The following is a 115343-nucleotide window of genomic DNA, read 5'->3' as shown; positions in this document are numbered from 1 at the left end:
AACGCAACAAGATTGGCAATTTGATTATTGCGGCTGGTGTCGGAATAACGGTGACATTGGTTGCCTTATCGGCTCATTCACAAAAATTGATTCCATCTATCTCGCAGTATTACAAAGATACAGTTTATACAGAAGCGGGTGGCGGGAATATCGTCAACGTTATCCTTGTAGATTACCGTGGATTTGATACATTATTTGAAATCACCGTTCTATCAATCGTCGGAATCGCCGTCATTGCAATGATTCGCCTGAAGTTGTCAAAAAAGGAGGAGAATACGGATGAAAACAAATGATGTCATTTTACAAACTACAACAAAAATCGTATTCTTCATCATCTTCCTTTTTTCAATCCACATTTTCTTTGCGGGACATTATACACCAGGTGGCGGTTTCGTTGGAGGATTGCTTACTACTGGAGCAATCGTTCTTCTCTTACTCGCTTTCGATTTGAAAACGGTACAAAAAGCACTGCCTTTCAACTTCACAATTATGACAGGCATCGGCTTATTGCTTTCTCTAGGAACGGCAGCAGGCTCAATTTTTTTCAACGTTCCTTTCTTTACACATGCTTTCGACGATTTCACCTTGCCGTTGTTCGGAACAACTTCCCTTCATACAGCAATGATTTTTGATGCAGGTGTCTACCTTGTTGTCGTTGGGGCAGCCGTTACAATGATTCAATCGATTGGAGGAGATGCGTAATGGAGTTTATAATGGCCATCGTCATCGGAATTCTTTTCATGGCAGCTGTCTATCTGATTCTTTCCAGGAGTATCCTCAAAATCATACTCGGGACAGGCCTATTGAGCCATGGTGCTCACTTGCTCATTCTTACAATGGGCGGTCTTGGTGGCACCTCTCCGCCAGTCGTGGCAGAAGGCGTAACAGATTATGCAGATCCTTTGCCACAGGCGCTTATTTTAACAGCGATTGTTATTAGCTTCGGTGTGACAGCATTCATCCTTGTATTAGCTTATCGGACGTATGCTGAGCATCAGACAGACAATATGAATCTTATGAGGGGAAATGACGAACATGATTAATCTACTTCTATTTCCAATCATTTTGCCATTCCTGTTCGCAATTATTCTTCTGTTTTTCAAGGAGAACGTCAGGGTACAACGATCATTAACATGTGTCGGCCTGCTTATTAGCTTGGTTGCTGCACTTTTCCTAGTTGCAAAAGTGAAAGCGGATGGTGTTCAGGCAATTACACTTGGAAGCTGGCCCGCACCTTTCGGAATTTCAATGGTTTCCGATATGCTGTCTGCATTACTTGTTACCACAACAATCTTGATCACACTTTTTGTTGTACTATACAGTTTCACTGCAATTGGCGAAGAGCGGGAGCGCTTCTTTTATTACCCCGCCATCCTGTTCATGATTACAGGCATCAATGGCGCATTTACAACAGGTGATATTTTCAATATGTTCGTATTCTTCGAAGTACTGCTCATCGCCTCTTACCTATTAATCGTTTTAGGCGGCGAGAAAAAACAACTTCGTGAATCAATGAAGTACATACTCGTCAATGTCATTTCATCTGCATTATTCGTTATTACAGTTGCTTACCTCTACTCTGTTATTGGTACATTAAATATGGCCGATATTTCAGTGAAGATTGCAGAGATTGGACAACCCGGTATTATAACCGTGATTGCAGTGCTCTTTTTAATCGTATTCGGCGTAAAAGGATCCCTGTTCCCGCTTTACTTCTGGCTACCAGGATCTTATGCAGCGCCTCCAATACCGGTGCTGGCACTATTCGGTGCATTGCTGACTAAAGTCGGTATCTATGCAATCATCCGAACGTATACGCTGTTCTTCGTACACGATATCGGATTTACACATGGTTTATTATCTGCACTGGCATTGCTCACGATTATTGCCGGCTGCATTGGTGCCCTTGCCTATTTCGATGTAAAACAAATTATTATTTACAATATCGTCATTGCAGTGGGTGTTATTTTATTCGGTGCTGCACAAATGAACGAGGCTGGTTTAACGGGTGCCGTTTTCTATTTGATCCATGACATGCTCATTAAAGGGGCTTTGTTCCTTCTGATCGGCATTATTGTTTACGTAACCGGAACCTCTAACTTACGTAAGATGGGTGGGTTAATGAAAACCCATGCGCCACTTGGCTGGATGTACCTAATTGCTGCATTTGGACTAGCGGGCATTCCGCCATTAAGCGGTTTCGTCGGTAAGCTTCTTATTGTTAAAGGGGCATTCGAGGCAGGCAATGTCTTGGGGAGTATAATCATCCTGGCATCCAGCCTTGTGGTCCTGTTGTCTGTCATCCGGATTTTCATCTATGCATTCTGGGGAGACCCCACAACTGTGGAATTGCCAACGACAAACCGACGGACATACCGGAAGATGATGATACCTGCTGTAGCATTAGTCATTCTCTCTGTGCTCTATGGGGTTGGTACTGAATGGCTCATTCCCTATATGACGGACGCAACAGACGTATTACTACAACCATCCATCTATATTGATGCGGTGTTAAAGGAGTAGATGAACGATGGCATTTCAACTATTATTGAACTTTTTCATCGCTCTCGTCTGGATGTTCATGAGCACCTCATTCACCGCTTCAACATTCATCATTGGGTTCTTGATTGGTCTGCTTTTGATCATTATGACGAGACGCTTTTTCCCTGGTAGACTTTACATCTGGCGACTTTGGGCAACGTTTAAACTAGCACTACTCTTCTTCAAGGAGCTGACTTTGTCTAATATTTCAGTGCTGCAAGTCGTCTTACGGCCGAAGATGAATATTCAACCTATGATTTTCGCTTTGCCAACTGACCTTGAACATGACTGGGAGATTACATTGCTATCGAGCCTGATCACATTGACACCGGGAACAATTGTGTTGAACGTTTCTGATGATCAAAAAACGCTTTATATCCATGCCATTGACGTCGATGATGTTGATGACGCAATTGATTCAATCAAAAATTCATTCGAAAAAGCCATTAAGGAGGTAAGCCGACCATGACGACATTCATATGGGTTTGTCTAATCCTTGTCCTGCTGTCGATTGCCGGTATGTTGTACCGTGTGTTCCGCGGTCCTTCTATTCCGGATCGGCTCGTCGCACTGGATGGGATTGGTGTCATGCTTATTTCAGCAATCGCTCTACTATCAGTCATCTTCGATACCGGATTTTTCATGGAAGTCATCTTGCTTATTGCGATTATGTCATTCATTGGAACCGTATCATTCTCAAAATTCATTGAGAAAGGAGAGATAATCGAACGTGATCGTACTAGCTAATAGCCTCATCGTCCTTACAATCGTCGTTGGCATCGTTTTCACTATCGTAACCGTCATTGGCATCATTCGTTTACCGGACGTCTATACGAGGGCGCATGCCGCTTCTAAGAGTGCAACTTTGGGTGTGCTTAGTATTCTGCTAGGTGTGTTTTTTCACTTTTGGTTGAAGGAAGGCCATTTTAGTATTCAACTTCTACTGGCAATTGCATTTCTGTTCATTACCTCTCCGATTGGCGGACATCTTATGAGCCGCGCAGCTTATATATCGGGCGTCAAACCGACAGAACTAACTGTTGGTGATGATCTTGCAGAAGTTATCAAGCAAGCTAAACTAAAGAATCCTCCAACTCATCAGAAGGAAGACTAAGCTTTGAATGAGTGAAAAACGCACCCCTTATTAGATAAGGGGTGCGTTTTTTGGATGATGATAGTTATGCTCGGCATGAGGTGGGTTATGCTCGCCTTAAGGAGGGTTATGCTCCCCACGGATGAGTTTATGACCGTCTTGAAGTATGTTATGACCGCCATGCACGAGTTTATGACCGTCTTAAGAAATTCCGTCCTATTTAAAGAACATTGAATAGGTTCTGTTTCGATTAGCACCTTCTAGTCGTAAATTCATACCCTGCAAAATTCGAGTGGCACTTTGACGCTCAATGTGCAAAAATGTACGGCAATCTTTATTTTTCATCTTTCCACCAAATAAAAGGAACCAATCTCGGATTGCTTGCTTATGTGCGTCGGGGCTTGTCCTTCCACATGCGGTACAACGCCATCCCTTCATGTACTTCTGCATGCCTAAAAAGTTGCAGGATGGACATGCAACGCCAGTCAGGATCTTGTTCTTTATCTCAGGGTAGGTCAAACAAATAGGGGTCGGGATGTATTCACGATGACTATTGACAAGGTCACTTGTCAGCGTCGAGAATGTTTCTTCATCCAATAGTGGGGGAACTATCGGTAAATTACGTATGAAGTTCGGAACGGCATTAGGGAAAAGAAACGGGGTTTTCGTATCAAACAGTTCAACACGTTGTTTGGAATACGCTAATACGATTGCACCATAAACAGGCAATGTAATATTTCGAGAGTGAAACCAGTCTTGCAATAAGGTGCAATTATTCTCGACTTGCGTAATGGGGCTATTAAATCCCTTTACTTCCCCATTGTTGAGTACTCGGATTAATTGCGGTGGATTGTTAACTATTTTAAGTTCACCTGAGATGTTCTTCACTTCAAATATAACCGCATACGATGGGGTAACGAACAGTGTGTCGATTTGAAAAGGAGTACTGGATACTAGTGATACATCATGCAAAACGCGGTATTTCATTGGAAAAGAGTAATTTTCAAAAACCTTGTCTAATTGTTGCTCTCCACCAAAACCAGCTTTCCTTGAAGCATATGCCGTTTCTAAAATTGGTAACGTTCTTTGACTCAGTGGCAAGCGACTAATTGCAGCATATAGCCCTTCTAGTTGCAATGGTTCTTTTCTTGATTTGCTTATGAAATTCCCCATCCCCCTTCTACGAAAAATTAGAACTATCCACGAAAGTGTAACATATTTATACAATTGATTCTAGATATATAGTCGAATATTCAGAACCATGGAACCTGATCCAATTGAACATATCGCAAGACTTAACCGGCTCAAAAAAGATTATGCTCGGCACGAGGTGCGTTATGCTCGCCTTGGCTAGTGTTATGCCCTTCTTGATGCTTGTTATGACCGTCTTAGGCAGGGTTATGCTCGCCATGGATGACTTTATGACCGTCACACCGGTTTCCCCATTAAAAAAAGCCTGCTAGCCGAAAACTCGGTTGGCAGGCTTTTTTTTAGTAAGGTCCGTAATATCCATATGGTTGATACGGATAATATGGGTATGGGTACGGAGGGTATGGATAAGGCTGATATCCTCCGTATCCGCCACCAGGAAACAATGCACTTCCTAATAAACTACCAGCAAATCCGCCAATGAAAGGTCCGCCAAAGTCACCAAAACCGAATCCTCGACCGAAGCCACCGCGACCAAAACCACCACGGCCAAAACCTCCACCTCGACCTCGACCATATCCGCCACCACCGTGAAATCCTCTAGTCATAATCATTCCCCTCTCCTACTTATCCTATTCAAATAAGACTAATAGGAAAGAGGCAATCGCCTATTACACTTCTCTATCGGTTTCGGCTAGCCGTTCAACAAGCGTCGCTAGCGTCCGTACCATGACTCCAGTTGCACCTTTAGGCCCTAAATCATGTGCAGCAACCGCATCCGATGTCCCCGCAATGTCAAGATGTATCCAAGGCGTGTCGCCAACAAACTCCCCTACAAATCCACCGCCAAAGATCATATGTCCGTCTCTTCCTGGCGAGTTATTCAGGTCTGCCACATCACTTTTACGTAGTCTTTTCTTATCGTTTTCCGTTAACGGAAGTCTCCAGACGAATTCATCCGTTTCCATGGATGCCTGCATGAACTCTTCGAAGAATTCTTCATCATTTGTAAGCGCCCCTGTCTTGTCCATACCAAGCGCGACGATAACGCCGCCTGTCAGTGTCGCAACGTCAATCAGACAGTCTGCGCCTGCCTGCTTAGCGTATGTAACCGCATCTGCAAGAACAAGACGTCCTTCAGCGTCTGTATTGAGCACCTCTATCGTCTTCCCACTAAGTGATGTGATAACATCATCTGGTTTAAAAGCATCCCCGGAAACCATATTGTCCGTTGACGCGATCACAGCGATGACATTTTTCGCAGGACGCAGCTCTCCTATGATTGTCATTGCCCCTAGGACTGCAGCCGCACCGCCCATATCACCTTTCATACCAACCATTCCGTCTTTCGTTTTCAATGAATAGCCGCCTGTATCATAGGTAATTCCTTTGCCAACAAGACCGATAACATCTTCCCATTTTTCAGTTGCAGCATACTTCATGACGATTAACTTAGGCTCTTCCACTGAACCTTTATTGACTGCTAGAATAGCGCCCATACCGAGTTCTTCCATTTCTTTCTTACCAAGTACCTCAATTTCAAAATCATATTTTTCAGCGACTTCACGTGCATAGTCAGCCATTTTAGTCGCCGTTAATATATTAGGCGGCATATTAACTAGATTTCGTGCTTCATTAACCGCGTATGCATGTACTTTCCCTACTTCAAATGCCGCTTTCAGCTCATCTTCATCAAATGAAGATAAGAATGACAACGTTTCAAGTGCAATATCGCGTTCATTTGAATCCGTGCGGTATCCTTCAAACTTGTACATGCCAAGTCCAATACCCTCCGTTGCCGCAAAAACAACATCCTCACACGTTAACTTGTCATTCGTGAATGGAGCCGTCCAAATAGCGGCAGAGGCCGCTTTCATGCTTGCAAGCTCTTTTCCGACCGCCGCAAATACTTGACGCAAACGATCCTCCGTCAATTCCTTATGCAAACCAAGTCCGATAAATATTACACGCTTGTAGCCTCCAGTTTCTACGGATGGCATTTTAACAATACTTTTGAACTCAGTTTTAACATCTCCAGATTTAACCCATTCTGGTAAACGGGAACTGAATGAACTGACGAAGCCGTCCCAGCCTGTTATATTTTCCGGATGTTCGGGTACACCAATTACAAGTACTTCTGCTTCTACATTATCAAAATTCGGTTCCAATATTATTGTTTTCATTTGACAACCTCCAATTTTACCTACATTCTTTAGTATAGCCTAAATTTTCAGCCCTTCGTAGTATTTCATTCGGAATCCGTACTAACTTGTTTTTATAGCACGTCATTATGGTATACTGAATACACAATTTTTGTACATTATAGAGGAGTCGAAGTAAATGGCCTTATTACAAAATACCCCGTTAATTGCGGCATTATTCGGTATTATCTTTGCTCAATTCGTCAAAATCCCGATTCATTATTTCCTGGAAGGTAAACTTGACTGGAAATTAATGACTTCAACAGGAGGGATGCCCAGCTCTCATTCGGCTGCAGTTACATCATTGACGACTGCAATCGCTTATGAAGAGGGATTAGATTCACCTATGTTTGCCGTGTCTGCCATCTTTGCTGTCATCGTCATGTTTGATGCAACGGGAATTCGTTACCAGGCAGGACAACAAGCACTGATTATCAATCAAATGCGAGTAGACTTCCAAACGTTCGTTCAAGAAGCAAAAGGCTGGCAGCAGAAAGATGGACAACAAAAAATTCAAGAGTTAAAAACGTTGCTAGGTCACAAACCAAGTGAAGTGTTTGCAGGAGCTGTAACTGGTATCCTTATCTCTGTTATTATCTATTCATTCATTATCTAACTACGAAAAAAGGTGTGTTCAAGCATAATCGCTTGAACACACCTTTTTCTTAAAACATTTGGTAACCTTGTTTTCTTAATAACTTAATAACAAAACCTGAAATAATCGCTCCGACAAGTCCACTTGCTAAAATGAGGATATCAGCTGTATGAAGTGCCATAGCTTTGTCACCAAGAAGCTGGAACGCGTATTTCGGTTTCGTGACATATTCATATACACGTACTTCATCAATAATTAGTATGACGACAATTGGATAAATGATGGCCATCAACCATGTCATTCGAAGAAGCATATTCAATAAGAATCCTATTCCAAAAAACATTACTATGAAAATCATTATAGATAAAACGACGTGCGTTAATGAAATCGTTCCCAATGTGACTACCTCCGTTTTCCATTCACTATTTTACAGGAACGAATGAACGCTTTCAACATTACACGACTCGTTCAATAATTTGTCGATTTTATCCCTGTTGTAATAGATCACTTTTTGAAAAATAGTTTATAAGAAGTATAACCGAATTGATCGCCCGGGTTGATATTTTCAATTTCATCAAACCCTGATTCGATCACCTTTTCCGCAATTTCATGAATCATCACAGAGACGTCCTTATCTTCCTTTAAATCGAATGGACTCTTCCATGCGACTTCTGAAATCTCTCTTAACTCCGGAATTAATATCTGTCCTTTAGTAGTAGGCGTCAACAAGAATATGGCCATGTTGTCGCTCACCTCTCCATTCAATACGCCTGTACGAAACCCAATCATTCCTTCGAGCTGACAGACAACACCTGTTTCTTCCTTTACTTCACGAATCGCTGCGCAATCTGCAGTTTCATCACCATCAACAAATCCTGCCGGTATGGACCATAAACCTTTTAAACCACCGTAGTTTTTCCTAACAACAAGCCACTGTCCTTCGCTATTCACAACAAGCCCTGCCGCGCCAAGCCATACATTACCTCGCATTTTTCGTGACATTTAGGATCCTCCTCATAAGAAAAGCGTAAGCGCCTTGGTAGACCCGAAAAGCGCTGGAGGGCCTTAAGATAAAGGCGTTCTTTGCCTTTAACTTAAGGACTGAAGCGACTCGAGGGGCTAGGCGTTGGAGTCTAGACAATTAGAAAAGCGTAAGGCGCCGTCCGTCCCCGACAGGCATAAGACGGTTTGCGAGGAGGCGTATTTCTGCCTCCACAGCAAAACGGCTTATGACCCGAGGGGTTGGCGCCTGGAGCCTAGAAACCACTCCAAGTGAATAACTAATACTTTCTTATCTTTTAAAAAAGCACCCGCCGTCAAGGACGGGCGAGTGCTTCAGAAGTGTTTTATTTAAGTAAGTTGAATTTACCTTTTTTCAGTGTAAGACCTACTCCGCCAATCATGAAGAGCGCACGATTATCAATCATTTTCTTCATGAATGAAGCTTTAGTACCCGTTACTTTTTTACCGAATACGACACCAATTGCATCGCTATCTCCAAGTGAACAAACGCTACCTTTTAAATCAGGTGTAAAGTCAGAAGTTGGTTCACCTTTCATAAGTGCGATGATGTTATTCGCACACATGTCACCTTGTTGCATAGCAATTTGTGCAGTAGGTGGGAATGGACGGTTCACTGCTTCGTTAATCATAAGTGCGCAGTCTCCAACGATGAATACATCGGAATGACCCGGTGCACGAAGATCTTTGTCTACTTTGACACGAGCACGCATGTTTTCGATACCCGTTTCTTCGATTAGACGGTTACCACGGACACCTGCAGCCCAAACGACTGTGCCAGCTTTGACGAATTCAAATACGTCTTCGCCTTTTTTAATATTAACGCCTTCAGGAGTAGCTTCTACAACTGGCGTACCAATCGAGAATTCGATTCCTTTAGAGTTCAAATGCTTAACAGCATAATCTACAAGCTCAGGGTCAAATCCTGGAAGAACCATTGGCGCTGCTTCTACGCATAGTACGCGTACCTTTTCTTGTGGAACGTCGAACTCTTTGCAAAGTTCAGGTACACGGTTACCAAGCTCGCCAAGGAACTCGATGCCTGTGAAGCCCGCTCCTCCAACGATAATTGTCAGACGGCTATCGTCTTTAACTTCTTCAGTTGACCAAGTCGCAAATTGATATTCGATATGTTCGCGAATTTGACGTGCTGCTTTAACGTTGGCAATAGAAAATGCATATTTATCAAGACCTGGAATACCAAATGTTTCGCCTTCAAAACCAAGTGAGATAACAAGGTAATCGTATGTATGTGTACCAACATTTGTCGTTACGACTTTCCCAGTAACGTCGATTGCTTGAACTTCAGCTTGGACGAATTTTACTTTATTACTGTTAATAACATCTTTGATATCATAACGCACTGATTCAGGAGACATTGTTCCTGCAGCTGCTTCATGAAGCCATGTCGATTCATAGTGATACTCATTTTTGTTTATAAGAACGATATCTGCATCGTCTGCTCCAAGAGATTTTTGCAAGTTAACAACTGTTGTTAAACCGCCATAACCCGCGCCTAATACTAAAATTGTCGGTCTTTTCACGAAGATCGAAACCACCTTTGATTTTTTTATGTGCCCGGCCCACGTGAAATCGGTACACCGACGATTTACACAGTCCCGGCCTTTGTCATTTTTTCGACAAACTTCTATCTCTTATAGTAGCCCTTTTGATGGGGCTTTTCAATAGTATATTTGAAATAGCAAATATTTGAAAATACTGACTAAAAAAACACAACTATAATTCGACAAAAAAAGCTCTCCTAAGTATGATTTAGGAGAGCTAGAAAAGAAATCAGCAGTCCGCTGGAGTTCCTTCTTTCTTAGCTGTTCTGAATGATGTTCCACAACCGCAAGAAGCAATTGCATTGGGATTATTTATGGTAAATCCGCCCCCCATAAGGGACTCTTTATAATCGACTTGTGTGCCTTCAAGAACGCCGGCATCTTCACTAGAAACGAGAATTTGTAAACCATGCTGTTCAAGCAGAAGATCATCCGGTGACTTTTCAGTTTCAAAACCCATTCCGTATGTCAAACCACTACATCCTCCGCCGTTCACAGCGACACGCAGGAATGACCCTTCTTCCTCATTATGACGCATCATTTCTCTTACATGAATTGCTGCAGCTTTAGTAACCTCAACAACTTGTGTCATTCGTGTTCACCTTCCCTTTGTTTTCTTCCTTCTATAATAGCAATTAAATCGAGCAAAACGCAATCATATTAACTCCAGTGTTGAAGGATATACGCTATAATGAGTTAACTAGTACGAAAGGTGGGTCTACATGGAAATCAGCCCTTTTTATGATAAAAAAGTTGCATGCATTTATTGTAAGCAAAACTTCACTACCACAAAAATTCGCTCAAGATTCATTCGGGTTTCATCCCACGAAAGTGACTTCAAACCTGTCTACTCAAATCCAGAGGTAAATCCAATCTTTTATAACGTTGCAGTCTGCCCTCACTGTGGCTTCTCTTCTACCGATGATTTTTCCTCTTATTTTGCTCCTGGCACAGAAGAAGACATAGCTGCACGAATCACATCTCAATGGAATGGCCGATCTTTCAGTGCAGCACGTGATATCAATGAAGCCATTGAAACTTATAAGCTTGCCTATTTAAGCGCCATGTTCAAAAAGGAAAATGTTCTTACACTGGCAGGACTTACCTTACGAATTGCTTGGTTATATCGTGATAAAGGAGCGGAGGTAGAAGAACAACGTTTTCTAACAATCGCACGAAATTTCTATACTACAGCGTTTTCAGAAGGAGATTTCACTGGAACCCAAATGTCAGAAACAAGGGTATTGTATTTGATTGCAGAATTATCTTGGAAAATCGGTGATGAGAATGAGGCAATAAAAAGCTTTTCGCGCATTCTAGAACGCCAACGCACATCCTCTGAACCGAAGCTCATCGAGATGACAAAAGAACGATGGCAAGATATTCGGGCAATAAAATAGAAAAGACGGACCGAAATTCGGACCGTCCCACTTAAAATCAAAATACTTGTTCTACCTCAACGACACCTGGAACTTCTTCCAAAAGTGCTCGTTCGATCCCTGCTTTTAGTGTAATCGTCGAGCTTGGGCATGTACCGCAAGCACCAAGAAGGCGAAGTTTCACGATGCCATCCTCGATATCCACAAGTTCACAGTCTCCCCCATCACGTAGGAGGAATGGACGTAATTTATCTAATACTTCTTGTACTGGTTCAGTTAACGCTGTATCTGTCATTGTTTTTTAACTCTCCTTTCCTTATACTTATTATAAACTGGAAAGAAGAAAAAATCCAACAATCAATCGGGAGGGGACAATTAATATGAGTATCACTACTACAATCATTGAAATTTATGGTGCAGATATCATCTGTGCAAGCTGTGTCAATTCACCTTCATCCAAAGACACATACGAATGGCTTCAAGCTGCTATCGATAGAAAGTACCCGAATCAGCCATACGATATCACTTACATTGATATCGAGTCTACTGTTTCCGACGACAAACACAAAAAAATTGTCCAGCAAATACAGGACGATGAGTTCTTCTATCCGCTAGTCATGATCAACGACGAAATGATAGGTGAAGGCTATATTCAATTAAAACCGGTATTTGCTGCGCTTGAAAAGAACGGCTATATAGCTGAATCTTAAACTGATAAAATTTCAAGATAAATGAGAAGAACAAAAGCGCTGAAGTCTATATGGTCGGTGCTTAATAAATAGAATGTTCTTCCAACACCGCTTTGTCGCTTGGTGATGGCCTCAAGCAATAAGCCCGCCAGAAGATCCCTTGGGAGGGATTGAACTGCATCCCTCCTTGGTCTTATTGCTTCGACTCACACTTGTCGCTCCTTCGCTAGATTTGTTCGTTATACTGATGAGGTTTATCACCTAGTTAATGCTAAATAAGTAGTGACGAATATATAGACGTAAAATCACTACGTTACAACTTACCCACAATACGAGATTTATAATTTCCTAGACAATAAAAAAAACCTTATTCGCGACTATGCGAATAAGGTTTTTTTGTCAACCATTATGCCATTTGTACATCCAGAGCACACCAGACTTCAACAATCGTGCAATACGGCCTGTTACAGTACGGTCAGCAAGGTATGCAAATCCTTGCTTCTTACCAAGGGATCCGAGGAACCCTTTCAGCTTGATTTCCGGCATAGTTTCCGGAAGTGGTTCGTTGTTCCAAACGTTACGTAATATGCGTACAATCTGTTCCGCCTGTTCCTCAGCTACTTGCGCACTTGGAGCATAAGGAAGCGCCGCACAGTCTCCTACGATATAGACATCGTTAAATTCAGGCAACTGATGATACTTGTTCAGTACAACCCGACCTGATCCGTCTTTTTCCGTATCAATTTTTTCCACAGGTGCAACCGGGCGAATCCCAGCTGTCCAGACAACCGCATCAACCGCGATTGTTTCTTCGTGGTTAAATAGGGTCGTCGGTTCCACTTTTGTAATGTTAGAACTCGCAACGACGTCTACATTATGTTCGTCAAACCACCCTTTAACATAATTACTAAGTCTCTCAGGGAAGTCCCTCAAAATCCGGGGGCCGCGATCGAACAGCTTAATGTTCAAATCGGGTCTACTTTCCCGGAGTTCGCTAGCAAGTTCGATCCCACTTAAGCCGGCTCCAACAATACCAATCGTTGCACCACTACCAAGACCAAGAAGTTTTTCGTACGTAACCCTGGATTTACCAATCGTCTGAATACTATACGTGTACTCTGCCGCTCCTGGTACGTCATGATAGTTATCTTCACAGCCAAGCCCAATTACCAATTCGTCATACATGATTTGCACGCCATCATCAAGATAGACGCACTTCTCATCCGGCCTGATTTCTATTATTTCTCCGCCAACAACTTTCAGCCTATCATGTTCCGGAAGTGGAACACGCACGACTGAGTCCGATACAGTTCCAGATGCAAGCGCATAAAATTCCGTCTTCAAACTATGAAACGGAGTCCGATCGACAAGCGTTATTTCGACATCACTCGGCAATTCTTTTGTCAATAAACGTAGTAAAATGCGCATATTCCCATATCCGGCACCTAATAATACAAGTTTTCTCATAAGTTTTCTCCTTCGTAATCCATTAATCCGTTGTTTTCCCAATTACGATTATATCAGTTTGTGACATGCTTCACAATGATTCACGGTAAAGTGCAATTTTAATCAACATGAATAATTTCTTTATGATTTTAAAAAACCTTTAAATCAGCTTCGACTCCCCCATACAAGGTCATCTACGCTGAATTTATCAAGGTATTCACACGTTCAACACATATAATTATTTAGTCTCACCCCATAGAACGTGGTTAATTTAGTCGGTCCATCCGGTAATGCCAGATTGTTGACGTGCGAAGAAAAAAAGAGTAGGATTTCAAATAGGTGAGGTGATCATCGTGAATCCGATTGTCGAATTTTGCATGAGTAATATCGCAAACTATTCGCAAGAAACATTTGAAAAATTGGAGAAAGATCCAAATCTTGATGTTCTTGAGTATGGTTGTTTAAGTTACTGTACAAAATGTTCAGAATCGCTGTATGCAATCGTCAATGGTGAAATCGTCGAAGCAGATACAAACGACGAGCTGACCGAGCGCATCTATCAATATATAGAAGACAATCCGCTCTTTTGAGCATTATGGCTAACCGCCCTTTTCAGGCGGCTAGCTTTTTTATATTATCCAATCAAGTAATGTCTGGTACGAATAAGTCGGTTGCTGCGATTTCAAGAGTACTTCTTTTGGCGAAGTGACGCCTCCTGCAACATGTATTGTATCAATGCCAAAACGAATTCCCGCTTGTATATCCGTATCGTAGTTATCACCAATCATAACCATCTCTTCTTTTCGAAAGCCGTTTTCTACCTGAATGAATTCAAGCATATGCGGCTCAGGTTTCCCAACAAATAGCGGCAATACCCCAGTTGCACTTTCCATTAAGGTGACAAACGATCCATTCCCCGGAACAAGTCCTCTTTCCGTGGGAAATGCTTTATCACTGTTTGTTGCAATGAAATGCGCGCCTCCCCGTAACGCCAGACAAGCATCCGCCAATTTCGCATACGTTATACTTCGGTCAATCCCCATGATAACAACATCGGGATTCGTTGCTGTGATTGCTATCCCTTCAGACGCTAATGCTTCTTCCAACCCTTTTTCACCAATCATCATAACAGATGCACCGCTATAATTTTCTTTACAGTACTTTGCGGCAGCAATCGCAGATGTCATGATGCGGTCAGAATCTGCGATTATTCCGAATGATGCCAGTTTCTCCCGAAGCTGCACACGTGTCATCGAAGAATTATTTGTGATGAAATAGGGATCGATTCCATTTTGTTGCATATTTCCAATGAAAGAGACCGCTTCCGAAATCGGTTCAGTCCCGCGGTAAACAGTTCCATCTAAATCAAGACAGATTGCTTTGTATTTATCCATAATCATTTCTCTTCCGGTAAGAAGGCAGATACTGGACCAAGCTCATTTTCAAGATAATGACGCACTTTTTTTGGAAACTCAAGGAGTTCATCCATTGAGGCATTCAATACTTCGATTATCATCCCAACGTCTACTTTAGTGAACTCACGCACAATCATTTTCCTAAGTTCAATTACCACTTTTAACGGTCCTGCCATTTCGGAAGTGATAACACGCTCGTCTTCCATTATGTCAATAATATCTTCGTAACTCCCTGGGTCACGCATGATAAAACCGTCAATCATCGAATTTCCGACGTCAATAATCGACTCGATAAGTACATTCGCTATCCGTTCAAGCGCAAGTGAATGGATAATATCCTTCTGCCACTCTTTTTCTTTTCTGTACAATTCAAGTAAAACTTCCATATGATTTAGCGATTCACTGATTTGGTTTCGGTCAACAAAATACATGGACTTTCCCTCCTGATTGTTCAACTATTTTCATCTTATGATACCATATTTGCGATACTAGATATTTTGAAATACAGATATCCCCTTGTAAGGCGCCTCCGCTCAGTATAAATAGGTATTCATTTGTTCTATATATAGGGGATAATGAAAGCGTAAGCGAGACTGATTATATATATCCCGCAAAACGAGCGTTAACATACCGAGAGCAACCATATATACACACAAACGAGCATTTACCTCCCGCTACCAATCATATATACACACAAACGAGCATTTACCTCCCGCTACCAATCATATATACACGCAAACGAGCATTAACATACCGTAACCAATCATATATACACACAAACAAGCATTAACGTCCCGCAACCAATCATATATACACGCAAACGAGCATTTACGTCCCGCAACCAATCATATATACATTCCAACCTAAGAACCTCCAGGCGCAGGATTCTGTTCGTGGACTATCATTTTTCAAAGGTTATCCATAGGTCGTGAATTTTATCATTTTCTATACAACAAAAAACTCGCGGGCAGATTCAAGATCCACGCGCGAGCCTAGTTATTCAGATACTTCAGGAGTTTCGGGAGTCTCTGCTTCCAGTTTAACCCGGCCTGATTTTTTCAATACAAAATAGGCACAGCCAAAATTACAGTATTCGTAAAGATAATCCTGTAAGGTGCTGATTTTTGTTTCATACGTTGCTTTCTGGTTTGTATCTTCGAAAAACCCTTTTAAACGGAGTTGTCCGTATCCCCAGTCCCCAAGTATGTAGTCGTATTTGAGGAGAACATCACTGTATCTTGCAAGCAAAGCCTCTTCATTAAATCCCTCACGGTAGTCTGTCAGTATATCAAATTGCCAGTTTTCTAAAATTATCAATCAACTTTCACCGCCAATTTAACTTTGCAGTGTTGTTTCAAGTTGTTCATCACCTTGACGCTGCCTTTCTTTTGCAGCCGCGTTCACCTGCTCATCAGCATGGTAACTCGAGCGTACGAGTGGACCTGCCTGACAGTGTGAGAACCCTTTGGACATTGCAATTTTTCTCAACTCGCCAAATTCTTGCGGCGAATAATACTTTTGTACTTTTAAATGTTTTTTACTAGGCTGTAAATACTGGCCTATTGTCATTATATCAACTTTATGCGCAATAAGGTCATCCATTGTCTCGAGAATTTCTTCATGTGTTTCACCAAGACCAAGCATCAAAGAAGATTTTGTAGGAATATCTGGTTGCATTTCTTTTGCACGAAGCAATAGTTCAAGTGAACGGTCATATGTCGCTCGCGCACGAACCCTTGGTGTTAGGCGACGTACCGTTTCGATATTGTGATTCAAGATATCTGGTTTAGCATCCATGAGTCGCTCAAGGTTCTCATAAACGCCGCCCATATCAGATGGCAGAACTTCAACTGTTGTAAATGGATTTTTTCTACGAATTGCACGGATTGTTTCTGCAAATACCGCAGATCCTCCATCTTTCTGATCATCACGCGCTACTGCTGTAACAACTGTATGCTTTAAATTCATAAGCGCAACAGAATCTGCAACGCGTTCTGGTTCTGCAAGATCTAGTTCTGTTGGTAAACCTGTTTTAACGGCGCAAAAACGGCATGCACGTGTACAAACTGCACCAAGAATCATAAATGTAGCAGTACGGCGCTCTCCCCAACATTCATGGATATTTGGACAACGAGCTTCTTCACATACAGTATTTAAATTATTCTCACGCATAATTTTTTTAAGGCCTGTATAGTTATCATTCGTATTTAGCTTGATTTTCAACCAATCGGGTTTTCTAACGTGTTCCGTTCTGTTTCCCTGTTCCGGTTTGCATGACACGACGACCGACTCCATTCCTACAAACTTATAAAGTGTTTTCACTACTGTTGCTAATGTATCATATATTCAGACTTCAAACAACCATCCCTAGGGTCTAATTCGATTACCTTTACAAAGAAAGAGACAGTGCCAGTTACCAAGCACTGTCTCTTTTCAATTAATGGCCACCTAAGTAAGCATTCTTGATTTCTTCACTGGCATGCAGCTCCTCAGCAGTCCCTGAAAGAATGACACGCCCCGTTTCAATAACGTACGCACGGTTAGCAATTGACAAGGCCATATTGGCATTTTGCTCTACGAGGAGAATCGTTGTTCCCTCTTGATTAATATCCTTGACGACTTGAAAAATCGTCTTAACCATTAGTGGAGCCAGTCCCATTGAGGGCTCATCCAACAACAACAATTTCGGTCTTGCCAGGATAGCCCTACCCATCGCTAACATCTGCTGCTCTCCGCCAGACAGCGTTCCCGCTGATTGTTTGCGTCGTTCATGCAAACGTGGAAAAATCTCATAGACTTTTTGGAAATCTTGTTGAATACCCGCTTTATCTTTTCTTAAAAAAGCACCTAATTCAATATTCTCTTCAACGCTCATATCTGCAAACACTCGTCTTCCTTCAGGTACATGGGAGATTCCTGCTTTTACAATGGCTTGGGCTTGCTTACCCGCTATTGAATCATTCAAATACTCTATAGTGCCTTCTTTTGGTTTTAATAAACCTGATAATGTTTTCAACAATGTACTTTTCCCAGCACCATTCGCACCAATCAATGTCACAATTTCTCCTTGATCTACATGTAATGAAATACCTTTAAGCGCATGAATACTACCATAATAGACGTTGAGGTTGTCAACTTTTAGCATACTCATTCGTCAACTTCCTCCCCTAAATAAGCCTCGATTACTTTCGGATTATTACGGATTTCTTCAGGAGTTCCTTCAGCAAGAAGTACACCATGATCCAATACGTAAATACGTTCACAAATCCCCATTACCAAATTCATATCATGTTCAATTAATAAAATAGTTAGATTGAATTTCTTACGGACAAATGCGATTAACTCCATTAGCTCTTTCGTTTCCTGCGGGTTCATCCCAGCAGCTGGTTCATCAAGTAGTAACAACTCCGGGCCTGCGGCTAATGCCCGTGCAATTTCAAGCCTCCGCTGCTTCCCATATGCAAGATTTTTTGCATCTTCATCTTTATATTTATCCAATTCAAAAATCTTGAGGAATTCCATTGCTTTTTCTTCCATTTCTTTCTCCCCAGAAAAATGGGATGGAAGGCGTAGCATAGAACTTAGAACTGAATGCTTCGCTAATGAGTGATAAGCAACTTTAACATTATCCAAAACGGATAGTTCATTGAACAACCTAATATTTTGGAATGTCCGACTAATTCCCCTGCGTGTTACCTGGTAAGGAGCCATACCATTAATGCGTTTCCCTTTGAATAAAATATCGCCTTCCGTAGGCTTATAAACACCTGTCAATAAGTTGAAACTCGTTGTCTTACCCGCTCCATTTGGACCAATGAGCCCAATAAGTTCACCTTGATTGATTTCCATATTGAAATTCGAAACTGCCTTCAGCCCGCCAAACTGTATACCTACATCTGTCACTCTCAGTAACGGTTCACTTGTCATGCTGGCTGCCTCCTTTCGAACCTCTCCATAACTTGAAGTAATCCGTTATTTCCATTGTGCCCATTAAGCCTTTTGGACGATAAAGCATAACAATGATAAGTACTAGACTATAGATAATCATGCGTGTTTCAGGATAACTTTGTAAGAATGTGGAAACGATTGTTAATAATATTGTTGCAACAATTGCTCCTGACAAACTTCCTAAACCACCCAACACAACATAGATCAAAATATCGATTGACTTTAAGAATCCAAAGTTAGCAGGTTGAATAATGTAAAAGTTATGTGCATACAAAGCCCCAGCAACTCCCGCAAAGAAAGAACCAATTGCAAACGCTAATACTTTGTAATACGTTGTATTGATTCCCATAGCGTCCGACGCAATTTCATTCTCTCGAACTGAGATACACGCGCGGCCATGCCTTGAATTTGTGAAATTGACGATAACTACTATTGTAACGAAAAGACAGATAAACGCAGAGGTCCATGTAGTTAAATGCGTCACTTGCATCCCTGCCGCTCCACCTACATATTCAATATTCAAGAAAACAATACGAATGATTTCCGCAAATCCAAGTGTAGCAATTGCTAGATAATCGCCGCGTAGCCGTAAACTTGGAATCCCAATGATTAGCCCTGCAATTGTAGCAATAACCCCTGCCGCTAAAATTGCAACTGGAAATGGCAGTTGGAATTTCATCGTCACGATTGCCGAAATATAGGCTCCCACTGCTAGGAATCCTGCATGACCAAGTGAAAACTGTCCTGTAACACCAATTACTAAGTGCAAACTGACGGCCAACATAATATTAATTGCCATAAAGATTAATGTATTAGAATGAAAATCATTTAATATACCTACACTGATGAGCACTTGAATAACCGTATAAACGATTAGAGATGAAGCAATAAATGACCAAAACTGTTTTGACTTTTTCATGATATTGTTTCACCTACACTTTCTCACGTGTATTTTTACCAAAGAGTCCCGACGGTTTGAAGATGAGTATTAAAATCAAAATGACGAATGCCGCAGCATCTCTCCAAAGAGAGAAACCAAGCGCACTGACAAATGTTTCTACTACTCCAAGCACAAGACCTCCAGCCATGGCTCCGGGAATAATTCCAATTCCACCAAGGACAGCTGCGACGAATGCTTTCAAACCAGGAATAATACCCATTAACGGGTCAATCTTTGTATAATAAATACCGAAAATAACGCCCGCTGCACCAGCCAAAGCTGATCCAATCGCAAACGTAGCCGAGATTGTGTTGTCAACATTAATTCCCATCAGCTTAGCTGCTTCAGCATCATAGGAAACAGCTCGCATCGCTTTTCCGATTTTCGTTTTATGTACAACAAATTGAAGAATGATCATCAATGTGACAGAAACAGAAAGAATTAGGATTGACTGACTGCTTATTTGAGCACCGAAAAAATCAAATGATTTATTGCGTAGTACTTCTGGATACGCATTAGGTTGCGCACCACGCATATAAATGACACCATTTTGAATAAGAAGTGACACCCCAATTGCAGTAATCAACGCCGCGATTCTTGTCGCATTTCGTAATCTTTTGTAGGCTATTCGTTCGATAAGAACGCCAATAACTGCGCAGGAAGCCATTGATAATAGTAGGGCAGGGATGAATCCAAGACCCCAACCCGCGATGGAGTAATACCCAATAAATGCACCAATCATAAAGATTTCACCATGTGCGAAGTTTATGAGTTTGATAATTCCATAAACCATTGTATAGCCTAGTGCAATTAACGCATAAATACTGCCGAGTGAAATACCGTTTATTAGCTGTTGTAACCATTCCATTAACTTTTCACTCCTTTTCCAGCTTTAAAATAAGGCTTAAAAAAGGAATGAGGGGAGGACATCCTCCCTCCATTCCTACAGTTTTAACTTCATTCAGCAGAAGTTTACCACTTCTATTAGTTGCGTGATTGATTTAAGGATTAACTTTTGTATTGAAGACTTGTTCGCCGTCTTTGTATTCAAGAATAGTAGCCGATTTGACAGGGTGATGGTTTTCATCAACCGAATACAAGCCAGTTACAAGCTCAAGATCTTTTGTTTCAGCTAGAGCATCTTTAATCTTCACAGAATCTGGACCGCCTGCACGTTTAATAGCATCAGCTAATAGATAAACCGTGTCATAACCAAGGGCATTAAATGCGTCAGGTGATTTACTATATTTGTCATTGAACTTTTTGTTGAATTCTTGAATGATACCGTCTGGATCTTCAGATGAATAGTGATTTGTTGTAAATGTGTTATTCAATGCTTCTGCACCGGCAAGTTCAAGTAGAATTGGAGAATCCCAACCATCTGCTCCCATAAGTGGAACAGTGATACCCATTTCACGAGCCTGTTTAACAATCAATCCTACTTCTTCATAGTATCCAGGGATGAAAATGAATTCAGGATTTGCTGCTTTAATGCGTGTAAGAGTTGAACGAAAATCAGAATCTTTACCTACGTAAGATTCTTCAGCAACAATTTTACCACCTGCAGCTTCAAAATCTTTTTTGAACGATGATGCAAGACCTTTTGAATAATCGCTTGCATTATCAGAGAAAATCGCTACGTTTTTAACACCAAGATCATTCGCTGCAAAGTTTGCTGCAACCGTTCCTTGGAATGGGTCAATAAATGACGTACGGAATACGAATTCATTAACGTCCCCGTTATCTTTAACTGTTACGTTCGGGCTTGTCCCAGATGGGCTGATAAGTGGAGTTTTGTTGCCATTAGCGATTTCAGCCTGTGCAACAGTAGCACCACTTGTAGCTGCTCCGATGATTGCAATTACTTTATCCTGAGTGATCAATTTAAGCGCTGCACTCGTTGCTTCGGCAGGCTCAGACTTATTATCGACTTTGACAAGTTCAATTTCCTTGCCATCAATACCGCCTGCAGCGTTAATTTCTTCAACTGCAAGTTCAATTCCCGATAGTTCGGAAGTACCGTAAGAGGCAACAGCACCTGATAATTCAAGGTTGACTCCGATTTTAATCGTATCGCCGCCCTTAGATCCACCTGTGCTTCCTTCCTCAGCTTTGTCCCCTGCACCACACCCTGCCAACAATCCGACTGCTAGAGCGGAAGCGGCAAATACACTTGCAAACTTTTTCAATTTCATATAAAATCCCCCTTTTGATTGATACTTCCGACAATTTAAATCGAACTAGTACGACAAACGATTTAGCATTCCGAAAGATATCATTTTGTTTCCGCTTACATGCTTATTGTAAAACAAACTTTCTATTCGGTCTATAGAGAGTTTTCAGTTCTCATCTTTCGAAGTTTAATTTCTTCGAATAAGTCTAACAGTTAATAGAAAGATTAGTTATACAATATCATCCTTTCCTAATACTTTTAACTAATCATTGAATGGAAGTTCACCATTTTCTGATTACTTTAGTCTTAACGCCTAGTATATATACCTATCTGACTATTGTCAAAACATTTTTTTGTTAGAAAACTATTTTAAACATAATAAAGAAGCGGTAAAAAGTTCACCGCTTCCAATCATTTACTATTATAAAGACAGCTGTGTTGCCTCTTTTTTAGCTTTCATCGTCCAAACAGAAAACAATACTACAAGAATAACAATAACACCAACTAGACCTATCCATATGGAGCCTGTGATACCTAAGATGATATAGCCCATTGTGGCCACCAATGCACAGATTAATGCATAAGGAAACTGTGTCGCAACGTGATCTATATGGTTACAGCCTGCACCTGTAGAAGATAGAATCGTTGTGTCAGAAATCGGTGAAGCATGATCGCCGAAAACTGCTCCCGCAAGTACTGCTGCAAGTGCTGGCAGTAACATTTCCGGTGCCGCGTCAATCATTATGGTTCCTGCAATCGGCATAAGAATACCAAATGACCCCCATGAGCTACCTGTCGAAAAGGCCATAATACAAGCAAGGATAAACATGATGACCGGCAGGAATGAAACCGATATATTCGATTTCAACACAAGCTCTGATAAATATAAGCCTGTTTCCAATTTTCCTATCAGGAATGATAATGACCATGCAAAAATAAGAATCAGCACAGGTGGCATCATTGCTTTCAATCCATTTATAAAGGCACTGCCAATAAGAGAATAGCTTGCCGTTTCATTATTTTTCATCTGTTGCATATATAATACTACCGCTATTAGCGTGGCGATAATTCCACCCGACAGTAATGCAAGAGAGACATCCGTATTTTCAAAAATTGACAAAAGGCTCATTGATCCGCCGGCTAAATAACCTGTCCAAATCATAACCGCAAATGTCACTGCAACAAGTGTGACGATTGGTGCGACTAAATCCCGAACGCGGCCATGTGCGTGTACTGGGAAGTCTTCTTTTAACTGACCTGGAATTGTTTTAGCAGGATCAAATAATTGACCTGTTTCTGTAGCAAGTTGTTCATGTTTCTTCATTTCGAATAGATCGAAATTGGTCCACGCAAGGAAAAACACCATTGCAAGTGTTGCAATAACGTAAAAATTCATAGGCGCCATCATAATGAAGGCAGATAGTGGTGAATAGCTAATCGCTGCAGCACCACCAAATATAAGTGCAAGTTGGCCTATTAAAAAGGCACCCCAACTTGAAATTGGTGAAATGACACAAATCGGTGCTGAGGTTGAATCGATGAAATAAGCTAGTTTTGCTCTTGAAACTCGATGCTGATCTGTAATCGGACGAGCAATTTGGCCAACTGCCAATGCATTGAAATAGTCATCCACAAAAATAGCTATACCGAGAAATACTGTGAGCAGTTTTGCACCACGTTTTGTTTTGATGTGCCGCACTGCCCATTCTGCAAATGCCCTGCTTCCACCGGATAAACTAACAAATGCAGTGATAACCCCTAATAGAAGGATGAAAAGGATAATGTAAATGTTCCCTGTATTCAGTCCACCATCCCAAAATGTAGCCTTAACTGACTCCAATAAATTTTTTAATGATTCAACAGGTCCGAACGACGCCGCCAGCAGAGCACCTGAGACTATTCCTGCTCCGAGCGACAACAGCACCCGTTTAGTTGCAAACACCATAATAATTGCGATTAGTGGTGGTAAAATTGATACCCATGTTCCTATCATCTACTATTCCTCCATTTAGTCGGGTTGAGGCCCTGTATAGGGGGAATAAAAAAACGGCTACTAATTACACTCAGCAGAGTGCATCAGGAGCCGGCTTTATCTACGTTTCGTTTGTTGGATAACTAATACTGCTTATCTAACTCACGACTTGTAGCTCATCATACATGTTCAAAAATGTATGACAGTGTTATCCCTATTCGGAATAACCCCAGCCTGATAGATCCCGACGATCTTACCAAACTTCGGCAAAGCTTCCTTTTACACACGGTCATCGGTGTCAATCTCGCGTGTGTGACTAATAAGCAATGCAGCCTCTACCCAATCGATATTTCAATCCTCTACTAGCCTATCAGTTATCCACACCATTTTCAAGTCCCTTTTCATTCCTCTATCGCGGGAGGGGCTGGAACTTCGACCGATGGCGGATCCCCACCACCAGTCGTATAGATTTGAGGTACTGTTGATTGAATTAGTCCCATAGCTACCGGAATCTTCTGTGTCACTACACTTTGCTTTGTTGCAAGTGGGACAATGATTTGGACATTTACTGTTAATAATATATTCACTTCAACAACGGCATTGTTAATACCAAATTCACTAATTTTTGTATCTATAGTCGCTTGTACTTGACCTATGACATGAAAACGAATCGGTATTTTAGGCCCTAAGTTCCCTAGTAGTGGAATATTTGCCGCTTGAGCAAGAGGGACAAAAAAGACAATTCCCTCTTCACGTTTCATTGCTTGCGAATCAAATTCTATCTCATCTGTTGGTAATAAAGCTAGATTGCCCGCTTCAGCCTGTTGAAGATGGGACTCGACAAGACCATGTGTCTCCGCTAATACTCTGTTGATGATTTCAGTGTTGAATTTCACCATCCCTTTAGAATCGTTCGGGACGTTTACAATGATATCATTGACATCAAGTACATTGGCAGTCCTGGAATTGATGGCTTTATTGATAACATGGGCCGCGATTTTTTCTGTCTGTACCTCTGCATATTGAATATAAATTGGGGCAAGCCTTGCATTAATAATGTAAATAAAAAGGGCAATTGCGATAAGAATTGCAGGAATAAGAAGGGGTAACAATTTGCGTTTTTTCTTCCTGGATTTTCTAGTAACTTGGCCGTGAAATCTCAAGACGACTCCTCCTACTATACGTTATGCAGGAAGGTAGTCGTTCATTCTTTAATTAGTGTGGTTCCGTACCAACCAAGCACATCCCTGATTAATTCAGGCATATAGTACTCTATTTCTGCATGTTTAAGCGATGGAAAGAAAAAACCGAAAGTAAACATATCCAGTGTTGCAAGTGTATATTTTTGACCTGATACAACCTCCCGATTGCCCGCAAAAAGCTGATCATTTCTATTTTTATAAAGTCTTTCATGAATCATCGCACCCATTAACGAGCCACGGAAACCAAGTCCTTTGATTTCAATTTGCGGCCACTCTTTCGTTAATGACAGCTCATAGACTTCTTTCAATTCTGATCCATCGAGTGTAATGAGACATAAATTGATTGGATGAGGTAGAAGTGAATGTAAATCCTCTTTTGTCACCCACCCCTTTTCGAGACTACCTAGAAATATTCCTGCGTTAAACATGGCACAATCCGCTTGAGAATACGCAATGAGCGCTCTACCAAAGAAAGAGGACAGCGAACTAACATCAAATAGATTTTGAGATAAGTGAGAAGGATTATAAAAAACTTGTTCCTCCATTGCCTGCTTTCCTATTTTGATTAGATCATTTACTTTTTCAATATCTTTTTCATTGCTTTCAATCGAATCTGTCCTGACAAGTTCCGCATCCATTTGTAAAAGTTCTTTAGCATCCGTGTTAAATTTCACGGTTACATGACCAACATACTCACCGTATTTACCTGTTGCAGCCAAAAGTGTATTACCAATCAATTTGCCGTCATGAAATAGATGATGCGTATGCGCGCCTAAAATGACATCGATTTCTGAACATTCTTCTGCAAGCTTTTCATCTTCATGGATTCCCATATGTGATAGACAAACAATTACATCCGTCTCAGCAGCAATGCTTTCAGCAACAAGCTTTAAATTTTGGCGAGGCGCCGTCACTTGCCAGCCGAGCTTCAAATAGAAGGCTTTATATTCTGCAGTAGCTCCTATAACACCAATTCTTGTCCCTTGCTCAGTAACGTAGATTCTATAAGGTAACAACCATTTTGGACGACTACCATCTTCTTCGTATAAATTACTTAGAATGACATCGAACTTGGCATCCTTATAAAGAGTAGATAAAGCCTCTTTCGACATGGTAATTCCTTCGTTGTTGCCGATTGTTACCGCATCATAGCCTGCTTCATTCAACAATCGGATGTTTCCTTGACCTTTCGTCCCTTCCGTAAATGGATGAGAACGATCAACGTGATCTCCGATGTCAAAATGGTAACAAGCATCTCCTTCTATTAAATGCTCGCGCTTTTTGTCACAAAGAAGCCTACTAATTTGCGGCCAGCTTTCAAAATGACTGTGGATATCATTTGTATGATAGAAATGAATTGTTTCAACCTTGTGATTCATATGTCACCCCATAAGTCCGTCAATAATCGATCTGATTCCTAGTAAGAGCAGGATAATTCGCAGTGCAACAACAAGCGTTTCCGATTTCATCTTTTGATTTAACCGAGCACCTATTTTAGCCCCGATATATGCTGCTGGAATGACTGGAATCGTATAAAGCCACGGTACATTGCCAAGTGAAATATGCGTGATTGAGTTGACGAGAGCTGATAAAAACACCATGAACATAGATGTACCGACTGCGACATGCGGTGGGAATAAGAAGAGTAGAATCATCGCTGGTACGAGGATTGAACCTCCTCCGATGCCGAAAAGACCCGATGCAAATCCGACGCCAAATGTCAGCAATAATGCAAACCAAACAGGGTACCCATAAATAAAAGTCTGATCTGTATTATCCGTGAAAGTTCTTTTTTTGCCGTGATTGACAAACCAGCTGACCGGTTTCAAATATTTACGTACCAGAAGAAGCGTCGATAATAGAATAAGTAAAATACCAAAATAGAGATTGAATGATGGCAGGTCAAGTCCTTTATTCACAAATGCACCGATAAGTGTCCCGGGAACACTTCCTAAGAAAAAGATGAACCCACTTTTGAAATCAATTGTTTTTGTCTTCATATAGGAAATTGTCGACGCCAAGCCCGTAAAGATCATCATAATAACAGATAGCCCAACGACGGTTTGCGGTGTAATTCCATCGATTAAGCCAAGGTTAATGCCAACGTAAAGTGTTGCTGGCACCAGAATGATACCACCACCTAATCCGACAAGTGCCCCAACAATTCCAGATGCTAGACCGATAACGGCCAATAAAATAAATTCCATCAAAATTCTCCTTCAAAAAAGTCAAGCTGCTTCGGCGTCAGACTTTCGTAGTTGATATTGAGCATTTTTTGAAAATGTTTCGCGTTTTGTGCTGCATGTCCGCCGGAATTATTGTTAAAAATGACGAAAACCTCATTCGTTTCTTGTTTTAATTTTTGAACAGCTGATTGAATCTCCTTCAGCTCAGTGTCATTGTAGTTATACAGATATCTAACTTTACGCCATGCTTTATCATCACCCGTAGTGTTGCGCCACCCTGCTACATTACGGCCGTGCAATCTAACAAGAACCTTATCCGGACGAGTGGTATTTGCTATTAGTGGAATACTCCCCTGCCCTGCTTGCGGTTCATCGCACACCGAGTGAATTACGTTCAGTTTCTTCAAAAAAGACAGAGTTTCTAGTTGAAATTTGGGTGAATACCATGACTGATGCCTAAATTCAACGGCGATATCGAATCCATGCAATTTAGCGCAAACGAAGCGAATTTCCTCAACATTCTCTTTTGTACAGTCAAACCATGGAGGGAATTGGACAAGAATCATCGCGAGTTTGCCTGCTTCTTGAAGTGGTGTAACCGATAGCCGGAAAAGATTGTACATTTCATCCACAGATGCATACGGGAGTTCACCCCGATGATGCCCAGTCATACCCTGGTAAGCCTTGACAATGAATCGGAAGTTATCTGGCGTTTCTTTAATCCATTTGCGAATATTACGCTCCGGCTGAATGGCATAAAAAGTAGCATCCAGTTCGACGATTGGAAAGTGTGCACTATAATCAATTAATTTTTCTTTCTTCGAAGAGGAAGAGTTATATACGTCCGGATGGTCACCCCAACCGGTTAATCCGATTTGGATCATTCCTCTGCCTCCTTTCAAATGAATCGGTACTATCTATATTAACATATTTAGACAACAGATTTGATGAAGTATACCACCTAGTTAATTCTAAATAAGTAGTGCCGAATATCACGTCTGTTGATTAACCATTTATTTGCATGAAATATTGGTGAGTAGGGCTTGGGAAAATCCATTTTCACTGGATCATTTTCGGTTCGCTTTCGGTGAATTATTCATGACAGATTTACTGAGGGGGGCCTAGTGTAACTAGAAGTGACTCCGTCACTTCTAGTTACACTTTTTTCAGTAATCTTGTTGTGAATAGTTGCCTGTCGCGTTCCTACAATGTTCGAGTGAAAAGTGCAGTTATGTTTGAATGAAACGAATAGTTGACTTTCTATAGTGATTGTAAGTGCCCGAAGATGCAATTTCGGGCACTCTTGCACATTGTACAATGTGCTCCTTGCTTACTTTTAGCAAAGAGTATGCATGTAATCATGTGATACCTTATAGAAAGTGACACTTCTTTACTAAAAAAAGAAAAAACTATATAGAAAGTTTCAGCCGCCAAAATTGCATCTTTGGCGGCTTTTTCTCCAGATAATAAGCCCCGCTATTCTTTCGTCCCAAAAAGCTTTAGCACTTCGTGTATTCATGCATTTGGAGCGCGACGGTTGAAGGACCACCATACGATCACCGAAAAGAGTGTGTAGGGATGCGACTTTGTCGCATCCCTACACATCCAGACATCTCGGTAATCGTATAGAAGTCATTCTATCCAAAGCGTTCCAAAGTCAATTATACACGTAGCGCGTAGTAGGTAATCCTGTTATTCACTGGTTACTTTGGTTAATCCACAGGTGTGGCCAAATATATGTAAAGACGAAAAAACCGACCCTAGTGGCCGGTTTTTTCGATATGATAATTACCCGATTGAACCTTCCATCTCAAACTTGATAAGACGGTTCATTTCTACAGCATATTCCATCGGCAATTCTTTTGTGAATGGTTCGATGAAGCCCATAACGATCATTTCAGTTGCTTCAAGTTCAGGAACTCCGCGGCTCATCAAGTAGAAGAGCTGTTCTTCTGATACTTTAGAAACTTTCGCTTCATGTTCAAGTGAAATGTTATCATTCAGGATTTCGTTATATGGAATCGTGTCAGATGTCGACAAGTCATCCATAATCAGCGTGTCACACTCGATGTTCGCGCGTGCGCCATCTGCTTTACGTCCAAAGTGAACGATTCCGCGATACGTTACTTTACCACCGTGTTGTGAAATTGATTTCGACACGATTGTAGAAGACGTATTTGGTGCAAGGTGATGCATTTTCGCTCCAGCATCCTGATGCTGACCTTTTCCTGCTAGTGCGATAGAAAGTGTCATACCACGTGCGCCTTCGCCTTTAAGAATGATTGCAGGATATTTCATCGTCAATTTAGAGCCGATGTTCCCGTCAATCCATTCCATTGTTGCGTTTGCGTCACAAACTGCACGCTTCGTTACAAGATTGTAAACGTTATTTGCCCAGTTTTGGATTGTTGTATAACGGCAATACGCATCTTTTTTAACAATGATTTCAACGACAGCACTGTGAAGTGAATTCGTTGTATAAACAGGTGCAGTACATCCTTCAACGTAATGGACGCTTGCTCCTTCATCAACAATAATCATAGTACGCTCGAACTGACCCATGTTTTCCGAGTTAATACGGAAATAGGCTTGAAGTGGAGTTTCAACTTTAACGCCCGGTGGTACATAGATGAACGAACCGCCTGACCATACAGCCGAGTTCAATGCAGCGAACTTGTTATCTGAGTTTGGAATGATTGTTCCCCAATACTTTTTGAACAGTTCTTCGTCTTCCTTTAGTGCTGAATCTGTATCTTTAAACACAATTCCAAGGTCGACAAGTTCTTGTTTCATATTATGGTAAACAACTTCAGATTCGTATTGTGCAGAAACACCTGCAAGGTATTTTTGTTCAGCTTCAGGAATACCAAGTTTATCAAACGTACGCTTGATTTCTTCTGGTACTTCATCCCAAGAGCGTTCCGCCCCTTCAGAAGGTTTAACATAGTAAGTAATCTCGTCAAATTTAAGGGAGTTTAGATCTCCACCCCATTGTGGCATTGGCATTTTGTAGAACATTTCCAATGATTTCAGGCGGTAGTCAAGCATCCATTGAGGTTCGTTCTTCATACCTGAAATTTCTTCAACGATTTCCTTTGTCAAACCACGTTCCGAACGGAAAATGGAAACGTCTTTGTCAGCAAACCCATATTTGTAATCGCCGATATCCGGCATTTTTTTAGCCATTACTATTCCTCCGTCCTTTTAGTTACTGTTCGGAGTCATTTCCGACTCCCTTTTCCATCGCCTTCCATGCCAATGTTGCACATTTAATACGGGCAGGAAATTTCGATACTCCCGCAAGTGCTTCAATATCACCTAGGTCGATGGAGTCGTCAACATCTTTGCCCAGCATCATGTCCGAAAAGATAGAGGCCGCTTTTAATGCTTCATCTACTTTTTTACCTTTAACAATCTGCGTCATCATCGACGCAGATGCCATTGAAATTGAACAGCCATCGCCTTCGAATTTTGCATTTTGAACAATGCCATCATCTATTTGTAAAGTCAGATGGATCACATCGCCACATGTCGGATTATTCATATCGACAGTTATGCTACTTTCTTCGATGACGCCTTTATTTCTAGGGTTTTTATAATGGTCCATGATGACCGAACGATATAACTGATCTAATTTGTTAGTAGACATCTGCGAAATACTCCTTTGCGATACGGAGTCCGTCCACGAGGCGGTCAACGTCAGCTTCCGTATTATAAATATAGAAGCTTGCGCGTGCCGTGGATGATACATTGAGCCATTTCATAAGCGGCTGAGCACAGTGGTGACCTGCTCTGACGGCAATACCATGCATATCGAGCACGGTTGCAACGTCATGTGGATGGACATCGTTCAGATTAAAAGTAACAAGTCCGGCACGTTTCTCAGGATCGAGTGGACCGTAAATCTTAAGTCCATCGATTTCCGACATCCGTTCCATTGCATATTTAGCAAGTTCGTGTTCATGCCGTTCAATGTTATCTAGCCCGATTTCTTCAAGAAAGTCGATTGCTGCGCCTAAACCAATTGCACCTGCAATTATCGGCGTACCGCCTTCAAACTTCCAAGGAAGCTCTTTCCATGTCGATTCATACAAACCAACGAAATCAATCATTTCGCCGCCGAACTCGACCGGCTCCATTTTGTTAAGTAAATCTTTTTTACCGTACAGAACACCGATACCGGTAGGACCGCACATCTTATGTCCCGAAAAAGCGAAAAAGTCACAATCTAGTTTCTGTACATCGATTTTCAGATGCGGAGCAGCTTGCGCACCATCGACAACCATAACAGCTCCATGTGCATGTGCAATTTCTGCAATTTCTTTAACTGGATTCATCGTACCAAGTACGTTCGATACGTACATGATGGACACGATTTTGGTCCGGTCTGTAACAACTTCTCGGACTTTTTCAAGTGATAGTGTGCCGTCTTCCTCAAGGTCGACGTACTTCAACACTGCCCCTTTTTCTTTTGCCAGCTGTTGCCATGGAATAATGTTTGAATGATGCTCCATGTATGTGATGACGATTTCATCACCTTCACCGACATTCGCCCGTCCATAACTTTGTGCAACTGTATTTAAAGCCGTTGTCGTACCGCGCATGAATATGATTTCTTCAGTCGACTTCGCATTGATGAAGTTGCGCACTTTCTCGCGCGCTCCTTCATACCCTTCCGTCGCACGATTACCAAGCGTATGCACACCACGGTGGACGTTTGAATTATCAAAGCTATAATAATTGCTTATTGCTTCTATTACTTGGCGCGGCTTTTGAGAAGTCGCAGCACTATCTAGATAAACGAGCGGATGCCCGTTTATCTCTTGGTCCAATATAGGGAAATGTTTGCGGATGTCTGTACTGAGCATTAGCGCACTTTCCTTTCGATAACCTCCGTCAATTGTTTCTTAACGCCTTCAATCGGCAATTTGCTGACTACAGGCGCAAGGAAACCATGAATGACAAGGCGTTCTGCTTCATGTTGAGTAATCCCACGGCTCATCAAGTAAAATAGTTGCAGTGGATCAACACGACCAACAGATGCCGCGTGTCCTGCTGTTACATCATCTTCGTCGATAAGAAGGATTGGATTTGCGTCTCCGCGTGCCCTTTCACTTAACATAAGGACGCGTGACTCTTGGACAGCGTTCGCTCTTGTTGCACCTTTTGCGATTCTTCCGATACCGTTAAAGATACATGTAGATTCTTCTTTAACAACACCGTGTTTCAAGATGAATCCTTCTGTATCCGTTCCCCAGTGAACGATTTCAGTTGTGAAGTTTTGGCGCTGTTTACCGCGTCCAACAACAACTGTCTTCATGTCGCAATGAGATCCGTTACCAACAAGATGCGTGATATTTTCAGAAATCGTATCACTGTCATTCATCAGTCCAAGTGCCCAATCAATTCGGCTATCGCGTCCTGTAACTCCACGACGATTCACATAAGTTGTAAATCCTTTCGCAAGTACATCAACCGCACCGTAAGTAATTTGTGCATTATCACCTGTGAATACTTCAGATACGATATTAGCTAATCCTTTTGCTTCTTCTACAGTCGATAAATAGTTCTCGACATACGTCACTGAACTATTCGCTTCTGCCACAATAAGAACGTGGTTAAAGAGTGAAGCTTGTTCATCATCATGTAAAAACAACACTTGAATTGGCTCTTCTACAACAACATTTTTCGGAACATATACGAAAACGCCACCGTTTATAAGTGCTGCATGAAGTGCAGTCAGTTTATGCTCGTCTACCTTCACACCGTCTGTCATGAAATATTTTTTCATAAGATCACTATGTTCACGTGATGCTGTGAAAATATCTGTCATGATGACACCTTTAGCTTTCAACTCTTCAGATAAAAACAAGTAAGCTGGTGTGTTGTTGTGCTGTACATAAATACTGTTCTGTTGCTCTTTATCAACAAGTGCACGCGCTTCTTCAGAAAGCTCGTCCAAGGAAGCATACACAGTACTCTCTACCGTATGGGCAGGGAATTCCGTAAAGTTCCATTTGTCAATTTTCGTTTTATCTGGTCTTGGCATTGGAAGCTGTTCCGCTCTCACTAATGCGTCTGCGCGGAAATCCGCCATCCAATCTGCTTCATTCATCTTAGCGGAATAGGAACGGACGTCCTGTTCGGTTAATGCCAACTTTGTTTCAACCGTCATTTTGAATCGTCCTCCTTTCTTAAACTTCCTGCCCGACAGTTTCGTCTTCGATGCCAAGTTCTTCTTTAATCCAGTCATATCCTTGTTCTTCAAGTTTATGTGCTAATTCAGCTCCACCGGATTTAACAACTTTACCTTGCATCATAACGTGAACTTTGTCTGGTGTAATATAGTCAAGAAGACGTTGGTAATGAGTGATGATTAGGCAACCAAAATCTTCGCCACGCATTTCGTTGATGCCTTTTGAAACAACTTTCAATGCATCGATATCAAGACCGGAGTCAATTTCATCAAGCACTGCAAATTTAGGCTTCAACATTGTAAGCTGAAGAATTTCGTTACGTTTCTTTTCTCCACCTGAGAAACCTTCGTTTAAGTAACGTGTAGCCATGTCTTCGTCCATTTCAAGGAATTCCATTTTGCTGTCGAGTTCACGGATGAATTTCATCAATGAAATTTCGTCGCCTTCTTCACGTTTAGCATTGATTGCAGAACGAAGGAAGTCAGCGTTTGTTACGCCTGTAATTTCGCTTGGATATTGCATGCCAAGGAAGATACCCGCTCTAGCGCGCTCGTCCACTGCCATTTCAAGTACATCTTCACCATCAAGTTTGATTGTGCCAGATGTCACAACATATTTGGGATGCCCCATAATCGCTTGCGCGAGTGTAGATTTACCTGTACCATTTGGACCCATGATTGCATGGATCTCATTTGTATTAATCGTCAAATCGACGCCTTTCAATATTTCCTTGCCTTCAATTTCAACGTGAAGGTCTTTAATTTCTAAAGTAGCCATTCCAATACCTCCAATATATTAAAGATGAACGGATATCCATTCTCAATTTAGTATCATTCTAATCTTAACGTAATAAGCATTGCCTTGCAAATCATTGAGAATCGTTTCATTTGAAAGGAATGCCCTTAATTCAAGACTTGTATGCATACATTCTTCTAGACTTCGCTCATTTTCAATTATCCAGTTTTAATGAGAAACCACACAATTCAAAAAACCGGCACGTAATGTACCGGTTCAAACTCGAATTATTAGTATTGATCTGGCTCTAAATTTGTTTTAGTATCGTCACTATCCGTGAATCTGTCAACGATAATAGCGAGTGCGCCATCACCTGTGACGTTCGTTGCTGTTCCGAAGCTGTCTTGTGCCATATAAAGTGCAATCATAAGTGCAACCATCGTCTGATCAAAACCTAGCATCGAAACGAGTAGTCCAGTTGCCGCTACTACTGCACCTCCTGGGACTCCAGGAGCTGCAATCATTGCAACACCTAGCATGAAGATGAATGGAAGATAATCACTGAATTCAACTGGCATTCCATTCATAAGCATGACACCGATTGAACATGATACAAGTGTGATTGTACTTCCCGATAGGTGAATTGTCGCGAAAAGTGGAATCGTGAAATCAGTCACCTTGTCCGACGCACCTGTTTTACGTGCTTGACTTAACGTAACCGGGATAGTCGCTGCAGACGATTGTGTCCCTAGTGCAGTGAAATAGGCAGGTGCCATCGTTTTCATCAAGAAAAACGGATTGCGTTTTGAAAGAGAACCAGCAATCGTATATTGAATCGTTAGCATGATGAAATGAAGAACGATAATCATAACGAATACCAGCGCAAACACGGAAAGAACCTTCGCAACTTCACCGGTATATGTCATATTTAGAAAAATCCCGAAAATGTGGAATGGTAACAGCGGAATGATAACGAATGCAATCACCTTTTCTATTAGAACATTCAATTCCTCGAATACAGAGAGCATTGCCTTACTACCAATGGATGCCATACCTATACCTAGTACGAATGCGAGAAGGAGCGCTGACATAACACCCATAATCGGTGTCATTTCAAGTTCAAAAAAGGATTCCGCGGCAGCTCGACCTGCTTTTTCTACCTTGCCGTCTCCAAGACTTCCGATAAATCCTGGCAATAATGCTGTTGCCGAAAAATATGCTATAATACCAGCTACAATTGTAGATATATATGCAAATGCTGTTGCCAGTCCAAGGAGCTTACCAGATCCCTTGCCAAGCTTAGCGATTCCGGGCGTGATGAACGCAATAATGATTAGAGGCACTATAAAGTTCAGGAAACCTCCAAAAATCATATTAAATGTTGCGGCAAGACTGACAAACCAGTCCGTAAAGGCTGCTCCGATTGTCGGTATCTTCGGTAGAAGTACACCGAGTACAATTGCTAATCCAATGGCAATAACGATACGCCATATTAGACCAATTTTGAACTTCAAAACCATATCCCCCTATGATAAATATATGTATTTAAGAGACAACAATACCATAATATTTTTGCTATTGGAACATCTATTTGTGATTAACATCTATTGGAAAAAAGAAAACTCCACCGAGTTCAAAATCTTCGGCGGAGTTTTCTTCATACTTATTTTACCGGAACGACTGTGCCATCCCATTCTTTTAAAATAAAGTCTTGAATTTCTTTTGACTTCAATACTTCAATCAAAGCTTTGATCGAATCTTTATCTTCATCACCTTTTCTTACAGCGATGATATTTACATAAGGTGAATCCGCGTCTTCGATAGCAATAGAATCTTTAATCGGATTTAAACCCGCATCGATTGCAAAGTTCGAGTTGATCAGCAATGCATCGCCTTCATCATTTGAGTAAAGCTGCGGCATTAATCCCGGCTCATAGTTTGCGTCAAATTTGATGTTTTTAGGGTTTTCAACGATATCTTTCAGTTCAGCAGCTGTTTTATCTATACTTTCGTCAAGTTTGATAAGCCCTTTTGATTCAAGCATCGCAAGCACTCGTCCGTGATCAGAAATAGAGCTACTCATTAAAATCGTCGCACCATCTGGAAGTTCATCAAGTGATTTATACTTTTTCGAATAAACGCCGATTGGCTCAATATGAATGCCGCCTGCATTTACAAAGTCATATCCCGCATCTTCAATTTGTAATTCGAGATAAGGAATATGCTGAAAGTAGTTTGCATCGAGTTCGCTGGATTCAAGATCTTTATTCGGCAACACATAGTCTTGATATGTTTCGATTTGAAGGTCATAACCTTTTTCCTTCAACAATGGTTTTGCTTGTTCTAGAATGATCGAATGCGGTGTATTGGAAGCTCCGACAACAATCTTAGTTGTTTCTTTTTCGCCTACATTATTGCTGCCGCTAGTGTTTTTTGTTCCGCAAGCTGCAAGCGCGAGTATCAGTACTGCTAATAAAACACCTGTTAGAAATTTCTTCATTTCATAATCTCCCTTTTTTCTAAGATGACAATCTAGGTGATGGGTAAAGATAGTTGTCCACTTTCATCATCAAATCACTTCACAGGAATGACGTCGCCGCCCCACTCTTCGAGAATGAAGTCTTGGATTTCTTTCGATTTCAACACGTCAACCAAAGTCTTAATTGCTTCAGTATTTTCATCGCCTTCTCTTACTGTGATGATGTTTGCATATGGCGACTCTGTCTCTTCAATCGCGATAGAATCGTCAAGTGGATTCAAACCTGCATCGATTGCATAGTTTGCGTTGATAACTACTGCATCGCCTTCATCATTTTTATACAATTGTGGTAAAAGTGATGGTTCGTAATTCGCATCAAATTCCAGATTTTTAGGGTTGTCAACAATGTCTTTCACTTCAGCTGTTACTTTATCTACTCCGTCAGCCAATTTGATTAACCCAGCTGACTCTAACAAAGAAAGGACACGGCCATGTTCAGCTACTGAGTTACTAAAAATAATAACTGCACCGTCTGGAAGTTCATCAATTGATTTATATTTCGTCGAGTAAACAGCCATCGGTTCGATATGGATAGCTCCTGCATTCGCAAACTTATAACCGTGGTCAATTACTTGTTGATCTAAATAAGGAATGTGCTGGAAGAAGTTCGCATCCAATTCGCCTGATTCAAGATCTTTATTTGGCAAAATATAGTCTTGGTATGTTTCAATGACAAGTTCGATTCCTTTTTCTTTCAATATCGGTGCTGCCTTTTCTAAAATGATTGCGTGCGGTGTGTTAGATGCACCAATGACAATTTCCGTTTCTTCAACAGTTTCTTTGTCAGCTTTGTCTTCCCCACTTGTACTTTTATCATCGCTGTCATTTTTCGCTCCGCAAGCTACCAATGCCAATACAAGTACTGCTAATACTATTCCCCCTAAAAGCTTTTTCATGATTTTTTCTCCCCTTTTTCTATGTTTTTATATAATTTACAGGCTAGGCCTGATATTACTGTACTAACTATTATCTCTTGTCGAATTTCCTCACCGCAAAATCCCCGATGAATTGAATGATGAAAACGATAATTAAAATAAGGATTGTTGCAGCAAGTGTAACGTCTTCCCGGCTACGCTGGAATCCATCTAAGTATGCAAGAGTCCCAAGTCCACCTGCTCCGATAATCCCAGCCATAGCAGTGTACCCGACGAGTGCAATCGCTGTTACAGTAATTCCTGAAATAAGTGCAGGCATCGATTCCGGTATAAGAACTTTAAAAATAATCGTTCTCGTTTTCGCTCCCATTGACTTCGAAGCTTCAATTACACCTTTATCAATTTCCTGTAATGCAATCAACACCATTCTTGCATAAAACGGAGCCGCCCCAATAATAAGTGCCGGCATCGCTGCATCCGGTCCGCGGATTGTACCAAGAAGAAATTTCGTAAACGGAATAAGTAAAATGATTAATATGATAAACGGAATGGATCTAAAAATATTGACGAATGCTCCTGATATAATATTGACCAACTTATTCGACCAAAGTTGACCGGGACTAGATAGGAAGAGTAAAATTCCAAGTCCTAACCCAATAACTAAAGTGAACAATGTAGAAACCGCAGTCATATAGAGTGTTTCCACTGTTGCTTCCCACATTTTAGTCCAGTCGACATTCGGAAAAAGGTTTTCAATCATTACCGATCACCTCCGTCTGAACATCATTTTCATTGAGGTATTGAATTGCTTCCTCAATGATTGAGGAATCTCCAAGCAGCTGAAGTATCAGTGTGCCGTATGCCCCGCCATGTGTATGGGATATGTTTCCCTGCACGATATTCACATCGACAGTGAATTTCCGAATAAGACTTGCGAGCACAGGTTGTTCTGTCCGCTCCCCTACAAATACAAGCTTGATAAGCGTGCCGGCAGGAAATTCTTCCTTAATATGCGCCATTGCCTGCTTCGCCTCCACGGGTTCCGTCACTTGAGAGACAAACCGCTTTGTGATCGGTTCCTTCGGTGATTGGAACACATCCAGGACATCTCCCAACTCAACAACTTTCCCTGCCTCCATAACTGCAACTCTGTGGCAAATTTTCCGGATAACGTGCATTTCATGTGTGATAAGCACAATTGTCAGTCCGAGTCGTTCATTAATTCCTGTTAGAAGGTCTAGTATTGAATCCGTTGTTTCTGGATCAAGGGCTGAAGTCGCTTCGTCACAAAGAAGGACTTCAGGGTCGTTTGCAAGCGCACGAGCAATCCCTACGCGCTGTTTCTGACCTCCAGACAATTCGGATGGATATGCATTTTCACGACCAGCCAAACCAACTAATTCAATCAGTTCCGCCACTTTCTTATCACGCTCGGCTTTTCGTACACCCGCGATTTCAAGAGGGAAAGCGATATTCTCCTTCACTGTTCTAGACCACAGTAAGTTAAAGTGTTGGAAAATCATACTCACTTTTTTTCGTGCTTCCCTTAGCTCTTTCCCTTTAATTGCTGATATTTCTAGACTTCCTATTTTAACGCTACCTGACGTTGGCATTTCAAGACCGTTCAGTAGTCGAATCAACGTACTTTTTCCTGCCCCACTATAGCCGATGACTCCAAAAATCTCACCGTCAGTAATTTCAAGCGATACATTTTCGACTGCTGAAATACTACCTGGCCCTTCACCGTATCGTTTATTTATATCCGTTAAATAAATCATTTTTTTCACCTCAGAAAAATTGTTTTGTTACTAATTTTGTCTAGCTTCAGGCGCCACCCCCTCGGGTCACAAGGCAGTTCGCTGTGGTGGCTTAGGTACCGCCCCCCTTGTGCCTGTCGGGGCTGAGCGGCGCCTTCCGCTTTTCAATACAAAAAAGCCTTCCTGCAGACGGGCAGAAAGGCTTGACGTTATCGAAAATAAACGTTGTCCAATCTCTCATCTTTCAAAGCGTATGCTTTGTGTGACTTGGCACCATTTCACTTACGTGACGGTTGCCGGGCTTCGCAGGGCACTATCCCTCCACCTCTCTTAATAAGAGTGACCTATTCAATTGAATGTTAAGACGAAGTATATCAAAGTTCCATATCTATTGTCAATCTATTTCTTCAAGTAGATACGGTACTGATTGAAATGCATAAATTTTATGGGTTAAAACGCCATCCTTTTGTATAAGAAGGCAAGGAACGCTTTCGATTTCATAGTCAATTGCAATATTTTGTACGTAATTCAAATCTGCTTTCCCGATTGGTATTCCCGGTCTCATGACGGTAATAACTTCCATCATTTTAGATGCGACTGCACAAGTTCCACACATTGGTGTATATAAATAAAACGCTGCCACTGAAGACTCTTTCAAAGCCATCTCCCATTGTTCGCGTGTCCAAGTTTCCATTAATTCTACATCCTTTAAATTAGAAATTCCGGTCTGATTTTAAAATCCGCACCTTGTAGTATTGTAGCCAACACTTTGTATGGGGTCGTCTCCACTTCCCGATAAACCTTTTCTGTGTACAAATGGATTGCTGCCGGGAACTCTCTTTTGAATAAAACACGGGTCTTTTCTCCATCTTCATCCGCATCAACGAAGACAAATAGTTCATGTTCTTCGTAAGGTGCAAGCAATTCTTCAAGCCGATAAGGACTTACTGTGCCGTTCGTACAAATAATTTCGACAGGCTCAACAAGTATTCGTGCCAAACGTTTCTTATCCGAACCGCCCTCGACGATAATTACTCTTTCATCCGACACAAGAGGCCCCTCCTTCGCTCTTTTTTATATAAAGATGCAAAAAACGCCGAAAAAGTACCGGCGCCTTGTCTTAGTTATTCTCCGACAGTCATTTTTTCATACGCTTCAGCTGACATAAGTTCATCCAGTTCAGAAACATTTGAAGGTTCAACAACGATCATCCATGCATTTTCATACGGTGATTCATTGACAAATTCAGGGCTGTCTTCAAGTCCTTCATTCACTTCAATTACTTTTCCGCTGATTGGTGCATAAAGTTCTGATACTGTCTTAACAGATTCAACGCTTCCGAAAGGCTCGTCCGCTTTGATGTCATCTCCGACAGATGGAAGTTCAACGAATACGATATCGCCTAGTTCAGATTGTGCAAAGTGAGTAATACCGATGCGGTAGTTACCACCTTCGTCTTTTACCCATTCATGCTCTTCAGAATAACGCAGATCTTTTGGTGTGCTCATTCCGTATCCCTCCAAATAAATAGTTTCATTCTCTTCAATTCTGTCATATTTCTCGAATAAAGACAAGATAGGAAATCAGTTAGTCCATACTTTGTCGAACTCTTCTTCCTTGAATCCGACAGTCACCTTACCATCACCGAAGACAATTGGTCTCTTAATCAACATACCGTCAGATGACAGCAAGCTAATTTTCTCTTCATCTGTCATTGTGAGCAATTTGTCTTTCAAGTTTAGCTCTCTATATTTCGTCCCACTAACGTTGAAAAACTTTTTCAACTCCAAATCCGATGTCGCAATCATTTTGCCAAGTTCTTCTACTGAAGGAGGAGCTTCCGCTATGTTCACTTCCTGAAAGTCCAAGTTGTTCGTCTCAAGCCATTTTTTTGCTTTCCTGCATGTCCCGCACTTTGGATAACCGTAATAAACTAATCCCATACCGCAACGCCTCCATTTTCGCCATTATAACAGAAAAAACACCTGGGCGCCTATTGGTACCTGGACGTCAAAGTGAGATCGGCAATTTTACTTCATTAAACAATCAAGTCTGTCGATTAATTATTGACTTGCATAATACGATAGCGAGCAGGGCTTGAAAACCGCTATAACCCTTTACTATTTTCGGCCCGCTTTCGGCGAATTAATTACGATATTATTACCGTGGGGCAGGTGCTTTGAAAGAATAGAAAAGATGACTTTCTATAGAGATTGTAAGTGCCCGAAGATGCAATTTCGGGCACTCTCGTACGTTGTACATTTCGTTCTTTGCTTACTTTTGCAAAGATTATGTGATGCCTTATAGGAAATTGACACTTCCTTAAAATAAATATGGAGATACTATAGAGAAGGATTGAGCGGTCAAAATTATATCTTTGACCGCTTATCTTTAGGTGAGAAGCTAGCCATTCTTTCGTCCAAAAAAGCTTCGGCACTTCTTGTATCAATGTCTTTCGAGAGCGGCAAATGAACAAAAACCATGCGATTACCGAAAGAATAAGTAGGGATGCGACAGAGTCGCATCCCTACTTATCAATACATCTCGATAATGGTATTGAAATTGTTCAATTCAAAGCGATACAAAAACAACTACACGTAACGCCCAGTGTGTGATCAAGGTAATTTTAATCTACAGACGTGTTATACGATATACTTCTCCGCTTCGATTAGCTTAACTGAAGCTTCGCGTTTTTTAGCGATGATATTATACGGATTCGAGCGAGTCAATTTACGCAGCGCTGAAATCATCATGCGTTGATTATCACCATCGACAGCCGCAAGAAGTGTTTCTTTTGCATCTCTTTCAATCTCTTCAAATGCTTCTTGGCAGAAGATTTGTGTGTAAAGGATTTTCTGTTGCGCTTTTTCTTCTCCGCTGCGTGCAATTGCTTTTTCTGTACGTAGAAGTGCAGACTCCATCGCAAAAACATTATTAGCGATATCTGCAATATTTACAAGTACCTCTTGCTCTGCTTCAAGCTTCGTGCCAAAACGTTGGGCAGCAAGACCAGCAGCAAGCAAACCGATTTTCTTAGCATTTTTCACAAGTGCTTTTTCTTGTGCAAGTGCTTCGTCACCGATTTCTTCAGGCATCATCATAAGAAGTTCTTCTTGAAGTGCTTGCGCCTGTTGAAGCAATGGCAATTCGCCCTTCATTGCTTTTTTCAGGAATGTACCTGGTACTAGCAGACGGTTGATTTCATTCGTCCCTTCAAAAATACGATTGATGCGTGAATCACGATAAATGCGCTCTACTTCATATTCTTGCATGAAGCCGTATCCGCCGTGAAGCTGAACTGCTTCGTCAACGATGTAATCCAATACCTCAGATCCCACGACTTTATTGATAGAACATTCGATTGCGTATTCTGCGATTGCTGCCGCAATTGCTTTACCATCTTTTTGCTCTTCAAGACTCAACTGGCTTTGACGCTCTTCAAAGTAACCAACTGTACGGTAAATCAAGCTTTCAGCCGCATACAGTTTAGATGCCATTGTTGATAGTTTTTGTTTCGTCAAGTTGAATGAAGAAATTGGTGTTTTGAACTGTTGACGTTGATTTGTATAAGTAATTGCAAGCTCAAGCGCACGTTTAGATCCGCCCATTGTGCCGACTCCTAATTTGTAGCGACCGATATTCAAGATATTAAATGCAATAATATGTCCGCGACCGATTTCACCTAGCAAATTTTCAACTGGTACTACTGCGTCTTGTAAGATTAGCGTACGAGTAGATGAAGATTTGATACCCATCTTTTTCTCTTCGGCTCCGACAGATACACCTGGGAATTCTTTTTCAACAATAAAAGCAGAGAACTTATCGCCATCGATTTTCGCGTAAACAACAAAAATATCTGCAAATCCTGCGTTCGTAATCCACTGTTTTTCACCATTTAAGATGTAGTGTGTTCCAGCAGCATTCAATTTCGCATTTGTTTTCGCACCCAATGCATCAGAACCAGAGCCTGGCTCAGTTAGTGCATATGCAGAGATTTTGTCACCTGATACAGAGTTTGGCAAGTACTTTTTCTTTTGTTCTTCATTTCCGAAAAGTACGATTGGTAGGGTTCCGATACCAACGTGTGCGCCATGAGTAATCGAGAATCCGCCTGCTACGGACATCTTTTCAGAGATAAGTGCAGACGCAATTTTGTCGAGTCCAAGACCACCATATTCTTCTGGTACATCCGCTCCTAGAAGTCCAAGATCCCCCGCAGTTTTCAGTAGTCTTACAGAGTGCTCGAATTCATGGTTTTCAAGATTTTCGACAACAGGTTGAACTTCATTTTTCACGTAGTCTTCTGCTGTTTTCGCAATCATTTTCTGTTCATCAGTAAAATCTTCAGGCGTAAATACACGGTTTGCTTCAATGTCTTCCGTTAGAAAAGCTCCACCTTTAATCAGTTCGTTTGTTTTTAATTCAGTCAATGTTGTTTCCTCCTTTTAATCTTAAGGGTTTATATGTCCACTATTAATATAAAATTCACTGGTTTGTTTACTAGATAGTCAGCACTTAATAAATAGAATGTTCTTCCTACACCGCTTTGTCGCTTGGTGATGGCCTCACGCAATAAGCCCGCCAGAAGAGCATTGTCGGTCTGATTGCTTCGGCTCACACTTGTCGCTCCTTCGCTAGAATTGTTCGTTATACTGGTGAGGTATATCACCTAGTTAATTCTAAATAAGTGGTGCCGAATATATAGTGTTTACAAAAGCTCAAACACGCCGGCTGCGCCCATTCCGCCGCCGATACACATTGTAACGACTCCGAACTGTTTACCTTGACGTTTTAATTCACTCATCATACGAATTGTTAAGATAGATCCTGTTGCTCCGAGTGGATGCCCGAGGGAGATTGCTCCGCCGTTGAAATTCACCTTATCTATATCAAGGCCTAGATGACGGATAACTTGAAGTGACTGAGACGCGAACGCTTCGTTTAACTCCCATACATCGATATCCTCAATAGAAAGCCCTGCAATTTTAAGTGCTTTTGGAATGGCTACAATTGGGCCGATTCCCATCACTTCAGGTGGCACGCCGCCTACAGCAAATGACAGGAATTTCGCGATTGGCTTCAAGCCTTGCGCTTCTGCCACTTCGCGGTCCATCACAAGTACTGCGCCTGCTCCGTCTGATGTTTGTGACGAGTTACCTGCAGTAACAGTACCTGTTACGGAGAATGCCGGACGCAATTTCGCTAATCCCTCTACGCTTGTTCCGTGACGGACTCCTTCGTCCATTTTAAATGTGAAATTCTTCTCGCTATATTTTCCGTTATCATCTACTGAACGCTTCACGACTTCGACTGGCACGATTTCATCATCGAATTTTCCAGCTGCAATCGCTGCACCTGCTTTTTTGTGAGACAGTACAGCAAATTCATCCTGTTCTTCACGCGTGATACCGTATTTTACTGCAACTTGCTCAGCAGTGTGACCCATTCCCATATAATATTGTGGAGCCGTTTCTGCTAAGTGAGCATTCGGTCGGATTGTATTCCCCATCATCGGTACCATACTCATTGACTCGACGCCGCCTGCAAGTATCGCTTGCGAGTGACCGAGCATGATGCGTTCAGCTGCATAAGCAATTGATTGAAGACCTGATGAACAGAATCGGTTTACCGTAATTGCAGGCGTCGTATCAGGAAGACCTGCAAGTGCACCAATATTTCGCGCAACGTTCATCCCTTGTTCAGCTTCAGGCATCGCACAACCAATAATTAAGTCATCAATTGGGCCATCATAGCCCCCAGCACGTTTCAACGTTTCTTTAATTACAAGTGCCCCTAAGTCATCCGGGCGTACGGTTACAAGAGAACCTCTACCCGCTTTTCCCACCGGTGTCCGTGCACCGGCTACTAGTACTGCTTCACGCATTGAATTTCCTCCTCTTTGCTATGCACTTTAAATCAGTTACGTAACGGTTTACCTTTTACGAGCATGTGTTGCATACGCTGTTGTGATTTTGGTTCCGCCACAAGGCTAAGGAACGCTTCACGTTCAAGGTCCAACATATATTGTTCGTCAACAAGTGTTCCGTATGGTACTTTTCCGCCGGATAAAACAAACGCCAGCTTCTTCGCGATTTTCAGATCATGCTCGCTGATAAAGCCAGATAGGAACATGCCTTCTGCCCCGAGAAGCATCGTTGCATAACCCGAATCACCTGTAACAGGGAATTTCTCACGTTTAGGCGCTTTATAACCCATGTCAAACAATGCAATAGCTGCCTGTTTCGCATCATAGATTAAGTGATCTGCATTGACACTAATACCATCTGCGAAATCGAGGAAGTTATTTTCACGTGCTTCGTCTCCCGAAGTAGACACTTTTGCAGTCGCGATTGATTCGAAAACTTTATTGGCAACAAATTGATAGTCAATGTGAACGCCCTTTGGCAATCCTTTTAAATGTTTCGTATAAAGTCCTACGTTTCCGCCACCACCCGGTATCAAACCAACGCCGACTTCAACAAGTCCCATATACGTTTCCATTGAAGCTTGAATATGAGCTGCCGGTAGACAAACCTCAGTCCCTCCCCCAAGCGTCATTGCAAATGGCGCTGCAACAACAGGTTTTGAGGAATACTTGATTTTCATCATGGCGTTTTGGAATGAGCGAACAGTGAAATCAAGTTCAAAGATATTGTCATCCTGCGCTTCCATAAGAATCATTCCTAGGTTTGCACCCACACAGAAGTTTTTGCCTTGATTTCCAATGACAAGCCCTTTGAAGTTTTTCTCAACTTCATCAACGGCGAAGTTGATCATTTGAATGATGTCAGGACCAATTGAATTCGATTGTGAATGGAATTCAAGAAGTGCCACACCATCGCCAAGGTCGATTAAACTAGCGCCTGAATTCTTTTTGATAACGCCATGTTTTTGCTTATAGCGCTTCAAGTCGATTACTTTTTCATTAACAGGAACAAGCTTGTAATCTTCTCCATCGAAGAAGTAAAGTTCACTGTCTTCTTCTTTATAGAAAGTTTCATAGCCTTTGTCGAGCAAACTTTGAACGAATCCTGGAACTTTCCCGCCTTCATCTTTCATCTTCTCAACAGATTTTGCTACGCCGATTGCATCCCAGATTTCAAATGGTCCTTGCTGCCATCCAAATCCCCATTTCATGGCATTGTCGATTGCAACGATATCATCTGCAATTTCACCGTTTAGTTCTGCAGAATAAAGCAATGTTGGTGATAGGATACTCCACAAGATTTCACCAGTGCGATCATCCGCATAGACGAGCGTTTTCACTCTATTAGCAAGTCCTTTTTGTTGTTTAGCCATTTCAATAGAAGGTGTTTTCAACTTTTTAGCTGGACTGTATTCAAATGTCTCTGTATCTAGTTCAAGAATCTCTTTACCTTTTTTTAGATAAAATCCTTGTTTTGCCTTGGCACCAATCCAGCCATTATCAATCATTTTCTTCATGAATGGCGGCAATTCAAACACTTTTTGCTCTTCGCCTTCCGTCTTGTCATAAACGTTTTTCGCCACGTGCATGAACGTATCTAGTCCAACAACGTCAAGCGTACGGAATGTTGCCGATGTCGGACGGCCAATCAAGGTGCCAGTGACCGAGTCAACTTCTCCAATTGAATAGCCGCGTTTCTCCATCTCGCGCAACGTGATAAGAAGGCCATATGTACCGATTCTATTTGCGATGAAGTTCGGCGTATCTTTTGCAATGACAACCCCTTTACCAAGCGTATCTTCACCAAAACGGGTCATAAACTCTATAACTTCCGGAGCCGTTGTGCTCGCTGGAATAATTTCAAGTAATTTCAAGTAACGCGGTGGATTGAAAAAATGTGTGCCCATGAAATGTTTTTGGAAATCTTCCGTACGGCCATCCGCCATCGCTTCAATACTAATACCCGATGTATTTGAAGTGATGATTGTACCCGGTTTACGAACTGCATCTATTTTTTCATACAAACCTTTTTTAACATCAAGATTTTCAACAATCACTTCAATAATCCAGTCAACATCTTTTAATTTATCCAGATCATCTTCGAAATTCCCTGCTTCTATAAGGGACAGATTACTTTTCTTCGTTAGGGGTGCAGGTTTTTGTTTCACTAGTTTCTGCAAAGCACCTGCTGCAATTTTATTTCGTACAATGCCATCTTCAAGCGTAAGCCCTTTTGTAGCTTCCTCTTCAGTTAACTTTCCAGGAACGATATCCAAAAGTAAAACTGGAATTCCTATATTAGCGAGATGAGCTGCAATACCCGAACCCATAACGCCTGAACCTAAAACTGCCGCTTTTTTAATTTGATAAGTCACTTGCGAAGCCTCCCTTTTTTCGTTTGAATGAACACTCATTCATTTAATGGGCAAAAAAAATAGAAACCGTTTCTATATCTCTCAGTGTAGAACATATTGCTAGTTTTCGCAATATTTAAATCTAAATTTTTTCAACTTCCTATCTGAAACATATCATTACCCGACTAAAGTGATTACGTTGTACACTGTCCATATAAAGGAGGTCAATATATATTATGAAACCAATTACAACAGTTGAACAGTTTAATGAAATTATTGCCGGCGATTCTAAAGCACTTGTAAAATTCCAGGCAGGATGGTGCCCTGACTGCAGACGTATGGATATGTTTATTGATCCAATCGTCGAGAAATATGATGAATACACATGGTATGATGTCGACCGTGACGTGCTGCCGGAAATCGCTGATAAGTATGACGTCATGGGAATTCCTAGTTTACTGATTTTCCAGAACGGTGAAAAGCAAGCGCATCTGCATAGTGCAAATGCAAAATCGCCATCACAAGTGACGGATTTCCTTGAAGGCGTAAAAGCGTAACTGTATAGAAGCTTTACCTAAACGGATGGACTTATGTCTATCCGTTTTTTCATTTTCGGTGCACCTTTTATCTAGATGAAGTATACTATAAAAAATGATAACGGGGTGTGTATTAGTGGACTACGAGAATGAAATCCAACTGCTTAAAGCTAAAATTGCTTCCTATGAAAAGATTATACTAGAAACATCAGCACCAATCATTCCTTCAATCGTCGAAAATACGATTCTCGTCCCGATTTCGGGTCACACCGGCCAAGATCGTTTTAATTTGATCCGCACCCGCGTCCTCGATTATGTTGGAATTCATAGAAGTACGGTGTGTGCAGTATTCGATTTCACCGGGGTAGGCCACAAAGACGTTGAGGAATATGATTTTAATATACTTACTCTTGAAATCAATCAACTGAATAACACGTTGAAACTGATGGGGGTACGTCCAATTTTTGTCGGTTTTAATCCGAGGATTGTCAGAGAAATCGTATCCGCCGGCATCCACTTGGAAATTGAAACCTATGTAAACTTCAGAACTTCATTAGCAGTACTACTTAACGAAACAGAAAACTCACTTCAATTGTTTTAATGAAGTGAGTTTTTTTCTACCAAATTTGAATACCTTCACTTGCTACCTGGAAGACTATACTGTATTGCAATAAGTATTTCAACGTACAAACTTTCGTGTTATCACCGTGAGAGCTACGGTGATAATCTACTAACTATATATGTTGAATTACAGAATCCTATTGAATCTGCCGTGGCGCTCAATTAATGAGAGAGATGTTATTCGGTTTTTGGATTGTAGATCGCTTGGCGCTTTGGGGATGCCTCTCGCCCTAAGCCTGGATTAGCGCTTCGCATCCAGGCTTACAGCTTCGGCGACCCCTTTGCCGCGCCTGCGCTAGGGTATTCATTATCGAGAGAAATATGATTTTGAGATGTATATACCGAGACTTTAATGTGATTTCTAGTTGATACTACTTATAGTCAAGAAAGATGCACTCCAAGGCTGCAGATTTTATCACAGATAACGAAATGCGCTTTCGCACATAGTTAATCCTGCGAAGGCGCGTCTTCGTGGTAGCCGGAGCGATAAGACTAAGGAGGGATGCAGTTCAATCCCTCCCAGCGGTCTTCTTTCTGGCTTATCGCGGGAGGCATCCACAAAGCGGCGAAGCGGTATTGGCAGGAATTCTAATTAGTTCTAAGTATTAGAACTTTTTCAGTGATTTCACGCTAGGTAGAGCTCTTTTTTTCTGGAGGTAGATGAATGAAAACTATATTGAACGTCAAAGGAAAATCCCAATTTGATGAGGATGTTGAACAATCGATTCGATCATCAGCATGCGGACCGGTAACAGCATTTGTAATGACTCAACATCTTTTTCCACAGGGGTGCCCTTACACAACAAATGAATTATATCGTCTCCTAGGTAGCACAAAAATTGGTCTATTCAAATACCGCTTCATCCGAAATATGCGCAAAGTGCTTGGAGTAGAATGGACAGTTGCGGGGTGCACTATTGATGAAGTGAAAAGACAACTCGACAACGGCCGGCCCGTCGCTGCAAAATTTGATAAATGGTTTACATTTCGTTGGCGCGGCAAGTATGGATTCGACTATCATTGGGTACCTGTCATAGGCTATGAAGAGACAGCTGACGATATTTTTCTCTTTATTCATGACAACGGGGGAAGAAACCGGGATAGCCAGGTCCGGCATATTTCATATAAGATGAATAGGTCAATTTTATCTTTTATAAAGATTGAGCCTACTGAATAGTAAATCCAAAAATCCCTACCCAAATCAGTTTCCGACTCGGGTAAGGATTTTTTCATTTTTCTATATACGCTAAAGTCTGCTTCAGCGTGGCCAAACTTTTGATCCTAGCTGTACGAGCGTTTTATGGTTGCGGGAGGCATCCACAAAGCGGCGAAGCGGCATTAGTGGGAATCCTAATTCATTCTAATTACTAGGTCTTTTTCATTGGCCTCACAAAAGCCCTTGTAAAGCGTATACGTCGTATTCATTTGTTTAACATATATAGTTCCCACCTTTTTTAAATTAGTTAACCACTGATCATGTGTTACTACAACACTATCCTGACATTATTTCACATAATGCACTATTTATCATGTATTTAATTGTTAAATTCAGAAATATATTGATTCATTGACGACCTTAAATAGTTAATAGGTTTAACGCATCTAAAGAAATTGTAAATATAAATATGAAGTATTGTGTTAGATTTGAAAGTGCTCTAATTCCAGTTCGAATGCTGCATCCCCCCTAGTAGACATAACACCCGTTCTCGGCAGTATTTAGCTTTGTTACTCAATAAGAAAAACATCAATTTGTATAGTACGATTAGGTAAATACCCCAAAAATTGCTATAATAATCTTATAGTGATGATGGTTATGATGAAAAAAGGTGGTAATTATAGTAACAATTCTATTAATCGTTTCTATTTTAATAGTGAATTATTCCGCATTAGTCGAGGGACAAGTCAATTCACCTAAAAAACTATCATTGAACATTTATCAGCAGCTTTTGAAGTGAGTCCAACAAATAATGAAAATCAAAACGACTTTTACATCATTGTTTCAAATGTCACGAGTGGTTTATATAAAGTCATTATTACTGCCACAAATGACTACACTTATGAAAGTGAAGAACTAAATCGCGATATCATAGTACCTTCAACAAACATCGAACCTAATGAGAAGCGACTGACCTTATTAGATTTCGTGATTCTATTACAGTAGGTTAAACAAGTAATGTCTTCAAGAAAATATGATAGTAATGCTATTTGTGAAAAGCGAATTTTTAATTTCATTGGCAAAAGAATATTTTATAGTAGATTCGGATAATCTATGCTTTTCAATTAAAACAGATGAGGAAGTACTAATTTTTATGAAAAATAGTAAAATTAAACTTATTTTAGTATTATCTGCTATCTTGTTATTGTTGTTTACAAGTTTAAATGTCTTCACCTCTTATGTGAAGATAAAAAAGACAGTTGAAGAGTCAATCGCCAATCAAAGTCTTGCAGCAGCAGAATCCATTGCGTCTGCGATAGACAAAGAAACGTATCAGAAATTTTTGAATAATCCTGCGAAAAACGACTATTATTGGGAATTAACAAACTACCTAGTTGATGCAAGAGAAAAACTGGGTGCATTATTTGTGTATACACTGAAAATCGATAATCCAATAGTATCGAACTCAATGATAGGCGGATTACCCAAGGAATTAGAAGAGAGCTATAGCATTGGATCGGTTGGTACAGTGCCCGAAAAGCAGGTCAAAATAGCCTTTGAAGGAAATACCTATATTACAGATGTAATTGAGGATGCCGTTTATGGCACTTTTCTTTCTGTTGGAGTGCCTATAAAGGATGAAGCAGGAATTGTCATGGGATACTTAGGTATCGATATTAGTGTTGATACACTTGATTATATTAAAGGGACAGTACTGAAAAATAATATCCTTCTCTTCGTCTTTAATGGTGCCTTTATTTTGGTCGTAATCGGATCTTTTTTATTTTTGCAAAGATGGTATCAACAAGAAGTGGCAAAGGAAGTCGGCTATACAGAAGATACATACCAAGCTGAACTTAAAACGTTAATCACTTCCATATCTTCTTTAAGACATGATTTCACCAATCATATTCAGGTTTTACACGGACTACTTCAACTAGGGGAATCTAAGCAAGCTCAGCAATACATATCATCTTTGTCAAAAGAAGTTCTGGCGCTAGAAAGTCTAAAATTAAATATAGATCATCCTGGTCTATCAATCTTACTGCAAACAAAGAAACTGGCTGCACAAAATTATCATATTGATATGAATTTTACGGTTTCTCATGATGCATTCGATAAAATAAAAACAACAGATTTAATCATAATACTGTCGAATTTAATTGATAATGCAATTGATGCAACAGTTGCATTACCTGTAGCTGAACGTAAAATAACAATTAGCTGTCAAACGGATGTTACGCAGTATCTATTTAAGATAACGAATACTGGACCTAAAATTAGTGACAATGAACATATTTTTAAACAAGGATATTCAACAAAAAATGCAGAACAAGGAAAGATAAGAGGGCAAGGTTTATTTATAGTGAAGGAAGTTGTGAATAGATATAATGGGGAAATCTCAATTGATTCAATAAATGATTTAGAGACTATAGCCCTTGTGGGAATCCCTCTAAAGTAAATTTGAATGAAATTGTAAACTCCCTACTACTAGTTGTGGGGAGTTTTTTCATTTATCTCGCTGGTTTATGCTACTAATTTTCTTATTTTGTGCTTTCTTAATTCGAATGATTATTCATATGTATTCCGTATTCAATGTGTAGACATAACACCAATTCACGGAAGTATTTAGCTCCATTTCTTAAACTAAAGTAATCCTTTAGTTACTTCTCTTTTGGCACGGATTAGTGTGCTTTTAACAGGATGGCCGCATAATAATCGAAGTGAACGAGCAATTAAGCCCTTCGTGATTGGTCGAAAAAATTGCTTTCCTCTCAATCGAAGAAAGACGCAAAAGACCCTGCCAACAGATTGCCACGTCCCAAGTAAAAAAAAATAAAGCATATCACGGTACGCATGACAAATAGCCATCTATACGATTATTATAATCGTATAGATGGCTATTTTATTTAGTGCTACAAGCAGCTTTAGTGTTTTTCGTTGATGGCAAGTACTGAACTCATACCTCATCATTTGCTACAGAATTGAAATCGATAATAATCCAGCTGAAAACACCAACCGTCCGAATGTCATTAGTCGAAAGACTGGTTATTCTCCGTCAGTAAAGTGGGCTTCGAATACGTTCAATCTAAATGAAATAGAGGATGAGAGGATGTTTAACATAAATAATTATATGACGCCGGAAGAAGCAGTACTTCTATGGGGAATCCCTCCTGAAACTATGAAGAACAAGACCATTTTCCACATGCGTCCCCCTCGTATATTTATAGAAATAGCGAATCCGCTTGTCTAACAATCATGGAATAACCTTCTCTATCTATCAGTTCCCTTACAACTCCATCATAAACAGGTATTTTCAGGGTTTCGATTGAATCATCCATTTTTAATTCACAATGGATTTCTGCAAGTTTTTTGGATAATAAGAGCATGTCCATCTCTTCCTCGATTTTCTTGCGTATTGCCGGCGTCAACTCATGCAATGATTGAATCACGCCTTCCACCGATCCATATTCTTTAATGAGTTTAAGTGCAGTTTTTGGTCCGATGCCTCTCACTCCAGGATAGCCGTCACTTGTATCCCCAGTGAATGCTTTTGTGTCAATAAACTGGATAGGGGTAATTCCATACTCTTCAATGAAACGTTCCTCTGTGTAAATATCGTAAACATTAAAACCTTTTTTCGTAAATGCAATACGGACACCCGGTCTAAGCAACTGCAACATATCTTTATCGCCAGTCACGATTGTAATCTCCGCTTTCCCCTCCCAAGCCTGAACGAATGAACCAATCAGATCGTCTGCTTCCATGCCTGGCACTCCGTAGTTTTTCCAACCAATTAATTCAGAAACACTTCTTGCCATATCAAACTGCGGTACGAGCTCCGGCGCCGGTGCAGGCCGGTTTGCTTTATATCCTTCAAATAAGTCATTGCGGAACGTTTGCGCGCCCATATCCCAACAAACCGCCATATGTGTAGGTTTGAATATCGAGGTCGCTGTCATAGTATGACGGGCAAACCCCTGCACTGCATTCGTCGGAATTCCAGCGTCATTCGGGAAATAATGCCCCATCGCCGAAGTTGCAAAAAAGGAGCGGAATAAGAGTGCCATTCCGTCGATTATTAAAATATGTGGTTTTTCTTCTATAGTCATTTAATCTTCTTCCTCCATCTGCCAAACTTTATTAGTAGAACTTCATCAATGATAACATGCTTTCAATCAGTAGTTTTGGGGTAAAGAATAATAGATTTCATAGAGGAGGTTGTAAGTATGCATATTCACGAAGGTTCATTGTATTGGCCAGGAACGATGCCAATTCCCCCCGAACGATAAAAAGTAGAAATCGCGTCACATTATGATGTCATTATTGTAGGTGGAGGGATGTCGGGAGCTCTTTCGGCACTTGCATTGGCTGACAAAGGTCATTCGATCGCAGTGCTAGACAATCGGCAGATGGCTACTGGCAGCACAATGGCAAATACGGGATTGCTTCAATATTCAAATGACATCATGCTCCATGAATTAATCGAACAAATTGGAGAAAAGGATGCTGTACGTTTTTATCAGTTATGCTTGGAAGCAATGGAAAACCTAAAAAAGACAGCTGAACGACTGCCGCTTAACCCTGATTTCATCAGTCGGCCAAGCATTTATTATGCAAGTGACGAAAATGATTTAAAACGCATTAGGAAAGAATATGATACATTAACGCATTATGGATTTCCTTGCGATTTTTGGGACGAGGTAGAAATCTGCAAGCATGTGCCGTTTTCGAAACCGGGAGCAATCGTGACATACGGTGATGCTGAAGTGAACCCTTACAAATTCGTCAACGGACTATTACAATTGGTCGAATCAATGGGCGTCCATCTCTTCGAATTTACAGAAGTGACGGACATAAACGACGAAAATGGACTGTTGCACATTTCCACATCTGCCGGGGAATTTTATGCGGATAATGTTCTTTTTACAACTGGATACGAGACCCTTCCTGTAGGAAAACGAATTGGTGCCGACATTAACCGTTCGTACGTCATTGTCACTGAGCCAATTGACGATTCTCCGATTTGGCATAAAAATGCGCTCATTTGGGAATCAAAGCGTCCGTATCTCTATATGCGGACAACGGAGGACAACCGAATCATTGTAGGCGGGCTCGACGAGGACAAACCCCAAGCCCCTCTTTCAAATGAATCGATTATGAAGCACGGTGCAATCTTAAAAAAACAGCTGCAAGAACTTTTCCCCGAACTTCCGATTGAAATTGACTACGCTTATTGTGCAACATTTGGAGAATCTCTGGACAACTTACCATTCATCGGAGAGCATCCATCAAAAAGAAATCATTATTATCTACTTGGCTATGGAGGTAATGGAACTGTTTACAGTATGCTTGGTTCAAAAATTCTCGCTGATATTATGACGGGCAAAGCCAATTCTGATGCGCATATCGTTCAACTCGAACGCTCCGCAACCGCTTTAGCTGGTGGAAGAAGCGGAATTGCCTGACCAATGAACATGATGATAACGAGTAAAAAGTTCAAAGTTCTCAAAGAGAGACAATACAAAAAACCGAAGCCTCCTAAAATCCGCTTCGGTTTTTTGCTAGTTATCAGACTAGAAATTGAGCAAGCTTTTCAATATCCGGCGTAAAAATACGATCTTCTTCAATTGGTCGCACGATTTCCAGCAATTGAGCGAACTTGACACGGGTTTTTGGTGCCATTTGTTCTGCCCCTCTAATGGAACAGCCTGTCAGTGCGCAAAGCGCTTCAATTGCGAGTACATTTCTCGCATTTTTTATGATGGCATGTGCATGCCTGGCACCGATTGTTCCCATTGATACATGATCTTCCTGGTTGCCAGACGATGGAATCGAGTCAACGGACGCTGGGTGTGCAAGTGTTTTATTCTCAGAAACAAGGCTGGCTGCTGAATATTGTAAAATCATTGCACCCGATTGTAACCCAGGTTCTGGACTCAGGAACGGCGGCAATCCTTCATTCAATTGTGGATTAACGAGCCGTTCAATACGACGTTCGGAAATACTTGCAAGTTCTGCTACGCCCAGCTTCAAGAAGTCCATCGCAAACGCAATCGGTTGACCATGGAAGTTACCGCCAGATACAACCGTATCGCCATCATCGAAAATAAGTGGATTATCCGTCGCGGCATTCATCTCAATCTCTAGCTTCTCTTTTACATAACCAAGTACTTGCCAGCTCGCGCCGTGCACTTGTGGAATACAACGAATTGAATAAGCGTCTTGGACACGTTTTTCGCCTTGAATGGTTGTCAGACGACTCCCTTTCAACCAATCCAGCATCCTCGCCGCCACATCCACTTGTTCCGGATAACCGCGCGCTTCGTGAATCGCCGGATGAAATGCGTCCGTAATTCCATAGAGCGCTTCCATTGTCATTGCAGCAACCCACTCGCTAGCATACGCAAGTGATTCTGCCTCCAAATAATTGACAACGCCTTGCGCAGTCATTGCTTGCGTCCCGTTAATGAGCGCTAGCCCCTCTTTCGCTTCGAGCACAATTGGCGACATGCCATGCTCATTCCAAATAGTTGCAGCTGGAACGTGCAAGCCGTCTTGCCAGACAAATCCTTCGCCAAGTAAAACAAGCGCGAGATGAGACAATGGCGCCAGATCACCTGATGCACCAAGTGAACCTTGCTGTGGAATGACCGGGTGAATGCGATTATTCACCATATAAGCAAACCGTTCTAGCACTTCTGCACGGATTCCGGAGAAACCTTTTAAAAGCGCATTCAGACGTAGTACCACCATCGCACGCGAAACGTTTTCAGGAAACGCTTCTCCAACGCCGCATGAATGCGATCGGATCAAGTGTAATTGCAATGCTTTCGTATCCTTTTCATCGATTTTAACGTCGCTGAACTTACCAAACCCCGTATTAATCCCGTATACGGTCCGGTCTTCACTAACAATTTTCTCGACCGCAGCCCGGCTTTTATTAACACGTTCCAAGGCTTCATCGTTCAATGAAACCCCGATTTTTTTATATATGATGTCGTTCATTTGAGCCAGATTTAGTGACGATCCTGTTAATTCAATCATGACAACCATCCTTTAATTAATATTAATCATCCAACGACTTTTACACCTTTTTTCCAGACGGACTTAACATGGTTCACCCCGAACAAGTATTGAAGTTCTTGGTAGTTTGAAATGTCCCATAGAACGACATCCCCTTGTTTACCTATTTCCAATGATCCTGTTTTATCTGCCATTTGGATTGCACAAGCCGCGTTATACGTCGCGGCAGTAAGCGCTTCTGCCGGTGTTAGTCGCATCGATATACACGCTAAGTTCATAACAAGTGGCATCGATGTCGTCGGTGAAGATCCGGGATTACAATCTGTCGATATCGCGACCGGTACGCCAGCGTCAATCATCTTGCGCCCTTGTGCTGCTTGCTCCCTAAGATATAACGCGGTTGCTGGCAATAAACAAGCGATTGTTCCGGAATCTGCCATCGCTTTAATTCCTTCATCAGACGCTTTCAATAAATGCTCTGCTGAAATCGCTCCAACTTTCGCCGCCAGTTCCGCGCCGCCATAGGGTTCAATTTCATCCGCATGGATTTTTGGTATCAGACCATACTTTTTCCCTGCTTCTAAAATCCGTTGTGATTGTTCAGGTGTGAAAACACCGACTTCACAAAATACATCATTGAAGACTGCTAGCTTTTCATTGGCAACGGCAGGAAGCATTTCATTGACGACAAGATCTATATACTCGTCTTCCAGTCCTTTGAATTCTGTCGGCACTGCATGTGCACCCATGAACGTTGGCACAAGGTCAATCGCATGTTCTTGCTGCAAGCGTTTCATGACACGGAGCTGTTTTAGTTCCGTTGCCAAATCTAAGCCGTACCCACTTTTCCCCTCGACAGTTGTGACGCCGTGTTTCAGAAACGAATCAAGGCGTTTCTTCGTCTGCTCAACAAGTTCATCTTCAGTTGCTTCACGAGTCATTTTTGTTGTCGCATGAATACCGCCACCTGCATTCATAATTTCCATATAGGTCGCGCCTTCAAGTCGCATTTCAAATTCACGTTCGCGACTGCCACCATAGGCGACATGTGTATGCGGATCGACGAGGCCTGGCGTAACGAGATGACCAGTTGCGTCTGTGATTTCCGCTTCATGGGCGCGGTCTTTGAACTGCTCTTCTAATTGTTGAGTCGTGCCGACTGCTCTTATGATCCCATCTTCTATCCAGATACTGCCGTCTTCTATAATTGATAAATCATTCATCGCTTCTTTTATTCGCGGGGCTGTACCAGCTTGGGCTAACGTCGCAAGTTGCGCTGCATGTTTAATCCATATAATTTTTGTCATTCTTCAATCGCCTCTTTTGCCATCATCGGAATGTTGACCCCTTTTTCCCACGCCGTTTTTTCGGCAAGTTCATAGCCCGCATCAACATGACGGACTATACCCATTCCTGGATCTGTCGTTAATACACGTTCGATTCGAGCTTCTGCTTCTTTGGTTCCATCCGCGACAATAACCATACCTGCATGAACCGAATAACCCATCCCAACGCCGCCTCCATGATGAATGGAAACCCAAGTAGCTCCGCCGACTGCGTTAATCATTGCATTCAACAGCGGCCAGTCAGCTACTGCATCCGAACCGTCTTTCATCGCTTCCGTCTCACGGTTTGGCGATGCAACTGATCCCGAGTCGAGATGATCTCGCCCAATGACAATCGGTGCTTTTAATTCGCCCGAAGCGACCATATCATTAATGATTTTTCCAAAGCGGGCACGTTCTCCGTACCCTAGCCAGCAAATCCGTGACGGCAGTCCTTGAAACTGAATTTTATCTTGCGCCATTCGAATCCAGTTGCACAAATGTTTGTTATCACTAAATTCACGTAAAATAACTTCATCTGTTTTATAAATATCTTCAGGATCTCCTGATAGAGCAACCCAGCGGAATGGCCCTTTTCCTTCACAAAACTGTGGACGGATATAGGCGGGAACAAATCCTGGGAAATCGAATGCACGAGCTACACCTTCATCTTTCGCCACCTGACGGATGTTGTTACCGTAGTCGAACGTAATCGCACCTTTATCCATCATGTCTAGCATTGCTTCGACATGTTTTGCCATCGATGCTTTCGACCGTTTGATATACGCCTCCGGATTTTCCGCTCGCAGTTTCGCGGCTTCCTCTAGTGACATACCAGATGGGATATAACCGTTTAACGGATCATGTGCAGATGTCTGATCAGTTAACACATCTGGGATAAATCCAATCGCAAGCATCGCAGGAAGCACTTCCGACGCATTACCTAACAGACCGATTGACAGTGCACGGCCCTCTTTTTTTGCTTCTTCAGCAAGACGGATCGCCTCTTCAAGTGAATCTGTTTTCACATCGGTATAGCGTGTTTCAATTCGGCGATCAATTCGCGTTTCATCTACTTCGATACCGATACAGACTCCCCCGGCCATCGTTACCGCTAGCGGCTGTGCAGCCCCCATCCCCCCGAGCCCAGCAGTTAGTGTAATCGTGCCTTTCAGCGACTCTCCAAAATGCTGTTTCGCCAGTTCCGCAAACGTTTCGTATGTCCCTTGCACGATTCCTTGTGAACCGATATAAATCCAGCTTCCCGCCGTCATTTGTCCGTACATCATAAGTCCTTTTTTATCGAGCTCATGGAAATGTTCCCAGTTGGCATAGGCCGGGACTAGATTCGAGTTCGCAATCAATACTTTTGGTGCGTCTGTATGTGACTTGAATATCGCAACTGGTTTCCCCGATTGCACAAGTAATGTTTCATCATTTTCAAGTTCTTTCAACGAGCGGACAATTGCGTCAAACGACTCCCAATTTCGTGCCGCCTTTCCAATGCCACCGTAAACAACAAGGTCATCCGGATGCTCAGCCACTTCCGCGTCTAAGTTATTCATCAGCATACGAAGCGCCGCCTCCTGCTGCCACCCCTTCGTGTTCAATTCAGTCCCACGGTAACGAATAACCTTTTCAGATGCTTTCCCCACTATGAACCCCTCCTTACTATTCTACTAGTATCGTACACGATGAAAGCGCTTTATTGTTCGGTATTCAGAAAATTTAGTCCGTGCTAATAGGGTGCTATTGTAGTGAGATAAAGCAGTGAAGTTACTATATTGTCGGCACTTAATAAATAGAATATTCTTCTAACACCGCTTTTTCGTTAAACTAGCGAGGTATGCAACCTAGTTAATTCCAAGTAGGTAGTACCGGATATATAGTTGGAGTGGCTTTGATAAACTGAGTAATCCATAGCACGCACCGTGCAACAGGAGTTGGATACTCTACAACAGCGACAATTCTATATCGACAAAACACGTCTGTTGATTAACCATTTTCTTTCAAAAGATACTAATAAGGTAGGCGCAAAAATTTTCATTTGGACCAGTACGTTTTCGGCTCGCTTTCGGCTAAACTAATCACGACAGTTTTACCAATTGGGGAGGAATTGCAGTTCATTCCTCCTTGGTCGTCTTGTCGCGTACCTACAACGTTCAAGTGAAAATTGCAGTTGCTTGCTATATTCAAGAAAGACGCACTCCAGGTTGCGAATTTGATCACAGCTAATGAAATGCGCTTTCTCAAATAGACCATCCAGCGAAGGCGCGTCTTCGTGGTAGCCTTAGCGATAAGACTAAGGAAGGATGCAGTTCAATCCCTTCCAAGTGGTCTTCTTTCTGGCTTATCGCGGGAGGCATCCACAAAGCGGCGAAGCGGTATTGGTAGGAATTCTATTTCATTCCAAGTATCAGAACTTTTCAGCGACCTCTGGAAAGCCCTTGTAAAGCCCAAACGCCGGATTCATTTGGTCAACATCTATAGTAAGCATTATCATTTCCCGCAATCTCTTTTCCCACCAATTCCAAGTCAGTCCAAACCCACCCCCATTCCCTTTGTCAGATTAGTCCGGCGAAACTAAAAAACCTTCCGAAAAAAAAAGTCCATTCCCTTTCACCCATCGTCGCATAGGATAAAGAGAATCGCTTGGAAGGAGTGAACGAATGGTCAACATGCAACCAGGTGGTCAAGGGGAACAGCAATGGTACCCTAAATTACCTGAAGGATATGAAGCAAACCGGGCGCAAGATACGTCTGGGTATGCGAATGATAGCTGGTCACCAGGTATGGGAATGTCCGGACAGGGGATGCAAGGTTTTTCATCTGGGCAAGGGATGTCTGGACACGATATGCAAGCTTTCTCTCCAGGGCAAGAGATGCAAGGTTATGACATGCAAGCTTTCTCTCCAGGGCAAGAGGTACAGGGCTACGACATGCAAGCTTTCTCTCCTGAGCAAGAGATGCAAGGCTACGACATGCAAGCTTTTTCTCCAGGGCAAGAGGCACAGGGCTACGACATGCAAGCTTTTTCTCCAGAGCAAGAGGCACAGGGCTACGACATGCAAGCTTTTTCTCCAGGGCAAGAGATTTCAGGTTACGGGATGCCTGAACAGGAAATGGTTGCTTTCCACTCAGGACACGACATGCAGGGGTTTGCTCCGCCAGGACGGCCGCCGGGCCAAGGAATGCCTGGATTTGGTCCTCCAGGACGACCGCCAGGCCAAGGTAGTCCTGGATTTGGTCCTCCAGGATGGCCACCGGGACCAGGAATGCCTGGATTTGGTCCTCCAGGACGACCACCGGGACCAGGAACGCCTGGATTTGGTCCTCCAGGACGACCACCGGGCCAAGGACAACCGGGCGGACAACAAGCCCCATCATCTCCGCCACCAAATACCATACCAGCTTATCCAAGTACCCAGTTGTTTGCAGTAGATCCAGGTGCAATCCGTGGTTGTCTCTACCGCTATACCTATGTCTGGCTATCCAGAAGACAAGGTTTTTGGTTTTTCCCAGTCTTTGTCGGACGTACTTCTGTCGCCGGTTACAGATGGCGTAATAGGCAAAGAAGATGGGAATACATGGGGATCGACCTTAATCGAATCGACAAGTTCTCCTGTTTTTAATTAGCTACTTTCTATTATCTATGCTCACTTAATGAAAAAAACGATTCCATCACCGATGGAATCGTTTTTTATTGAGCTTATCTGTTTAACAATGACAGAGAGAGGGAATGTAATTAGAGGTGCGTGCATGGTAATGAAGAATAATGGACAAGATTAGTCTAAATGATGTGTACCATTATCTTATAAGAAAAATAGGTGATTTGATGAAAAAGGTATCAGGTGTTTTTTGGATTTCGGTCGGTCTAATAGGTTTGATAGTTTTATTCGGGGCATTTGCACCTGAAAGCTTCGAAAACGTAACAGAGAATATGAAAAACTTCATAACTTCATCATTCGGCTGGTATTATTTACTCGTTGTCACTGGAATTGTACTGTTCTGCCTGTTCTTTATCGTCAGTCCAATTGGGCAGATTACGCTCGGAAAACCTGATGAGAAGCCTGAGTATTCTCGAATGAGCTGGTTCGCAATGCTGTTTTCAGCAGGAATGGGGATTGGACTTGTCTTTTGGGGAGCAGCCGAACCTTTATCCCATTTTGCTATAGACCCCGCAACTGAACTGCCAGGAACCGACGCTGCTTTTCGTGAATCGATGCGCTTCACATTTTTCCATTGGGGTATTCATGCATGGGCGATTTACGCTGTAGTTGCCATGTCACTTGCGTATTTCCAATTCCGTAAAGGGGAACCTGGATTGATTTCCTCAACTTTGAAGCCCCTTTTTGGAGATCGGATGAACGGTCCTTTAGGCACATTGGTCAATCTACTCGCTATCTTCGCGACGGTAGTAGGGGTTGCAACGACTCTAGGGTTTGGAGCTATTCAAATCAACGGCGGATTATCTTATGTATTCGATATCCCCATCAATTTTACCGTTCAAATTATCATCATCATTATCGTAACAATTTTATTTGTTGCTTCTGCTTGGTCAGGTATAGGTAAAGGAATTAAATATTTATCTAATATCAATATGGTACTTGCGGTCATCTTACTGATACTTGTTATCATACTTGGACCTACTATGTTAATCTTCAATACATTTACCGATACAATCGGTCTTTACTTGCAAAACTTACCCCGTATGAGTTTCCGGGCAGCACCGCTTGATGATGCCAATCGTACGTGGATTAATGGTTGGACTATTTTTTATTGGGCGTGGTGGATTTCATGGTCCCCATTTGTTGGTATCTTCATTGCCCGCGTATCACGTGGAAGAACCATCCGGGAATTCTTAGTTGGTGTCTTGATGCTCCCCACATTGCTTAGCTTTTTCTGGTTTTCCGTTTTCGGTGCCACGGCAATGGATGTACAAATGAAAGGAACTGACTTATCTGGATTGAAAACAGAAGAGACACTTTTCGCCATTTTCAATGGGATGCCAATGTCAATGTTTCTATCGATTTTAGCAATTATCCTCATTGCCATCTTTTTCATCACATCCGCAGATTCTGCCACATTCGTGCTCGGAATGCAGTCAACTTACGGATCGCTTAATCCGCCAAATATTGTGAAACTGACATGGGGTGTTGCACAAGCAGCAGTTTCCATCATTCTGCTCTCTGCCAACGGGCTAACCGCACTGCAGAATGCATTGGTTATTGCTGCATTCCCCTTCTCCTTCGTCATCATTTTAATGATGATTTCGTTTTATAAGGCTCTTGATAAAGAACGAACGGAGATGGGACTGATGGTGAGACCTTATTCGAAGAAGAGGAAATAGTAATTTGAAAAGCCAAGACTGAGCCGTGTGCTCAACCTTGGCTTTTCTTTTTATGTTCTCCAACTTATTTAAACGCCTCTCCCACATTATTGCTTTGAAAGTTGTACTTCATAGATGCGAGCAATCTGCATATATTTCGTAGAGAGGTTTTACGAATTATAATGGGTAGGTGATGAAAGTGAGTGCAATATTACTTGGCAGTTTTCTTTTTTTAAGTGTAAGCTTCGGAGGTGGAATTGCTTGGCTAGTATCTAAACTATTCCACAATTCAACTGCAGGATTATCACTCCTATGCGGTGGATTTTTAGTAGGATTACTGGCACTTGATATCATTCCAAGCGCATTGAAGATGTATAAGTCTTTCGGTATCATACTGGGGGTATTCATTGGATACCTATTTTTTCTAGTGCTTCGCAATTTATTCCACCCATCTGCAGGTCAAAGTCCTTCCGTTTACTTGCTCATGCTTGCCATACTCATCCATACAATCCCGCTAAGTATGACCATTGGCAGCTTAATGGAGAGTTCAATAGTCGGCATCACAATTACGGCTTCTGTAATTCTGCATCATCTTCCAGAAGGTTTTGCACTTACAACTGCTTTTCTTTCGCAAAGGAAAAAGCCATGGAAGTTATTTTTAGGTTTCCTCAGCTTATCGCTATGCTTTAGCCTATTCATCTGGATCGGGCATTACGTAAATCTGTCTACTAAAGAGCAAGGTGTTCTAATGGGGATCTCCATTGGCCTCATTGCAACTACAAGCATTAGTGAATTCATCCTGCATAATCTAAAGCTGGTACCTCCAAGATCTTTTATCACCTATATTTTTACGGGTTATTTACTAAGTACTCTATTTCATCTGTTGTTATAATTTTAGGCAATATGGATGAAAGATAGCCGACTCTTCACTTAAGCACCTGTTAGTTAAATGAGAAATTATTCAGAAAATATATCAGCTACTAAATTACTAAATTCTCTTAAATAATAGAGATAATTTTTCCCGTCAATTCCTTCATAGTTATATCTTTTGTTATACATCTTTGCAACAACAACATTATATTCAGGTATTACTAATAAAGTTGGACCTGTTACCCCTATTATTTGAAAAGCACCTTTAGGCACTCGGTCTCCAATCTCGCTTTTTAATGACGGAGTTCCTTGAACAAACCAAAACGCACCATTCAATGGAGTTTCTTCATTTTTATATGTAGGGCTTTGAACTTGTGTTGCAATTTCAATTACTTCTTTTGGAACAACTTGTTCTCCATTTATATTTCCTTTTCTTAAATGAAGATTGCCCCAATGTGCAAATTCTCGAGCAGAGACATAAAGGTTAGACTCAGTTCCATCATTTGAACTGCCCAGTTTAGATGTTGCCTCTTCGTTAGGATTAACAATAACTTTAACTAAATTTTCATTTTCTTTTGTTTGCCAAGCTGTTTCCTTATAACCTAAAGGTAAAAAGATTCTTTCGTGTAACAATTCAGAAACACTTTGGTTGTATAGTTGTTTAATTAATTGTGTCATCATTAATACATTAATCCCTCTATACGCCCACCCTTGACCTGGGTCAAACTCTCTATAAACCATTCCATACTCGTCCTCATTTAAACCATGAGAATGCGTAATTAAATTTCTAATGGTTGTTCTACCAAGTAATTCTTTATCAAATTCTTCAAAGTAATTTACTGCATAATCATCAAGACTTTTAATTTTACCTTCATGGATTGCATATGCAACAGCTAGCCCTAAATAACTTTTTCTCGCCGATGCAACATTAAACTGTGAAAATTGCGTTATAGGCAATGAACCTTCTCTATTAGAGTGGCTTCCACTGTAATGCTCTAGTACCATTTCATCATCCTTAAGTATAAGCAATGCCGATGCGGAGCAGTGATTTAGCTCCTTTATATCTTCAACCCATGAGATTAATTTTTGATATCTAATATCCAACTTTGTGTCCTCCTTTCTTTTGTCAAATTCAACAAAAAATAGATTAAACCATGTTGAACGAACCTACCCCGTTAGTTACAATAAGCACCTATTAATTAAGTGTGAATTCTTTTTCAAGAAAAGTAACTACATCTTTCCAATCTACTATTGGTGAATGTTCTTCATATTCAAATGCTCCCAAATTCACATTAGCATCTGGTTCATCTTCATAAAGTGAAAACTCTCTTATTAACGTACCATTTTTTATTACTATAAGTTCTGCATTTAAATCTTCATCATAGTAAGCATAGATAACAGATCTACCATTTGCCAGTTTCGTCCATGCCTGATTCGATAAACCAAAGAATGCTCCTCCTTCAAAGTCCACAAAATATGTCCATCCATCCTCAGTTTCAGAAATGTGTACTGATTTATCAACACAATCCCCGTACTCATCCAACTCAAATTCAATCTCTTCATTCATCCAACTACAATATTTTTTTTTAGCTTCTTCTAAAGATAAATTAATTTTAAAACAACATTCTTTCATTTTTATTCATCAGCCTCACTTCACTTTACAATGCACCTTAACTTTTCATTCTTATTAAACAACCCTACCTGTTAGGCTAACTCCAACGACCATGATGCATCACAGACTGTCGCACCCAATACGAGTAGCGCTTACGGGCGATTAATCCTCCCTTGCTTATTGCACCAGCCTTGCCTATATTCTCTGAAGAATGGGGCTGTTTTTTTATTTTCATGGGAGTTTAGTAGAATACTTCACAAACTTTTTTCTCCTCCAACTTATCATTTCCTTTTACTTTTAAGCGTTTTTGCAAATACATAACCACTTAATCCTAGTGACGCACTAATCACATAGCATTTATAATTATTCTTTTGTAAGTATTTTTCGAGTTCATTCGTATCATCGTAGCAAATCGGCCAAGCATATAATTTATGGGACTTAAATTGTTCTCTGTTCCCTACGAAAAATGTATTCAAATCTACTTCTTCAATATCAAATAAAATACTTCCCGCCATTACATGATCGAAATAATGTGCTAAGTAATCCTCGAATGTAACTGTTACAATTTCATCTGCCACCGTTTCGATATCTAATAGCAATTCATTTTCAAGAAAATTTACTGAGTACCCAATTAACACACCATCGTGAATAGATATTGTCATTCACTTCCTCCTATATACTGCCGCGTTGTATGAAAAATCAATTAGAATTACCCATGGCAATCCTACGATACTTTACTAAAAAACCTGGATTAAATGCTTTTCTATTTTAAATTTAAATTCTCTAATACTTAAGTTTGTTTCTGCGTCGAGAATACTTATTTCTATTGTTATCGTATCCCAACTTTCCAAATATGTACGCTTCACAAACCTTTGAAAACCTCTTATTTCAGAGTATTTCTCCATATACTGGGGCTTTTCATGGGATAAATCATTAATACTTTCATCTATTTCCCATTTGCCGAATTGAATATTTATGTCTCGATCAAGTTTATTTTGTGTATCAAAACCAAAAAACATGTCTCCTGTTTCTTCGTTATAATAAATCCCCATTACTTTCAAATAAAACTTAGTATCATTAATCAACAATAGTTGAATTCCTATATTATCCTCTGGATCCCCAACCCATTCCTTCCACTGTTCTTTAGTCCACATGTCCATTTTACTTGTATCAAATGTGTTCATAGTGAAATCAACATTAATATTTTCTTTTGTCATTTCCTTCGCACCCCTTAATTATCTTAATATAGTTAACCCTTTCAGTTAACTTGCTGCGTTAGTTGAAGTAGAAGGTAAAAGATTGTCTCCATGAGATCAAACCTTATACATCTCCAATCCAGATCAACTTAAAATCCGTTCATGGAAATATTTAACTTCATTACTCAATAAGTTATGACACATGCAATAGATAAAAGTCTTCCTATGTAAATGAAAGAGGGACTTTTCGCAAATCTAACATATTTATATTGTGTTTGATTCATAACTTTTTCAAGCAGATCTAGTAGACGCAATGCCCGTTTTAGGAAATATTTAATTTCATTAAGAAAAAGCTGCCCTGTAAAGGCAGCCGATTGTTTAACTAAAGTAACTTGTTAGTTGAAGAAATTATATTTCAAGAAAAATATTCTCAGATCAAAATTATGTCTATCATTTTATTTAGGTGGATTTAGTTGCCACGAAAATCCAAGCTATTTTTATTTAATGTGTAATTCTACCGAAAAGGGGTTTTTGCTGTTTTTGGAAACCTTAATACTTGAGCTGCCCATTTTTTGGATAATCTCGAAAATAACCTGCCCCTTTACATTTGACACGTCTATTCTATAGACTTTTTCTGCATCAGGATCTAGGGTATCTATATGTGCAGGTTGATTATCGACATAAACAGGTAATAATTCCTTTGTCGGTGAATTTTTACTGTATGCATTTATGGTGAATTGACGACTAAGTTCTTGGTTCTTATTTTTAACTTTTACATATAGGTTATCGCTATCTTCCTCCGTAGAAATCATACAGCGTGAGACATTTGTTTTTGTCATGTAGCCTCCTCCGATTCTTTTCTATTCTTTTTTGAGAGAATTAATAGCGTCAAGGATAGCTTTGCGATTACTATATTCACTTTGTAATAACTCATTCATTATATTACTGAATTTAGAAACTAGAGGTTCTATATTGTCTGAATTCTGGTTACCCATTAAGCTTTCCATCATAATAAGATTAGATAGAGTCATAGCCATAAATCCAGCACTATTATCGGTTACGTTGATAACGGTATTGTTTCCATTTGTAAAGGTATTGTTTCCAGCGTTTGCGGTAGCAGTTGAGTCAGCATCACCAGTTGCATCGGAATCGGCGGTTGCGTCGGCATCACCAGTTGCATCAGCGTCTCCAGTTGCATCGGCGTCTCCAGTCGCATCGGCGTCTCCAGTCGCATCGGCGTCTCCAGTCGCAGTTGCATCACCAGATGCGGTTGCATCGGCGTCTCCAGTTGCATCAGCATCACCAGTTGCATCGGCGTCACCAGTTGCATCGGCGTCTCCAGTTGCATCGGAATCGGCCGTTGCATCAGCATCTCCAGTTGCGTCGGCGTCACCAGTTGCGTCAGCGTCTCCAGTTGCATCGGCATCTCCAGTTGCATCGGCATCTCCAGTTGCGTCGGCGTCACCAGTTGCGTCGGCATCAGCAGTTGCATCGGCGTCACCAGTTGCGTCAGCGTCTCCAGTTGCGTCGGAATCGGCGGTTGCATCAGCATCAGCAGTTGCATCGGCGTCACCAGTTGCGTCAGCGTCACCAGTTGCGTCGGCGTCACCAGTTGCATCGGAATCGGCGGTTGCATCAGCATCTCCAGTTGCGTCAGCATCTCCAGTTGCGTCAGCATCTCCAGTTGCATCAGCATCTCCAGTTGCGTCGGCATCAGAAGTTGCATCGGCGTCACCAGTTGCATCGGCGTCACCAGTTGCATCGGCGTCACCAGTTGCATCGGCGTCGGCAGTTGCATCGGCGTCGGCAGTTGCGTCAGCGTCGGCAGTTGCGTCGGCGTCACCAGTTGCGTCGGCATCTCCAGTTGCATCGGCATCTCCAGTTGCATCGGCGTCACCAGTTGCGTCGGCGTCACCAGTTGCGTCGGCGTCACCAGTTGCGTCGGCGTCGGCAGTTGCATCGGCGTCGGCAGTTGCATCGGCGTCGGCAGTTGCGTCGGCATCGGCAGTTGCGTCGGCGTCACCAGTTGCGTCGGCGTCACCAGTTGCGTCGGCGTCACCAGTTGCGTCGGCGTCACCAGTTGCGTCGGCGTCACCAGTTGCGTCGGCGTCACCAGTTGCGTCGGCGTCACCAGTTGCGTCGGCGTCACCAGTTGCGTCGGCGTCACCAGTTGCGTCGGCGTCACCAGTTGCGTCGGCGTCACCAGTTGCGTCGGCGTCACCAGTTGCGTCGGCGTCACCAGTTGCGTCGGCGTCACCAGTTGCGTCGGCGTCACCAGTTGCGTCGGCGTCACCAGTTGCATCGGCATCGGCGGTTGCATCGGCGTCACCAGTTGCGTCGGCATCAGCGGTTGCGTCAGCATCACCAGTTGCGTCGGCATCAGCGGTTGCGTCGGCGTCACCAGTTGCATCGGCATCGGCGGTTGCGTCGGCATCAGCTGTTGCATCGGCATCAGCTGTTGCATCGGCATCACCAGTTGCATCGGCATCAGCGGTTGCGTCAGCATCACCAGTTGCGTCGGCATCAGCGGTTGCGTCGGCGTCACCAGTTGCATCGGCATCAGCTGTTGCATCGGCATCACCAGTTGCATCGGCATCGGCGGTTGCATCGGCATCACCAGTTGCATCGGCGTCACCAGTTGCATCGGCATCAGCTGTTGCATCGGCATCAGCTGTTGCGTCGGCATCAGCTGTTGCGTCGGAGTCACCAGTTGCGTCGGCATCAGCTGTTGCGTCAGCATCAGCAGTTGCGTCAGCGTCAGTGTTAACTATCCATGGATACCGAGCATCGCATCGTCTGCAAAATTTTTCAAGATTTTCACTTTTGTAATGACAATATTCACATTTCCAATTACTCATTTTTGTACCTCCTTTCTAAATAATGATCAAGTTGAAAAATAATAATCAACCTGTCTGGATAGCATATGTCTTTAAAAATTATTGAACTAGTTAATCTGACTAACTAACTAAATCAAAAATTTATTAGGTAGAGTTATAGTCTCTATTAAGCACAGAACCGCATGAGCAGTTATAGACTCGCTCCGCTAACGCACCCGTTTGCTTAATAAGATGACAGCTCTCTTGTAAGTGAATGCTTTCCGAATGAACCTCTTTCATAATTATCATCCTTTTAATTTCTTTTGATTTTCAATAAAATGGCCTGATAATGAAAATCCAGGCCCTTCTTTCTTCCATTAAAAAAACTCCCTTTTACGGGAGATCCTTTATGTTGAACTATTGAAAATAAGACTTCAGTAGTTGAAAAAAACAAGTTTCTGTATAACTAGTTAGGATAAAAAAATTAAAAATCAACGGTCTCTTTGATAGTTGACCATTGAATTTCGGGATTAAATTCATTGCTAGTCATCATCGTTCCAACAAATATATCATCGGTATTAGTTATGTTATTCAAATAGTGTTCAATAGTTGAACTGATAACTTTTGAGGTGTATAAACCTGATAATTCATTCTTAGAAACCCAAAATAATTCCCCTTCGTCTGAAGGAATAAAGTTCATATGCTTTGTTTCTCCAAAGTAGACATATTGCTGACGTATTTCCCCGCTATTTTTCTCAAGCAGTATGTATTCAAGCCTGAAATTTTTGATGTCATCCTTTTTAAATCCTGTCTCTTCTTCAATTTCCCTGTAACTTGCCGTCATTGGAGAATTAAGTTCATCGGATTCCATATGACCTCCAATTCCACCCCAAAATTCAAAATTAAAGATTTTACTTTTTTTCTTTTTCATCATTAGTACACTTCCTTGATGAATTAAGAATGCAGTAGCCATTTGTCGGACTTCCAATAATACCATCCTCTCTAATTCTACAATTATTTTTTAAACTAAAAGAGCATTATACGATCAAAAATCCTACTACATATAATGGCCCTTCAATGGAATAACATTATTATTACTTAACAGGTACCTGATCTACAGGTAAAACCGAAATCCCTTCTATATAGAGATAGGAAATTCCGGTTCACCTTTTTCATAAAAAATTTGATCATTTCAATAAGCCTTCTTCAACTGAACTACCCCTTTAGTCTTCCCCGCCACTTCGATAAGACCGGTAATTCAGACTTTTATAATACTGAGTTCCCAGGTTATTCATTTTAAATGATGATTTTTCTTATCCAAAATGCCATGTACTACAACTAACACAAGAATTGTTATGATTAAAATTTTGTATATCAACCGTTGATCTAAATAAAAATAAGCTATTAAAGACAAAATGCCTAAACAAATTGCCAAAATCTCTAACTTCTTTGGCTTACTCAGCAGACTCCCTAACAGAGCAAGAGTTGAACCACTTATCATAAGTATAGGAAGGTAGTTTGCATACGTATCTTCTAAGTCAAAAAACGGTCCTAAAGCAATAAGAATAAAACCTAACCATTGAAGCACTTTTCCTAATTTGTTCATCCTTGAGAACCCCCGGTCATTTGACACTTTTCTTCAACTAACCGCCATACATGTAGCGCAAAATCAGCGCTACACCACAGAAGTTGAAAATATGTGCAGAACTGTTATTGGATACTACGGCTTGCGAAGAAGGTCGATGAACTATGGTGCCATAGAACCCTATCCGTTAGTTATACTCCAACGACCACTGTGGCATCACAGACTGTCGCACCCAATACGGGCAGTATTTCCGGAAAATAAATCCTATTATAGTTAATGTACCAGCCTTGCCAATATCGAACAAATTTTGTAAAAAATTCGATATAATTACGTAGACAAGACGAACTTTGACAATTCAATAATCGGGCTATTTGATTTAGTATTCGGTATTCAGGAGGGGTAAGATAGATGAACTCAATCTATTCTAAATCGTTGTTTGTAAACCTGCTTTTACTATTGCTTACAGCTTGCAATGAAATAACGGAAATAGAAAAAGAATATATGGATGCGGAACCAGCTACGAAACTATTAAGAGACTACTTGACAGATCACCGCGCTGAACTAGTAGAGGAAAGAGTAATTGTAACAGCGTATGGTCCTGATGAACTTAATAATGTTCTCGAAGTAAATCTCATAAAATTGAACAGGAAGAAGGAGAAATAATTTAAAAAGATATTGCATCAGGAAGTAAGACGGAAACTGGAACAGGGAGGATACCTCATAAGGCAAGAAACATTTACAACAAATTAGAACAAACGAATGTATGATCTTCCAGAGATGAAAAATTATTGGAAATGTATAACTTGTTAAGCTATCAGGCGCAATTGTGGCACAACATAGCTATAAAATGAGCAACCTTCATTTTAATGCCTCACCTCACGCATTTTAACGCCCCCCCAATCTAACTTAAGTTAATTCTAAAATGCGTTAAGTTAGATTCAAATGAGCACCGAAAAAAATGGATGGCTAAAAAACAGCTTCATCCCCTATGTAGCAAGAGCTGAGGCAGTCTTTATGAATCTAACATAGTTCTATTGTGTTAGATTCGCAAGTTTTTTTAAATACACTTATACCGATGTTTTATTTCAATAAATCGTTCGGAATCCGAATCCTTCCTATAATTAGTGTTATACATTAAAAAACGTGTAGCCATTAAATTCTGTTTTTGGTAAGGGGTTCAATTTTAATCCAATCGTTTGATGATCAAAAGCGATTCGTACCAGTCCACGAGTCATATCAGCAACATTCATTGATTCCATTTCCTCCAATGAGAAAAAGCCTGCACCATCTACTTCAACTTCATCTGGTTGTGGCTGCCCTTCTAAATATTCCATCAAAAATCCAATATAAATATTATGTACTCGACCTGGATAATCCCCCAACATTACGATCGATTTCACTTTTGTAGTTACACCTGTTTCTTCTAATACTTCACGTATGACACTTTGTTCAATAAGTTCTGTTTGACCAATATAACCACCGGGGTTTGTCCATTTCCCTTTCCCAGGATTATCTTTACGGCGAACGAGTAACATTTTTTCATCTTTTATGACTAAAGCTCCAACACTTACACTGTAATTTCCCCAATGAATAAATGAACAGCTTGAACATGCTTTATACTCTTCATCATTAATGACACGTATTTCTAACACTTCTCCACAGTTCGAGCAATAATTCATTCCCATATAAAAACCTCCATATAATTTGTCATAACTATTTTTTCAGATAAATAACAAAAGCCCGAGGATACTATGCTCCAAGGACTTTTATATTTATTTAGCGTTGTTACTTTTTGATTGAAATAAAATAAGATAAATAGTCGGGCTATAAACCAATATAAAGTTTGAATATATGCTTCCTCATTCAGATACTTTGATTACGATTTTACCGAATGCTCCACGACCCAGATGCTCATAGGCTTGGATTGCATCAGAAAAGGGATAAACTGTGTCAATCACGGGTTTAATGTTCAGTTCATTAAATGCTTTGTTCATTTCATCGAAAGCTTTCCGATGCCCCACAAAGATACCTTGTATACGCGCTTGTTTGGACAACAATGAAAACAAATTTACTTCTGCCATCATACTCTTCAGGAACCCAATGACATAGATATTTCCTTGTTGTGCAAGAGCATCAATGGAACGGTTAATACTATCTCCACCAACAACTTCTAAAATATGCTGAGCTCCCTTACCATCCGTGAGCTTTAATACTTCTTTTTCCCAATCCGGTGTTTTCACATAGTTTATAACTTCTTTTGCTCCTAGAGCCCTTACTCGTTCGCCCTTTTCGTCACTGCTAGTTGTGACAATAACTCTTGCCCCTAGTGCAGAAGCGATTTGAATCGCATAGATTGATACTCCCCCCGTACCAAGAATAAGTACTGTATCGCCGGCTTTTATTTTTCCATATTCAACTAAAGAAAACCAAACTGTTAAGGCTGCAATCGGAAGTGTAGACGCTTCTTCATCTGTCATATTAGAAGGTGTCATTACCGCTGCGTCTTCGTCTAGGAGCATATATTCCGCAAGACCACCATCATTAGGTCCACCCACTGCAGTTGGGCCATAGTCCTCGGTTGGTGCTCCATCAGTCCATTTTGTGTAAAGATGGGAAACCACCCGGTCACCTTCATTAAATTTTGTTACCTCTGAACCCACACCGATTACAACTCCAGCTGCATCCGATACGGGTGTGAAAGGTTTACTCATTAAGTCTGGTAAATAATCACCATCCATAATTGATTTATCCCGGAAATTGAGGGATACAGCCTTCACACGTACCAACAGTTGTTTAGGACCTGGTTTCGGAATATCCACATCTACTAATTTTAAGTTTTCCAATCCTACGCCTTGCTTTTTCCATGCTTTCATATTCATCTTTTCCTCTTTCCTTAAATATATATTTGCAATAAGAATATTATTTATAACCACTTATTAGTCTAAACGACTCGCAACACAGAAATACATATCCCAAATTGTCGATGTGTAAGTGATAACAATAACCAAATTCATAACGGAATTTGGTTATTGTTATAGTTCTGTTTGAATGAATATACCAAGGTTTCTTATGGCTTCCTCATCCCTTTTGTAATAAGTCCATTTACCTAACCTTGTGGCCTCAATTAAACCCACTTTTTGTAAGGTTGACAAGTATTGGGAAGCAGTAGATTGAGTCATGTTTAACTTATTTGTTATTTGACTAACGCAAACACCAACTTCAACTAAATCAATCCCATCCTGTGGTTCAAAATGATCCGAAGGATCTTTAAGCCATTCTAGGATTTGCAGCCGAGCATCATTTGAAAGTGATTTAAAAATATTTATCTTATCCATGTTCACATTATACATCGACAAAAACCAATTTGTCAATTTAATAAACATTAATATCTCTATAGGTTGAAATCTATCTCCCCCCAAAACCGTTCCTGACCTTTTATCGGTCTATTTATGACACCTCCAATAATTTAAAAAGTCCCCCTTTCTTAATAAAAGAGACTATTTACAAATCGATATAAGCTAGGTAAAAGAAGTACGATAAAAACAGCAGACAGTTTAGAATTAGCAAAAGAACTACAAGTAGCAGTTAAGGCTGGTGAAGAAGAACTATTAATGTTTAATGGTCAAACTTTTAATTACCCAAATGAAAAAGGTGACCATTTAATTGAGGTAAATCTTACTGCTGATTTTGGAACGGCTAAATATGTTGGAAATATTTTAGTGAAGTAATATTAAATACTTTAGAAAAAACTACTATGTAGAGGCAGTCCCTTCTTCAACTAAAGCCCCTGTTAGTTGAAGAAGGTCTACATAAAAAAACTTACTTTATTTTTAGTGTACTATTTTTTCGATACAAACTTTGCACAAACCAGATGCTCCATTTAATTACCTCAATAAGCACTTTTTATAATTAACTAAAACTAAAACTATAGCCACTAATAAATATATTACAGAGGTAACTGTAAGAGTATTAAGTACGTTTCCAACTTGAATGACCAAAAAATAATTGAAAAGTTGGTGAATCACAATAGGAATAATGAGATTATGATTCAAGTTATAAAATGCAGTTATGATGATTGATACAGCAACAATGCCACACAAGAAACAAATGATATATTGCACCAATTGTAATCCTGAGTATCCTGACATAAGCCATAACGGTGTATGCCAGAAGCCCCAAGCCAATCCAACGATAATGGCTGATTTTAATGGACTGAATCTTTTTTGCAAATCATTTAATACAAATCCCCTCCACCCTAATTCTTCCCCGAGTGGTCCAAGAATTAAATTGTAGCCAAATAAGATAAGAAGTGAAGTCCATGAAGCAGTAAATTGTTCATATACGGGCACATTCCATACTTTGTTTGTCATTAATAAACTACCAATTAAAAGCAAAAATTGAATAAGAACGACACACAATACAGTCGATATTCTGATTCTTTCCCTAAATTGGCTTTTTATAAAGTTCCATAGGTTCCATTGGGGATAGATTTTACGGAACATTGTTACGAAGACAAATGTAGACGTCCATGATGATAGCACGAGTAATATATCTACTACGGGCTGAGACTTTAAAAAAAACATCGTCAGCCCTATGACAAGAAGAAATACAAAGAACATGACATAGGTCCATATAATATACTTTTTTACCATTCCACTCAAACCAAACACCCTCCTATATATATAAATAACCAATAGAACAGTTTGCACTTGTTCCATTGGTTATAAAGATAAACTATGGTGTTACCCCCAGGTCAATATCAATAAAAAGTATTTTACTCTTCTTCAACAGGAACATATATTTCTAAGAAGGCTCGTTCTTTGTTATCAAGATATGTAATAAGACGAGTATTAACAAAAGCAACCCCTTTTGGTTTAAGTCCTTGTTCGTTTCCCCATTCCACAGTAGATTCAAAAACTTTATATTTAATATCACTATTTCCATTTTGATACCTGCCATCCTCAACAATTGTATAGATGCATTTAGAATATTGTAAATAACATCCGATATTTTCCTTATGTATCGTTTCATGCTTTTCAACAATATACATCTTGGAATCTAGAAACCCGTTTTCATCAAAAGTAAATTTCCTCATGATTTTGCTAAGAATATCATCCTTCATCATATCCATATTTTGCAATAAAGCAGGATACTCCAGAAAGGAATAAAAGTCAGAAAACTCATCAATTACTTCATAGGTTGGGAATTTCCTTATGGAGTATTGGTTTAAGTGTTCTTTTAATTCCTCACAGAATACTTTTGTTTCTTTTATTTTTTGAAGCATGAATTTTTTATTTCGTATGGTTTCTTCTAATTGTTCGGCTTTTACTTCTAATAAAGTTTCCAGTTCTTCTATTGCTCTTCCTTCTTGTAGTTTTCTAACTTCTTTCATCGATAAGTTTCTCTTTATATAAAAATCCGCTACCAATAATGTATATATATCATAATCATTATACTGTCGATAATTATTTGATTCATCATGGTTTGGTTTTACAATTCCTTGTTTCTCGTAATACCTAAGTGCATCTCTTGATACACCTAGAATTTCAAATAATTGACTTGTTCTATAAGTATTCCTTTCCATTCCATATTGACCTCCTAAAGATATAATATTCATTGAGTAATTTTAAATAATTACTATACAATCACGGACCTTATTAATATGACCGAATATTTATTCTCAATCTTCATAATTATGTTAACATAAATATTCAATTAAAGTTTATCTCCCCTCTAAGCCATCCTTTAGAGGGGAGATAACTTTAATCATTTTTAAAAAATAATAAATCTTTATTTATATAATCAAAATTCGTATTAAATGAATAATCTTTTTAAAAACTATAAGTAGGTTTTCTTTTTATTCTTGTTCAACTAACCTGCCCAGTTAGTTGAATAAAAAAAAGCTTTACTCATTAATGAAGTAAAGCACCTGTTAGTTCAACATTCAGTATTAGGTTATCTATTTTACTTCACACAAGAAAAAGCCAGTACAATAGGAATTCGTTGTCTTCTAACAAATTCATCTTCACTACTAAAATGTTCACGCTTTGGTGTACCCTCGCGTAAATCTAGAACTGAAAAACCAGCTTGTTTAAGTGCTATAAAATAATTTTCGATTGTTCGATGATACTTAACCACTATTTGGTCAATCCAAGGCTCTTTTCTTTCCCCCTCCTGGAAGTAGTCATCGACAATCCAATTACCGCGTTTATCTCCAGATTGCTTACTAGCAAAAGACGAAGTTGTAAGTGGATGCTGGATACTAAAAACAAATCTCCCGTTTTCTTTAAGTGTTTTATGAACATCTCTAAACAGGCGATTAATGTCTGAAACATAATGGATTGCAAATCGAGATGTCACAAGATCAAATACTTCTTTTGGATAATCATAAGATTCCATTGTTTCAAAGTGTATTGTCCCGTTTTGTTGAAGTATGTTAGAGCGTGCCACTTCCACCATTTGTTTCGAACCTTCTACTCCTGTGTAGTTTTTTGCTCCTAAATGTAAGAGTTCTTTTCCAAACGATGCATCACCACACCCTAAATCTAAGACGCTACTATCTTGAAAACTCCCAATTAACTCATAGATAATTGGTCCTTCAATTGCATTATTTGGACTATCGTTTCTCTTTCTTCTAATCATATAATTTTTCAAAAAATCGGTTTGATCATAGACGCTAGGTCCTTTAAATTCCATCGAAACGTCTCCCTCTAAAACTTGAGATGTCGGGCGAATCATCGCCACATACACAAATTAATTTATTCTATCAGTTGTTTTCTAGAATTGACAATTAGGCAGTTATTTACTTTTCAATAAAATTTATATAAAAAATTTCGCTATAACGATTCCTTATTGAACTCACCTGCCGCGTTAGTTCCAGAAGAACAAAGAGCTGCATTTGGTTAGGATACGCTAACATAGAATGGCATTATAATGCTTTTGGTGTTTTTTCCAATAACGACCAAATTAACAGCTATCTATTCGATTTGTGGTGTACTTATGTATATACTTGTTCTTTTATTGTTTCTCGGATATCTAAGGACTTTAAAAATCGTAAAGAACGCAAATAAATAAGAATGAACGTTATTTTTTTTCTTATTGGTTAAAGTAAACAGTCTGCCCTTAACGGACGCGATTGTCGAACAATGTACATGCGCCTTTTTACTAGCCAGATCCGAATAGTTCTTTAATAATTGGATGTAAATATATACAAAACCCAGCAAACTTCACATGAGATTTTTGCTGGGTTTTAAAGTTGGATGTGCAAAATGACGCCAAAAGTGACAGCCATAGCTTCTACACTATCTTATTTTTTAAATAGATTTTTTTTATGCCACTTGAAATAAGGCTTGTTCTCCTCAGTTCGGGCGATTTTCATTTTTGAATGCATACTGTACTTTTCATAATCCTCTTCCGAAATCTGTGATGAAATATGCAATCTACCTTGTCCATCGAATGCGATAAATCCATTCTCATAGAGCGCATCATGATTACAACATAGAAGGACACCATTATAAGGATCCACTCTTTCAAAACTCGTACCGTCTTTCCATGGCTTAGAGTAGCTTGCGCGAAGCAGTGCAGGTAACTCAATCTCACAAAGAACACATTTGTGATCCCAGAGTGGTAGTAAACCTTCCCTAAACTTTTGTTGCCCTAAACGAATCTTTGTTTTCAATTCCGATTCTGTTTCAGCAATCATGGGAATGAATGTGTTACGTTCTGTTTGAAGCACCGTACCAATTGCTAATTCGAGCTGCTCTTCATCTACTTGATAAATATTAAGGTCGCCAATTAATTCTATTAACTTTATTGCTAATTCCTCATTGCAAGGATATAAATACCCTTGATTACCATTTGCATCTGTTTGAAAAGGTGAATACTTAATTGGCAGAAGCGGCAAAATGTCATCAAATTTCGAGAGTACATTCACAGGTACTTCAAGTTCATGATAGTCCAATTCCACTAAATACCCATCATCAATCAAACGTTCTTGATTTTGCATAGTTGACGGATTACTCGCTATCAAGCATCCTGTTTTAGCAACACTAATCGCCACAATATTTCCTTTTACATAATGAAATATGCGATCCCCTTCATTTACCTCTATCATTCGTAGCCGTGAATGACGTTCTTTCCCACTACTGTCTTGTTGCAGTGACCAAATGATTCCTAATTCTTTTTCTTCTTGATATGTCTGACCTTGCATCACAACGAAACTTTGCATGTATGGAACACTCCCTAAATCGCAATTCAACTAGCTCTATACTCATTATAGCTGTTTTTTTCCTTTAGGCTGCTTATTGTAGTTTCAAATTGACCTGAATGAGTAAAAAAATGATTTCTGCACAACCAAAAGCCACGATCGCCGAATCATCTTCGGTAATCGTGGCTTTTAATTTTTCATCGTAATTCTTAAGACTTCACAGTAACTACTTTACCCTCTTTACGTTCCTTAGCATATTCAGCTGTAGCTGTGAACAGTACGTCAGAAGATGAATTCAGTGCAGTTTCACAAGAATCTTGAACAACACCGATGATAAAGCCTACGCCAACCACTTGCATAGCAATATCATTTGGAACTCCAAATAAACTACACGCTAGCGGGATAAGCAAAAGTGATCCGCCTGCAACACCTGATGCACCTGCTGCAGACACAGCCGCAACAACAGTAAGAAGAAGTGCAGTCACAAAATCAACTTCAATCCCAAGCGTATGGACTGTTGCGAGAGTTAGTACAGCAATTGTAACGGCTGCACCTGCCATATTAATAGTAGCACCTAGAGGAATTGATACTGCATAAGTATCCTCATCTAAGCCAAGTTCTTCACATAACTTCATATTTACAGGAATATTTGCAGCTGAACTGCGTGTAAAGAATGCCGTGATACCACTGTCTTTTAAAACCTTGAAAACAATTGGATAAGGATTTCTGCGTATATAGACATATACGATTAACGGATTCACTACAAGTGCGATAAACAACATACATCCAACTAAAATTAAAACTAATTTACCGTATACAAGTAAAGCAGAAAAGCCAGTTGTTACAATAGCATCAAAAACAAGCCCCATAATACCAAGCGGTGCTAAATTGATCACCCATTGCACGACTTTAGTAATTGCATCTGAAAAACTACCTAACACGTCTTTTGTATTTTGATTGGCATTTTTCAATGCAAGTCCAAGAACAACTGCCCACATTAAAATACCTAAATAGTTAGCATTGAGTAATGCATTAACTGGATTCGCAACTATGTTAAAGAGTAATGTTTCAAGAACTTCAACAATACCTTCTGGTGGAGAAAGCCCTTCTGCTCCTGTTGTCAATGTTAGTGTAACCGGGAACATAAAACTCACAGCGACAGCGACAGCCCCTGCTAGGAGTGTACCAATCGCATAAAGCCCAAGAATCGCTTTCATATTCGTTTTCGTACCGCTTTTATGCACGGAAATTGCGTGCATCACTAAGAATAATACTAAGACTGGTGCCACTGCCTTTAATGCACCGACAAATAAAGAACCGAAAATGGATACCCAACTTGCTGCAGTAGGAACGATTAAAGCTAAAATAAGACCGGCAATAATACCAATAACTATCCTTTTTACTAGACTTATTTGATTCCATTTAACAAATAAATTTTTCATTATACTATCCTCCAGATTTTTCTTTAAACTCGTATTATAAAAAATGCACAATCACTTCTCCACGTTGAGGCAAAATGTACTTATTTCACCTTGAAGTAGACTGAAACTTTATTTTAACACATCCTTTTTAGAATTGTGCATTATATTAGAATACTTTTTGTGGTTTACTATTAAAATCGTTTGGGCGCTAGTCAGAGATTTTGGATCATATGGACAGTGTAGGTACATAATGAAAACAAAAAAACAACAATCACTGAATTCCCTTCAGTAATTATTGCTTTAAATCCCATAAATTACATTCAATTTCACGAATGTTTTTATGGATATGGTGGGAATTGGGCCCGCCTAGGACAGTAAAAAAGAGAGCCATTATAACTCTCAAAAATACGATTAATAACCAGATCAAATAATATTTCGAGTATCGAATCTTTGAAATCTCACCCACTTAAACTATTTAACGCTACTCTATGACATCTCATTCGATAAGAGCAATCTGTACAGGTTCTACGTGTAGTTCATCATAAATGATTCTAAGACACTTAAACCTGCTCGTCTCGTTGAAATAACAGGTAAACAAACTGGCTCGGCTTACTCACTTCCCTACACCAATATTTGTAAATAAGTTATACTGTATCATGAACTGATATGCCCGTTGTTCAACTAACGCGGCACGATAGTTCAACAAGGATAACATATGAACAGTGGTGAATTATTGAATGTTAGAAAACTTTAAAGGGGGCAGGGATTAAATTATGTGGAAGAATTACATTGAGAAAATATCGAAAGAATATCATTTCAAAGCCCCAGCAACCAATTCTGAAATAACTCTTATTAAAAAAGAATTAAATATTGAATTACCAAAAAAATTATTAAACCTATTAAATGAAACAAATGGAGTATTTGATAAATTTGATTGTCCTTTGATTTGGTCAACTGGAAAAATAATAGAAGACAACTTGTTTTTTAGAAATTTTGATGATTATAAAGATATTTATATGCCATTTGATAATTTAATGTTTTTTTCTGATGGGGGAAATGGGGATTTGTTCGGTTTTGCCATATTAAATGGGAGTATTCAAAAAGAGGACATATATGTATGGAATCATGAGGATGATAGCCGAACTTGGATTGCTTCTTCGTTAGAAGATTTTATAAAAGGTTGGATTACTTCCGAAATTTCTATATAAATAGGAGGTTTCGTTCTTAACCAAACGGGTGTTTTGCTTCAATTAGGGGTTAAGCACCCTTTTCTTATTCAACTAAAAGAGCAGAATAGTTCAATAAGTGGATTGGATTTATGTGGTGAAATTAATTATTCAACTTACATGGCAAGGTAGTTTAATAAGAAGGAGACAAGGTAGGATAGACTAATTACGATGAAAAGGGAGGACTATAATTATGGATCGAATTTATTTTGTAGACAATCCTTGGCCTAATGGTCATCGAATAATCAACTTTAAGTGGAGTGCACATTTCAAATATGAAGAAGAGGAAGTATTGAAAGAAAGAACAGGATTGTATTTCGATTTACATTTGGAAACTGCAGATTATTATGAGGAAGATTTAGATTTAGATGAGAATGACGATGAAGAAGTAGACGATTGGCGCGCTAAGATTGTATGGAACAACTATCATAGTTGTACTATGTCATCTCAAGAATGGGATTATAAAGGTTTTCATGTAGGAAGTGATAAGGCACCATTTGACCTAGAGACACTAGATGGAAAGGCATATGAAATTGACTTTCTATCCAAGGATGAACAGAAAAACTTGAATCTAGATTTGACTGCCTTTGATGTTTATTTGCTCGGTCACGATGCGACAGCCTATCATATTATTAAGTTTACTAAGGAAGAAGGCCAGTCTTATCAAATTGATTGGAAAGGTAAGTTGGCGCTGGCTTATACAGGTGATTACGAGTTCAGATATGATTTTCATGCATTAATTTCTTCTACGTCATTTAGCGGAATTACTATTCCTGATGAAATAACGGATTATAGGGCCTATGAGCTTCTAGAGCGCTTCGTTAGTAAACCAACATTATTTGAATTGCAGAATGACAATGGTAAGAGAAAATTTATATTTAAATAACAATATGACTTGAATATTTATGGGATGTTACGTTTTATAAAGGCTTTTCGTTGCTATTAGGCAGTATTAGCAAAGGGGATCGATAGTAGCTCAAAGGTGAAGCGATTGAGCTTATCCGGTCGTCTGCTGTTACGGTCAATCTATCTCGTTGAATATCTTCTTTTTATTTACCTTGCCGTAGTTTTTGTAAATAAGAAAGTCACAGTTTAATAGGGGTGTAATTTATGTTAAGAAAATGGATTTTATTAATTGGTGGAGCTGCATTAACCTCTTTAATACTTAGTTTGTTTTTTGTTAATAGGGCTAGTGAAGATCCCATGCTCGCTAGAAAGATTTTAGAGCAGGCGGAAAGTGGTACAACAGAAATCTCACTGTCTACTTTAACCGATTTTGACTGGGAGAAGGCATCAGTCTATGGACCATATACAACAGTAGATGTCATAGAAGAATCATTGAATGTTGAATTTAAGGGTAGTATTAATGGAATTGATTTTAGAGAAGATATTTTTCTACTCGTATTTGCTAAGGGAAACCATGCTATAAAAACGGTAGTACTTTCAAGAAAAGTAGGTAATTATTACGAAAAGAACGGTATGCTGACACCAAAGAATGATCTATTAATTATTAAAAAATAGCTGACATTGACACTTTACTGGTCTGGTCACGCCCCACCCCCAGCCGCCGCAGCAGACTGGGCTGCTTTTGCGCAGTCAATCGCCACAACAAGCGACACGAGAAGTGGTTCCATCTCATCCTCTACAATTATTAACTGGTAGCTATCGCCCCATGTGAACCACTTTTTGCTGACAGCACCAATCAGTTCCCCATTTCGGTATACTTCGAAATCCATATCCCACCAATTCCCCTGTACTTCTATCCCTGCCACGTCAATTGAATACCGTGCTTTTAAAAAAGAAAATTCCTTCTTTATCGTTACCATTTCTTGGCCATGTACTTCGACAAAAAAAGTCGGTAGAAAACTAAACGTTTTTTTCGTGATCATCGCCACTTCTTGACAAGCCACATCCATAATCGAAAACGTCTTCGGTATTTGCATAAAGCTTCCTTCTACGAAATACACTTCATTCTCTTCTTGATCCTTCACCGAAAACTTGCCGCTCAAACTAAATACCTTTTGCTTAATATACAACTGTCTCATGTAATCCCCCCTGTACTAGAAACCCCTTTTCAGTAAAACCCGTTCTCTCTACTACGTATCGGATGACAATACGTTTCACTTTCTCCATAAATATATGGGGAAAACATATAGTCTTGCTACTCTACTCAAGCCCGCATCCGTGCCAACACCCGCTCCCCCGCCCTAGCATGTCCTAAATAATTCGGATATGCGACAACTTTGTTACGGTGGAAGTATAATATATTCGCAGCATCCAGTTCATCGAAATGAAAAAGCTTCGGCATTAAATGGGAGGCATTGGTCATTCGTTTTGGCGTCTCTCGGAACATGTCCTGATGGAGTGCGTGCGCTTCCAAAACATTCTCACTGTAATAAAATGCGAATAGTTCTGGCTCTCTAGTTTCAATGACGTACAGCTTAATCTTGCCAATACTTAACTGATTTCGTGCAACCATTTTCGAAATTGCCTCGTCGTCATAGTCGATGGCATCCAGTAATTCGGAATCTTCCTCCACTTTCACTTCCCCCTCGGCAATTGCCCAAAAAGTCCGATGGGCCAACTGAAACAGGTCTTGTACAGTTGCGATGTTTTACGATATTTATTTCTAATAGGCCCGGCATATCTGTTTCTTTATTATAGTAATTGTAACGGTATAAAAAACCGATCACATCCGCATCATTTCTCACAATGTAAATATCATTATCAGAATACCCCTGTGTTTTTAACTCGTCGATCTTATTCAAAACCTCAGTTTCATTTTGGAATGTGCCTACAAACTTTTTGTAAGCCATATCAATTTGCCTTCTAAGATTTTTATTATTTTACGCTTACCATGGTTCCATCAAAAGCCGGGAGTTATTCAACAAAAATCCAGTAATATATCATCATGAAAAGCCCCCAGCTGAAATATTCAATAAAAAAGTGTTAGTGTTGGATAGAGAAATTGAGTAAGGAGCAATGGTAAATCGTAGGATTGTTAGAGGCTGTGTATAGCTTTCTTATGATGAAAATGTTATTTTGAATAAAATAAATTTAGTTTTTGTGAAAAGTTTGGGATAGTGTTTAGATTATTAACATTGATTTGATCAATATTGCATACATATATATGAAAACTTAAAGTAGAGGTATTGATTAGTATGAATGAGAAGTTACTAAAAAATGCCGATGCATGCTATCGGTTGGCTGAGCAGGAGGCTGCTCATTATTTTAAATCACTTTCTGAACAGCTCGTGCAAAACATGGTTGCCCCTGTTTTGATAAAAGATATACAGTCTTGGAAACAGAACCATATTCATCCTTTCCCGTTATTATCTATTTTTTCGCGTGGAAAGGGAAAAACTGGTTCAGAGGGGTATCACACTTATATCCAATGGCTGGATTACACAGGTAAACTAGATAATTATTTGGATCGGAGCATTTCCTATATTTACATGCGAGATTTGGGTAAAGCCTTGGACTCACCTGACACACAGGCCAGGGTTCAACGTACAGTTGATAGTTTAAAAAATCACCTAATTGATTCCAATCCGAAAAACCCTGGAAGTAAATTGGAGATGTTTACTATGGCTGGGATGTATCGGCTTGCCCAGAAGGAAGGCGTTGAATCCACCATGATCTGGGTGATGGACAAATTAAAGACTGTATCATCCCATATTCCAGAGGGGATGGATGCTGAGGAAGCCAAGCGGAAACTTATCAAAATCATAGTCGGGGTCATCCTGCATGTGGTTGAAGAGATGGACGCTGAGATTACGCCTGAAGAACGTACCCGGAAGCTCGAAGAAGCGATTAGGCTGGGGTATTCCTATGGTCTGACGTATCCATTCATTGACGACCTTCTGGATGCCGGTGTTTTATCAAATCAAGAGAAAAAACGATATTCCGATTTAATACGGTCCACACTTATCACAGGATCTGTTCCTGAATTGGATCAGTGGACTGGAAAAAACGCGGAATTCATCAGATTTGCCCATTCGGAACTCCGAGATGCCTTTGAGTATATTAAGAGCCTTCAACGACCAGAGACAAGAAAAAGTTTTTTCGAGCAGTCTTATGTGTTTTTCAATTCCCAGGAAGTGGATCGCGTAAAGGTTCTATCCAATGCGAATTACACCAATGAAGAACTTTATATACCTGTCATTTTAAAATCCTCTTCTTCACGCTTGATTACCCGTTCAGTCATAAGTGCTCCTGAGGATGAGGGCTTCCATAACCGAACATTTTTATATGGCATTTACAACCAGCTAGCGGATGATTTTGCGGATATGTTTGATGACTTAAATGAAGAAAGAGTAACACCCTATACCTATTATTTGAAATATCACGATAAGCGCTCGGACCTCATAAATCCCTTTGAATTGTACTGGGCAGTCATCTATAATTTGATCCATAATGTCTATCGCTCTGATAGCAAGACGCGTGAGGTGATACTCGATCGTGCCATAAACGGGCTGAAACGATTAAAAAAACGAATGGGCACTAATAAATACAACGAAGTTATGAAGTTATTTGCTTCGGGAAATCCTACATTCAACAAAGTCATCCAACGTATGGTTCGAAAAGCGGATGATGTGGATTTCTTTGATAAACTGCTTCGAGATCATATGATTACGAATCTGAAAAGTGAACGGAAAGAGCAGGAAGCCTTTTTAGTTACAATCGAAACTGTACGTGACCAGATCAACGACGTATTATCTATTTCCGAAATAGGAAATACCTCTTCGATGAGTGAACCGATAATCGATGCGGCAAATTACAGTCTGAAAAGTGATGGAAAGCGACTAAGGCCAATCATGACTTGGGTCATGGGTGTGAACGAATATGGATTGGATAAGTCATCTATCGTCCCGCTTCTGAGATCATTGGAATATATGCATACGGCATCCCTCATTTTTGATGATATGCCATCCCAAGATAATGCGCCCAAGCGTAGAGGGCGTCCAACCTTACATCAGGTGTATGACGTTGCCACAGCTGAATTAACTGGACTTTTCCTGACCCAAAAAGCGGTTGAAGAACAAACATCTCTTGACCAGTACGATCCGAAAACCGTACTACGCTTGATTCGATATTCGTCTCAAATCGTAGGGGATATGTGTAGAGGACAGGCGATGGACTTGGATTCCAGAGGGAAACAATTGACGCTGGAACAATTGAATACGATGTGCTTTTATAAGACTGGGATCGCATTTGAAGCTTCTCTTATAATGCCTGCAATTCTTGCCAATGCAACGGAGTTGGAAATGGAAGCTTTGAAAAGATTCTCCCGTCATGCCGGCATTGCATTTCAGATTAAGGATGATCTGCTTGATGTGGAAGGAGATCAGAACGTACTCGGGAAACCCATTGGAAAAGATGCTGAAAACAACAATACGACATTTGTATCAATCCTAGGTGCTATCGGTGCCAGAAAAGCGATGTGGGAACATTATTGTTTTGCAATGGAAACGTTACAAGAAATTCCACGTAATACGACTTTTTTGAAGCATTTATTGAATTATCTCGTGAACCGAGACCATTGAGTTTGTTGGTTTCCAACAAACTCTTCGAAGTCTACAACCAAAGCCCAGAGCTGTCCAACGAACTCAGCCGCGTGTCCTACCAACAACGAGGTTTCTATCAAACTCTTCGAAGTCTACAACCAAAGCCCTGAGCTGTCCAACGAACTTGGCAAAGTGTCCTACCAAAGCTTCAAAGAGCCCTACTAACAACGAGGTTTCCAACAAACTCTTCGAAATCTACAACCAAAGCCCAGAGCTATCCAACGAACTCGGCCAAGTGTCCTACCAAAGCTTCAAAGTGTCCTACTAACAACGAGGTTTCCAACAAACTCTTCGAAGTCTACAACCAAAGCCCATAGCTGTCCAACGAACTCGGCAAAGTGTCCAACCAAAGCTTCCAAGTCTTTAACATGGAGGGGGAGAATTGTCCCTTAAGGTTTTGATCATTACCTGCTGTGGCCAAACTATAAACATTAAAGTACAGCAAGAAAAAAAAGCCGTCTCCTCGATTTTTAAAAATCGTAGTAGACGGCTTTTTTCATAATTCGGTCTTACAGTTCAGTCTCGCATCTCAAGATAAGATAGGGATACTTTCAAATTCGCGTTGCGTACACGAATTTCATTCAGCAAGTCCTGATCTTTTGTATCGGTCTTGCTTCGGATGGCAAATGTATAGAGAATCATCGTCCCCAAGTTCGTTGTTTCAACTTGTCGAAGTTGGAAGTATTCGGTTTTTTCATTCAAGATATCGTCGAATAAATTTTCGTGATTTAGATTTTCAGGGACAGTTACTTTAAGGATTTGCATATCTTTCCCTTTTCCATAGTCCACTTTGTATAGTATATAGAAAATCAGACTGGAGAATAACGTCAATGCAATGGCCAGAGGGAATTGAAACAGTCCTGCTGTCATCCCGACACATAATCCGAAAAAGATGTAGGCGATATCCTTGGCGTTCGTCACGGCACTTCGGAAGCGGATGAGGGAGAATACGGCGAATAAACCAAACGCCACACCGGCATTTCCGCTTACTACGTTCATAACAACTGACACGACAACACTCATCATAATGATTGTATGGACGAACGCTTGTGAATAGCGCTCTCCTGTAAATGTAATTTGATACACTTTCGTAATGATTAAACTGAGGACCGCAGCAAGTGCCATCGCGGTAATACTCATCCACATGGTCGGAGTGGCTCCTTCCAATCCATTAGATGAAAACAAGTTCGTGATCTGAGCCATTTTCTATTCCTCCTGTTAGTTGTTTTTCCAATTCTTTCGGTTCAAAGTATCCTGCCTGGGGTAATACATCTCCACTCAGCAGTTCCATACTGGTACAAAACTTTGATGCACTGCGCTGCTCACACTGAAGCTCCTGTAAAATACGTGTTAGCCAAAGCGGCACACTGTGATCGACTTTCACTTCTAACACGACGAGATCTGGATCGATGAAATGCGTTCCGTACGAACCATTCTCGATATGCAGATCTTCTTTACGGCAACGTAAGTCGAAATCGAAGGTAATTCGCAGTTCTGAATCATGAATACCGTGCAATGCGTGACGGCTATACGATACGACCATTTCGGGACGTAACTGATAGAACTTACGGAAGTAATCAATTTCCTTCATGACTTGCGAATTGGACGTTTTGTAGTGATCCAAGCCCGCTTGACCGTCTTCCTCTAAATAGCGATACGCCTCCCCTAGCGGCAAAAGCATCCGTCTTTTATTGACGACTTTCTTATGTTTCTGCTTCACTTCAAAAAATGCCACGCTTTTAAGATTTGCATCGTCGTATACGCGTAAACGTAATTTCTGGCGGTATTTTAGTTTGTTTTTGGTCTCAAAATAAATGCCTTTCTCTGCATTGTCAAAGTACAGGCTAGTGACTGAATATTTTCCATCGACGCCATTCTTATCATTTCGCATCTCCGGTCCAATCCGTTCCACAAGTTCTTCGTATTGGCGGCGAGTGATTAAATACTTTTGCTCTTGCCGACTGAAGATTTCGATCGCCATATCTATCTACTCCTTTTTGCTGTCGCTCTATGAACTAAATACTAAAAGAAGAACCTTAAACAAACCTTAAAACAATTTAACAACACAAAAAAAGAGATCACGATGATGTGATCTCTTACTTTGGAAGTTTGACTATAAAAGTGGTTCCTTTATTCTGGTTACTTATCACATGAATCGTTCCATTGTGCATCGATACGATCCACTGGGCGATGGACAATCCTAAGCCCATGCCTCCAGTTTCCCTAGTTCGGGCTTTGTCTTCTCGGTAAAAGCGATCGAAAATATATTGGATATTTTCTTCTTTGATCCCGATCCCCGTATCGCTCACTTCAATTACAACTTTCTGATCCTCGCCATATGTTTTCACACGAATACTATCGTTTTCGCTCGTATATTTTAAAGCGTTGTCCACTAAAATTACTATCAGTTGATGCAGCCGAGTTTCATCTGCTTCTATAGTAAAAGGGCTTTGACAATTTAGCGAAAAATGCTTATCCTGCGACTCAGCAATTTCCTTATAAGGCGTACATACGCTTCGGATGAATGTATCGATATGAATGGATTGCTTCATAATCTGTGTTTCTGCCGAATCTGCTCTTGCCAAGGTCAATAAATCCGAAGTGAGTTTGGACAAACGCCTTGTTTCAGACAAGCTTAGGGCTATATTTTCAAACCTATCTGAAATTCTTTCTTGCGGTGCTGTTAGGAGAAGCTCCAGCTTATTTTGAATAATCGTCAAAGGCGTCCTGAGTTCATGTGAAGCATTTTCAACAAACTCCGCCTGCTTATTCCAAGAATGAATAATTGGTTTCATCATCTTTTTAGATAAGATGAAACTTGCAGAAATAGAGAGGACGATGAAGATGACCGACCAGATAATGAACAGTTTCTCAAAGTTGGAAATGATGGTTTGTTCAGCATCCACGTTGATCATCAGTTGTGTATAGGCAATTTCATCCTCATCATTATGGTATTCAAAAAGAATATATCTAAAGTGATACAGTTCACTGATTTTCGTCATTGTAATTTTGTCCATAGTTGTTTTATCCAGCTTATAATCGGTTAGATAGTTTTCATAAAATAAGGTTCCGATTTCATTTTCATTACGTATATTTCCTGCGTTATCCCAATGCATGACAATCACCCTGGGATTTGGTGCATTTTTCCGTCTTTCTTCATCCGGCACAGGCTGATCTAAGTCTCCATCTTTAAGAGGCGGCCGTAACCCCTTTGGATTGTTATCTGTCATCATTTCTTGAAATGATAACAGTTCCTCGTCTGTCTTCGAAAATAATGTATTTTGAACTTGGCCGAAAATGATAATACTAAAGATCGTGAAAATCACAGTAAAAGCAATCAAGTTGAAAATCATAAATTTTAGCTGCTGTTTCTTGAAAATTAGTTTATTAAACATTCCCTTCACCATGGTCTTCCAGCATATAACCTAGCCCACGGAAGGTTTTGATGTATTGATCATAACCAAACTTCTTGAGACTTTTTCGTAAATTACTGGCGTACACCTCTACAACTGTTGTAGAAGTATCAGACTCAAATCCCCAAATTCGATCAAAAATCTGTTCCTTAGTCAAAATAGCGTTTTTATTGTTCATCAAATACTCCAGTAAATCAAATTGTTTTCCATTCAATTTAAGTGTTTCCCCATTAATTTCCACAGTTTTATTTTTGATATTCAAATGTAGTTCCTTAAAAGTTAGAATATTTTCCTTTAATAAACCTCCTGATCTCCTTATCATTGCCTCTAGCCGAACTAATAGTTCTTCTCGATGGAAAGGTTTCACTAAATAGTCGTCTGCTCCCATTTTAAAACCCTTAATCTTGTCATCAATTCCATCTTTGGCTGTCAGCATAATGACAGGAGTCGTGATATTTTGCTTTCTCAAATTTTCTAATACCTCATAACCGTTCATATACGGAAGCATAATATCTAAAATAATTACATCAAAAATATTTTGCTGTGCAAGAAACAGTCCTTCCTCTCCATCGAAAGCCTGCTCGGTATCGAACATTTCCTTTGTTGTTTCACATATTGATTCAGAGAGATACTTGTCATCTTCAATGATTAGTAATTTCATATAGTGCCCCCCTTGTATCATTTATCAACGTTTTAACTTAATTCAACAGAAGTCCCCCACTTCTATAAGTGGTGAGATGAATGCTAGATATGCCTTCAAAATCTGGACGCAATCACGCCGAGGCGTGATTGATATCGTTACGATAGATTATAGGTCCAACTGAAATAAAAGCAAACTTTAATTTCGCATTTCCTTTTTTAAGCTTTGTTTAAGGTTCATCCTAAATAATAGGGTTCTTAGCAAAACATCATCTGAAAAACGGATGAAATTTCATTTGCAAGAAGGAGCTTATGTTGAAAAAACAAAATTCTAAATTTATGAAGGTAGCCGCCTCTCTTATGTTCACCGCATCTTTGTTTGCTTGCAGCAATGATTCAGAAAAGGTAAGTACCAATAATGCGTCTACTGCAAAAGGTGAAAGCTTAAGTACGATTGGGGATCAAGAAATAGCTAGTGTTATTAGCGAGTATGTAAGCTATTCCGATGAAGATTTTTACGAGGATTGGGAAAACGCAACGTCTATTCAGTTGAATGGAAGTGGTGCCAGCTTTGAAGGGGATGGCGGAGTAGTCATCGACAAAAGCATCGTCACGATAACAACTTCAGGCGTGTATGAAATCCAAGGAAAACTGGATGATGGGCAACTCATTGTGGACACAGAAGACGATGGCATCGTTCGGCTCGTTTTGAATGGTGCGGAAATCCATTCTTCCTCTACTTCAGCAATCTACGTGAAACAAGCAGAAAAAACGATTGTTTCATTAGAAGAAGGGACTGAAAACGTTTTATCCGACGGATCTAAGTATGTTTATGAGAATTCAGAGGAAGATGAGCCAAATGCAGCGTTATTCAGCAAAGACGATCTCACCATTAACGGCAGTGGGAAACTAATCGTGCAAGGCAATTACAACGACGGAATCACCAGTAAAGACGAATTGAAAATTACAGGAGGAACAATCCAAATTAATTCAGCTGATGATGGATTAAAGGGAAAAGACCTCCTCGCTGTTAAAGATGGCAATATCCGTATCGAAGCGAGTGGCGACGGCATGAAGTCCACGAATGACAAAGATGCTTCAAAAGGGGTCATCGCCATTGAAGGAGGCAGTTTCGATATCAAGGCAGCTGATGATGGCATTCAGGCTGAGACTTCACTTCTAATCGCAGACGGAGAGTTCAACATTTCATCTGGTGGCGGCAGTCCTGAAAAAATAGCAAATGCTGAAATGGGTCGGCCTACCCCTGGAGAAACGGAAACAAGCACAACTGACGCTAGCTCTGAGACATCTAGTGGCAAAGGGCTTAAGGCAAATGAAGAAGTGGCAATTGGCGGGGGAAGCTTTCAACTGGATTCATTAGATGATGCGATACACAGCGACAACTCGATCACCATAACTGGTGGCGATTTGAAAATGGCTACCGGCGATGACGGCATTCATGCAGATACGTCCATTCTGATCAAAGGCGGGAACATCGACATCACGAAGAGTAATGAAGGGATAGAAAGTAATTCAATCACAATCTTGGACGGGAAAATTCATGTTAAAGCAACTGATGATGGCATTAACATTAGCGAAGCCGACGATAATTCTGACACGACTACTGAACAAGCGAAAGATCCTCTGCTTTCAATAAATGGTGGCTATGTTTATGTCGATGCAGCCGGTGATGGACTCGATTCAAATGGTTCCATATCCATGACAGGCGGTACCGTGATCGTTAATGGACCTACGAATAATGGCAATGGTGCTTTGGATTATGACGAAGACTTTGAAATAAGTGGCGGAGTTCTCATCGCTACTGGAAGTTCTGGTATGGCGATGGCCACTTCAGAAGACTCATCACAGCATACGATCTTGATGACTTATCCGGAGACACAATCTGCAGGAACCAAACTGCATCTAGAAGATAGCGAAGGAAATGAGATTGTGACATTTGCGCCCGCAAAAGACTATCAATCGGTCGTCATTAGTTTGCCAAAACTAACGAAAGATGCTTCCTATACCCTTTACTCAGAAGGGACAACGTCTGGTAATGAAAGTGATGGTCTTTTTGAAGATGGTGACTATCAAGGCGGCACGAAAGTTGTGGAGTTCACAATTTCAGACACCGTAACATGGCTTGATGAATCTGGAATCACCACTGCAAAAACTTCTGGTCCTGGCGGTATGGGAGGTCCAGGTGGTAAGGGAGCGCACGGGGATATGGTTCCACCGGAAGGGATGGAAGCTCCCGAAGGTATGGAAGCTCCCGAAGGTATGGAACGACCTGAAGGGATGATGGAGCCACCAGAAGGGATGAAAGCTCCCGAGGGTATGGAGCCAGAAGGAAAAGGAAATATAAAAAAGATCTATATAATAAATTAAAGGGTTCTCTTCAGAGGTCCAAACCATTTAGAAACAATAGAAAAGGGACTCAAAACCGTGATGGTTTTAGTCCCTTCTTTTTATTATTATATCAATATTTGTAGTTATTTCATGCTTAATTGGCATGTCAATTCACAGGCTAATTAACATCGTTACATAAAAATGGCTTATCGGAGTTTGATAAGCCAATTCCATACATCTTGTATTATTTTGATAATGCAATTTTTATATGGGCTAAGTGGTGCTCTTCGTGCCAAGCTAATTTTGCAACTTTTGTCGCAACTGTTATTTCACCGTTCTTCTGGTGTGTAAAAGCTCGATTTAATTGCTCTTCAGTTAAACTATATCCTAAAGATACGATGCGCTCATTTATACCTTCTAACATTTTAATCGAACTTTCTATTGGAAGCTTTGTATCCGGTTGAATGGCCCACTTTTCTTGATCAAAATCTGGTACTGTTGGATTCTCATCTGTTAAAGCCAGCTTCAAACGTTGATACATGTTCAACTGAGAGTCTGCAATGTGATGAACAAGTTGACGAACTGTCCAGCTACCATCCCGATATGTTCTGCTTAACTCATCATCACATAATGGATCAACAGTTTCTCTTAATCGAATCGTGTAAGTTTCGATTTCCTTTAGCCATTCTTGACTATTTTCTACTGTACCTTTTTCAGGAACTTGTAATTCTCCAATTGGAAATCTTACATCCATTTTCAATCCCCTTTTCCAAATTCGTTATTTCTCTTTCTATATATGTTGACATAAAGAATCCTCTCAACATCGCTTGGGGATGCCTCCCGCAATTAAGCCAGACAGAAAACCGTTGTCAGTGTTATTCAAGAAAATGGCCCGTTTGTGGAAGTTTAGCCTTGTACGTTAGTTTGCTTTAGAACTGGACATTTTTATGTATTTTATCAACCTCCGTGTTCTTCAATTATCCGCATTGCAATGCCCGTTAACTCCCCATGTTCAGTAAATCGTTCACTAAGCATATCCGTAAGAATATGTTCTAGGAAGTATTCTACACAGTTCATATCTTGAAACAGCAGTATTGTCCTTAATGCTTCTTCGTATATCTCTAAAAACAATGGTTCTGGATTATCCTTTTGAATCTCACCAAATGCTTCATAAAGCAAATCAACTTTATCAGCCACAGATAAAATGCGCCCCTCCAATGTCTCATCTTTACCTTCTTTAAGTCGTTCCAAATAAATGGCTTGAAACTCAATTGGAAGTTCCTTTTCTACAAACTTTCTTGTCATTTCTTCCTCTACTTCACTGAAGAGTTGCTTCAACTCTTTCGATGCATATTTTACAGGCGTCTTAATATCTCCTGTAAAAAGTTCCGCGTAATCATGGTTCAATGCTTTTTCATACAAGATTCTCCAATCCACTTTCTGCCCAGATTCCTCTTCGACTGTTCCAAGAAATTGCGCAATTTTTGTCACCTTAAATGAATGACTGGCGACGGAATGCTCCTGATATTTGAACTTTCCTGGACAACGAATAATTTGTTCTAAATCAGATAAACTTTTAAAATATTGATGTACACCCATCCTACTCATCACCTTTCTATATTTTTCAGGGCTTTCGTATAAAAAAAATAGTCATACAGACGTTCATATTTACGACTAGAATAACACGTTTTTTTAAAAAAACAGAGCTATGTTCACTTTAAGCACTGTCTATAATTACTTTCCCTAATTCTAACTAAATTATGCAGGAAAGGGATTAACAACATACAACAAAGAATTTAATCGGTCAATTTAGTCAAATTGACGTGCTTCGGTAGTCTGTTCTGCTACTTCTCACTATTATGATTAACTGGGGCATCTGGATTGTTTCCTTTTTACAAATACAAAAAGACCAACTTCTATTTTTGATTATTATTGCCATTTTTTCAGAATCTTCACTCCTTCTCAGTATTTTAAAAGGACTATCTAACCCTTTAACTTTCAAAAGGAACCTTCTAATTCCCTTTTTTCTTCGACTATCTGGCCCGAATCTGAAGGACGTAGTTTTTATTCAGTTACCCCACTATTATTCCGGATTAACAAATAAAATAGTATTAACAATTCTTTACACTATCAATATATAGGGTTAACAAACCTTATATATTAAAATGTTATAGTGAAATTACTGTCCATGAGGATGGACTATTACAATATAATTGGAGGATGATCTTCTTGAAAATCAAAAAAAAAATCATCTCAGTTGCCCTAGCTTTATCCATAGTGGGCGGAGTTGGCAGTACGCTCTCTTTTGCAACAGATAGTCCAAATCATACTGAAGTCAGCAAGGTAACTGTCACATTTAAAGGGGATACGACCAATTCTAAGGGACTCACTTGGTATACATCACTAGATTACAAGAATAGTGATTTGCAGGTAGTGAAAAGGAAAGGAGCGAAGAAACCTGATTTTAATAAAGCCTTGAAATTTTCAGGTACTGCTTCCCTCTCTACTAATTCCAAGAAAGAGTATGTACACAAAGCTGAAGCAACTGGGCTTAAAGCAGATGCTGAATACTACTTCCGTGTTGGAGATGAAGAACTCAATAACTGGAGTGAAATGGGTTCATTTAAGACATCTCCAAAAGATGGAACTTTTACATTTATTGATTTGGCTGATACCCAGGCTAAAACAGAAGATGAAGCAATTCTTTCATCCCAGACTATCTCTAAGGCTCTAGATACTGTCCCTAATGCTGAGTTCATTGTTCACAATGGCGACTTAGTTGACGATGGAGTCAAAGAGGAACAATGGGATTGGCTTCTAGGACATTCACAGGAAAGTTTGCTAAACACGACGTTTGCACCATCCGCAGGGAATCACGAGGATGAAAATTTTGCTTTTATCGATCATTTTAACTTTGATACACCTGAAAATTCTGCAACTGAGACAGGTGCTTATTATTCTTACGATTATAGTAACGCTCACTTTGTCGTACTTAATAGCAACGAAGACTCCGAAAAATACGCCAATTTTTCAGAAGAGCAAATTGAATGGTTGAAGGATGATGTGAAGGCAGCCAAAGCTGATGGAGCTAAGTGGGTTATTGTCAATATTCACAAGGGTCCTTACACGACATCTAACCATGCAACAGATGATGATATCCTAGATCCAAACGGTGTGAGAAATCAGGTGGCACCACTCATGGCGGAACTAGACATCGACTTTGTTCTTCAAGGACATGACCATATCTATGCACGTACTAAGCCTATCAAGAGTGATGGTACGGCTTCAGAAACCGAAAAAATTATTTGGACTAAAAAAGGACAAACCGTAGAATATACCGTAAATCCAGATGGTACGATTTTTTTGATACCTGCTACAGCTGGACCAAAAGTGTATTACAAAAATCAAGCGCCCGAACTTGGATCAGCTTACTATAATCTCTTTGAAGTGGCAGATGAGAATCATGCAGCTATCTATGGTCCAGATCCGAACGATAACCGCCGTCCAGTACGCGGCCAAATTCAAAACTTCGTCGGTATCACTATTAATAAAGACAAATTGACTGCAATAACTTACGAGATCGATCAAAGCAAAAATAATGCAGAACCTTACATTGTCGATCAATTTGGGATTATCAAGAAATAATAGCCCTTTCAGTACAAAAGGACATTGAAAAAGTAAATAGCAATCTATATTAATAGCATCCTTTTAAACATGCAATATGAAACTGTTCGTAAAAGTACAATTTTACGAACAGTTTCTGTGTGTAAACACCGACCTTTTTTTCTTGCTTGCTATATTAAGTCTTGATTTCTACAACAAATTCTTTCATTAACGTAACTGCTTTTTAGTAAACGGCTAAAAAAACAGCTTCATCCCTTGATACACAAGGGATGAAGCTGTTTTTGTGAATCTACATAGTTAGATTGTGTTAGATCGGTAAGTTTTTTAAACACACTTTAATATATCCACTTCTTTAATTCAAGTAGGGTGCTACATGCACCCCTAGTAGACATAACGCCCGTTTATAGAGCTTAAAAATGGCCTGTATTTATCTTACTCAGGATAATCTCTTCTTGACTAAATAATTGATAGTGATTATCATTATCAAGTAGACAAACTTAATTAATCATAATGGAGGTTACTTATATTAACATGTACGAAAACAACCTAGATCGTTCATCAAGTTCACGATTGCCAATCATCCTATCCTTGCTGCTTCTGTTCTTTTTACTCTCGGGCTGTACCTCTCCCAAAGCAGAAAACTCAGTAGACACTATTCAAGAAGCGGCATCCGCGCCACAGCAGCGGATCATTGAACATGCCGCCGGTCAAACCACTATTGTAGGAAAGCCGGAGAAAATTGTTGTACTCGATTACAGACTGGCCGATCAAATGCTGGCACTTGGCATAAAGCCGTATGCTTCCACTACATACATAGGGTCTCTAGAGCTTCCTTATTTGGACAGCGATGCATTGTCCGGCGTCATTCCGCTTGGTGACTCTGCTAATTTAGAAGCTCTAGTGGAAATGGCACCGGATCTAATCATATCCCGGGATTCCAAGATTAACGATGATCTGAGTAAAATCGCTCCGACAGTGATCCTCGAAAATTCTGATGATTGGCGAACAGGACTAATTAAAATGGGTGTAGTCTTGCAAAAGGAAGAGGAAGCGCAGCAATGGATCGAGCAATATGAACAAAAATTGGACGAAGCCCGAAAACTCATCGCTACACATGTGAAACCTGGTGAAACGTTCATGTATTTACGCATTCAACCGAAAGTCATCCGATTATATGGACCGAATCATGGCTTTGCGGAAATTCTGTTCTCGGGGTTGGAACTCACCCCTGCTCCCGGAATCGAAAGTATTGATAAGGCAGAACAAATTTCGCTGGAATCACTGCCTTCTTTTAATCCAGATCATCTTTTCCTAGAAGTAGGCAACTCTGAAGAAGATCTGGAAGCGCAAACGGATCTAGAGACGTATGCCGCTACTTCTGTCTGGAAAAACCTCACCGCTGTGAAATCAGGACAGGTCTACAATGTGCCCCATTGGACCATCAGTGATTATCCGCTGATTAAGGAAAACTCTTTGAATTTGATCGTTCAAGAGTTAACAAACGTCGAGTGATAGAGAATTACCAAGCTAAAGAAAAAGGTGCGACAGTACGCTTTCCTTAGACATTCACATCACCTTACAGTCCTTTGAACGCGAAGGAGGTATCGTGATTGTATGTAAGTCATCCAGGAATAAGACTCAAAATAAAAAAGTAACTCATACTAAAACAATTTTGGGTTTTATCAGATCCACGTACCTTAAACAAATCAAGAGAATCATCAATAGCTCCAATCCTGTCCCATTTTCCGGTCTATTTATGACACCTCCAATAGTTAAAAAAAGTCTCCCTTTTTACATAAAAGGGAGACTTTTTGCAGGTTGAACAAGGAATTTTAAACAGCTATATTTTAATCAATTATGCCATTTCCAACTAACTGAGCACCCTCAGGCAAACCTAATTGTCCAAAAGTATATGTATAATCAGATTGATATTCTTTTTTGTATCTTGTATAAAACGAAATATTCTTGACCTTCCTCTAAAAGGTTATATATTCTATCATGACCTTGTATCTCTCTTTGTTTTGACTATTATCATTAGAGTTTGAACCAATCTTTTTTCGACCTTTTTTGTTATGCGCTATTGTTAATAATTAGAGTATTTCCACTTTCATGGAAGTTCAAGAAGAAAAAATAAATCTCCCAATTTTTCAATTTCCGTTTCACTTATATTTGCAGTTACGATAGGACCTGATATTTTAAATGTAACGTATAATTTCTCAAGTTCAAAAATAAGAGTCGTTAAGATTTCATAATCGCCATCTTTGAATCCATAACCACTTACCTTCTTAATGAGGGAATGATCTAAAGATATTTTAGAACCTATTATCATAGGTTGTTTCGATAATTCAGCTTCGTAAAAGTATTCGAGGGGTTCAGGTGTTTCCTGTTCTTCTATAATTAGTAAGTCATCCCCCTCTTCATTTTCGGACCCAAATAATCTCCAGTACCAGGATTCATCCGTTTTAAAATCTTTTTTTATATTTAATATTAGATCTCCAAAACTATAATCCCATTCATTTCCTCTTTGATTAACAACCAGTTGATTTGACCAAATTCCAGCCAAACAATACCCTTGTACAGGTTTAAAACTCTTCCACTCCATTTTCCCCACCTTACCTTCCTTTGTAGATTAAACCCAAACAGCCCCGTTAGTCATATATGTAGCGCAAAATCAGCGCTACACCACAGGGGATGAAAATGTGGACAGAACGAGTATTGGATACTATGGCTGGCGAAGGAGGTCGATGAAAGGGCTTGTATACGCCATACACACCAAGTTGACATAACGCCAGTTCACGACAGTATTTTATTCCACTATCTCAATAAGAAACATACTAAGATCAGTAGTGCAGACCAAGGCATTGGTTAGCACTACTATTTTTTTATATAGTAGAGGTGAAGAATAGGTCGTGGCAGCTTTGGGGTCTTGAATCCGTATAAAAAACCGACCTACTTCACTCCCCTTATTTGAATCAGGTTTAAGTATGTTGGATCCATCGAGATCGTGTATAAGAAATGGGAATCGATAAGGTGAAGGTGAGGTCTTTAAAACACACAAGGAGGGTGAATATGAAACACGTCATCGCATTTGATGTCAGTATGGGAAAGAGCTATATGGTCGTTTATAACGCGCTGAAGAAGTGTGAGTTGGAGAAAGAAATCGAGCACAATCGTCCCGAGTTCATCGAACTCAAAGTTTTGATCGATGACTTAATTGACGGATATGGAGAGCATCCTCACATCGTATTTGAAGCGTCAGGTGTCTACTCAAGGCCTCTGGAACGTTTTATGATAGAGAACAAATACAGGTATTGTCTTTTAAATCCCTTGGAAGCAAAACTCCAATGCGATTCTTTGCGTATGCACAAAACGGATCGAAGTGATGCACATCAATTGGCACTCACACACTTTACGACCGAAAGACGGATTGAAACAGTGTCGGATGATGTTTACAGACAACTGAAACGAATGTCTAGGCATTACAGTGAATTGGACGATGAATTGAGCGTCGCCCGGAGCCGAATGCATAAGGTCATTCAGGAAACCTTTCCTGAGCTCGAGAAGATATTCACAACCAAATCCGAGCTATTCCTGAACGTAGTACAATTATATCCGCATCCAGATCTTGTCATAAATCAATCAAAGACGGTCATTAAAAATCGGATACTTGCCAATACAAATAAACGATTGTCCGTTAAAAAAGCGGAGGAAAAGGCAGTTGAACTACTCAAGGCAGCAAAACAATCTTACCCAGCCGCCTCTTCAACTGATGTACTGTGTGATCAAGTACGTGTATATGCAAAACGATATCAAGAGCTCCTTCTTCAGAAGAATCAATGCATCGACAAAATGGAGTCCCTTGCCGAGGAACTTAAAGAATATGAAATTTTACGTAGTCTCCCTGCTATTGGAGCGAACACGGCCGTCCGAATCATAGCGGAAATTGGCGACATTCGTAGGTTTGACAACAACAGACAGCTAAACGCATATGCAGGTATCGATATTAGACGATACCAATCAGGGAAATTTTTAGCGAGAGATAAAATCAATAAACGTGGGAATAAGCACTTGCGTAAAATCATGTATCTAAACGTTCAGAACATGATTAAACAGCGACGATTCGGTGGAAATCATATCGTGGAGTATTACGATAAATTAAAAGCGCAACCCTACAATAAATGTCATAAGGTTGCCTCCATCGCATGCGTGAACAAGTTGTTAAAGACGATTTTCTTTCTTGTAACACATAATCAAAACTACGACTACAGGTTAGCCCCCTAGTATAGCCGTAGCATCATTTTAACATATTCAAGCCTTGTGAAAAAACGAAAAGTCATTAGGCTTATTTGGTGTGGATCAACAATCAAAATCCTCATAATGCATGAATGTTCATGAAAAAATTTCTTCAGAGGAAATGAGATAAGTTATCTAAGATACTTGACTAATCGTAAGAAAAGCTGCCATGAAAAACAGCCGAATTTTCACTAAAGCACTTGTTAGTTTAATAAGAACAGCGACGCTTACGCCACAAATCGCACCCGTTTGCGAAACAATATACTATTCGAGGGAAGCCCTTTAATAAAAATCAACTGATCTAAATCATTCAAAGGATAATGGCCAGGATCTACTATTTCTTAAAATCCTATTACTTAACGGTTTTTATTGTCGCCTTCAAGATGGCTGATTATTCTAACAGTTAATTGACATATATCAGCATAAACATTACTATAAAAAAGAACCTAATGTTCATTCTTGATTTCTAAGGAGGATTAAAGGACAATGATACTGTTTTTACAAAACCACTTTCAAAATTAATAAATTCCCCGCGAGTATTGTGATTACATCGTCACTTTGCCATTTGCAGTACTACATTTGAGGGAGTTAAAAAAATGAATGATAAAATAGTAAATAATACGGATAAAACAAATTTGCGTTTACTTTTAGACAAAGCTATTGAATTGCGTGAAGATGGGCGTGCTAAGCAAGACCAAGACATTCTGAAGGAAGCACGTACTCTCCTTTTAGAAATGGTTGCTACCTATCCAGATCATGCTGAAGTCAACTATCAGGCGGGAATTGCTCATGATAATTCTGGATTAGGCAAGGAAGCTATCCCCTATTATGTAAAGGCTCTCGAGCAAGGTCTCGCAGGACCAGATCTTCAAAGATGTTTACTCGGTCTTGGCAGTACCTACCGTGCTTTGGGTTACTATCAAGAAGCAGTTGAAACTTTACGTCGAGGTGTGACAGAGTTTCCTGAACACCGCGGCCTTCAAATTTTTTACTCAATGGCTCTGTACAATTCAAAAAACTATAAACAGGCAATGGAAATTGTTCTGACTAATTTGATGGAAACAACGTCTGATGAAAATCTTCAATACTTCAAAAGAGGGATTTCGTACTATGCTGATCACCTTGATGAAACCTGGTGATGATTGAAAATTATTAAGACTAGATGTTCTGATTTGAATCTAATTCGTTCTCTTTTAGATTGTTAAATAACTTATTTTAAAATAATTAAATTAAAACGCAGTGCAATTCATGAATGAATTCCTACTGCGTTTTTTTATGTATACAAAAGTTTTATAAGGGTTGTTTTCAACAAACGTATCGAATTCAAACCACTATTCCACAAAATGTCCCGTTTGTTGAACAAGAATATAATTATCTTCATACGCGAACCATCGAATCGCTCGCTGAATGACCTTGCATACGCTATGCACACCAGGTAAACATAACACCGAATCACAGAAGTAGTTAACTCCAATACGCAACAAGAAAAAAGTGTCTTGTAAAGGTAGTCAACTCTTCAACTAAAGCATTCCGTTAGTGCAATAAGAACACGAGTTACCTACGCAGTCCGTGTTCTTCGGCTAAAGACCATTCTTCCTAATCCCATGCATGAAATCATGATTATAATTGAAATAATGTATCCCAGTTTCCAACTATCAGGACTTTTGATTAGCATGAAAGTGATTAGGACAACTAAGAATATTCCTATTAAAAATAAGGGTATTCTTAATTTTGGTTTGTAGTTTTGTACAGTTATCATATCACTTGCAAGAAAAATATTGCTAATTGTCAAGTAACTTGCAGCCTCCACTAAATGAAATAAGGCAAAAGAATAAAAAAAGAAAATTAAAATAGAGTTATTAAACTCAATGTTTAGGAAAAGGAAGGATATAGGGATACCAATAAGAAGATTCACTATTATTCCCGCTATACCAACATTAAAATACTGTTTACTAGTTAGAGTTTGTGCCTTTTTTTCATCAACAGGCTGGGGAGTAGAGAAGAATAAATAGAATGGCACATGAACTTTAAAAGGATTGTCTTTGCATTTATATTTTGCATATACGACCCCATGTCCAACTTCATGTAACCAAATCACTAAATATAAAGCACAGTAGCCAACTATAAAATATAAGAAAGTCATTTATTATCACCTACTCCGTATGCATACTATTATTTCTTCATCCTAAATAAAGTACTTCGACACCAATCTAAATATAACCTGCTTGTTCAACTAAACTGTCCCGTTAGTTAAGAAGAAAAAAGAGCTCGCTAAGGAGCTCCTGTTGTTGAACTAAAGCCACCGTTAGGTTAATAAGAATAGGAACTAACCAATCCTTTTAAAATAAAATCACGAGGAAATGGAATGCTCTTTCTTCTGTTTCCTCTTATAAAAATAAAGCCAAATAAAAAATATTGTCCAAGATATTGAAGGTAATACTGGAATTGCAGTAAATTGCATAATTAATATTTCTGCTATTACAGCTGGCACCATAATAATCAACCACATTCTAACTACCTTGTTTTTAAAACTTAGTTCAAATCGGTCACTCATATACCTCACCCCTTTTGTCTTTAACTGAACTGTCCGTTACTTGAATAAGGAATCTTTCTACTACTAATACGTTCATCGCGACTGGAAAGTTTCACCAATTCAAACTAAACAGTTACTCTCTCATAAGTTGAACAGGGCTATTTTTTAATAGGGGGTACACCGTTGCAACGGCTGGAGTACATACTTTTCTTCAGTTGAATGACGAAAGGGCTGCCGTACGTCCTACAACGCCAACTGAATAGACAGAAAGGATGTTAGTCAGCATTTTGTAAAGTTTGTACAATAATTGAATTACAACAAAAAAGTCGAATTCCTATATATTGAGGAATCGACTTTTCTTATTGAATCTTGTTACAGTAACCCCCCCGTTAGTTGAACAACCTCGATAATTATTAAATCATAAATTTTGTAAACCATGCTACATATTTAGCACCGGGTATAAATAATACCTGTGCAAGTAGAGTTCCAAATAATCTTGAAGCAATCATCATTAAAGAAATGCTCTTTAGTGTAAAGTAGCTTCCCCTTTGATTAACTACATCGTCAGCAAGAACAGAAATTTTGGGGTCAATAAATATTACAAGAAGAATAGTCGCAACACCATTTATGAGTCCAGATGCCATAATGGCTGTTGAAGCTCTATCTGGTGCCAATAATGATGCGTACAAAGCAGATAGTACCCCAATGGTATATATTGCAGTGATTATCATATTTACAAAAAATAATTTTAGAGGAATTTCTTTTATCCTAATATCTTTCAAATAACTTAGCTTAGGTAAACTAAAATGTTTTATCCCACGCTTTATATATTCAAAGGATATTCCCTTTTTAACTAAACTTGGAATTGAACCTCTTTCTTCTGATAAATGGATTATAGCTCTTGAAAATATGGCAATAAAAGTGGGTAATAAAAGGATACCAACTAATGTCCCAAATGTTGAAGCGCTTATAAGTATTCTATATTGGCTCTCTACAAATTCTAAAGTATTTTCAGTAGGTGCAGTATCTATAAGGCTTCCTGTAAAAGGTTGCTGCATCATATTAGCTAGTCTTGAAATAATAACCATTAAATTAAATAGAGATAGAGCAGAAGCAATCAATCTTACCCTTGCACCTGATAACCTAACAGCATAAGCGAGGGTTTCTATTGAGTGAATTACAAAAATAAACAAAAATATAAACAATAACTTTTCTGAAATAAATTCCAAATAAATTCCCCTACTTCAGCTTTTATAATTACCTAATAATACCACATAATCAAATTTCTTGTTTAACTCAACTGCCCAGTTAGTAAAAATGCGCCTCTACTTGTTGTAGAAGCGCACCCGTTAGCTTACTAGTTAATGATTACAACCTGCTACTTCTCCCAAAGCTCGATCAATCGACCTTCAGGATCTTTAATCCAAATGAACTTTCCAAATTCACTAATCTCTTTTTTCTTTGCAAGAGGTACACCAATATGTTCAAGATGCTTTATAGTCTCGTTTAAATCATGTACTTGGAAATTTAACATCACTTGTTGTTCTGTTGGAAAATAACTGTCATTCTCCGTAAAGAATGAAAAGATAGTCTCATTTCCTAATTGAGGTTTTATCACAGCCCCATTCCAATTGTCTATTTCAATTTTCAACACTTCACTGTACCATTTTTTCACAATTTCAAGATTATTAGTTCTCCAAAATATTCCTCCGAAACCTTTAATCATCGTCTCTAACTCCTGTCTGTCATCAAATTTTAGCTAACCGATTACATTAGATATACGAGATTTAAATTATAGTTCCTTTTTCTACAATACTGCCCCTGTAGTTGAATTGAAAAGGGTGTTTAGCCCCTAAATGAAGTAAAGCCCCCGTTTTTTTAATAACTAATCTTACGCATAACTCCCTCGTAAAAGCAGATAATATGGTGAGGTGATTAGAATATGTTAAAAACAAGGATTGGTTATATTGTTTGTTTTTCAATTATTTTAAGCTTATTTGTTTACAGTAAGTCCATAAATACAAAATCGATGGAGTTATCTTTCTCGCAACCGAATAGTGATAAAAATGAACAGGAACGAATTCACGAATTGGAACAACGTTTAGATAGTCTCGAACCACCCGAGCCTACCACAATTCTTGATTCACCTTTTCCATTCGAAAAAGGAACAGAGGTGCATTTCCCTACTGATGTCATCCCTATTTCACAAGTGTTAAAAGAAGGAACAAAAATCCCTTTTAAAGTAATTAAAAGCGCACCGAACTATATTAGACCAATATATGAAGAAAACTGGCATAGCACATATTGGGGTGGAAGATGGAGCTATATTCCTTCTCGAATACACTATTCTCTCCACCGGATATTCCCTTTTTATGCCATTGGTATTTCAGCTGAATTAAATTTCCAACAGGATGTAGGTATTGCTTTTAATACTGCTACAAATGAATCAGACCTTGATCTGTATATAGTTGTGTTCCAAACAAATATCACAGATGTTTATACAAAAGGAAATCAAGTTGTTGTTGTTGGGACACCTAAACGAACAGGAGTTGAGGTTATAAACATTAAAACAGCAGATATATACCCGAGTAATAAGGAGAAATATTTGTTAGTTCAGTTAGCAACTAATGGAGCCGAACTCGATTATTCTTTAATTAGTTATCAACCACCCGATTTTTGGTTAAAGCTAAAACAAAAAAATGAACGTGAAAAATCTAAAAAACAGTGAACCATTGCCTTATCATGTAAGTTGATAAGGCTGTTCTTTTACTCGGACTAAAATAGATTGCAATAAAATCAATCTCCTTAACTCTTTCCTCTAACGCTACCGCACTTTTACCTCCACTCTTTGTTAACTCAGAGTCGCTCCAACCTTGCATCCTTTTTTGTGGATTCCATATAGTCTCTCCATGTCTGGTATCCTTTAGAGCAGTCCCATTGCCTTAAGAAAATCTATTCAATATTCGCACGCTTTAATGAAAAATCACATAACAGTATTCGGTTTTTTATAGCTTAAGTACAAGTTTTGACAACAATCTTCCTTTCAAAGTAAGAAAAACGGCGCATTACTTATTTTTATTGATGAATGTATCTAACATCCATTCATTAAATTTTTCTTTCTCTTCAAATTGTGGATAATGTGCTGATTTCTCGAAAGAAATAAATTCCTTATGTTCGGCTTCAATCATATCAAAATACTTCTTTGCTGCATTAGAGGAAGTCATATAATCGTATTTACCCATGACGAAATACAAAGGAATTTCAAGTTTTGTTACAATGGTAGGTAATGGATTTTCTAATAGATCACTTAACAACTTTTCTTGGGAATACCCCATACCATAGTTGTAACGAATAACGTCTAATAAGTTATACTCGCTGCTCAATAAAACACCTATATTATCACCATCGGGGTTATCAATGAGTCTAACAGCCCCGCCGTATTTCATAACATAGTTTCTTGGTGTAACCGTATCGCCACTTTTAATTTGCTCGGTTAGTCCTTGTAAATCTAAAACATCATCCACATTACCAGCCTTTTGGGCCTGGCTAATAGAGTACTTTAAACTTTCAATCTCACTTTCCTTTGTTTCACCCATTTGCCCAATCCCGATATATGCTTCATATTTTTCGGGGGATTTATAAGCAGCTTGTAGTCCAATGTATGTACCAGAAGAATGCCCCATCAGTATAACCTTTTCTTTTTCAAGCCGTTCTGATATATATTCGGTCAAAGCTAATAAATCATCTACCAATAAGTCTGTTGAAAGAGTAGAATAGTCCTCAAAAAAGTGATATGATTTTCCACTTGCCCTTTGATCGTAATTAACAATTGTGAAATTGGCTTCCAATAAGTCTGCGTATTTATTGGCATATGGTATTTCCGGAGCCCCAGGTCCTCCATGTACGACAATGATGACAGGATTATCCTTATCGTTGCCACGTATCATAATTTCGTGACCACTTCCATTTATCTCTACTTGTTCTAATGTACTTATACTGTTATCACCTTTTATATTGGGTGTCCATGTAGGAAAGAAAAGTGCTATTACGAGTACTGTTACGATAATGATTGCAATATATTTCATTAATTTTTTTATACGTTTCATCTAATTTATTCCCTTCCATTTTAACCTCATTCAAATATACGATTGAACAAGATATGCTTTTAATAAATGTGATGGATATTGATTATTTTTGAATTTCTTTTGCAAAAGGGGGGCATAGTTTAATAAAGAGTATTTTGTAGCTGATTGAACAGAGTTAATTAGAATGATCGGTAAGCCTTTGAATTTATCACCAGTTTTCGCCGCTAATAGCCAAGCTTATACCACGCAATATCTTACCAATCAGCGTGCTACTCGACGCAAGGGGAACCTTTCAGAGCGTTACCTCTTCATTCGACTCCTCGACATACCCCTTTAGTTTTAGAACACTATAACTGTCTAACCTTTACCGAAATTGTGTGACCACATTTCATTTGAACCAGGAACGTTTTGCACCCAGAATCGCGTCCGATTTTTGAATTTTGCTATTCAAACAGGCTAAATATAATATCTGCTATGTAAGTTTCCGAAAATGCAGCCATAATAATTAACGGTAAAATTAAAATGGCGTAAATCTTTATAGTCTCTAGAACTTTTTTAATAAGAGATGTTCCTACTTCGTCTGCGTTAAATACATTTCTTATTTTAACTCTAACAACTTGATTTAACTCAAAGAGAACTGCTGCAATTAAACAAAAAGCGAATACTTCAAAAATATAATGAGGGATAGTGGCAATGATTATACCAAGACCTTTTATTGAATTGACCTGTAAAGCAATCCCAAAAAGAATACCAGGCAGAGCAACAGTTGAAATTATATTCAAGAGATATAGAAATTGTATTGGAATTAAAGCCAAGATAAACATTTGTAAAGGCACCATAAATCCATTATTAACAACAAATGACCACACCTTTTTTATACCTTCAGATTCTTTCACTTGATCCGGTAATTTATTTCCTATTCCTTCGGTTATTTCTTTTATATCCGGGTTGATTATGTAGGTTATTACCGTTGCAATAATTGTTATTGCTACAGCGAATATAAAAAAAATAATTGATCTTTTTAATCCGGTTTTACGAATTATATTTGCTATAGTAATCACCCCACTCAATTTACTTTTACTCAACCTTCGTACCCGATTGTGGAAGATTATCGTACTCGTCTTGTTCAACTAACAGCGTAAATTTAATGAGCAATACCGTTATTCCTAATTACCATAGGACCTAAAACTCTACACAAAATGGTTGAATACTGTTATCAAGACAGTGTTCTATTCTTTGCCTGAAGTTCCCTACAGTTACCATTTCTAGAGCTTGCTCAATAGGGAAGAATCCCACTTCTAAACTTTCTGGCGAAGTTGTTAATTTACCACCAATCGGCTTAGCTAAAAAGAGTGTATTACAAATTGACTTATCCACGTTTTGAAATATTCCGCAGAATTTAAGAACTGCAATATCAATACCTGACTCCTCTTTAGTTTCCCTAATTGCAGCATCTTTCAGAGACTCACCTTCCTCGACTATTCCACCTGGCATTTCCCAACCTCTCATAGGCCCTTTAATTAGCAGAATTTCCTTTTGATCGTTGAGTACAATCGTTGCAGCTGAAACAAAGTGCTTAGATGGTGTGTAAATATGTGATGTGTTTTGTCCCAAAACGTTGCCCCCTCTTTTGTGTTAGTTAACTTTTCATCTCCATCAGTTCAATAATTCTTCCTCCAGTAAATGGCTCTATTCAATTGAAGTAAAAATTACTCAAACTTAAATTCATAACCTATATAGTTAAATACATTTCTGAATCCTATATTCTCTGCGACCGCAATTGAAGGTTTGTTAGATTCCATACAATCCCAATAAGGAACAAGATTATTTTCCAAACAATCTTTTACAAAAGTAATGGCTACTTTTTGTGCTAACTTTTTACCTTGATGCTCTTCCAAGGTTTCAATATCAACACCATGTACATTATCAACTACAAAACCCGAAAAACAGACGCTAACAATTTTATTTTTACAAACTATACCGTATCCAAAGCCTTCATTAAAGAACCTTTCGGGTGAAGACCAAAACTCTACTATTTTGGAATGTAAAAACTTAATATTTTCAATTGATTTATCACTGTTTTTAAAAAGTGTTTTACTAATTTTTATAATTTTATATCCTTCTTCAATAGTAAGTTCGAAGTTGCCTTTATAATCTTTTTTTTGTAACGTATAAACCCTCTGATTCCAACTTCCTAAATTGCGGTTTTCAAACACCTTTATAATAGTCTCATCCCACTTATTATGATTACCAATACCCTCAAACCAAGTTAATCCCACCTTCCTTGCTTCTAGAATGATTACTGTATCAATAAAATGATTTAATTCGGTATTGAACCCTTCGTTTCTTTCATCTCCAATAAAGAAAAAACCGTCATTATTACCTAACCAAATAAGTCCCGAAGCAGGAGATTCAATATCATCTACAAAAATACGACCTGGATTTATCCCTTCGACGACTGCTTTAGCTTCTAATTGACCTTGCTCATATAACATACATCTACATTTATAAAATTCCGACTTTTTTAATTCTGATATCATTACTTACCTCCTTATCTGCCCGAAATTAACTAATTCAGGAACCTTTTCTTTTTTAACAATCCTTCTTTGTTTGTTTAAGTACATCCCTTCACTTTACAATCTACCTGTTCTTCGACAATATGGCCCATTTGCTTTATACGGTTCGCTTTAGGGCAGCCCCATCGCCGAAGATGTTCTATTCAATAATCACGCCCGTTCATTTAATAAACTGTTAATCCATAGTTAGCCAATAACTATACCGAAATCAGATAGACATGCCCTATAAGGAAGAAGCCTTTCAAAAATAGATATTAAAATATCAGATCGTGTACTTCACCAGTAATAACCATAATTAAGCCGATCAATGAAAGCATTATACCTACGTAAAAAGGCCAAGGATTATCTTCTTTTTCTTTATCAAAAGTAAAAAAGGTAACTATGCAAAAGATAAGGGTAATAACAGGAATAAAACCATACTGAGGTCCAAATGTGAACGCAATTCCACCCAATATCATTCCTATAAGTCCATAAGGATTTTGAGATTTTTTTCTGTCTATATATTCTTTATCATCATTGGATAAGCCCTCGTTTCTGTCCCCCCATATGTCGATGACTTTCATTCTATTTAGGAATTCAATCGTTTTTTTAAATGCCTTCATAAATCGTACCTACTTTCCCGTTAATCCAGCCTCTATCATTTAATTACGATCTTTTGCACTCTGGCTCGTTTGTACGATTTGGACGCAATCGCTTATTAAGCAATCGCGCTCAATTGTTAAAAACAACTGTTAATATAGTCCAGTACCAGCTAATTGTAGCAATGTAAGTACTATGTATTTTTTACCAAGCTCATAATCAGTAAAGTTTTTTTCAAGGTAGATATAACCTCTCTCTCTAAAAAAGGTATACCATTTCCCTTCTTCCCCAAAAAAATGGAAGCCTTCAGCCATAGAATATCTACTTATTAAACTAAAGCGCCCATTTACAGAACAGTATATAAGTTATTACAATTTAATATTATATTAATCCATACACTATTGAACCAATAATAAATAAACCGCAAGACACAGCACTTAATAGATATGTTTTATTTTGTTTTACATAATTCCACTCCATTAAAGTACTGAAAGCAAAAAAAATACATGGAACTATAAAAATAAATATCCTAAGATGTTGAAAGTTAGTTATTGATATAGCAATAACTATTATAGTTGCCCAGTGGAGTATTCCCTCACCATATTTGTGCAATTTATTTACATATTTATTTTGTGGGTCACGTTTCTTAATATTCATTTTTCTCGTTAAAATATTATTGATCACATAGTTTGAAACGAGAATGCAAATTAAAATAATCCAAATAGGTGTCATTTAGAACCCCTCCTTTACACATACATAAATTACTCTTTTAATTTATTTTCATGATACAATTCGCCCTTTTAATGCAAGCAGGAACAATACTTATTCCGCTATTTGTCCGATTGTAGGACAGCTGTATTCAATTATCGCGCCCGTTAGTGGAATATCAAAATCACCCAACATACTGAAGAATTAATTGATATAATGCTACGCAAAATCCTAAAACACTTGCTTTTATTTTTGAAGGATGGTTTTTTTCATTAAGAAATAAGTAAAATAAAACTGCTATGAATCCCAGTGGGAGCCATAGTGCAAAGGTTTTTCCTTCTGTACTGTGAGAGTAAATTGGAGCAATGTAGGTGCTAACCAGAAAGTAAAAGAACACTGTGAAACGGCGTGTTTCTAATTGCTTACTCCACCTTACTAAAAGATAAATAATTAAAATTGCTATAACTGTAATGGGGAAAGGGGGTAGAACGACCGCTGCACCATTGCCGAGTTTAAACTCCATTTTGAATCTTCCCTTCAAGTATCATCTTCCCATGGGGTAACATATTTTTCACGAAATAACGACAGCTTCTTTGAGCTCTTTATTACATATAATTCATTTGGTTCATTCTGAAGTGAAATGGTCCTATTACAGTACAAATTTATTTGGTGTTCGCGCCCGTTCATATAAAAGGTTTTAATATATTAACCCATCCACATCCCCCAAACAAAAAATGACCATATAGAAATCGGAAGCCCTATTAAGACACACGCAATAACACTCACAATAAGGACTACTTTTTCGGTTTTATTGAAAATAAATAATGAAATAGGGATAATTATATATAATCCAATACTAATGAAAGTTACGATAGTTATAGCTGTCGTTAACTCAATTGTTGGGAAACGTTCATTAAAATCATAAGCTATAACTTGACCAAAGATTCCTAAAATAGTTGCAACTATAAGACCTATAATTACAAAAGAACTATAAATCATTACCTTCATATCCCCAATCCCCTCTTTTGAAAACATTATTTTATATTCTTGCATAGCTGTATCAATCATGCCTGGCGTTCACCAATTTCTCAATCACTTTTTAATCCATAATACTCTTCATAGAAATGCGTATACATGTCGAAACTCATTTGAACATCATTTTGAAGATTTTTAATAAGAGTGATTAATTGGAATCTCGTATAATAAGGAAAGCTTTTAATCCTTACGATATTTTCCTCAATTAGCAGGCACCGTTGCAAGCTTAGGTCAAGATAATTTTCAGATTCCGACGAGAGCTCTTCATTGAAAACTATGATTAAAATTAAATTTCTCAAACTCCTAATACTATCCAACATCTCATTCAAATCTCTTTTGCTTACTTTAACTCTATCAGCCGTCATCAAATCCATTTCATAGGTGTCTAGGATAAAATCAGTATAGAATTCTACACGACCCGTACTTTCGTTTTGTTCATTGACATTCCTTAACTCTTTCAGTTCATTTCGATAGTCCTTAAAAAAGATAGGATCCGGTTTAAAGGCAATTGGCTTATATATACTAAAAAAAGAATACGGAAAAATCAACGTCATCAAAACTAAGCATATGATTACAATTAACCCTAACGTTCTTTTTCTTCTCAATTTGAAGCCTCCTTGAAGTGCCAGGCACCCGTTCGATTCTGGTTGTTCGGTTGCCTAGTGTTTTTCAAACTACGTTTTCAATAATCGCGCCCGATTGTTCAATGTTGGCACTAACCTTTATCCAAGGATTTCTCCCTGTTAGTTAAGTTAGGATATACTCCTTTGTTTATACTCTTCCGAAAAATTAGTCCAATATAAAATGAAAAACTGTTAATTTGTAGGAATTTCGATTTTCTGCATATTTCCACTCCATAACTGTTCTAGCTAATTCTGTCCAAATACTAAGTATTAACAGCAAAAACCACGTTTCAAAAAACCAAATCGAATCCATTGGTAATCTGGAGATATTAATAATAAACGATAATGATGAGGACTATGAAGGTAATTCTAATTTTCCTACCTATTTTCGATTGTTTTTCATTGACATGGTAATTTCAAGTCCCCGATAGCATTGCTCGACAGTAAATAAAAGTAATTACAACCTTTATAAGTATAGCAATCTATATGAGTATACA

At 39.6% G+C, this 115343-nt stretch carries 113 protein-coding genes and 2 riboswitches (1 of these 115 running past the window's edge); of the genes, 30 read left to right on the top strand and 83 right to left on the bottom strand.

The window, feature by feature from the left end; all coding sequences use genetic code 11:
* The 7 genes in view from MKY15_RS12625 to mnhG are tightly spaced (at most 7 nt apart) and all read left to right on the top strand, a layout consistent with a single transcriptional unit that may run on beyond the window.
* Positions 1-293, top strand: the 3' end of a protein-coding gene (locus tag MKY15_RS12625; RefSeq protein ID WP_342537685.1) for a Na+/H+ antiporter subunit A. Its footprint begins 2119 nt before the window's first position; only the last 293 of its 2412 coding nucleotides appear in the window; the start codon falls outside the window, past its left edge; the stop codon is at positions 291-293.
* Entirely contained in the window at positions 280-702 is a 423-nt protein-coding gene (locus MKY15_RS12620) for a Na(+)/H(+) antiporter subunit B (RefSeq protein WP_067206416.1), read from the top strand. Before MKY15_RS12625 ends, MKY15_RS12620 begins: the two co-directional genes overlap by 14 nt.
* A complete protein-coding gene (locus tag MKY15_RS12615; RefSeq protein WP_067206413.1) occupies positions 702-1043 on the top strand; it encodes a Na(+)/H(+) antiporter subunit C in 342 nt (113 codons plus the stop codon). Before MKY15_RS12620 ends, MKY15_RS12615 begins: the two co-directional genes overlap by 1 nt.
* A complete protein-coding gene (locus MKY15_RS12610) occupies positions 1036-2523 on the top strand; it encodes a Na+/H+ antiporter subunit D (RefSeq protein ID WP_067206410.1) in 1488 nt (495 codons plus the stop codon). The genes MKY15_RS12615 and MKY15_RS12610 overlap by 8 nt, the downstream gene beginning before the upstream one ends.
* A gap of 7 nt (positions 2524-2530) precedes the next feature.
* Positions 2531-3010: a Na+/H+ antiporter subunit E gene (locus tag MKY15_RS12605; protein WP_067206407.1), complete on the top strand. Its 480-nt coding sequence runs from the start codon at positions 2531-2533 to the stop codon at positions 3008-3010.
* Positions 3007-3288 carry a Na(+)/H(+) antiporter subunit F1 gene (locus MKY15_RS12600; protein ID WP_067206405.1) on the top strand — a complete coding sequence of 94 codons (282 nt, stop codon included), beginning with the start codon at positions 3007-3009 and terminating at the stop codon, positions 3286-3288. Before MKY15_RS12605 ends, MKY15_RS12600 begins: the two co-directional genes overlap by 4 nt.
* Positions 3272-3655: a monovalent cation/H(+) antiporter subunit G gene (gene mnhG / locus MKY15_RS12595; RefSeq protein WP_067206403.1), complete on the top strand. Its 384-nt coding sequence runs from the start codon at positions 3272-3274 to the stop codon at positions 3653-3655. The genes MKY15_RS12600 and mnhG overlap by 17 nt, the downstream gene beginning before the upstream one ends.
* Positions 3656-3850: 195 nt before the next feature.
* Here the strand turns inward: mnhG and MKY15_RS12590 are convergent, their stop codons facing one another.
* From MKY15_RS12590 to MKY15_RS12580, 3 genes are all read right to left on the bottom strand, one after another.
* Entirely contained in the window at positions 3851-4807 is a 957-nt protein-coding gene (locus MKY15_RS12590) for a nuclease-related domain-containing protein (RefSeq protein WP_342537684.1), read from the bottom strand.
* 317 nt (positions 4808-5124) lie between these two features.
* Positions 5125-5391 carry a hypothetical protein gene (locus MKY15_RS12585; protein ID WP_342537682.1) on the bottom strand — a complete coding sequence of 89 codons (267 nt, stop codon included), beginning with the start codon at positions 5389-5391 and terminating at the stop codon, positions 5125-5127.
* 63 nt (positions 5392-5454) lie between these two features.
* The gene (locus MKY15_RS12580) at positions 5455-6966 is read right to left on the bottom strand and encodes a leucyl aminopeptidase (RefSeq protein WP_187046918.1); all 1512 of its coding nucleotides are present in this window, start codon (positions 6964-6966) and stop codon (positions 5455-5457) included.
* 157 nt (positions 6967-7123) lie between these two features.
* Between MKY15_RS12580 and MKY15_RS12575 the strand changes: the two genes are divergently transcribed.
* On the top strand, positions 7124-7600 hold the full coding sequence (locus MKY15_RS12575) for a divergent PAP2 family protein (protein WP_187046917.1): 477 nt from the start codon (positions 7124-7126) through the stop codon (positions 7598-7600).
* Between the two features lie 49 nt (positions 7601-7649).
* Here the strand turns inward: MKY15_RS12575 and MKY15_RS12570 are convergent, their stop codons facing one another.
* The 4 genes from MKY15_RS12570 to MKY15_RS12555 form a co-directional block, all read right to left on the bottom strand.
* A complete protein-coding gene (locus tag MKY15_RS12570; protein WP_067213853.1) occupies positions 7650-7937 on the bottom strand; it encodes a YuiB family protein in 288 nt (95 codons plus the stop codon).
* A 146-nt stretch (positions 7938-8083) separates the two neighbouring features.
* On the bottom strand, positions 8084-8581 hold the full coding sequence (locus tag MKY15_RS12565; protein ID WP_067206392.1) for an NUDIX hydrolase: 498 nt from the start codon (positions 8579-8581) through the stop codon (positions 8084-8086).
* A gap of 344 nt (positions 8582-8925) precedes the next feature.
* On the bottom strand, positions 8926-10143 hold the full coding sequence (locus MKY15_RS12560; protein ID WP_067206389.1) for an NAD(P)/FAD-dependent oxidoreductase: 1218 nt from the start codon (positions 10141-10143) through the stop codon (positions 8926-8928).
* 250 nt (positions 10144-10393) lie between these two features.
* The gene (locus tag MKY15_RS12555) at positions 10394-10756 is read right to left on the bottom strand and encodes an iron-sulfur cluster assembly accessory protein (RefSeq protein WP_067206387.1); all 363 of its coding nucleotides are present in this window, start codon (positions 10754-10756) and stop codon (positions 10394-10396) included.
* A 130-nt stretch (positions 10757-10886) separates the two neighbouring features.
* On the opposite strand from MKY15_RS12555, the gene MKY15_RS12550 reads away from it, so the two are divergent.
* The gene (locus MKY15_RS12550) at positions 10887-11564 is read left to right on the top strand and encodes a DUF2225 domain-containing protein (RefSeq protein ID WP_187046916.1); all 678 of its coding nucleotides are present in this window, start codon (positions 10887-10889) and stop codon (positions 11562-11564) included.
* Between the two features lie 37 nt (positions 11565-11601).
* On the opposite strand, the gene MKY15_RS12545 is transcribed toward MKY15_RS12550, so the two are convergent.
* On the bottom strand, positions 11602-11838 hold the full coding sequence (locus tag MKY15_RS12545) for a NifU family protein (protein WP_187046915.1): 237 nt from the start codon (positions 11836-11838) through the stop codon (positions 11602-11604).
* A gap of 85 nt (positions 11839-11923) precedes the next feature.
* Here MKY15_RS12545 and MKY15_RS12540 point away from each other — a divergent pair, with 85 nt between their 5' ends.
* Positions 11924-12253 (top strand): YuzD family protein, encoded by a 330-nt coding sequence (locus tag MKY15_RS12540; RefSeq protein WP_067206379.1) that lies wholly within the window; start codon positions 11924-11926, stop codon positions 12251-12253.
* A 378-nt stretch (positions 12254-12631) separates the two neighbouring features.
* Here MKY15_RS12540 and MKY15_RS12535 read toward each other — a convergent pair whose 3' ends face one another.
* A complete protein-coding gene (locus MKY15_RS12535) occupies positions 12632-13699 on the bottom strand; it encodes an NAD(P)/FAD-dependent oxidoreductase (protein WP_187046913.1) in 1068 nt (355 codons plus the stop codon).
* A 332-nt stretch (positions 13700-14031) separates the two neighbouring features.
* Here MKY15_RS12535 and MKY15_RS12530 point away from each other — a divergent pair, with 332 nt between their 5' ends.
* On the top strand, positions 14032-14268 hold the full coding sequence (locus MKY15_RS12530; protein WP_067206374.1) for a YuzB family protein: 237 nt from the start codon (positions 14032-14034) through the stop codon (positions 14266-14268).
* Positions 14269-14307: 39 nt separating this feature from the next.
* On the opposite strand, the gene MKY15_RS12525 is transcribed toward MKY15_RS12530, so the two are convergent.
* From MKY15_RS12525 to MKY15_RS12375, 31 genes are all read right to left on the bottom strand, one after another.
* Entirely contained in the window at positions 14308-15072 is a 765-nt protein-coding gene (locus tag MKY15_RS12525) for a TIGR01457 family HAD-type hydrolase (protein ID WP_067206371.1), read from the bottom strand.
* Positions 15073-15074: 2 nt separating this feature from the next.
* A complete protein-coding gene (locus MKY15_RS12520) occupies positions 15075-15524 on the bottom strand; it encodes a DUF86 domain-containing protein (protein ID WP_342537680.1) in 450 nt (149 codons plus the stop codon).
* A gap of 565 nt (positions 15525-16089) precedes the next feature.
* Entirely contained in the window at positions 16090-16410 is a 321-nt protein-coding gene (locus MKY15_RS12515) for a YutD-like domain-containing protein (RefSeq protein ID WP_067206367.1), read from the bottom strand.
* Positions 16411-16428: 18 nt separating this feature from the next.
* Positions 16429-17388: a lipoyl synthase gene (gene lipA / locus MKY15_RS12510; RefSeq protein ID WP_067206365.1), complete on the bottom strand. Its 960-nt coding sequence runs from the start codon at positions 17386-17388 to the stop codon at positions 16429-16431.
* Positions 17389-17530: 142 nt separating this feature from the next.
* Positions 17531-18238: an ABC transporter ATP-binding protein gene (locus MKY15_RS12505; RefSeq protein WP_342539747.1), complete on the bottom strand. Its 708-nt coding sequence runs from the start codon at positions 18236-18238 to the stop codon at positions 17531-17533.
* A gap of 2 nt (positions 18239-18240) precedes the next feature.
* Positions 18241-19020 (bottom strand): ABC transporter ATP-binding protein, encoded by a 780-nt coding sequence (locus tag MKY15_RS12500; RefSeq protein WP_338653368.1) that lies wholly within the window; start codon positions 19018-19020, stop codon positions 18241-18243.
* A complete protein-coding gene (locus MKY15_RS12495; RefSeq protein ID WP_067206360.1) occupies positions 19010-19960 on the bottom strand; it encodes a branched-chain amino acid ABC transporter permease in 951 nt (316 codons plus the stop codon). The genes MKY15_RS12500 and MKY15_RS12495 overlap by 11 nt, the downstream gene beginning before the upstream one ends.
* Positions 19961-19973: 13 nt before the next feature.
* Positions 19974-20849 (bottom strand): branched-chain amino acid ABC transporter permease, encoded by an 876-nt coding sequence (locus MKY15_RS12490; RefSeq protein WP_067206357.1) that lies wholly within the window; start codon positions 20847-20849, stop codon positions 19974-19976.
* Between the two features lie 133 nt (positions 20850-20982).
* The gene (locus MKY15_RS12485; RefSeq protein ID WP_187046910.1) at positions 20983-22176 is read right to left on the bottom strand and encodes an ABC transporter substrate-binding protein; all 1194 of its coding nucleotides are present in this window, start codon (positions 22174-22176) and stop codon (positions 20983-20985) included.
* Between the two features lie 399 nt (positions 22177-22575).
* Positions 22576-24147: a Na+/H+ antiporter NhaC family protein gene (locus MKY15_RS12480; protein ID WP_342537679.1), complete on the bottom strand. Its 1572-nt coding sequence runs from the start codon at positions 24145-24147 to the stop codon at positions 22576-22578.
* Between the two features lie 143 nt (positions 24148-24290).
* Positions 24291-24472, bottom strand: a riboswitch (Lysine riboswitch).
* A 55-nt stretch (positions 24473-24527) separates the two neighbouring features.
* The gene (yunB, locus tag MKY15_RS12475) at positions 24528-25289 is read right to left on the bottom strand and encodes a sporulation protein YunB (RefSeq protein WP_067206351.1); all 762 of its coding nucleotides are present in this window, start codon (positions 25287-25289) and stop codon (positions 24528-24530) included.
* 41 nt (positions 25290-25330) lie between these two features.
* On the bottom strand, positions 25331-26707 hold the full coding sequence (locus MKY15_RS12470) for a bifunctional UDP-sugar hydrolase/5'-nucleotidase (RefSeq protein ID WP_067206348.1): 1377 nt from the start codon (positions 26705-26707) through the stop codon (positions 25331-25333).
* A 3-nt stretch (positions 26708-26710) separates the two neighbouring features.
* Positions 26711-27535, bottom strand: a complete 825-nt coding sequence (locus tag MKY15_RS12465) for a sulfite exporter TauE/SafE family protein (RefSeq protein WP_067206346.1) — start codon at positions 27533-27535, stop codon at positions 26711-26713.
* Entirely contained in the window at positions 27535-28398 is an 864-nt protein-coding gene (locus tag MKY15_RS12460) for a DUF72 domain-containing protein (RefSeq protein ID WP_187046907.1), read from the bottom strand. Before MKY15_RS12460 ends, MKY15_RS12465 begins: the two co-directional genes overlap by 1 nt.
* Before the next feature lie 904 nt (positions 28399-29302).
* Positions 29303-30700: a Fe-S cluster assembly protein SufB gene (gene sufB / locus MKY15_RS12455; RefSeq protein ID WP_067206342.1), complete on the bottom strand. Its 1398-nt coding sequence runs from the start codon at positions 30698-30700 to the stop codon at positions 29303-29305.
* Between the two features lie 22 nt (positions 30701-30722).
* Entirely contained in the window at positions 30723-31163 is a 441-nt protein-coding gene (gene sufU / locus MKY15_RS12450; RefSeq protein ID WP_067206339.1) for a Fe-S cluster assembly sulfur transfer protein SufU, read from the bottom strand.
* Entirely contained in the window at positions 31153-32382 is a 1230-nt protein-coding gene (locus MKY15_RS12445; protein ID WP_067206336.1) for a cysteine desulfurase, read from the bottom strand. The genes sufU and MKY15_RS12445 overlap by 11 nt, the downstream gene beginning before the upstream one ends.
* Positions 32382-33689: a Fe-S cluster assembly protein SufD gene (gene sufD, locus MKY15_RS12440; RefSeq protein WP_067206333.1), complete on the bottom strand. Its 1308-nt coding sequence runs from the start codon at positions 33687-33689 to the stop codon at positions 32382-32384. The genes MKY15_RS12445 and sufD overlap by 1 nt, the downstream gene beginning before the upstream one ends.
* A gap of 19 nt (positions 33690-33708) precedes the next feature.
* Complete coding sequence (gene sufC, locus MKY15_RS12435; protein WP_304627128.1) at positions 33709-34494, bottom strand: Fe-S cluster assembly ATPase SufC; 786 nt, start codon at positions 34492-34494, stop codon at positions 33709-33711.
* 242 nt (positions 34495-34736) lie between these two features.
* Positions 34737-35966 carry a dicarboxylate/amino acid:cation symporter gene (locus MKY15_RS12430; protein WP_342537678.1) on the bottom strand — a complete coding sequence of 410 codons (1230 nt, stop codon included), beginning with the start codon at positions 35964-35966 and terminating at the stop codon, positions 34737-34739.
* 143 nt (positions 35967-36109) lie between these two features.
* A complete protein-coding gene (locus MKY15_RS12425; protein ID WP_067206326.1) occupies positions 36110-36946 on the bottom strand; it encodes a MetQ/NlpA family ABC transporter substrate-binding protein in 837 nt (278 codons plus the stop codon).
* A 74-nt stretch (positions 36947-37020) separates the two neighbouring features.
* The gene (locus MKY15_RS12420) at positions 37021-37881 is read right to left on the bottom strand and encodes a MetQ/NlpA family ABC transporter substrate-binding protein (RefSeq protein WP_340765938.1); all 861 of its coding nucleotides are present in this window, start codon (positions 37879-37881) and stop codon (positions 37021-37023) included.
* A gap of 70 nt (positions 37882-37951) precedes the next feature.
* Positions 37952-38620, bottom strand: a complete 669-nt coding sequence (locus tag MKY15_RS12415; protein WP_067206320.1) for a methionine ABC transporter permease — start codon at positions 38618-38620, stop codon at positions 37952-37954.
* Positions 38613-39638 carry a methionine ABC transporter ATP-binding protein gene (locus tag MKY15_RS12410; RefSeq protein WP_342537677.1) on the bottom strand — a complete coding sequence of 342 codons (1026 nt, stop codon included), beginning with the start codon at positions 39636-39638 and terminating at the stop codon, positions 38613-38615. Before MKY15_RS12410 ends, MKY15_RS12415 begins: the two co-directional genes overlap by 8 nt.
* Positions 39639-39851: 213 nt before the next feature.
* Positions 39852-39957: riboswitch (SAM riboswitch) on the bottom strand.
* Between the two features lie 54 nt (positions 39958-40011).
* Complete coding sequence (locus MKY15_RS12405) at positions 40012-40311, bottom strand: thioredoxin family protein (RefSeq protein WP_067206314.1); 300 nt, start codon at positions 40309-40311, stop codon at positions 40012-40014.
* A gap of 14 nt (positions 40312-40325) precedes the next feature.
* Complete coding sequence (locus tag MKY15_RS12400) at positions 40326-40667, bottom strand: toprim domain-containing protein (RefSeq protein ID WP_067206312.1); 342 nt, start codon at positions 40665-40667, stop codon at positions 40326-40328.
* 74 nt (positions 40668-40741) lie between these two features.
* A complete protein-coding gene (gene gcvH, locus MKY15_RS12395) occupies positions 40742-41125 on the bottom strand; it encodes a glycine cleavage system protein GcvH (protein ID WP_067206310.1) in 384 nt (127 codons plus the stop codon).
* Positions 41126-41200: 75 nt separating this feature from the next.
* Positions 41201-41560 carry an arsenate reductase family protein gene (locus tag MKY15_RS12390; protein WP_342537675.1) on the bottom strand — a complete coding sequence of 120 codons (360 nt, stop codon included), beginning with the start codon at positions 41558-41560 and terminating at the stop codon, positions 41201-41203.
* Between the two features lie 699 nt (positions 41561-42259).
* Entirely contained in the window at positions 42260-44047 is a 1788-nt protein-coding gene (locus MKY15_RS12385) for an acyl-CoA dehydrogenase family protein (protein WP_187046785.1), read from the bottom strand.
* A 278-nt stretch (positions 44048-44325) separates the two neighbouring features.
* The gene (locus tag MKY15_RS12380) at positions 44326-45501 is read right to left on the bottom strand and encodes an acetyl-CoA C-acetyltransferase (protein WP_340741584.1); all 1176 of its coding nucleotides are present in this window, start codon (positions 45499-45501) and stop codon (positions 44326-44328) included.
* Between the two features lie 32 nt (positions 45502-45533).
* Positions 45534-47918 (bottom strand): 3-hydroxyacyl-CoA dehydrogenase/enoyl-CoA hydratase family protein, encoded by a 2385-nt coding sequence (locus MKY15_RS12375; protein ID WP_342537673.1) that lies wholly within the window; start codon positions 47916-47918, stop codon positions 45534-45536.
* Positions 47919-48133: 215 nt separating this feature from the next.
* Here MKY15_RS12375 and MKY15_RS12370 point away from each other — a divergent pair, with 215 nt between their 5' ends.
* The 4 genes from MKY15_RS12370 (at position 48134) to MKY15_RS12355 (ending at position 52671) form a co-directional block, all read left to right on the top strand.
* Positions 48134-48454, top strand: a complete 321-nt coding sequence (locus MKY15_RS12370) for a thioredoxin family protein (protein ID WP_067206296.1) — start codon at positions 48134-48136, stop codon at positions 48452-48454.
* A 115-nt stretch (positions 48455-48569) separates the two neighbouring features.
* Entirely contained in the window at positions 48570-49034 is a 465-nt protein-coding gene (locus MKY15_RS12365; protein WP_067206293.1) for a histidine kinase, read from the top strand.
* Positions 49035-49718: 684 nt separating this feature from the next.
* Positions 49719-50231, top strand: a complete 513-nt coding sequence (locus MKY15_RS12360; protein WP_067206291.1) for a C39 family peptidase — start codon at positions 49719-49721, stop codon at positions 50229-50231.
* 1030 nt (positions 50232-51261) lie between these two features.
* Entirely contained in the window at positions 51262-52671 is a 1410-nt protein-coding gene (locus tag MKY15_RS12355; protein WP_231885772.1) for a GHKL domain-containing protein, read from the top strand.
* A gap of 763 nt (positions 52672-53434) precedes the next feature.
* Here the strand turns inward: MKY15_RS12355 and MKY15_RS12350 are convergent.
* Positions 53435-54322 (bottom strand): 5'-3' exonuclease, encoded by an 888-nt coding sequence (locus MKY15_RS12350; protein WP_342537672.1) that lies wholly within the window; start codon positions 54320-54322, stop codon positions 53435-53437.
* Positions 54323-54550: 228 nt separating this feature from the next.
* Between MKY15_RS12350 and MKY15_RS12345 the strand changes: the two genes are divergently transcribed.
* Positions 54551-55678, top strand: a complete 1128-nt coding sequence (locus MKY15_RS12345; RefSeq protein ID WP_342537671.1) for an FAD-dependent oxidoreductase — start codon at positions 54551-54553, stop codon at positions 55676-55678.
* Between the two features lie 103 nt (positions 55679-55781).
* Here the strand turns inward: MKY15_RS12345 and hutH are convergent, their stop codons facing one another.
* Genes hutH through hutU form a run of 3 tightly spaced genes read right to left on the bottom strand, consistent with a single transcriptional unit; the run spans position 55782 to position 60216 of the window.
* Positions 55782-57257: a histidine ammonia-lyase gene (hutH, locus tag MKY15_RS12340; protein ID WP_342537670.1), complete on the bottom strand. Its 1476-nt coding sequence runs from the start codon at positions 57255-57257 to the stop codon at positions 55782-55784.
* Positions 57258-57283: 26 nt separating this feature from the next.
* Positions 57284-58543, bottom strand: coding sequence for an imidazolonepropionase (hutI, locus tag MKY15_RS12335; protein WP_342537669.1), 1260 nt, complete (start codon positions 58541-58543; stop codon positions 57284-57286).
* Entirely contained in the window at positions 58540-60216 is a 1677-nt protein-coding gene (gene hutU, locus MKY15_RS12330; protein WP_338653385.1) for a urocanate hydratase, read from the bottom strand. Before hutU ends, hutI begins: the two co-directional genes overlap by 4 nt.
* A gap of 1014 nt (positions 60217-61230) precedes the next feature.
* Between hutU and MKY15_RS12325 the strand changes: the two genes are divergently transcribed.
* The 3 genes from MKY15_RS12325 (at position 61231) to MKY15_RS12315 (ending at position 64782) form a co-directional block, all read left to right on the top strand.
* Positions 61231-62193, top strand: a complete 963-nt coding sequence (locus MKY15_RS12325; RefSeq protein WP_342537668.1) for a hypothetical protein — start codon at positions 61231-61233, stop codon at positions 62191-62193.
* Positions 62194-62396: 203 nt separating this feature from the next.
* Positions 62397-63911: a BCCT family transporter gene (locus MKY15_RS12320; protein WP_067213849.1), complete on the top strand. Its 1515-nt coding sequence runs from the start codon at positions 62397-62399 to the stop codon at positions 63909-63911.
* A gap of 172 nt (positions 63912-64083) precedes the next feature.
* Positions 64084-64782 (top strand): zinc transporter family protein, encoded by a 699-nt coding sequence (locus tag MKY15_RS12315; RefSeq protein ID WP_187046773.1) that lies wholly within the window; start codon positions 64084-64086, stop codon positions 64780-64782.
* A gap of 65 nt (positions 64783-64847) precedes the next feature.
* On the opposite strand, the gene MKY15_RS12310 is transcribed toward MKY15_RS12315, so the two are convergent.
* From MKY15_RS12310 to MKY15_RS12275, 8 genes are all read right to left on the bottom strand, one after another.
* On the bottom strand, positions 64848-65864 hold the full coding sequence (locus tag MKY15_RS12310; protein WP_342537667.1) for a serine hydrolase domain-containing protein: 1017 nt from the start codon (positions 65862-65864) through the stop codon (positions 64848-64850).
* A 91-nt stretch (positions 65865-65955) separates the two neighbouring features.
* Positions 65956-66393 (bottom strand): hypothetical protein, encoded by a 438-nt coding sequence (locus MKY15_RS12305; RefSeq protein ID WP_067206270.1) that lies wholly within the window; start codon positions 66391-66393, stop codon positions 65956-65958.
* A 260-nt stretch (positions 66394-66653) separates the two neighbouring features.
* Positions 66654-67034, bottom strand: a complete 381-nt coding sequence (locus MKY15_RS12300) for a hypothetical protein (protein ID WP_342537666.1) — start codon at positions 67032-67034, stop codon at positions 66654-66656.
* A gap of 75 nt (positions 67035-67109) precedes the next feature.
* Complete coding sequence (locus tag MKY15_RS12295) at positions 67110-67589, bottom strand: hypothetical protein (protein ID WP_340765969.1); 480 nt, start codon at positions 67587-67589, stop codon at positions 67110-67112.
* 476 nt (positions 67590-68065) lie between these two features.
* Entirely contained in the window at positions 68066-68407 is a 342-nt protein-coding gene (locus MKY15_RS12290; protein WP_067206265.1) for a hypothetical protein, read from the bottom strand.
* A 218-nt stretch (positions 68408-68625) separates the two neighbouring features.
* The gene (locus MKY15_RS12285) at positions 68626-70308 is read right to left on the bottom strand and encodes a hypothetical protein (RefSeq protein ID WP_342537665.1); all 1683 of its coding nucleotides are present in this window, start codon (positions 70306-70308) and stop codon (positions 68626-68628) included.
* A gap of 560 nt (positions 70309-70868) precedes the next feature.
* Complete coding sequence (locus tag MKY15_RS12280; protein WP_342537663.1) at positions 70869-71318, bottom strand: NUDIX hydrolase; 450 nt, start codon at positions 71316-71318, stop codon at positions 70869-70871.
* Between the two features lie 357 nt (positions 71319-71675).
* Entirely contained in the window at positions 71676-71990 is a 315-nt protein-coding gene (locus MKY15_RS12275; RefSeq protein ID WP_067206261.1) for a hypothetical protein, read from the bottom strand.
* 387 nt (positions 71991-72377) lie between these two features.
* Between MKY15_RS12275 and MKY15_RS12270 the strand changes: the two genes are divergently transcribed.
* Positions 72378-72632, top strand: a complete 255-nt coding sequence (locus tag MKY15_RS12270) for a hypothetical protein (RefSeq protein WP_340741572.1) — start codon at positions 72378-72380, stop codon at positions 72630-72632.
* Between the two features lie 464 nt (positions 72633-73096).
* Here MKY15_RS12270 and MKY15_RS12265 read toward each other — a convergent pair whose 3' ends face one another.
* The 8 genes from MKY15_RS12265 to sstT all read right to left on the bottom strand — a co-directional run bounded on the left by MKY15_RS12265 (position 73097) and on the right by sstT (position 81617).
* Positions 73097-73654 (bottom strand): NUDIX hydrolase, encoded by a 558-nt coding sequence (locus MKY15_RS12265; protein WP_342537662.1) that lies wholly within the window; start codon positions 73652-73654, stop codon positions 73097-73099.
* Positions 73655-73828: 174 nt separating this feature from the next.
* Positions 73829-74842 carry an NAD(P)-dependent alcohol dehydrogenase gene (locus tag MKY15_RS12260; protein ID WP_187046769.1) on the bottom strand — a complete coding sequence of 338 codons (1014 nt, stop codon included), beginning with the start codon at positions 74840-74842 and terminating at the stop codon, positions 73829-73831.
* A 159-nt stretch (positions 74843-75001) separates the two neighbouring features.
* A complete protein-coding gene (locus MKY15_RS12255; protein ID WP_342537661.1) occupies positions 75002-75304 on the bottom strand; it encodes a metalloregulator ArsR/SmtB family transcription factor in 303 nt (100 codons plus the stop codon).
* Between the two features lie 549 nt (positions 75305-75853).
* A complete protein-coding gene (locus MKY15_RS12250; protein ID WP_342537660.1) occupies positions 75854-76339 on the bottom strand; it encodes a CPBP family intramembrane glutamic endopeptidase in 486 nt (161 codons plus the stop codon).
* A gap of 404 nt (positions 76340-76743) precedes the next feature.
* A complete protein-coding gene (locus MKY15_RS12245) occupies positions 76744-77553 on the bottom strand; it encodes a MerR family transcriptional regulator (protein ID WP_187046767.1) in 810 nt (269 codons plus the stop codon).
* 380 nt (positions 77554-77933) lie between these two features.
* Positions 77934-78665 carry a class I SAM-dependent methyltransferase gene (locus tag MKY15_RS12240; protein ID WP_340741568.1) on the bottom strand — a complete coding sequence of 244 codons (732 nt, stop codon included), beginning with the start codon at positions 78663-78665 and terminating at the stop codon, positions 77934-77936.
* A 610-nt stretch (positions 78666-79275) separates the two neighbouring features.
* Positions 79276-80196 carry an HNH endonuclease gene (locus MKY15_RS12235; RefSeq protein ID WP_187046765.1) on the bottom strand — a complete coding sequence of 307 codons (921 nt, stop codon included), beginning with the start codon at positions 80194-80196 and terminating at the stop codon, positions 79276-79278.
* Positions 80197-80384: 188 nt separating this feature from the next.
* Positions 80385-81617, bottom strand: coding sequence for a serine/threonine transporter SstT (gene sstT / locus MKY15_RS12230; RefSeq protein WP_187046764.1), 1233 nt, complete (start codon positions 81615-81617; stop codon positions 80385-80387).
* A gap of 752 nt (positions 81618-82369) precedes the next feature.
* Between sstT and MKY15_RS12225 the strand changes: the two genes are divergently transcribed.
* The 3 genes from MKY15_RS12225 (at position 82370) to MKY15_RS12215 (ending at position 84343) form a co-directional block, all read left to right on the top strand.
* Complete coding sequence (locus MKY15_RS12225) at positions 82370-82804, top strand: SMI1/KNR4 family protein (RefSeq protein ID WP_338653399.1); 435 nt, start codon at positions 82370-82372, stop codon at positions 82802-82804.
* A 211-nt stretch (positions 82805-83015) separates the two neighbouring features.
* A complete protein-coding gene (locus MKY15_RS12220; RefSeq protein WP_342537659.1) occupies positions 83016-83708 on the top strand; it encodes a hypothetical protein in 693 nt (230 codons plus the stop codon).
* Positions 83709-83932: 224 nt separating this feature from the next.
* Positions 83933-84343: a hypothetical protein gene (locus MKY15_RS12215; RefSeq protein WP_187046761.1), complete on the top strand. Its 411-nt coding sequence runs from the start codon at positions 83933-83935 to the stop codon at positions 84341-84343.
* 26 nt (positions 84344-84369) lie between these two features.
* Here the strand turns inward: MKY15_RS12215 and MKY15_RS12210 are convergent, their stop codons facing one another.
* The 3 genes from MKY15_RS12210 to MKY15_RS12200 form a co-directional block, all read right to left on the bottom strand.
* Entirely contained in the window at positions 84370-84867 is a 498-nt protein-coding gene (locus tag MKY15_RS12210; protein ID WP_340741565.1) for an LURP-one-related family protein, read from the bottom strand.
* A 125-nt stretch (positions 84868-84992) separates the two neighbouring features.
* Entirely contained in the window at positions 84993-85361 is a 369-nt protein-coding gene (locus tag MKY15_RS12205) for a hypothetical protein (RefSeq protein WP_342537658.1), read from the bottom strand.
* Positions 85321-85638, bottom strand: a complete 318-nt coding sequence (locus tag MKY15_RS12200; protein WP_067206226.1) for a general stress protein — start codon at positions 85636-85638, stop codon at positions 85321-85323. The genes MKY15_RS12205 and MKY15_RS12200 overlap by 41 nt, the downstream gene beginning before the upstream one ends.
* A 345-nt stretch (positions 85639-85983) precedes the next feature.
* On the opposite strand from MKY15_RS12200, the gene MKY15_RS12195 reads away from it, so the two are divergent.
* Entirely contained in the window at positions 85984-88368 is a 2385-nt protein-coding gene (locus MKY15_RS12195; protein WP_342537657.1) for a polyprenyl synthetase family protein, read from the top strand.
* A gap of 537 nt (positions 88369-88905) precedes the next feature.
* Here MKY15_RS12195 and MKY15_RS12190 read toward each other — a convergent pair.
* The 4 genes from MKY15_RS12190 to MKY15_RS12175 form a co-directional block, all read right to left on the bottom strand.
* Positions 88906-89592: a DUF4956 domain-containing protein gene (locus tag MKY15_RS12190; protein WP_340741562.1), complete on the bottom strand. Its 687-nt coding sequence runs from the start codon at positions 89590-89592 to the stop codon at positions 88906-88908.
* Positions 89561-90370, bottom strand: a complete 810-nt coding sequence (locus MKY15_RS12185) for a polyphosphate polymerase domain-containing protein (RefSeq protein WP_342537656.1) — start codon at positions 90368-90370, stop codon at positions 89561-89563. The genes MKY15_RS12190 and MKY15_RS12185 overlap by 32 nt, the downstream gene beginning before the upstream one ends.
* Before the next feature lie 115 nt (positions 90371-90485).
* Entirely contained in the window at positions 90486-91784 is a 1299-nt protein-coding gene (locus MKY15_RS12180; protein ID WP_340741561.1) for an ATP-binding protein, read from the bottom strand.
* The gene (locus tag MKY15_RS12175; RefSeq protein ID WP_340741560.1) at positions 91777-92463 is read right to left on the bottom strand and encodes a response regulator transcription factor; all 687 of its coding nucleotides are present in this window, start codon (positions 92461-92463) and stop codon (positions 91777-91779) included. The genes MKY15_RS12180 and MKY15_RS12175 overlap by 8 nt, the downstream gene beginning before the upstream one ends.
* 290 nt (positions 92464-92753) lie before the next feature.
* On the opposite strand from MKY15_RS12175, the gene MKY15_RS12170 reads away from it, so the two are divergent.
* Positions 92754-94829, top strand: a complete 2076-nt coding sequence (locus tag MKY15_RS12170; protein WP_342537655.1) for a carbohydrate-binding domain-containing protein — start codon at positions 92754-92756, stop codon at positions 94827-94829.
* Between the two features lie 205 nt (positions 94830-95034).
* Here MKY15_RS12170 and MKY15_RS12165 read toward each other — a convergent pair whose 3' ends face one another.
* Positions 95035-95544 (bottom strand): YfiT family bacillithiol transferase, encoded by a 510-nt coding sequence (locus tag MKY15_RS12165; protein WP_187046753.1) that lies wholly within the window; start codon positions 95542-95544, stop codon positions 95035-95037.
* A 203-nt stretch (positions 95545-95747) separates the two neighbouring features.
* Entirely contained in the window at positions 95748-96389 is a 642-nt protein-coding gene (locus MKY15_RS12160; protein ID WP_067206211.1) for a YfbR-like 5'-deoxynucleotidase, read from the bottom strand.
* A gap of 630 nt (positions 96390-97019) precedes the next feature.
* Between MKY15_RS12160 and MKY15_RS12155 the strand changes: the two genes are divergently transcribed.
* Positions 97020-98435: a metallophosphoesterase family protein gene (locus MKY15_RS12155; protein ID WP_342537654.1), complete on the top strand. Its 1416-nt coding sequence runs from the start codon at positions 97020-97022 to the stop codon at positions 98433-98435.
* Between the two features lie 510 nt (positions 98436-98945).
* Complete coding sequence (locus tag MKY15_RS12150) at positions 98946-99926, top strand: iron-siderophore ABC transporter substrate-binding protein (protein WP_187046751.1); 981 nt, start codon at positions 98946-98948, stop codon at positions 99924-99926.
* A gap of 595 nt (positions 99927-100521) precedes the next feature.
* On the opposite strand, the gene MKY15_RS12145 is transcribed toward MKY15_RS12150, so the two are convergent.
* Entirely contained in the window at positions 100522-101016 is a 495-nt protein-coding gene (locus MKY15_RS12145) for a hypothetical protein (RefSeq protein WP_187046750.1), read from the bottom strand.
* 467 nt (positions 101017-101483) lie between these two features.
* On the opposite strand from MKY15_RS12145, the gene MKY15_RS12140 reads away from it, so the two are divergent.
* Positions 101484-102695 (top strand): IS110 family transposase, encoded by a 1212-nt coding sequence (locus MKY15_RS12140; protein WP_342537653.1) that lies wholly within the window; start codon positions 101484-101486, stop codon positions 102693-102695.
* 608 nt (positions 102696-103303) lie between these two features.
* Entirely contained in the window at positions 103304-103846 is a 543-nt protein-coding gene (locus MKY15_RS12135; RefSeq protein ID WP_340741558.1) for a tetratricopeptide repeat protein, read from the top strand.
* A gap of 419 nt (positions 103847-104265) precedes the next feature.
* On the opposite strand, the gene MKY15_RS12130 is transcribed toward MKY15_RS12135, so the two are convergent.
* The 4 genes from MKY15_RS12130 to MKY15_RS12115 all read right to left on the bottom strand — a co-directional run bounded on the left by MKY15_RS12130 (position 104266) and on the right by MKY15_RS12115 (position 106966).
* Complete coding sequence (locus MKY15_RS12130) at positions 104266-104850, bottom strand: hypothetical protein (protein ID WP_340741557.1); 585 nt, start codon at positions 104848-104850, stop codon at positions 104266-104268.
* Positions 104851-105057: 207 nt separating this feature from the next.
* Positions 105058-105261 carry a hypothetical protein gene (locus MKY15_RS12125; protein WP_067206203.1) on the bottom strand — a complete coding sequence of 68 codons (204 nt, stop codon included), beginning with the start codon at positions 105259-105261 and terminating at the stop codon, positions 105058-105060.
* A 392-nt stretch (positions 105262-105653) separates the two neighbouring features.
* Positions 105654-106469, bottom strand: coding sequence for a lipid II flippase Amj family protein (locus MKY15_RS12120; protein ID WP_067206197.1), 816 nt, complete (start codon positions 106467-106469; stop codon positions 105654-105656).
* Between the two features lie 149 nt (positions 106470-106618).
* The gene (locus MKY15_RS12115) at positions 106619-106966 is read right to left on the bottom strand and encodes a glyoxalase/bleomycin resistance/dioxygenase family protein (protein ID WP_067206194.1); all 348 of its coding nucleotides are present in this window, start codon (positions 106964-106966) and stop codon (positions 106619-106621) included.
* Between the two features lie 216 nt (positions 106967-107182).
* Between MKY15_RS12115 and MKY15_RS12110 the strand changes: the two genes are divergently transcribed.
* Positions 107183-107968, top strand: a complete 786-nt coding sequence (locus tag MKY15_RS12110) for a hypothetical protein (protein WP_231885768.1) — start codon at positions 107183-107185, stop codon at positions 107966-107968.
* Between the two features lie 337 nt (positions 107969-108305).
* Here the strand turns inward: MKY15_RS12110 and MKY15_RS12105 are convergent, their stop codons facing one another.
* The 9 genes from MKY15_RS12105 to MKY15_RS12065 all read right to left on the bottom strand — a co-directional run bounded on the left by MKY15_RS12105 (position 108306) and on the right by MKY15_RS12065 (position 114828).
* A complete protein-coding gene (locus MKY15_RS12105) occupies positions 108306-109346 on the bottom strand; it encodes an alpha/beta hydrolase (RefSeq protein ID WP_342537652.1) in 1041 nt (346 codons plus the stop codon).
* Positions 109347-109768: 422 nt separating this feature from the next.
* The gene (locus tag MKY15_RS12100; RefSeq protein ID WP_342537651.1) at positions 109769-110410 is read right to left on the bottom strand and encodes a stage II sporulation protein M; all 642 of its coding nucleotides are present in this window, start codon (positions 110408-110410) and stop codon (positions 109769-109771) included.
* A 97-nt stretch (positions 110411-110507) separates the two neighbouring features.
* Positions 110508-110939, bottom strand: a complete 432-nt coding sequence (locus MKY15_RS12095; protein ID WP_338653426.1) for an NUDIX domain-containing protein — start codon at positions 110937-110939, stop codon at positions 110508-110510.
* 95 nt (positions 110940-111034) lie between these two features.
* A complete protein-coding gene (locus tag MKY15_RS12090; RefSeq protein WP_338653428.1) occupies positions 111035-111865 on the bottom strand; it encodes a GNAT family N-acetyltransferase in 831 nt (276 codons plus the stop codon).
* A gap of 290 nt (positions 111866-112155) precedes the next feature.
* The gene (locus tag MKY15_RS12085; protein ID WP_338653430.1) at positions 112156-112503 is read right to left on the bottom strand and encodes a cell division protein FtsK; all 348 of its coding nucleotides are present in this window, start codon (positions 112501-112503) and stop codon (positions 112156-112158) included.
* A 358-nt stretch (positions 112504-112861) separates the two neighbouring features.
* The gene (locus MKY15_RS12080) at positions 112862-113212 is read right to left on the bottom strand and encodes a DUF4181 domain-containing protein (RefSeq protein WP_338653432.1); all 351 of its coding nucleotides are present in this window, start codon (positions 113210-113212) and stop codon (positions 112862-112864) included.
* A gap of 160 nt (positions 113213-113372) precedes the next feature.
* A complete protein-coding gene (locus MKY15_RS12075; protein WP_338653434.1) occupies positions 113373-113711 on the bottom strand; it encodes a hypothetical protein in 339 nt (112 codons plus the stop codon).
* A 182-nt stretch (positions 113712-113893) separates the two neighbouring features.
* Positions 113894-114256 carry a hypothetical protein gene (locus MKY15_RS12070; RefSeq protein ID WP_342537650.1) on the bottom strand — a complete coding sequence of 121 codons (363 nt, stop codon included), beginning with the start codon at positions 114254-114256 and terminating at the stop codon, positions 113894-113896.
* A 20-nt stretch (positions 114257-114276) separates the two neighbouring features.
* On the bottom strand, positions 114277-114828 hold the full coding sequence (locus MKY15_RS12065; RefSeq protein WP_342537649.1) for a hypothetical protein: 552 nt from the start codon (positions 114826-114828) through the stop codon (positions 114277-114279).
* Positions 114829-115343: the final 515 nt, after the last annotated feature.

Origin of the sequence: Sporosarcina sp. FSL K6-1540, assembly GCF_038620285.1 — a bacterium.
Taxonomy (GTDB): Bacteria; Bacillota; Bacilli; order Bacillales_A; family Planococcaceae; genus Sporosarcina; species Sporosarcina psychrophila.
The sequence above is the reverse complement of the archived record's forward strand: the minus strand, read 5'-3'. Positions and strand labels throughout refer to the sequence as shown.

What these genes read in the sequence shown, in the direction of transcription:
- MKY15_RS12290 (WP_067206265.1), bottom strand. Translation starts at nt 68,407, where the DNA reads ATGACAAAAACAAATGTCTCACGCTGTATGATTTCTACGGAGGAAGAT.
- MKY15_RS12565 (WP_067206392.1), bottom strand. Translation starts at nt 8,581, where the DNA reads ATGTCACGAAAAATGCGAGGTAATGTATGGCTTGGCGCGGCAGGGCTT.
- MKY15_RS12485 (WP_187046910.1), bottom strand. Translation starts at nt 22,176, where the DNA reads ATGAAATTGAAAAAGTTTGCAAGTGTATTTGCCGCTTCCGCTCTAGCA.
- MKY15_RS12160 (WP_067206211.1), bottom strand. Translation starts at nt 96,389, where the DNA reads ATGGGTGTACATCAATATTTTAAAAGTTTATCTGATTTAGAACAAATT.
- MKY15_RS12470 (WP_067206348.1), bottom strand. Translation starts at nt 26,707, where the DNA reads ATGAATCACAAGGTTGAAACAATTCATTTCTATCATACAAATGATATC.
- MKY15_RS12480 (WP_342537679.1), bottom strand. Translation starts at nt 24,147, where the DNA reads ATGATAGGAACATGGGTATCAATTTTACCACCACTAATCGCAATTATT.
- MKY15_RS12190 (WP_340741562.1), bottom strand. Translation starts at nt 89,592, where the DNA reads ATGGCTCAGATCACGAACTTGTTTTCATCTAATGGATTGGAAGGAGCC.
- MKY15_RS12240 (WP_340741568.1), bottom strand. Translation starts at nt 78,665, where the DNA reads ATGGAATTTAAAGGACCTAGCGTCTATGATCAAACCGATTTTTTGAAA.
- hutH (WP_342537670.1), bottom strand. Translation starts at nt 57,257, where the DNA reads ATGATTGAATTAACAGGATCGTCACTAAATCTGGCTCAAATGAACGAC.
- MKY15_RS12305 (WP_067206270.1), bottom strand. Translation starts at nt 66,393, where the DNA reads ATGAAAGAATGTTGTTTTAAAATTAATTTATCTTTAGAAGAAGCTAAA.
- MKY15_RS12520 (WP_342537680.1), bottom strand. Translation starts at nt 15,524, where the DNA reads ATGTATTTTGTTGACCGAAACCAAATCAGTGAATCGCTAAATCATATG.
- MKY15_RS12430 (WP_342537678.1), bottom strand. Translation starts at nt 35,966, where the DNA reads ATGGTTTTGAAGTTCAAAATTGGTCTAATATGGCGTATCGTTATTGCC.
- MKY15_RS12130 (WP_340741557.1), bottom strand. Translation starts at nt 104,850, where the DNA reads ATGACTTTCTTATATTTTATAGTTGGCTACTGTGCTTTATATTTAGTG.
- MKY15_RS12525 (WP_067206371.1), bottom strand. Translation starts at nt 15,072, where the DNA reads ATGGATAAATACAAAGCAATCTGTCTTGATTTAGATGGAACTGTTTAC.
- MKY15_RS12315 (WP_187046773.1), top strand. Translation starts at nt 64,084, where the DNA reads ATGAAAGTGAGTGCAATATTACTTGGCAGTTTTCTTTTTTTAAGTGTA.
- MKY15_RS12575 (WP_187046917.1), top strand. Translation starts at nt 7,124, where the DNA reads ATGGCCTTATTACAAAATACCCCGTTAATTGCGGCATTATTCGGTATT.
- sufU (WP_067206339.1), bottom strand. Translation starts at nt 31,163, where the DNA reads ATGTCTACTAACAAATTAGATCAGTTATATCGTTCGGTCATCATGGAC.
- MKY15_RS12605 (WP_067206407.1), top strand. Translation starts at nt 2,531, where the DNA reads ATGGCATTTCAACTATTATTGAACTTTTTCATCGCTCTCGTCTGGATG.
- MKY15_RS12195 (WP_342537657.1), top strand. Translation starts at nt 85,984, where the DNA reads ATGAATGAGAAGTTACTAAAAAATGCCGATGCATGCTATCGGTTGGCT.
- MKY15_RS12405 (WP_067206314.1), bottom strand. Translation starts at nt 40,311, where the DNA reads ATGGAAACTTGGACACGCGAACAATGGGAGATGGCTTTGAAAGAGTCT.
- MKY15_RS12580 (WP_187046918.1), bottom strand. Translation starts at nt 6,966, where the DNA reads ATGAAAACAATAATATTGGAACCGAATTTTGATAATGTAGAAGCAGAA.
- MKY15_RS12620 (WP_067206416.1), top strand. Translation starts at nt 280, where the DNA reads ATGAAAACAAATGATGTCATTTTACAAACTACAACAAAAATCGTATTC.
- MKY15_RS12490 (WP_067206357.1), bottom strand. Translation starts at nt 20,849, where the DNA reads ATGGAATGGTTACAACAGCTAATAAACGGTATTTCACTCGGCAGTATT.
- MKY15_RS12600 (WP_067206405.1), top strand. Translation starts at nt 3,007, where the DNA reads ATGACGACATTCATATGGGTTTGTCTAATCCTTGTCCTGCTGTCGATT.
- MKY15_RS12180 (WP_340741561.1), bottom strand. Translation starts at nt 91,784, where the DNA reads ATGTTTAATAAACTAATTTTCAAGAAACAGCAGCTAAAATTTATGATT.
- MKY15_RS12250 (WP_342537660.1), bottom strand. Translation starts at nt 76,339, where the DNA reads ATGACAAACAAAGTATGGAATGTGCCCGTATATGAACAATTTACTGCT.
- MKY15_RS12265 (WP_342537662.1), bottom strand. Translation starts at nt 73,654, where the DNA reads ATGGGAATGAATTATTGCTCGAACTGTGGAGAAGTGTTAGAAATACGT.
- MKY15_RS12110 (WP_231885768.1), top strand. Translation starts at nt 107,183, where the DNA reads ATGTTAAAAACAAGGATTGGTTATATTGTTTGTTTTTCAATTATTTTA.
- MKY15_RS12145 (WP_187046750.1), bottom strand. Translation starts at nt 101,016, where the DNA reads ATGGAGTGGAAGAGTTTTAAACCTGTACAAGGGTATTGTTTGGCTGGA.
- MKY15_RS12390 (WP_342537675.1), bottom strand. Translation starts at nt 41,560, where the DNA reads ATGGGATTAGTTTATTACGGTTATCCAAAGTGCGGGACATGCAGGAAA.
- MKY15_RS12275 (WP_067206261.1), bottom strand. Translation starts at nt 71,990, where the DNA reads ATGAACAAATTAGGAAAAGTGCTTCAATGGTTAGGTTTTATTCTTATT.
- MKY15_RS12090 (WP_338653428.1), bottom strand. Translation starts at nt 111,865, where the DNA reads ATGATATCAGAATTAAAAAAGTCGGAATTTTATAAATGTAGATGTATG.
- MKY15_RS12360 (WP_067206291.1), top strand. Translation starts at nt 49,719, where the DNA reads ATGAAAACTATATTGAACGTCAAAGGAAAATCCCAATTTGATGAGGAT.
- MKY15_RS12125 (WP_067206203.1), bottom strand. Translation starts at nt 105,261, where the DNA reads ATGAGTGACCGATTTGAACTAAGTTTTAAAAACAAGGTAGTTAGAATG.
- MKY15_RS12105 (WP_342537652.1), bottom strand. Translation starts at nt 109,346, where the DNA reads ATGAAACGTATAAAAAAATTAATGAAATATATTGCAATCATTATCGTA.
- lipA (WP_067206365.1), bottom strand. Translation starts at nt 17,388, where the DNA reads ATGGAGTCGGTCGTCGTGTCATGCAAACCGGAACAGGGAAACAGAACG.
- gcvH (WP_067206310.1), bottom strand. Translation starts at nt 41,125, where the DNA reads ATGAGCACACCAAAAGATCTGCGTTATTCTGAAGAGCATGAATGGGTA.
- MKY15_RS12460 (WP_187046907.1), bottom strand. Translation starts at nt 28,398, where the DNA reads ATGATCCAAATCGGATTAACCGGTTGGGGTGACCATCCGGACGTATAT.
- MKY15_RS12170 (WP_342537655.1), top strand. Translation starts at nt 92,754, where the DNA reads ATGTTGAAAAAACAAAATTCTAAATTTATGAAGGTAGCCGCCTCTCTT.
- MKY15_RS12350 (WP_342537672.1), bottom strand. Translation starts at nt 54,322, where the DNA reads ATGACTATAGAAGAAAAACCACATATTTTAATAATCGACGGAATGGCA.
- sstT (WP_187046764.1), bottom strand. Translation starts at nt 81,617, where the DNA reads ATGAAAAATTTATTTGTTAAATGGAATCAAATAAGTCTAGTAAAAAGG.
- MKY15_RS12425 (WP_067206326.1), bottom strand. Translation starts at nt 36,946, where the DNA reads ATGAAGAAATTTCTAACAGGTGTTTTATTAGCAGTACTGATACTCGCG.
- MKY15_RS12610 (WP_067206410.1), top strand. Translation starts at nt 1,036, where the DNA reads ATGATTAATCTACTTCTATTTCCAATCATTTTGCCATTCCTGTTCGCA.
- MKY15_RS12295 (WP_340765969.1), bottom strand. Translation starts at nt 67,589, where the DNA reads ATGACAAAAGAAAATATTAATGTTGATTTCACTATGAACACATTTGAT.
- MKY15_RS12285 (WP_342537665.1), bottom strand. Translation starts at nt 70,308, where the DNA reads ATGCTGACGCAACAGCTGATGCCGACGCAACTGGTGACTCCGACGCAA.
- MKY15_RS12500 (WP_338653368.1), bottom strand. Translation starts at nt 19,020, where the DNA reads ATGACAAGTGAACCGTTACTGAGAGTGACAGATGTAGGTATACAGTTT.
- MKY15_RS12260 (WP_187046769.1), bottom strand. Translation starts at nt 74,842, where the DNA reads ATGAAAGCATGGAAAAAGCAAGGCGTAGGATTGGAAAACTTAAAATTA.
- MKY15_RS12380 (WP_340741584.1), bottom strand. Translation starts at nt 45,501, where the DNA reads ATGCGTGAAGCAGTACTAGTAGCCGGTGCACGGACACCGGTGGGAAAA.
- MKY15_RS12085 (WP_338653430.1), bottom strand. Translation starts at nt 112,503, where the DNA reads ATGAAGGCATTTAAAAAAACGATTGAATTCCTAAATAGAATGAAAGTC.
- MKY15_RS12200 (WP_067206226.1), bottom strand. Translation starts at nt 85,638, where the DNA reads ATGGCTTACAAAAAGTTTGTAGGCACATTCCAAAATGAAACTGAGGTT.
- MKY15_RS12220 (WP_342537659.1), top strand. Translation starts at nt 83,016, where the DNA reads ATGGATCGAATTTATTTTGTAGACAATCCTTGGCCTAATGGTCATCGA.
- MKY15_RS12225 (WP_338653399.1), top strand. Translation starts at nt 82,370, where the DNA reads ATGTGGAAGAATTACATTGAGAAAATATCGAAAGAATATCATTTCAAA.
- MKY15_RS12300 (WP_342537666.1), bottom strand. Translation starts at nt 67,034, where the DNA reads ATGACAATATCTATTCACGATGGTGTGTTAATTGGGTACTCAGTAAAT.
- MKY15_RS12495 (WP_067206360.1), bottom strand. Translation starts at nt 19,960, where the DNA reads ATGAAAAAGTCAAAACAGTTTTGGTCATTTATTGCTTCATCTCTAATC.
- MKY15_RS12070 (WP_342537650.1), bottom strand. Translation starts at nt 114,256, where the DNA reads ATGATTGATACAGCTATGCAAGAATATAAAATAATGTTTTCAAAAGAG.
- MKY15_RS12270 (WP_340741572.1), top strand. Translation starts at nt 72,378, where the DNA reads ATGAACTCAATCTATTCTAAATCGTTGTTTGTAAACCTGCTTTTACTA.
- MKY15_RS12210 (WP_340741565.1), bottom strand. Translation starts at nt 84,867, where the DNA reads ATGAGACAGTTGTATATTAAGCAAAAGGTATTTAGTTTGAGCGGCAAG.
- MKY15_RS12585 (WP_342537682.1), bottom strand. Translation starts at nt 5,391, where the DNA reads ATGACTAGAGGATTTCACGGTGGTGGCGGATATGGTCGAGGTCGAGGT.
- MKY15_RS12140 (WP_342537653.1), top strand. Translation starts at nt 101,484, where the DNA reads ATGAAACACGTCATCGCATTTGATGTCAGTATGGGAAAGAGCTATATG.
- MKY15_RS12570 (WP_067213853.1), bottom strand. Translation starts at nt 7,937, where the DNA reads ATGATTTTCATAGTAATGTTTTTTGGAATAGGATTCTTATTGAATATG.
- MKY15_RS12615 (WP_067206413.1), top strand. Translation starts at nt 702, where the DNA reads ATGGAGTTTATAATGGCCATCGTCATCGGAATTCTTTTCATGGCAGCT.
- MKY15_RS12590 (WP_342537684.1), bottom strand. Translation starts at nt 4,807, where the DNA reads ATGGGGAATTTCATAAGCAAATCAAGAAAAGAACCATTGCAACTAGAA.
- MKY15_RS12320 (WP_067213849.1), top strand. Translation starts at nt 62,397, where the DNA reads ATGAAAAAGGTATCAGGTGTTTTTTGGATTTCGGTCGGTCTAATAGGT.
- MKY15_RS12550 (WP_187046916.1), top strand. Translation starts at nt 10,887, where the DNA reads ATGGAAATCAGCCCTTTTTATGATAAAAAAGTTGCATGCATTTATTGT.
- MKY15_RS12135 (WP_340741558.1), top strand. Translation starts at nt 103,304, where the DNA reads ATGAATGATAAAATAGTAAATAATACGGATAAAACAAATTTGCGTTTA.
- MKY15_RS12465 (WP_067206346.1), bottom strand. Translation starts at nt 27,535, where the DNA reads ATGGAATTTATTTTATTGGCCGTTATCGGTCTAGCATCTGGAATTGTT.
- MKY15_RS12410 (WP_342537677.1), bottom strand. Translation starts at nt 39,638, where the DNA reads ATGATTTATTTAACGGATATAAATAAACGATACGGTGAAGGGCCAGGT.
- MKY15_RS12325 (WP_342537668.1), top strand. Translation starts at nt 61,231, where the DNA reads ATGGTCAACATGCAACCAGGTGGTCAAGGGGAACAGCAATGGTACCCT.
- MKY15_RS12345 (WP_342537671.1), top strand. Translation starts at nt 54,551, where the DNA reads ATGTCGGGAGCTCTTTCGGCACTTGCATTGGCTGACAAAGGTCATTCG.
- MKY15_RS12215 (WP_187046761.1), top strand. Translation starts at nt 83,933, where the DNA reads ATGTTAAGAAAATGGATTTTATTAATTGGTGGAGCTGCATTAACCTCT.
- MKY15_RS12245 (WP_187046767.1), bottom strand. Translation starts at nt 77,553, where the DNA reads ATGGAAAGGAATACTTATAGAACAAGTCAATTATTTGAAATTCTAGGT.
- MKY15_RS12420 (WP_340765938.1), bottom strand. Translation starts at nt 37,881, where the DNA reads ATGAAAAAGCTTTTAGGGGGAATAGTATTAGCAGTACTTGTATTGGCA.
- MKY15_RS12540 (WP_067206379.1), top strand. Translation starts at nt 11,924, where the DNA reads ATGAGTATCACTACTACAATCATTGAAATTTATGGTGCAGATATCATC.
- MKY15_RS12165 (WP_187046753.1), bottom strand. Translation starts at nt 95,544, where the DNA reads ATGGATGTAAGATTTCCAATTGGAGAATTACAAGTTCCTGAAAAAGGT.
- MKY15_RS12080 (WP_338653432.1), bottom strand. Translation starts at nt 113,212, where the DNA reads ATGACACCTATTTGGATTATTTTAATTTGCATTCTCGTTTCAAACTAT.
- sufD (WP_067206333.1), bottom strand. Translation starts at nt 33,689, where the DNA reads ATGACGGTTGAAACAAAGTTGGCATTAACCGAACAGGACGTCCGTTCC.
- MKY15_RS12505 (WP_342539747.1), bottom strand. Translation starts at nt 18,238, where the DNA reads ATGCTAAAAGTTGACAACCTCAACGTCTATTATGGTAGTATTCATGCG.
- MKY15_RS12175 (WP_340741560.1), bottom strand. Translation starts at nt 92,463, where the DNA reads ATGAAATTACTAATCATTGAAGATGACAAGTATCTCTCTGAATCAATA.
- MKY15_RS12535 (WP_187046913.1), bottom strand. Translation starts at nt 13,699, where the DNA reads ATGAGAAAACTTGTATTATTAGGTGCCGGATATGGGAATATGCGCATT.
- MKY15_RS12075 (WP_338653434.1), bottom strand. Translation starts at nt 113,711, where the DNA reads ATGGAGTTTAAACTCGGCAATGGTGCAGCGGTCGTTCTACCCCCTTTC.
- MKY15_RS12150 (WP_187046751.1), top strand. Translation starts at nt 98,946, where the DNA reads ATGTACGAAAACAACCTAGATCGTTCATCAAGTTCACGATTGCCAATC.
- MKY15_RS12280 (WP_342537663.1), bottom strand. Translation starts at nt 71,318, where the DNA reads ATGATGAAAAAGAAAAAAAGTAAAATCTTTAATTTTGAATTTTGGGGT.
- MKY15_RS12445 (WP_067206336.1), bottom strand. Translation starts at nt 32,382, where the DNA reads ATGCTCAGTACAGACATCCGCAAACATTTCCCTATATTGGACCAAGAG.
- MKY15_RS12115 (WP_067206194.1), bottom strand. Translation starts at nt 106,966, where the DNA reads ATGATTAAAGGTTTCGGAGGAATATTTTGGAGAACTAATAATCTTGAA.
- MKY15_RS12415 (WP_067206320.1), bottom strand. Translation starts at nt 38,620, where the DNA reads ATGATTGAAAACCTTTTTCCGAATGTCGACTGGACTAAAATGTGGGAA.
- MKY15_RS12185 (WP_342537656.1), bottom strand. Translation starts at nt 90,370, where the DNA reads ATGGCGATCGAAATCTTCAGTCGGCAAGAGCAAAAGTATTTAATCACT.
- sufB (WP_067206342.1), bottom strand. Translation starts at nt 30,700, where the DNA reads ATGGCTAAAAAAATGCCGGATATCGGCGATTACAAATATGGGTTTGCT.
- MKY15_RS12255 (WP_342537661.1), bottom strand. Translation starts at nt 75,304, where the DNA reads ATGGATAAGATAAATATTTTTAAATCACTTTCAAATGATGCTCGGCTG.
- MKY15_RS12555 (WP_067206387.1), bottom strand. Translation starts at nt 10,756, where the DNA reads ATGACACAAGTTGTTGAGGTTACTAAAGCTGCAGCAATTCATGTAAGA.
- MKY15_RS12370 (WP_067206296.1), top strand. Translation starts at nt 48,134, where the DNA reads ATGAAACCAATTACAACAGTTGAACAGTTTAATGAAATTATTGCCGGC.
- MKY15_RS12545 (WP_187046915.1), bottom strand. Translation starts at nt 11,838, where the DNA reads ATGACAGATACAGCGTTAACTGAACCAGTACAAGAAGTATTAGATAAA.
- MKY15_RS12235 (WP_187046765.1), bottom strand. Translation starts at nt 80,196, where the DNA reads ATGCAAAGTTTCGTTGTGATGCAAGGTCAGACATATCAAGAAGAAAAA.
- hutI (WP_342537669.1), bottom strand. Translation starts at nt 58,543, where the DNA reads ATGACAAAAATTATATGGATTAAACATGCAGCGCAACTTGCGACGTTA.